This is a genomic window from Brevibacterium aurantiacum, assembly GCF_900169065.1.
In the GTDB taxonomy this organism is placed as follows: Bacteria; Actinomycetota; Actinomycetes; order Actinomycetales; family Brevibacteriaceae; genus Brevibacterium; species Brevibacterium aurantiacum.
The window spans coordinates 1-115343 of the sequence record NZ_FXZB01000009.1 but is presented as its reverse complement, the minus strand read 5'-3'; the positions used below and the strand labels follow the sequence as shown (position 1 = coordinate 115343).

The 115343-nt window shown below is 63.3% G+C and carries 101 protein-coding genes and 1 other RNA gene (1 of these 102 running past the window's edge); 47 read left to right on the top strand and 55 right to left on the bottom strand.

Annotated features, from left to right (window positions below; all coding sequences use genetic code 11):
* Window positions 1–345, bottom strand: the start of a protein-coding gene (locus BAUR9175_RS07925) for a mannose-1-phosphate guanylyltransferase (RefSeq protein ID WP_009885237.1). 771 nt of this gene lie to the left of the window's left edge; the window shows 345 of its 1116 coding nt (coding positions 1–345); the start codon lies at window positions 343–345; the stop codon falls past the left edge of the window.
* Between the two features lie 364 nt (window positions 346–709).
* On the opposite strand from BAUR9175_RS07925, the gene sdhC reads away from it, so the two are divergent.
* The 7 genes from sdhC to BAUR9175_RS07895 all read left to right on the top strand — a co-directional run bounded on the left by sdhC (window position 710) and on the right by BAUR9175_RS07895 (window position 7386).
* Entirely contained in the window at window positions 710–1087 is a 378-nt protein-coding gene (gene sdhC, locus BAUR9175_RS07920; protein ID WP_035279682.1) for a succinate dehydrogenase, cytochrome b556 subunit, read from the top strand.
* Window position 1088: 1 nt separating this feature from the next.
* Window positions 1089–1541: a succinate dehydrogenase hydrophobic membrane anchor subunit gene (locus tag BAUR9175_RS07915; protein ID WP_009885235.1), complete on the top strand. Its 453-nt coding sequence runs from the start codon at window positions 1089–1091 to the stop codon at window positions 1539–1541.
* A gap of 10 nt (window positions 1542–1551) precedes the next feature.
* Complete coding sequence (gene sdhA / locus BAUR9175_RS07910; RefSeq protein ID WP_009885234.1) at window positions 1552–3312, top strand: succinate dehydrogenase flavoprotein subunit; 1761 nt, start codon at window positions 1552–1554, stop codon at window positions 3310–3312.
* A complete protein-coding gene (locus tag BAUR9175_RS07905; protein WP_069600613.1) occupies window positions 3312–4109 on the top strand; it encodes a succinate dehydrogenase iron-sulfur subunit in 798 nt (265 codons plus the stop codon). Before sdhA ends, BAUR9175_RS07905 begins: the two co-directional genes overlap by 1 nt.
* Window positions 4110–4264: 155 nt before the next feature.
* A complete protein-coding gene (locus BAUR9175_RS07900; protein WP_101583430.1) occupies window positions 4265–5527 on the top strand; it encodes a D-alanyl-D-alanine carboxypeptidase family protein in 1263 nt (420 codons plus the stop codon).
* Between the two features lie 363 nt (window positions 5528–5890).
* The gene (locus tag BAUR9175_RS19345; protein ID WP_164513824.1) at window positions 5891–6055 is read left to right on the top strand and encodes a hypothetical protein; all 165 of its coding nucleotides are present in this window, start codon (window positions 5891–5893) and stop codon (window positions 6053–6055) included.
* 215 nt (window positions 6056–6270) lie between these two features.
* Window positions 6271–7386 (top strand): FUSC family protein, encoded by a 1116-nt coding sequence (locus BAUR9175_RS07895; protein WP_096157343.1) that lies wholly within the window; start codon window positions 6271–6273, stop codon window positions 7384–7386.
* Between the two features lie 160 nt (window positions 7387–7546).
* On the opposite strand, the gene nrdF is transcribed toward BAUR9175_RS07895, so the two are convergent.
* The 4 genes from nrdF to nrdH form a co-directional block, all read right to left on the bottom strand.
* Complete coding sequence (gene nrdF / locus BAUR9175_RS07890) at window positions 7547–8527, bottom strand: class 1b ribonucleoside-diphosphate reductase subunit beta (protein ID WP_101583428.1); 981 nt, start codon at window positions 8525–8527, stop codon at window positions 7547–7549.
* Between the two features lie 146 nt (window positions 8528–8673).
* Window positions 8674–10800, bottom strand: a complete 2127-nt coding sequence (gene nrdE, locus BAUR9175_RS07885; protein ID WP_257944294.1) for a class 1b ribonucleoside-diphosphate reductase subunit alpha — start codon at window positions 10798–10800, stop codon at window positions 8674–8676.
* A gap of 5 nt (window positions 10801–10805) precedes the next feature.
* Window positions 10806–11219 carry a class Ib ribonucleoside-diphosphate reductase assembly flavoprotein NrdI gene (gene nrdI, locus BAUR9175_RS07880; protein ID WP_009881978.1) on the bottom strand — a complete coding sequence of 138 codons (414 nt, stop codon included), beginning with the start codon at window positions 11217–11219 and terminating at the stop codon, window positions 10806–10808.
* A 1-nt stretch (window position 11220) separates the two neighbouring features.
* Entirely contained in the window at window positions 11221–11469 is a 249-nt protein-coding gene (gene nrdH / locus BAUR9175_RS07875) for a glutaredoxin-like protein NrdH (RefSeq protein ID WP_009881976.1), read from the bottom strand.
* Between the two features lie 748 nt (window positions 11470–12217).
* Between nrdH and BAUR9175_RS07870 the strand changes: the two genes are divergently transcribed.
* The 8 genes from BAUR9175_RS07870 to BAUR9175_RS07835 all read left to right on the top strand — a co-directional run bounded on the left by BAUR9175_RS07870 (window position 12218) and on the right by BAUR9175_RS07835 (window position 19806).
* Entirely contained in the window at window positions 12218–13417 is a 1200-nt protein-coding gene (locus tag BAUR9175_RS07870) for an IS110 family RNA-guided transposase (protein WP_205677022.1), read from the top strand.
* Window positions 13418–13512: 95 nt separating this feature from the next.
* Complete coding sequence (locus BAUR9175_RS07865) at window positions 13513–14508, top strand: AAA family ATPase (protein WP_009881973.1); 996 nt, start codon at window positions 13513–13515, stop codon at window positions 14506–14508.
* Between the two features lie 12 nt (window positions 14509–14520).
* The gene (locus BAUR9175_RS07860) at window positions 14521–15405 is read left to right on the top strand and encodes a DUF58 domain-containing protein (RefSeq protein WP_101583425.1); all 885 of its coding nucleotides are present in this window, start codon (window positions 14521–14523) and stop codon (window positions 15403–15405) included.
* A complete protein-coding gene (locus tag BAUR9175_RS07855; protein ID WP_069600625.1) occupies window positions 15392–15844 on the top strand; it encodes a hypothetical protein in 453 nt (150 codons plus the stop codon). Before BAUR9175_RS07860 ends, BAUR9175_RS07855 begins: the two co-directional genes overlap by 14 nt.
* Window positions 15835–16809 carry a vWA domain-containing protein gene (locus BAUR9175_RS07850; protein ID WP_101583423.1) on the top strand — a complete coding sequence of 325 codons (975 nt, stop codon included), beginning with the start codon at window positions 15835–15837 and terminating at the stop codon, window positions 16807–16809. Before BAUR9175_RS07855 ends, BAUR9175_RS07850 begins: the two co-directional genes overlap by 10 nt.
* A complete protein-coding gene (locus BAUR9175_RS07845; protein WP_101583422.1) occupies window positions 16806–17882 on the top strand; it encodes a vWA domain-containing protein in 1077 nt (358 codons plus the stop codon). The genes BAUR9175_RS07850 and BAUR9175_RS07845 overlap by 4 nt, the downstream gene beginning before the upstream one ends.
* Complete coding sequence (locus BAUR9175_RS07840) at window positions 17879–18673, top strand: tetratricopeptide repeat protein (protein WP_101583420.1); 795 nt, start codon at window positions 17879–17881, stop codon at window positions 18671–18673. Before BAUR9175_RS07845 ends, BAUR9175_RS07840 begins: the two co-directional genes overlap by 4 nt.
* A gap of 23 nt (window positions 18674–18696) precedes the next feature.
* Window positions 18697–19806: a histidinol-phosphate transaminase gene (locus BAUR9175_RS07835; RefSeq protein ID WP_009881963.1), complete on the top strand. Its 1110-nt coding sequence runs from the start codon at window positions 18697–18699 to the stop codon at window positions 19804–19806.
* A gap of 12 nt (window positions 19807–19818) precedes the next feature.
* Here BAUR9175_RS07835 and BAUR9175_RS07830 read toward each other — a convergent pair whose 3' ends face one another.
* Window positions 19819–21300 (bottom strand): PucR family transcriptional regulator, encoded by a 1482-nt coding sequence (locus BAUR9175_RS07830; RefSeq protein ID WP_101583419.1) that lies wholly within the window; start codon window positions 21298–21300, stop codon window positions 19819–19821.
* A 135-nt stretch (window positions 21301–21435) separates the two neighbouring features.
* Between BAUR9175_RS07830 and speB the strand changes: the two genes are divergently transcribed.
* From speB to BAUR9175_RS07810, 4 genes are all read left to right on the top strand, one after another.
* Window positions 21436–22446 (top strand): agmatinase, encoded by a 1011-nt coding sequence (speB, locus tag BAUR9175_RS07825; protein ID WP_009881961.1) that lies wholly within the window; start codon window positions 21436–21438, stop codon window positions 22444–22446.
* A gap of 2 nt (window positions 22447–22448) precedes the next feature.
* Window positions 22449–24137 (top strand): thiamine pyrophosphate-binding protein, encoded by a 1689-nt coding sequence (locus BAUR9175_RS07820; protein ID WP_009881960.1) that lies wholly within the window; start codon window positions 22449–22451, stop codon window positions 24135–24137.
* 49 nt (window positions 24138–24186) lie between these two features.
* Window positions 24187–25710 (top strand): sodium:solute symporter family protein, encoded by a 1524-nt coding sequence (locus BAUR9175_RS07815; RefSeq protein ID WP_101583417.1) that lies wholly within the window; start codon window positions 24187–24189, stop codon window positions 25708–25710.
* 236 nt (window positions 25711–25946) lie between these two features.
* A complete protein-coding gene (locus BAUR9175_RS07810) occupies window positions 25947–27599 on the top strand; it encodes a thiamine pyrophosphate-binding protein (protein ID WP_096157349.1) in 1653 nt (550 codons plus the stop codon).
* Between the two features lie 80 nt (window positions 27600–27679).
* On the opposite strand, the gene ssrA is transcribed toward BAUR9175_RS07810, so the two are convergent.
* From ssrA to BAUR9175_RS07775, 7 genes are all read right to left on the bottom strand, one after another.
* Window positions 27680–28056: a transfer-messenger RNA gene (ssrA, locus tag BAUR9175_RS07805) on the bottom strand.
* 153 nt (window positions 28057–28209) lie between these two features.
* Window positions 28210–28680: an SsrA-binding protein SmpB gene (gene smpB, locus BAUR9175_RS07800; protein WP_009881955.1), complete on the bottom strand. Its 471-nt coding sequence runs from the start codon at window positions 28678–28680 to the stop codon at window positions 28210–28212.
* Between the two features lie 188 nt (window positions 28681–28868).
* Complete coding sequence (locus BAUR9175_RS07795; RefSeq protein WP_009881954.1) at window positions 28869–30098, bottom strand: M23 family metallopeptidase; 1230 nt, start codon at window positions 30096–30098, stop codon at window positions 28869–28871.
* Window position 30099: 1 nt separating this feature from the next.
* A complete protein-coding gene (gene ftsX / locus BAUR9175_RS07790) occupies window positions 30100–31014 on the bottom strand; it encodes a permease-like cell division protein FtsX (RefSeq protein WP_009881953.1) in 915 nt (304 codons plus the stop codon).
* Window positions 31011–31700, bottom strand: a complete 690-nt coding sequence (gene ftsE, locus BAUR9175_RS07785; protein WP_009881952.1) for a cell division ATP-binding protein FtsE — start codon at window positions 31698–31700, stop codon at window positions 31011–31013. The genes ftsX and ftsE overlap by 4 nt, the downstream gene beginning before the upstream one ends.
* 167 nt (window positions 31701–31867) lie before the next feature.
* The gene (gene prfB / locus BAUR9175_RS07780) at window positions 31868–32986 is read right to left on the bottom strand and encodes a peptide chain release factor 2 (RefSeq protein ID WP_069600633.1); all 1119 of its coding nucleotides are present in this window, start codon (window positions 32984–32986) and stop codon (window positions 31868–31870) included.
* Between the two features lie 136 nt (window positions 32987–33122).
* Window positions 33123–34349, bottom strand: a complete 1227-nt coding sequence (locus tag BAUR9175_RS07775) for a globin domain-containing protein (protein ID WP_101583415.1) — start codon at window positions 34347–34349, stop codon at window positions 33123–33125.
* Between the two features lie 561 nt (window positions 34350–34910).
* On the opposite strand from BAUR9175_RS07775, the gene BAUR9175_RS07770 reads away from it, so the two are divergent.
* The 8 genes from BAUR9175_RS07770 to BAUR9175_RS07735 all read left to right on the top strand — a co-directional run bounded on the left by BAUR9175_RS07770 (window position 34911) and on the right by BAUR9175_RS07735 (window position 43456).
* Window positions 34911–36134 carry a TadA family conjugal transfer-associated ATPase gene (locus BAUR9175_RS07770; protein WP_096157350.1) on the top strand — a complete coding sequence of 408 codons (1224 nt, stop codon included), beginning with the start codon at window positions 34911–34913 and terminating at the stop codon, window positions 36132–36134.
* Complete coding sequence (locus BAUR9175_RS07765) at window positions 36131–37060, top strand: type II secretion system F family protein (RefSeq protein WP_069600650.1); 930 nt, start codon at window positions 36131–36133, stop codon at window positions 37058–37060. The genes BAUR9175_RS07770 and BAUR9175_RS07765 overlap by 4 nt, the downstream gene beginning before the upstream one ends.
* The gene (locus BAUR9175_RS07760) at window positions 37057–37995 is read left to right on the top strand and encodes a type II secretion system F family protein (RefSeq protein ID WP_101583413.1); all 939 of its coding nucleotides are present in this window, start codon (window positions 37057–37059) and stop codon (window positions 37993–37995) included. Before BAUR9175_RS07765 ends, BAUR9175_RS07760 begins: the two co-directional genes overlap by 4 nt.
* A gap of 53 nt (window positions 37996–38048) precedes the next feature.
* Complete coding sequence (locus BAUR9175_RS07755) at window positions 38049–38282, top strand: hypothetical protein (protein ID WP_096157352.1); 234 nt, start codon at window positions 38049–38051, stop codon at window positions 38280–38282.
* Entirely contained in the window at window positions 38279–38728 is a 450-nt protein-coding gene (locus BAUR9175_RS07750) for a TadE/TadG family type IV pilus assembly protein (RefSeq protein ID WP_101583411.1), read from the top strand. The genes BAUR9175_RS07755 and BAUR9175_RS07750 overlap by 4 nt, the downstream gene beginning before the upstream one ends.
* Window positions 38721–39215, top strand: a complete 495-nt coding sequence (locus BAUR9175_RS07745; RefSeq protein ID WP_241212335.1) for a hypothetical protein — start codon at window positions 38721–38723, stop codon at window positions 39213–39215. The genes BAUR9175_RS07750 and BAUR9175_RS07745 overlap by 8 nt, the downstream gene beginning before the upstream one ends.
* Before the next feature lies 1 nt (window position 39216).
* Complete coding sequence (locus BAUR9175_RS07740; protein WP_101583409.1) at window positions 39217–39654, top strand: pilus assembly protein TadG-related protein; 438 nt, start codon at window positions 39217–39219, stop codon at window positions 39652–39654.
* Window positions 39655–39817: 163 nt separating this feature from the next.
* A complete protein-coding gene (locus BAUR9175_RS07735) occupies window positions 39818–43456 on the top strand; it encodes an FtsK/SpoIIIE domain-containing protein (protein WP_101583408.1) in 3639 nt (1212 codons plus the stop codon).
* Between the two features lie 22 nt (window positions 43457–43478).
* Here BAUR9175_RS07735 and BAUR9175_RS07730 read toward each other — a convergent pair whose 3' ends face one another.
* Window positions 43479–44954, bottom strand: coding sequence for an amino acid permease (locus BAUR9175_RS07730; protein WP_257944292.1), 1476 nt, complete (start codon window positions 44952–44954; stop codon window positions 43479–43481).
* 74 nt (window positions 44955–45028) lie between these two features.
* Window positions 45029–46030, bottom strand: coding sequence for a GNAT family N-acetyltransferase (locus BAUR9175_RS07725; RefSeq protein WP_096160464.1), 1002 nt, complete (start codon window positions 46028–46030; stop codon window positions 45029–45031).
* A 46-nt stretch (window positions 46031–46076) separates the two neighbouring features.
* Here BAUR9175_RS07725 and BAUR9175_RS07720 point away from each other — a divergent pair, with 46 nt between their 5' ends.
* Window positions 46077–46886: a purine-nucleoside phosphorylase gene (locus tag BAUR9175_RS07720; RefSeq protein WP_096160463.1), complete on the top strand. Its 810-nt coding sequence runs from the start codon at window positions 46077–46079 to the stop codon at window positions 46884–46886.
* 145 nt (window positions 46887–47031) lie between these two features.
* Window positions 47032–48909: a phospho-sugar mutase gene (locus tag BAUR9175_RS07715; protein WP_096160462.1), complete on the top strand. Its 1878-nt coding sequence runs from the start codon at window positions 47032–47034 to the stop codon at window positions 48907–48909.
* Window positions 48910–48988: 79 nt separating this feature from the next.
* Here BAUR9175_RS07715 and bioD read toward each other — a convergent pair whose 3' ends face one another.
* Genes bioD through bioB form a run of 4 tightly spaced genes read right to left on the bottom strand, consistent with a single transcriptional unit; the run spans window position 48989 to window position 53460 of the window.
* A complete protein-coding gene (gene bioD / locus BAUR9175_RS07710) occupies window positions 48989–49756 on the bottom strand; it encodes a dethiobiotin synthase (protein WP_009885333.1) in 768 nt (255 codons plus the stop codon).
* Window positions 49753–50883 (bottom strand): 8-amino-7-oxononanoate synthase, encoded by a 1131-nt coding sequence (locus BAUR9175_RS07705; protein ID WP_096177345.1) that lies wholly within the window; start codon window positions 50881–50883, stop codon window positions 49753–49755. Before BAUR9175_RS07705 ends, bioD begins: the two co-directional genes overlap by 4 nt.
* Window positions 50880–52214, bottom strand: a complete 1335-nt coding sequence (locus BAUR9175_RS07700; RefSeq protein ID WP_009885335.1) for an adenosylmethionine--8-amino-7-oxononanoate transaminase — start codon at window positions 52212–52214, stop codon at window positions 50880–50882. The genes BAUR9175_RS07705 and BAUR9175_RS07700 overlap by 4 nt, the downstream gene beginning before the upstream one ends.
* The gene (bioB, locus tag BAUR9175_RS07695; RefSeq protein WP_205676715.1) at window positions 52207–53460 is read right to left on the bottom strand and encodes a biotin synthase BioB; all 1254 of its coding nucleotides are present in this window, start codon (window positions 53458–53460) and stop codon (window positions 52207–52209) included. Before bioB ends, BAUR9175_RS07700 begins: the two co-directional genes overlap by 8 nt.
* A 155-nt stretch (window positions 53461–53615) precedes the next feature.
* On the opposite strand from bioB, the gene BAUR9175_RS07690 reads away from it, so the two are divergent.
* Complete coding sequence (locus tag BAUR9175_RS07690; protein WP_125178267.1) at window positions 53616–53999, top strand: hypothetical protein; 384 nt, start codon at window positions 53616–53618, stop codon at window positions 53997–53999.
* A 233-nt stretch (window positions 54000–54232) separates the two neighbouring features.
* Here BAUR9175_RS07690 and deoC read toward each other — a convergent pair whose 3' ends face one another.
* From deoC to BAUR9175_RS07655, 7 genes are all read right to left on the bottom strand, one after another.
* Entirely contained in the window at window positions 54233–54883 is a 651-nt protein-coding gene (deoC, locus tag BAUR9175_RS07685) for a deoxyribose-phosphate aldolase (RefSeq protein ID WP_009885338.1), read from the bottom strand.
* A gap of 120 nt (window positions 54884–55003) precedes the next feature.
* Entirely contained in the window at window positions 55004–56293 is a 1290-nt protein-coding gene (locus BAUR9175_RS07680; protein ID WP_096146005.1) for a thymidine phosphorylase, read from the bottom strand.
* A gap of 133 nt (window positions 56294–56426) precedes the next feature.
* On the bottom strand, window positions 56427–56921 hold the full coding sequence (locus BAUR9175_RS07675) for a cytidine deaminase (protein ID WP_096146004.1): 495 nt from the start codon (window positions 56919–56921) through the stop codon (window positions 56427–56429).
* A gap of 28 nt (window positions 56922–56949) precedes the next feature.
* On the bottom strand, window positions 56950–58233 hold the full coding sequence (locus BAUR9175_RS07670) for an ABC transporter permease (RefSeq protein WP_009885341.1): 1284 nt from the start codon (window positions 58231–58233) through the stop codon (window positions 56950–56952).
* Window position 58234: 1 nt separating this feature from the next.
* On the bottom strand, window positions 58235–59467 hold the full coding sequence (locus BAUR9175_RS07665) for an ABC transporter permease (RefSeq protein ID WP_009885342.1): 1233 nt from the start codon (window positions 59465–59467) through the stop codon (window positions 58235–58237).
* Window positions 59464–61089, bottom strand: coding sequence for an ABC transporter ATP-binding protein (locus BAUR9175_RS07660; RefSeq protein WP_009885343.1), 1626 nt, complete (start codon window positions 61087–61089; stop codon window positions 59464–59466). Before BAUR9175_RS07660 ends, BAUR9175_RS07665 begins: the two co-directional genes overlap by 4 nt.
* A 74-nt stretch (window positions 61090–61163) precedes the next feature.
* Window positions 61164–62234, bottom strand: a complete 1071-nt coding sequence (locus BAUR9175_RS07655; RefSeq protein WP_180959217.1) for a BMP family lipoprotein — start codon at window positions 62232–62234, stop codon at window positions 61164–61166.
* Window positions 62235–62538: 304 nt separating this feature from the next.
* Here BAUR9175_RS07655 and BAUR9175_RS07650 point away from each other — a divergent pair, with 304 nt between their 5' ends.
* The 4 genes from BAUR9175_RS07650 (at window position 62539) to BAUR9175_RS07635 (ending at window position 67163) form a co-directional block, all read left to right on the top strand.
* Window positions 62539–64380, top strand: a complete 1842-nt coding sequence (locus tag BAUR9175_RS07650; RefSeq protein ID WP_096161666.1) for an ABC-F family ATP-binding cassette domain-containing protein — start codon at window positions 62539–62541, stop codon at window positions 64378–64380.
* Window positions 64381–64402: 22 nt separating this feature from the next.
* Window positions 64403–64747: a TraR/DksA family transcriptional regulator gene (locus BAUR9175_RS07645; RefSeq protein ID WP_096146002.1), complete on the top strand. Its 345-nt coding sequence runs from the start codon at window positions 64403–64405 to the stop codon at window positions 64745–64747.
* Between the two features lie 119 nt (window positions 64748–64866).
* A complete protein-coding gene (locus BAUR9175_RS07640) occupies window positions 64867–65898 on the top strand; it encodes an acyltransferase family protein (protein WP_096161665.1) in 1032 nt (343 codons plus the stop codon).
* Between the two features lie 218 nt (window positions 65899–66116).
* The gene (locus BAUR9175_RS07635; RefSeq protein ID WP_101583406.1) at window positions 66117–67163 is read left to right on the top strand and encodes a homocysteine S-methyltransferase family protein; all 1047 of its coding nucleotides are present in this window, start codon (window positions 66117–66119) and stop codon (window positions 67161–67163) included.
* 33 nt (window positions 67164–67196) lie between these two features.
* On the opposite strand, the gene BAUR9175_RS07630 is transcribed toward BAUR9175_RS07635, so the two are convergent.
* The 6 genes from BAUR9175_RS07630 to gnd form a co-directional block, all read right to left on the bottom strand.
* The gene (locus BAUR9175_RS07630) at window positions 67197–68039 is read right to left on the bottom strand and encodes a formate/nitrite transporter family protein (RefSeq protein ID WP_101583404.1); all 843 of its coding nucleotides are present in this window, start codon (window positions 68037–68039) and stop codon (window positions 67197–67199) included.
* 184 nt (window positions 68040–68223) lie between these two features.
* Window positions 68224–69567, bottom strand: a complete 1344-nt coding sequence (locus tag BAUR9175_RS07625; protein WP_101583403.1) for an MFS transporter — start codon at window positions 69565–69567, stop codon at window positions 68224–68226.
* Window positions 69568–69697: 130 nt separating this feature from the next.
* On the bottom strand, window positions 69698–71275 hold the full coding sequence (locus BAUR9175_RS07620; RefSeq protein ID WP_096168007.1) for a class I adenylate-forming enzyme family protein: 1578 nt from the start codon (window positions 71273–71275) through the stop codon (window positions 69698–69700).
* A 131-nt stretch (window positions 71276–71406) separates the two neighbouring features.
* The gene (locus BAUR9175_RS07615; RefSeq protein ID WP_096168003.1) at window positions 71407–72564 is read right to left on the bottom strand and encodes a PucR family transcriptional regulator; all 1158 of its coding nucleotides are present in this window, start codon (window positions 72562–72564) and stop codon (window positions 71407–71409) included.
* A 49-nt stretch (window positions 72565–72613) separates the two neighbouring features.
* Window positions 72614–73756, bottom strand: a complete 1143-nt coding sequence (locus BAUR9175_RS07610; protein WP_101583401.1) for a pyridoxal-phosphate-dependent aminotransferase family protein — start codon at window positions 73754–73756, stop codon at window positions 72614–72616.
* Window positions 73757–73821: 65 nt separating this feature from the next.
* Complete coding sequence (gene gnd / locus BAUR9175_RS07605) at window positions 73822–75357, bottom strand: NADP-dependent phosphogluconate dehydrogenase (protein WP_096145998.1); 1536 nt, start codon at window positions 75355–75357, stop codon at window positions 73822–73824.
* 215 nt (window positions 75358–75572) lie between these two features.
* Between gnd and BAUR9175_RS07600 the strand changes: the two genes are divergently transcribed.
* Complete coding sequence (locus tag BAUR9175_RS07600; protein WP_009883907.1) at window positions 75573–76070, top strand: gluconokinase; 498 nt, start codon at window positions 75573–75575, stop codon at window positions 76068–76070.
* 93 nt (window positions 76071–76163) lie between these two features.
* Window positions 76164–77567, top strand: coding sequence for a GntP family permease (locus BAUR9175_RS07595; protein ID WP_180959216.1), 1404 nt, complete (start codon window positions 76164–76166; stop codon window positions 77565–77567).
* Between the two features lie 21 nt (window positions 77568–77588).
* On the opposite strand, the gene BAUR9175_RS07590 is transcribed toward BAUR9175_RS07595, so the two are convergent.
* From BAUR9175_RS07590 to rsmA, 3 genes are read right to left on the bottom strand one after another with little or no spacing between them, the layout of a single operon-like run.
* Window positions 77589–78335, bottom strand: coding sequence for a FadR/GntR family transcriptional regulator (locus tag BAUR9175_RS07590; RefSeq protein ID WP_069600669.1), 747 nt, complete (start codon window positions 78333–78335; stop codon window positions 77589–77591).
* Window positions 78335–79285 carry a 4-(cytidine 5'-diphospho)-2-C-methyl-D-erythritol kinase gene (locus tag BAUR9175_RS07585; RefSeq protein ID WP_069600670.1) on the bottom strand — a complete coding sequence of 317 codons (951 nt, stop codon included), beginning with the start codon at window positions 79283–79285 and terminating at the stop codon, window positions 78335–78337. Before BAUR9175_RS07585 ends, BAUR9175_RS07590 begins: the two co-directional genes overlap by 1 nt.
* Window positions 79282–80190, bottom strand: a complete 909-nt coding sequence (rsmA, locus tag BAUR9175_RS07580; protein ID WP_096145996.1) for a 16S rRNA (adenine(1518)-N(6)/adenine(1519)-N(6))-dimethyltransferase RsmA — start codon at window positions 80188–80190, stop codon at window positions 79282–79284. Before rsmA ends, BAUR9175_RS07585 begins: the two co-directional genes overlap by 4 nt.
* Window positions 80191–80395: 205 nt before the next feature.
* Here rsmA and BAUR9175_RS07575 point away from each other — a divergent pair, with 205 nt between their 5' ends.
* From BAUR9175_RS07575 to BAUR9175_RS07565, 3 genes are all read left to right on the top strand, one after another.
* The gene (locus BAUR9175_RS07575; protein ID WP_096145995.1) at window positions 80396–81649 is read left to right on the top strand and encodes a class I SAM-dependent methyltransferase; all 1254 of its coding nucleotides are present in this window, start codon (window positions 80396–80398) and stop codon (window positions 81647–81649) included.
* Between the two features lie 53 nt (window positions 81650–81702).
* Window positions 81703–82539: a sulfurtransferase gene (locus tag BAUR9175_RS07570; protein WP_096157362.1), complete on the top strand. Its 837-nt coding sequence runs from the start codon at window positions 81703–81705 to the stop codon at window positions 82537–82539.
* A 553-nt stretch (window positions 82540–83092) separates the two neighbouring features.
* Entirely contained in the window at window positions 83093–83983 is an 891-nt protein-coding gene (locus BAUR9175_RS07565; protein WP_096145993.1) for a C40 family peptidase, read from the top strand.
* Window positions 83984–84064: 81 nt separating this feature from the next.
* On the opposite strand, the gene BAUR9175_RS07560 is transcribed toward BAUR9175_RS07565, so the two are convergent.
* From BAUR9175_RS07560 to BAUR9175_RS07540, 5 genes are all read right to left on the bottom strand, one after another.
* Window positions 84065–85672: a glycoside hydrolase family 3 N-terminal domain-containing protein gene (locus tag BAUR9175_RS07560; RefSeq protein ID WP_101583399.1), complete on the bottom strand. Its 1608-nt coding sequence runs from the start codon at window positions 85670–85672 to the stop codon at window positions 84065–84067.
* A 111-nt stretch (window positions 85673–85783) separates the two neighbouring features.
* Entirely contained in the window at window positions 85784–87301 is a 1518-nt protein-coding gene (locus tag BAUR9175_RS07555) for a mannitol dehydrogenase family protein (protein ID WP_101583398.1), read from the bottom strand.
* A gap of 82 nt (window positions 87302–87383) precedes the next feature.
* Window positions 87384–88322 carry a carbohydrate ABC transporter permease gene (locus BAUR9175_RS07550; protein WP_009883897.1) on the bottom strand — a complete coding sequence of 313 codons (939 nt, stop codon included), beginning with the start codon at window positions 88320–88322 and terminating at the stop codon, window positions 87384–87386.
* On the bottom strand, window positions 88319–89269 hold the full coding sequence (locus BAUR9175_RS07545; RefSeq protein ID WP_029417279.1) for a carbohydrate ABC transporter permease: 951 nt from the start codon (window positions 89267–89269) through the stop codon (window positions 88319–88321). The genes BAUR9175_RS07550 and BAUR9175_RS07545 overlap by 4 nt, the downstream gene beginning before the upstream one ends.
* A gap of 122 nt (window positions 89270–89391) precedes the next feature.
* Complete coding sequence (locus tag BAUR9175_RS07540) at window positions 89392–90750, bottom strand: ABC transporter substrate-binding protein (RefSeq protein WP_009883895.1); 1359 nt, start codon at window positions 90748–90750, stop codon at window positions 89392–89394.
* A 174-nt stretch (window positions 90751–90924) separates the two neighbouring features.
* Between BAUR9175_RS07540 and BAUR9175_RS07535 the strand changes: the two genes are divergently transcribed.
* From BAUR9175_RS07535 to BAUR9175_RS07520, 4 genes are all read left to right on the top strand, one after another.
* Window positions 90925–91914 carry a sugar-binding domain-containing protein gene (locus BAUR9175_RS07535; protein ID WP_164513982.1) on the top strand — a complete coding sequence of 330 codons (990 nt, stop codon included), beginning with the start codon at window positions 90925–90927 and terminating at the stop codon, window positions 91912–91914.
* Window positions 91911–93497, top strand: a complete 1587-nt coding sequence (locus BAUR9175_RS07530) for a xylulokinase (RefSeq protein WP_101583396.1) — start codon at window positions 91911–91913, stop codon at window positions 93495–93497. Before BAUR9175_RS07535 ends, BAUR9175_RS07530 begins: the two co-directional genes overlap by 4 nt.
* A gap of 8 nt (window positions 93498–93505) precedes the next feature.
* On the top strand, window positions 93506–94603 hold the full coding sequence (locus BAUR9175_RS07525; protein WP_101583394.1) for an ABC transporter ATP-binding protein: 1098 nt from the start codon (window positions 93506–93508) through the stop codon (window positions 94601–94603).
* Window positions 94604–94665: 62 nt separating this feature from the next.
* Window positions 94666–95793: a glutamate--cysteine ligase gene (locus BAUR9175_RS07520; protein WP_069600675.1), complete on the top strand. Its 1128-nt coding sequence runs from the start codon at window positions 94666–94668 to the stop codon at window positions 95791–95793.
* 71 nt (window positions 95794–95864) lie between these two features.
* Here BAUR9175_RS07520 and BAUR9175_RS07515 read toward each other — a convergent pair whose 3' ends face one another.
* Genes BAUR9175_RS07515 through BAUR9175_RS07500 form a run of 4 tightly spaced genes read right to left on the bottom strand, consistent with a single transcriptional unit; the run spans window position 95865 to window position 99043 of the window.
* A complete protein-coding gene (locus BAUR9175_RS07515; protein ID WP_101583393.1) occupies window positions 95865–96452 on the bottom strand; it encodes an NUDIX domain-containing protein in 588 nt (195 codons plus the stop codon).
* Entirely contained in the window at window positions 96439–97518 is a 1080-nt protein-coding gene (gene tsaD, locus BAUR9175_RS07510) for a tRNA (adenosine(37)-N6)-threonylcarbamoyltransferase complex transferase subunit TsaD (protein ID WP_101583391.1), read from the bottom strand. Before tsaD ends, BAUR9175_RS07515 begins: the two co-directional genes overlap by 14 nt.
* Entirely contained in the window at window positions 97515–98099 is a 585-nt protein-coding gene (locus BAUR9175_RS07505) for an SRPBCC family protein (protein ID WP_101557238.1), read from the bottom strand. Before BAUR9175_RS07505 ends, tsaD begins: the two co-directional genes overlap by 4 nt.
* Window positions 98096–99043, bottom strand: coding sequence for an aldo/keto reductase (locus BAUR9175_RS07500; RefSeq protein WP_257944291.1), 948 nt, complete (start codon window positions 99041–99043; stop codon window positions 98096–98098). The genes BAUR9175_RS07505 and BAUR9175_RS07500 overlap by 4 nt, the downstream gene beginning before the upstream one ends.
* Before the next feature lie 142 nt (window positions 99044–99185).
* Between BAUR9175_RS07500 and BAUR9175_RS07495 the strand changes: the two genes are divergently transcribed.
* Window positions 99186–99878 carry a biliverdin-producing heme oxygenase gene (locus tag BAUR9175_RS07495; RefSeq protein ID WP_096162348.1) on the top strand — a complete coding sequence of 231 codons (693 nt, stop codon included), beginning with the start codon at window positions 99186–99188 and terminating at the stop codon, window positions 99876–99878.
* Window positions 99879–99952: 74 nt separating this feature from the next.
* Window positions 99953–100588 (top strand): LysE family translocator, encoded by a 636-nt coding sequence (locus BAUR9175_RS07490; RefSeq protein WP_009883885.1) that lies wholly within the window; start codon window positions 99953–99955, stop codon window positions 100586–100588.
* 65 nt (window positions 100589–100653) lie between these two features.
* On the opposite strand, the gene BAUR9175_RS07485 is transcribed toward BAUR9175_RS07490, so the two are convergent.
* The 8 genes from BAUR9175_RS07485 to glmS all read right to left on the bottom strand — a co-directional run bounded on the left by BAUR9175_RS07485 (window position 100654) and on the right by glmS (window position 109022).
* Window positions 100654–101115, bottom strand: a complete 462-nt coding sequence (locus tag BAUR9175_RS07485; RefSeq protein WP_009883884.1) for a GNAT family N-acetyltransferase — start codon at window positions 101113–101115, stop codon at window positions 100654–100656.
* 24 nt (window positions 101116–101139) lie between these two features.
* Complete coding sequence (gene tsaB, locus BAUR9175_RS07480) at window positions 101140–101823, bottom strand: tRNA (adenosine(37)-N6)-threonylcarbamoyltransferase complex dimerization subunit type 1 TsaB (RefSeq protein WP_009883883.1); 684 nt, start codon at window positions 101821–101823, stop codon at window positions 101140–101142.
* A complete protein-coding gene (tsaE, locus tag BAUR9175_RS07475) occupies window positions 101820–102419 on the bottom strand; it encodes a tRNA (adenosine(37)-N6)-threonylcarbamoyltransferase complex ATPase subunit type 1 TsaE (protein ID WP_009883882.1) in 600 nt (199 codons plus the stop codon). The genes tsaB and tsaE overlap by 4 nt, the downstream gene beginning before the upstream one ends.
* A complete protein-coding gene (alr, locus tag BAUR9175_RS07470) occupies window positions 102419–103642 on the bottom strand; it encodes an alanine racemase (protein ID WP_101583390.1) in 1224 nt (407 codons plus the stop codon). The genes tsaE and alr overlap by 1 nt, the downstream gene beginning before the upstream one ends.
* A gap of 89 nt (window positions 103643–103731) precedes the next feature.
* Window positions 103732–105354, bottom strand: a complete 1623-nt coding sequence (locus tag BAUR9175_RS07465; protein ID WP_101583388.1) for an NAD(P)H-hydrate dehydratase — start codon at window positions 105352–105354, stop codon at window positions 103732–103734.
* Window positions 105355–105364: 10 nt separating this feature from the next.
* Window positions 105365–106657, bottom strand: coding sequence for a M20 metallopeptidase family protein (locus BAUR9175_RS07460; RefSeq protein ID WP_101583387.1), 1293 nt, complete (start codon window positions 106655–106657; stop codon window positions 105365–105367).
* A 57-nt stretch (window positions 106658–106714) separates the two neighbouring features.
* Window positions 106715–107137 carry a holo-ACP synthase gene (locus BAUR9175_RS07455; protein ID WP_101583385.1) on the bottom strand — a complete coding sequence of 141 codons (423 nt, stop codon included), beginning with the start codon at window positions 107135–107137 and terminating at the stop codon, window positions 106715–106717.
* Between the two features lie 10 nt (window positions 107138–107147).
* On the bottom strand, window positions 107148–109022 hold the full coding sequence (glmS, locus tag BAUR9175_RS07450; protein WP_101583384.1) for a glutamine--fructose-6-phosphate transaminase (isomerizing): 1875 nt from the start codon (window positions 109020–109022) through the stop codon (window positions 107148–107150).
* On the opposite strand from glmS, the gene coaA reads away from it, so the two are divergent.
* Both coaA and BAUR9175_RS07440 read left to right on the top strand, forming a co-directional pair.
* A complete protein-coding gene (coaA, locus tag BAUR9175_RS07445) occupies window positions 109021–110181 on the top strand; it encodes a type I pantothenate kinase (protein WP_371860656.1) in 1161 nt (386 codons plus the stop codon). The two genes, glmS and coaA, sit on opposite strands and share 2 nt — an antisense overlap.
* Before the next feature lie 240 nt (window positions 110182–110421).
* Window positions 110422–112284 (top strand): ABC transporter ATP-binding protein, encoded by a 1863-nt coding sequence (locus BAUR9175_RS07440; RefSeq protein WP_009883875.1) that lies wholly within the window; start codon window positions 110422–110424, stop codon window positions 112282–112284.
* 116 nt (window positions 112285–112400) lie between these two features.
* Here the strand turns inward: BAUR9175_RS07440 and glmM are convergent, their stop codons facing one another.
* The 3 genes from glmM to rplM all read right to left on the bottom strand — a co-directional run bounded on the left by glmM (window position 112401) and on the right by rplM (window position 114999).
* Window positions 112401–113753, bottom strand: coding sequence for a phosphoglucosamine mutase (gene glmM, locus BAUR9175_RS07435; RefSeq protein ID WP_009883874.1), 1353 nt, complete (start codon window positions 113751–113753; stop codon window positions 112401–112403).
* Between the two features lie 252 nt (window positions 113754–114005).
* Window positions 114006–114521, bottom strand: coding sequence for a 30S ribosomal protein S9 (gene rpsI, locus BAUR9175_RS07430; RefSeq protein WP_009883873.1), 516 nt, complete (start codon window positions 114519–114521; stop codon window positions 114006–114008).
* Between the two features lie 34 nt (window positions 114522–114555).
* Window positions 114556–114999, bottom strand: coding sequence for a 50S ribosomal protein L13 (gene rplM / locus BAUR9175_RS07425; RefSeq protein WP_009883872.1), 444 nt, complete (start codon window positions 114997–114999; stop codon window positions 114556–114558).
* Window positions 115000–115343: the final 344 nt, after the last annotated feature.

Here is a 115343-nt window from a genome sequence, read left to right as displayed (position 1 = left end):
GGCGGAGAATGAGCCGACGATCGCGTCCGGGTCTTCCTTCGCAATGAGCATGGTGGCCAGACCGATCGCGGCAGCGGAGTCCTTCGGGGAGGGCTCGGCGAGGATGTTGTCCACCGAGATCTCGGGAAGCTGCTCGGCCACCTGGTCGCGGTGGTTCTGCCCGGTCACGACCCAGACCTTCTCGGTGCCCACGAGCGGGGCGACTCGATCCCAGGTGGACTGGATCAGACTCCGGCCCGTACCCAGGACGTCGTGGAGGAACTTCGGCGATGCCTTGCGAGAGAGCGGCCAGAGCCTGGTTCCGGATCCGCCGGCGGGGATGATGGCGTGGAAGTGTGTGTTCACATCATCAGTGTCTCAAAGTTCGGTCACGCTCTGACCGATGTTGTCCGCCGTGTCGGGGTGAGGAGAACCGGAATTCTCGATCCTGGGTTCGACATCTGATACATCAGCTGCACTTCCACGTTCAGCCCGCACCCGCCTCGGCGTGGGAACCGACTCACCAGGTCAGCCCGGCGAAGCGATTCTTTAGGGCATATGATTGTTCTGTAATCGAAAATCGTCGTATCTGGACATCGCGACTATGAGGGAACTGCCAGGAAGTTAATGTGATCCACCACGCTCAGGCGTGGCTCAACTGGCAACCAGGCGGCGTTCGGCGTAGTTTCTTGATGTACACAGTCGATTAATCCAAGATGGAGGATGCTCCGTGGCCAAAGCGTCTACGGGCACTCTGTACCGAGGAAATGAAGGAATGTGGTCCTGGGTCGCGCATCGCGTCACAGGCGTCGGAATCTTCTTCTTCCTGCTGGTCCACGTGCTCGATACTGCACTCGTCCGCGTCTCACCCGAGGCCTACAACGCCGTGATCGGAACGTATAAGACACCGTTCATGGCCATCGGCGAGATCGCACTCGTTGCCGCAATCGCATTCCATGCGTTCAACGGTCTTCGCGTCATTCTCGTCGACTTCTCGAAGAGTGGACCGAAAAATCAGAAGAAGCTGTTCTGGGGAGTCATCGTCGTATGGCTCATCATCATGATCGCCTTCATCCCCCGCCAGCTGATGCACACGTTCGGAGGATGACATGAGCACAACATCGATCCCGGCTCCGCGCACCGGCTACTCGCGCCACAAATCAACACGGTCGAAGTTCGAAATGTTCGCATGGCTGTTCATGCGCATCTCGGGCGTCGTCCTCGTCATCCTCATCTTCGGCCACCTGTTCGTGAACCTGTGGGCCGGCGAAGGCGTCCAGGCCATCGACTTCGGGTTCGTAGCCGGCAAGTGGGCCAGCCCGTTCTGGCAGATCTGGGACCTGCTGATGCTGTGGCTGGCTATGCTGCACGGCACCAACGGTCTGCGCACCATCATCATGGACTATGCCGAGAAGCCCGGCACCAGGATGGCTCTCCAGGTGATCCTCTACATCGCCTCGATCATCGTCATCGTGCTCGGCACGCTCGTCATCTTCACATTCGATCCCTGCCCGGCCGGAGCCGACCCCGCATTGCTGGCGTCGTTCTGCTCGGCCGCATAGAAGGAGAAACATGCAGGTACATCAATACGACGTTGTCATCGTCGGTGCCGGTGGCGCCGGGATGCGCGCAGCGATCGAATCGGGCCAGCGTGCCCGGACCGCAGTCCTGACCAAGCTCTACCCGACCCGTTCGCACACAGGTGCCGCCCAGGGCGGCATGTGCGCCGCACTGGCGAACGTGGAAGAGGACAACTGGGAATGGCACACCTTCGACACCGTCAAGGGCGGTGACTACCTGGTCGACCAGGATGCCGCCGAGGTGATGGCGAAGGAAGCCATCGACGCCGTTCTCGATCTCGAGAAGATGGGCCTGCCCTTCAACAGGACCCCAGAAGGCAAGATCGACCAGCGTCGCTTCGGCGGTCACACCCGTGACCACGGCAAGTCCCCGGTCCGTCGCTCCTGCTACGCAGCCGACCGCACCGGCCACATGATCCTCCAGACTCTGTACCAGAACTGCGTCAAGCACGGCGTCGAGTTCTACAACGAGTTCTACGTCCTCGACCTGGCCATGACCGAGGTCGACGGGGTCCGCCGTCCGGCTGGCGTCGTCGCCTACGAACTGGCTACAGGCGAGATCCACCTGTTCCAGGCCAAGTCGGTCGTCTTCGCAACCGGCGGCGTGGGCAAGGTCTTCAAGACCACCTCGAACGCCCACACCCTCACCGGTGACGGCATGGCCGTGGCCTACAACCGGGGCATCCCGCTTGAGGACATGGAGTTCTTCCAGTTCCACCCGACCGGCCTGGCCGGTCTGGGCATCCTGCTCTCCGAGGCAGCCCGTGGCGAGGGCGCTATCCTGCGCAACTCCGACGGTGAGCGCTTCATGGAACGCTACGCCCCGACGATCAAGGACCTCGCTCCTCGTGACATCGTGGCCCGTTCCATGGCCAACGAGGTTCGTGAGGGCCGCGGCTGCGGTCCGAACAAGGACTACGTCCTGCTCGACCTCACCCACCTCGAGCCTGCGCACATCGATGCCAAGCTGCCCGACATCACCGAGTTCGCTCGCACCTACCTCGGTGTGGAGCCCTACACGGAGCCGGTGCCGGTCTTCCCGACCGCGCACTACGCCATGGGCGGCATTCCGACCAACATCGGTGCCGAGGTTCTCGCGGACAACGACAACGTCATCCCCGGCCTCTACGCCGCCGGTGAGGTTGCCTGCGTGTCCGTGCACGGTTCGAACCGTCTGGGCACGAACTCGCTGCTCGACATCAACGTCTTCGGCAAGCGCGCCGGCATCGCCGCCGCAGAATACTCGAAGACCGCTGACTTCGTCGAACTGCCCGAGGCTGCCGAGAACGACACCGTCGCACTGCTCGAGAAGATGCGGACCTCAGACGGCACCGAACGCATCGGCGCCATCCGCAAGGATCTGCAGGAGCTCATGGACGCCAACGTCCAGGTTTTCCGCACGGACGAGACTCTGCGTGAAGCGCTCGACGAGATCGCGAAACTGCGTGAACGTTACAACAACGTCGGCATTCAGGATCGCGGCAAGCGCTTCAACCTCGACCTCCTCGAGGCCGTCGAGCTGAACTTCCTGCTCGAACTCGCCGAGGTCATCTCCGTCGCCGCCATCCACCGCAAGGAATCACGCGGTGGGCACTTCCGAGAAGACTTCCCGGACCGTGACGACGAGGGATTCATGCACCACACGATGACCTACCTCGATCCTGATTCCGAGACCGACGGCATCAAGGGCATGCGTCTGGAGACGAAGCCCGTCATCGTCACCCGTTACCAGCCGATGGAGCGTAAGTACTGATGAGCACCGATACCTCAACCGAAACCCCGGAGCCGGCTTCGAAGATCGACCTGCCCGACCATGTGGCCGGCGACAGCGGTTCGATCCCGTCGTTCGACTGCACCTTCAAGATCGCACGCTTCGACCCCGAACAGGACGAAGAGGCGCACTGGGAGGAGTACAAGGTCACGATGTACGGCACCGACCGTGTCCTGGACGCCCTGCACAAGATCAAGTGGGAAGAGGACGGTTCGCTGTCCTTCCGTCGCTCCTGTGCCCACGGCGTCTGCGGCTCCGATGCCATGCGCATCAACGGCCGCAACCGTCTGGCCTGCAAGACCCTGCTGAAGGATCTTGACACCTCCAAGACGATCACTGTCGAAGCGATCAAGGGTCTGCCTCTGGAGAAGGACCTCATCGTCGACATGGAGCCCTTCTTCCAGTCCTACCGTGAGGTCATGCCGTTCCTCATCACCTCCGGTCACGAGCCGACGCGTGAACGTCTGCAGTCGGCCGAGCAGCGTGAGGCCTTCGACGACACCACCAAGTGCATCCTCTGCGCTGCGTGCACCTCGTCGTGCCCCGTGTTCTGGACCGATGGCCAGTACTTCGGACCGGCAGCCATCGTCAACGCGCACCGTTTCATCTTCGATTCGCGTGACGAGGGCGGAGACATGCGCCTGGAGATCCTCAACGACAAGGAAGGCGTGTGGCGCTGCCGCACCACCTTCAACTGCACCGAGGCCTGCCCTCGTGGCATCGAAATCACCAAGGCCATCGCCGAGGTGAAGCAGGCAGTCCTGCAGCGCGCATTCTGATCTGACGATCACCATCGCCGAGGCGGCCGTGCACTTTTCGTGCACGGCCGCCTTTCGCGTTCCCTGGGGTGGATGTTGGTGGGTGGCGCAAGTTGTGCCCAGTCGCACCGAGTTTCCTGAAAGCTCCCAGTTCCCCTCGGTCGTAGACTGGTGCGATGCGTTCTCACCACCCTTCTTCTCCGACGCGTACAGCGGTCCTCCCCCGTTCACCTCGGGCAGGACTTCGACTCATCGTCAGTGCCGCCATCGCTCTGCTGCTGATTGGGGCTCAGCTGGTCCTCTCCCCCGGCACCTCGCACGGTCTGAGCCAACCGGAGGAGACACAGGCGAAGGTCTACGAGTCTCCGGCCGACCTCGGCGACGGTTCGAAGCCACCGACGCCGGTGGGAACGTCATGGCTGGTGGGAGACCTCGACACTGGTGAGCTCCAGGTCGCGCATGACATCGACAAGAAGCATGCCCCCGCATCGACGATCAAACTCCTCACCGCCCTGGCGCTCGTCGAGGTCCTCGACGATCCGAAGCAGAAGGTTGAGGCAGAGTTCGAGGACATGGAGATCGACGGCACCAAGGTCGGTCTCATGCAGAAGAACGACTACACCGTGGATCTGCTCTTCCACGCAATGCTGATGTCGAGTGCCAACGATGCTGCGAATGCGCTCGGGCGAGCCGCTGGCGGTCAGGACAAGGCTGTGGCGCTGATGAACGAGAAGGCCGAAGAGCTGGGGATGACGAACACTCACGCGGCGAACACTTCGGGCCTCGACGATAAGAATCAGTACATGACTGCCGCAGACATGATGAAACTGGCGTGGGCGGTGTGTGAGAACGACTATCTGATGAGCGTCATCGACACCGAGACCTACAAGTTCCCGGGTGGCAAGAACCCGGATACCAAGGAGAAGTTCAAGGGCTACGAGATTCAGAACCATACCAAGATCGTCGGCCAGGTCGACGGTGGGCTCGGGCTGAAGAACGGGTTCACGCGTCAGGCCAAGGGCGCGTATATCGCGGTGGCAGAACGTGATGGCCGCCGTGTCGTCTCGACGATGCTCGGAATCGACAATAACTCCCGGCAGGCAGCGGTCGACCTCCTCGAATGGGACTTCGCCCAGAAGGATCCCAAATCTCTGCAGACCGTCCCGGTCGGCCAGACAGTGACGCCCAGTGGCGACCCGAGCGCTTCGGAGAGCGGCAGCGATGCCGGCGGAGCCGACGCAGATGACAATTCAGCAGTCGGCGACCAGGTGGAGTCCGGCGACGGTGCAGTGGCCTCTGATTCCACAACCTCGTCGAAGACGCTCGGCGTCTCTGATGAGACGCTGCTCCCCATCGGAATGCTGCTGGTTGCGGCAGCTCTTCTGCTCACCGCGCTCATCATCCTGGTGAGGCTGCGTCGAGGCAAGATTCCCCGCTGATCAATAGCCGTTTTGACTTCTCGTTTCCACTGCGGTTAAGCTGGTGTCTTGCGTTCGAAGTTGTCCTGCTTCATTGAACCATCTGATCCACTGAGCACGATGACACGTCGCCCACGAGTGAGAGTTCAGATCCAGGTTCGACATACCAAATGATTCGCCACGGACACTGTCTCACTTCGAATCGCAGATCCCCCACCGTGAAGGATCAACCCACACCACGGTGACATTTCAGCAGGCCAGCTTCCGATTCACGCGGTTCGCGGCCGGCACCTCGGCGACTGCCCCGTCGCCACCACGAAAACAATGAGAATGACATGCGTTGATGCATGCCCTTCGACGAAGTAGCTAAGAAAGGAGGGAACGATGACTCAGTTCCCACTGTGGGTCCAGCGTGCCATTGAGCATGCAGGACTGATTGATCCGAAGATCAGCACCCGCAACGGCACAGTCACGATCAGTGACAATACCGGCCGCGTCGTGCTTTTCACCGGCTCATCGCTGCGTGAGATCACGCCGCTGGCGGCCTGATCGCCGCCGTCTGTCAAGGTTTTCCTTCGCACTGCTGGGTTTTAAGCAGAGCGAGAACCACGACAGTCTGACCTCTGCCCGACATTTCGCAGGTTTCGCCTGCAGGAATGTCGGGCTTTCTCATTCTCCGCCGGTGCCCCTTGCCCAAGCCGATCAGATAGCATATATGCCTTGTAGGGTGATACCTCCATGCACTCTGTCCGAAAGGACGGCCTTTGCAGCAGAACTCACGACACCAGCTATCGCTTCTGGCCAGACGCCCCGACGTCGCCACCGACGTTCTCCAGATCATCAAGACGGTGATCGCAGCCACCGGCGCCTGGTGGCTGTCTGATAATGTCCTGAACTCCCAGATGCCGTTCCTAGCTCCGTGGGCGGCGCTGCTGACCGTCCATGCCACAGTCCACCGCTCGCTGTCTCGCGGAGCGCAGTCGACGATCGCCTCGACTCTCGGTGTTGCCTTGTCCTTCCTCATCGGCAACTACCTGGGGGTGAGCATCTGGACATTTGCTCTCGCGCTCCTAGTCGGTCTCGCTGCCGCGCGTCTGCCGTGGATACGTGACGAGGGCGTGGCGATCGCGACGACGGGGATATTCGTCCTCGGCAGCGGCTTCGACAGCCAACAGCCACTGCTCGGCGAACGCATTCTCGAGCTCTGCCTGGGCATTGCCGTCGGCATCGTCGTCAACCTCCTTGTGATTCCGCCGCTGCGGGATCAGCAGGCCGCACGGTACGTCGACAGCATCAACCGGCGCATGGGCAACATGCTCGTCGACATGGCAGATGAACTGGACGACGGCTGGGAAACCGCGGACGCCGATGACTGGTTCAATGAGACCGAGTCAATGAGCGAAGAGATGAACTCCGCATGGCAGTCGGTCAAGTTCGCTCGTGAGAGCCAACGAGCAAATCCGCGTCATCGTCTGCGTCGGAGGCGCACGCCATCGGGCGAGGCTCGGGACACTCAGACATCGCCGAAGGAAGCCAGCTACGAGAATATCCTGTTGCGGGTGGACGAAGGCATCTCCCATCTGCGCCATCTCACGCGAACTCTGCGCGAGGGGTCCTATGAAGACGGCGAATGGGACTCTCGCTTTCGCGAGCAGTGGACGTCGATCGTCCGCGACGCAGGGCGATCGATTGCCGACCCGGATGCGGAGGTTGAGCCGATCTTCAAACGCCTCGAAGAACTGTCGGTGACCATGGCCGCCGATGACGGCCTCCCTGAGCGCTCCTGGGCCCTGTACGGGTCGCTGATCGCGAGCATGCAGCACATCGCGGCAATCGTCGACGACGTCGCCTCCGCACGTGAGGCACGCGAATCTCGCTGACAATAGTCAGTTGAGATGAGCAGCTGAGTTGAGCAGCTGAGTTGAACCGGTTTCGCCTGCAGACTCCTCAACGCAGAAAAGCGACCCACCCAAGCAGTGTGTGCTCGGATGGGCCGCTGACGCTCGGAGGACTCGGTCCCTCAAGCGCCTGAAAGATGACTCAGAAGTCCCAATCGTCGTCTTCCGTGTTCTCGGCCTTGCCGATGACGTAGGAAGAACCTGAACCGGAGAAGAAGTCGTGGTTCTCATCGCTGTTGGGTGAGAGAGCCGCGAGGATCGCCGGGTTGACGTCCGTGACCTCCTTCGGGAACATCGCTTCGTAGCCGAGGTTCATGAGCGCCTTGTTGGCGTTGTAGTGGAGGAACTTCTTGCAGTCCTCAGCCAGCCCCACTGAGTCATAGAGCTCATGGGTGTAGGCAACCTCGTTCTCGTAGAGCTCGAACATGAGGTTCATGGTGTAGTCCTTGAGCTCCTGCTTGCGCTCTTCGGACTGCGACTCAAGGCCCTTCTGGTACTTGTAGCCGATGTAGTAGCCGTGCACAGCCTCGTCGCGGATGATCAGGCGGATGAGGTCCGCGGTGTTCGTCAGCTTCGCGTGTGCAGACCAGTACATGGGCAGGTAGAAGCCCGAGTAGAACAGGAACGATTCCAGCAGCGTGGAGGCAACCTTGCGCTTGAGCGGGTCATCGCCACGGTAGTAGCTGAGGATGATGTCGGCCTTGGACTGCAGGTAGGTGTTCTCCCGCGACCAACGGAACGCCTCGTCGATCTCCTTCGTCGAGCACAGGGTCGAGAAGATCGAGGAATAGGACTTCGCGTGCACGCTCTCCATGAACGCGATGTTCGTCATCACTGCTTCCTCGTGCGGAGTGACCGCATCCGGGATCAGAGAGATCGCACCCACGGTGCCCTGGATCGTATCGAGCAGAGTCAGACCGGTGAAGACGCGCATCGTCAGCGTCTTCTCCTCCTCGGTGAGTGTGGCCCACGAGGGAATGTCATTGCTCAGCGGCACCTTCTCAGGCAGCCAGAAGTTTCCGGTGAGGCGGTCCCAGACGTCATCGTCGACGGGATCGACGACGCGGTTCCAGTTGATGGCGTCGACGTGCGAGGCCAAAGTCAGATTCTCCAACGTTTCCATCTCTCTTCCAAGTTGCAGGTACGTCGTGCGTACGTGTCGTCTGCCCAGCAGACAAAGTATGTTGAGCACCCGGAGCCTGCGCGATGGGCAGGCCCCGGGTCAAGAGTGCTGTGGGCCGGCTTGCACCGGCCCACAGCACTCAACGGTCACAGCATGCAGGAAACGCAGCCATCGACCTCGGTGCCCTCCAGCGCAAGCTGGCGCAACCGGATGTAGTAGATGGTCTTGATGCCCTTGCGCCACGCGTAGATCTGCGCCTTGTTGATGTCACGAGTCGTAGCGGTGTCCATGAAGAACAAGGTCAGCGACAGCCCCTGGTCCACGTGCTTCGTGGCCGCGGCGTAGGTGTCGATGATCTTCTCGTAGCCGATCTCGTAGGCATCCTGGTAGTACTTGAGGTTGTCGTTGTCCATGAAGGGTGCCGGGTAGTACACGCGCCCGATCTTGCCCTCCTTGCGGATCTCGACCTTCGAGGCCACCGGGTGGATCGACGACGTCGAGTTGTTGATGTAGGAGATCGATCCTGTGGGCGGAACGGCCTGCAGGTTCTGGTTGTAGATGCCGTATTCGGCAACCGCAGCCTTGAGCTCTCGCCAATCATCCTGAGTCGGGATATGCACACCGGCTTCGGTGAACATCTCGGCCACACGCGAGGTGCGTGGTTCCCACACTTCGTCGGTGTACTTGTCGAAGTATTCGCCGCTCGCGTAGTTCGACCGCTCGAATCCTGCGAAAGCTGTCTTGCGTTCCTTCGCGATCTCCATCGACGCCCGCACACAGTGGTAGGCGACGGTGTAGAAGTACATGTTCGTGAAGTCGAGTCCCTCATCCGAGCCGTAGTAGATGTGCTCGCGGGCAAGGAAGCCGTGGAGGTTCATCTGGCCGAGTCCGATGGCGTGCGACATGTCATTGCCGCGGGCGATCGACGGGACCGACTGGATGTCAGAGGTCTCGGCGACGGCGGTCAGTCCGCGGATCGCTGTCTCGATGGTCTGCCCGAAATCGGTCGAGTCCATCGTCAGAGCGATGTTGAGGGAACCGAGGTTGCAGGAGATGTCCTTGCCGACGACGTCGTATCCGAGATCGGAGTCGTACTTGCTGGGCTCGGAGACCTGCAGGATCTCGGAGCACAGGTTCGACATGATGATCTTGCCGTCGATCGGGTTCGCCTTGTTCACTGTGTCTTCGAACATGACGTAGGGGTATCCGGACTCGAACTGGATCTCTGCCAAGGTCTGGAAGAACTCGCGTGCATTGATCTTGTTCTTCTTGATGGCCGCGTTGTCGACCATCTCCTCGTACTTCTCTGTCACGTTGACGTCGGAGAAGGGCATGCCGTAGACACGTTCGACGTCATACGGGCTGAAGAGGTACATGTCCTCATTGCGCTTGGCCAGTTCAAAGGTGATGTCCGGGATGACAACGCCCAAGGACAGCGTCTTGATCCGGATCTTCTCATCGGCGTTCTCGCGCTTGGTGTCGAGGAACTTGTAGATGTCGGGGTGGTGAGCGTGGAGGTACACGGCACCGGCACCCTGACGTGCACCCAGCTGGTTGGCGTAGGAGAAGGAGTCTTCGAGCAGCTTCATGACGGGGATGACACCCGAGGACTGGTTTTCGATCTTCTTGATCGGTGCACCGGACTCGCGGATGTTGGTCAGAGCGAAGGCCACACCGCCGCCGCGCTTGGACAGCTGCAGAGCGGAGTTGATGGAACGGCCGATGGACTCCATATTGTCTTCGATGCGCAGCAGGAAGCAGGAGACAAGCTCGCCGCGCTGCTTCTTTCCCGCATTGAGGAAGGTCGGGGTGGCCGGCTGGAACCGACCATGGATGATCTCGTCGACGAGCTGCTTAGCCAGGGTCTCGTCGCCGCGAGCCAGGAACAGTGCGACCATGACGACGCGATCTTCGAAGCGTTCGAGGTAGCGCTTTCCGTCAAAGGTCTTCAGCGTGTACGAGGTGTAGAACTTGAAAGCACCGAGGAAGGTCTGGAACCGGAACTTAGCCGAATAGGCGTGCTTCGAAAGCTCCTCGATGAAGTCGAAGGAGTACTGATCGAGAACTTCGGGCTCGTAGTATTCCTTCTCGACGAGGTAGTCCAGCTTCTCCTTGAGGTCATGGAAGAAGACTGTGTTGTTGTTGACATGCTGCAGGAAGTACTGCCTGGCAGCCTGTTTGTCACGTTCGAACTGGATGCGACCATCCTGGTCGTAGAGGTTCAGCATGGCGTTGAGCGCATGGTAGTCAAGATCCGTCTCTTCGCGGATGATGTCTTCTACATTGCGGTCTTCAGCGAGCTCGCGCACAGTTTGTCCAATCCTAAATTCACTGCTTCGACGTCCTCTGGGGTTCCGAGGAGTTCGACACGGTACAGCACGGGTACATTGCATTTCGCGGCCACTTTGTGTGCCGCGCGACAGTATTCTTCGCCGAAGTTCGTATTTCCGGCGCCGATGACGCCGACGAGGTGGCGGCGATTCGATTCGATATTGAGGAACTTGATCACTTGCTTGGGGACGGCGCCTCTGTTGGGGCCGGCTCCATAGGTGGGAGTCACAAGGACGAACGGTTCGTCGATCGCCAGCGTCTCATCTTTTGTCAGCAGGGGAAGTCGGCGTGAGGGGTGCCGCAGCTTGCTGACGAATCGGTCGGTGTACTCAGAGCTGCTCGAGTAGTAGACCAGGAGCATGTCAGGCTACAACGGAGACCGAGGTCTGCTCGCCGGCCAGAGTGGCGATCTTGTCCGGACGGAAACCTGACCAGTGGTCGTTGTCGGTGACAACGACGGGAGCCTGCATGTAGCCCATGGCCTTGACGACATCCAAGGCGTTCTCATCGACACTGAGATCGACCGACTTGTACTTCAGACCCTTGGCATCGAGCGCACGGTAGGTGGCGTTGCACTGGACGCAAGATGGCTTGGTGTACACGGTGATCATCGCGACTCCTCAATTCTGCACTTCGGCTTAGATTCCACGGTATGTCCAGCTCGGGCTATGACCTTGACAATGACGAATATCACGCAGATCAGGCCCGAGTGTGACCACTAGATGTTGTGTTCGGGGTCGACTCTACCCCTATATCCAGTGTTACACCAGTGTTGTTTCGATCATCCACACCCTGTGTTCAAATCGTCCACAGTCATCCACAAGTCACGAATGACACTGATGTAGTTCGATCACCTGCGAGGACACTGGGCAGCGGGGCCGAAAACCCATTTTCGGGCGCCTCCCCCTACTGCGTTTTCCACACTTGTCCACAGATAAAAATTTCACCTGTGGGCACTTTTTCGGCGTGTCACGCTCGACTGCGCTTGCGGTCGAATATGGTCCACTTCCACGGTCACCGCCTCCCTTCTTCATCGCGTCGATTTCGTGGCGTTGTGCGCGACTTCGCGGCGCCTTCCACGGCTGTGTGTCGTTCCTTGAAATGTATGTGTCGGTACTGACGTTGATACTAGAAGGGTCGGGATTCCCAGTGTGGCCCCGGTACTGACTGGCCCTCCCCCGTGTGGTGTCTTTCTCGAGATCTGTCCACCGGGAGCCCCGTCACCACCGAAGAGAACCAGCAGGTGGGGACATGACCTTATAGGAGCGTGAATCCGCGACCACGGAATCCCACCAACGTCCTGTCTGCCCGACCGGCTGGCCCTCACCCCACCAGAGCAACGGAAAGGGCATAACCATCATGACAGGAACACCACCGAATGTGTACGCCGGAATCGATACCCACCAAGCAACGAATCACGTCGGAATCGTCAACGAACTCGGGAAGAAACTCGGCGACAAGGAATTCCCGACCACGAGCACCGGCTACAAGGACCTGCTGAAGTTCATCGTCGCATTCGGCACTCTGCTAGCCGTCGGGATCGAGGGCACCGCTTCCTACGGGGCCGGCATCACCGCGTACCTGCGCACTCAGAAAGTCACTGTCAGGGAAGTCATCCGCCCCAACAGGCAGACCAGACGCGGCGGGAAATCCGATCCGATCGATGCCTACGCCGCAGCGAAGACTATCGCCGCCGATGCCGATGACCTCCCAATCCCGAAACTCCTCGGCGGAGCCATCGACGGCCTCCGAGTTACACAGCGGGCCCGCCGCACCGCGGTCAAAGCCCGCTCGGCGGCCATGACCCAAATCCAGAACTTCCTCACCACCGCCCCCGACACTGTTCGCCAGAAGTATGCCCCCTTCAAGGGCGATGCCCTCTACACCGCACTCGCGGCCACACGCCCAAACGACGGTGACGACCTCGGGCATGTGCTTCGCCGACTCGCTCGCCGTATTACCTACCTGAGTGAAGAGATCGACGAGGCAGAAGCCCGCCTGGCCGTCCAGGCCACCGACATCGCCCCCGCGTTGATGGCAGCCACAGGCGTCAAGGCCGTCACTGCAGCCGAACTACTCGTCACTGTCGGGGAAAACCCTGAGCGCATCACCTCCAAAGAAGCCTTTGCGGCGCTATGCGGGACCAGCCCCATACCGGCTTCGTCGGGCAAAACTCACCGGCACCGGCTTAATCGCGGTGGTGTTCGACAGGCGAACGCGGCTCTGCATCGCATCGTGATCACCCGCATGGCACACGACCAACGCACCAAGGACTACGTGGCCCGACGAACGACGAACAACACTAAAAGCAAAAAGGAAGTCATACGGTGTCTCAAACGCTACGTCGCCAACGAGGTCTACACTCGCATCGTCAACCCACCCGAAGTCCTCGCCGTCGATGATCTCCGACCGCTACGATTGTCGATGAAGATCACACTCCAGGATGTGGCAGGCCAATTCGGAGTGTGGCCTGCGAAGATCTCCCAGATCGAGCGAGCGGTGACTCGTGATGACGAGTTCGTTGTCAACTATCGGGAGTTCCTACTTCGCACCATTTGACACAACATAGGAGCATCACGAAAGTGCCCAGACGTGTGTCAGGGTCAGCCCATATGCTTGTTTTGTCAGCCAGTTGAGATTTGAGAGGCCCCACCATGACGGCAACGGCACCCGCCAACACTCAAGAGATCGCGCATGCTCAATCGATTCTCAAAGGCTTGGAGTCCTATTTGGACCATTTCGTCGTCGGGCAGCAGCGTTTGCGGGAGAGCCTGCTCATCGGTCTCCTCTCCGGTGGTCATCTGCTCCTGGAGAGTGTTCCTGGACTAGCCAAGACGACCGCGGCAGCGGCGTTGGCCAATGCGGTGGCCGGAAAGTTCTCCCGCATCCAATGCACTCCCGATCTGCTGCCAGCCGACATCATCGGCTCACAGATCTACAACGCTCAGGAGGGCTCGTTCAATACGGTCCTGGGCCCCGTGCACGCCAACATCGTCCTCCTCGATGAGATCAACCGGTCCTCGGCGAAGACGCAGAGCGCCATGCTCGAAGCGATGCAGGAGAAGCAGACCACGATCGGCGGCCAGCGGTTCGAACTTCCGCGTCCGTTCCTCGTCATGGCCACGCAGAACCCGATCGAGCAGGAGGGGACCTACCAGCTTCCCGAGGCTCAGCTCGACCGGTTCATGATCAAAGATCTCCTCACCCATCCGAGTCCCAACGAGGAGATGGAGATCCTCTCCCGTCTCGATTCGGGTGTCTTCGACCGCGACTCCGTGCCTAAGCCCTCGTGCAGCCTCGAGGACGTGGAGACGCTGCAGCAGTATGCACGCACCATCTACGTCGACCCATCGATCAGCCGGTACCTCGTCGAGCTCGTCCACGGGACCAGGAACACCACGAAGTATCTGGGTCGCCTGGCTCCCTTCATCGAATACGGCGCCAGTCCTCGTGCCTCGATCGCGTTCACCAACGCCGGACGGTCCCTGGCGATGATCCGGGGCCGCAACTACGTCATCCCCGAGGACATCAAGGACCTGGCCCACCGGATCCTCGCTCACCGCATCCAACTCAACTTCGAAGCCGCGGCCGAGAACATCACGAGCGCACAGGTCGTCGATGCCCTTCTCATGGCCGTCCCGACTCCCTGATCGGCTGCATCGATGACTGCTCTGCTCAATCGGATCAAGGCGCGGATGACCATCCACGCACACCGTCGGACCCGCCGGCTCCTCGATGGGGACTACTCCTCTGTCTTCCACGGACACAGCCTCGACTTCGATGACCTGCGTGACTACATCCCCGGCGACGAGATCCGCGACATCGACTGGAAGGCCACGGCTCGACATTCGAACCCACTGGTCAAACGCTACGTCGCCCACCGCAGGCACATTCTGGCACTGGTCGTCGACTCCTCCCGGAACTTCGACGCCGTCACCTCGGCGGGAGTCGACAAACGACAGCTGGCGATCCTCATGGCCGGAATGACCGGTTACCTTGCCGTACGCCACGGTGATGACGTGATGCTCGTCCATGGAAACTCAGCGCGGTCCACCGCATCGCCCTGCAAGGGCAGCGAAGCCCACTTGGAGAACCTGCTGCAGCAGATCCTCGCCGAAGCCGGCACCGACAGCGACGGTTCGATCAATGAGCAGCTGCAGTGGATCGCCACCCACATCAACCACCGGATGCTCGTCGTCGTCATCTCCGATCAAGCGCCCCTCGGCGCGAAGGAAGAGGCCACGATCAAACGTCTGCGCGCGCAGCACGAGATCCTGTGGATCACGATCACCGACGCAGACCTCGCCCAGCTGCCGACCGCCTCGGCGCCGTTCGACGTCTCACGACCGGGCGTCGGCCTGCCATCATCCGTGATGGCCAACCCGAGTGTGCGCGCCGAATTCCACGCCGCCGAGGCCAGCCGCCGGCAGCACCGAAGCGACCTGCTCTCGAAGCTCGGGATCTCACACACCGAACTCGCCCACCCGGACCAGGCACTGGGCAACCTCCACACTCTTCTGCTGAGGCACCGCCGTGGGCCCCGCTGAACTCGTCGCGCCGCTGCAGCTCTCGGCCTGGTGGTATGTCGCCGCCTGTGCCGTTCTGCTGGCCGCCGTCCTCAATCTGTTCGCTCCGCTGCTGCGCGCGGCTGCCGGTTCAGGTGCGAAATCCCGGCCGCGCATTCCCATTCCTGTCCGCAGCACCTACATGTCACGGATCGCCGCCGTCGAGTCGAAACTCGGTGACGGAGATGTCGGCGTCAGGGATTCCGCCCGGGACCTGGCGAAGATCGTGCGCGAGTTCGCTCGTGACGCGTGGGGCGTCAAGGCCGAGCACCTCACCTACCGAGACGCGGCTGTGGCCGGTCTCGATGACCTCGCCGAGTCCCTGTCGGGACTCTACGAGGCGGAGTTCGCTGAGGACGAAGCCCACGATCTGGGGCCCCAGATCGCCGGTGCCAGAAAGCTGGTGACGCGATGGTCCTGATGCTCTGGTGGTTGGCGATCATCCTCCTGGTGCTGGCCGCGGCCGCGGTCTTCTTCTTTCGCAGGCCCAAGGCCACCGCCTCCTCACTTGCCGTGGCACACAGCGCCCGGATGACGACCCTGCCGAGTTTCCGCAAAGCCATGCGGACTCGCCTGCTCACGACGGTCGCCTTGCTCGCGGTCATCGCCCTCACCGGACTGTCGACGCTCGCCGGGATCTCTCGGCCTGCCTGGGTCGAGACCGTCAACCCGGAGAAGAAGCTGCGTGACGTCATGCTCTGCCTCGATGTCTCCGGTTCGATGCTCGGATACGATGCCGATCTCCTCGAGGCCTATCAGGAACTCGTCGACCGGTTCGACGGCGAACGCATCGGCATGACCGTGTTCAATTCCACCTCCGTCTCCGCGTTCCCGCTCACCGATGACTACGAGATGGTCCAGAACTACCTTGAGGAAGCCGAAGAGGGATTCCGCACCTGGGGTTCGGAAGGCACCGACTACTCCTGGTCGACCTCACCGCCGAACATCGGCGGTTCCTCTCTCATCGGCGACGGTCTCGTCTCCTGCGTGGACAACTTCGACCGTCAGGATGAGGATCGTTCCCGCTCGATCGTCTTCGCCACCGACAACATGCTCGCAGGTGACCCGCTCTTCGACCTCAACGAGGCCACGGACATCGCAGTGGAGTCGGATGTCAGGGTCTACAGCCTCTCTCCCCCATCGGTGCTCACGAACCCGCAGACCAAGGAACTGAAGTCGGTCTCCGATCGCACAGGAGGAAAGCAGTTCGACATGGGTTCGGCCTCGACGATCGACCGCATCGTCTCAGAGATCCAGAGCCAGGAGGCCGAGAACACTCCCGGCCGCTCCTACACCGTCGTCCATGACATGCCCACCGTTCCTCTCGGGATCGCGGTCTTCGGCCTCGCCGTTGTCTTCGTTCTGGCATGGAGGACCAAATCATGATCTTCGATCCCGTCTTCACCTGGTTCGGATGGGGCTTCCTCGTCCTCGCTCTGCTGACCGTGTGCATCATTCCGGCTGTGCGCGGGGACGGTCCGCGTTGGAAATGGTTCGCACGCATGGGCATCGTCGCCGTGCTCGCACTCGCTTTGGCCCGCCCCGGCATTCCCATCAAATCCTCAACCGAGGAGTACGAGGCCGCAGCCGACGTCTACTTCCTCGTCGACACGACGACCTCGATGGCCGCTGAAGACTATGACGGTGACAAGACCCGCCTGGAAGGGGTGAAGAAGGACATGCTCGACCTGGCCAAGCAGCTCCCCGGCACCAGGCTGAGCATCATCTCCTTTGCCTCAACCGCTTCGACGGTCATGCCGCTGACGACCGACCATGCTGCGTTCGCCTCCGCCGTCGACGTCCTCAGCCCCGAGATGTCGTTGAACTCCAATGGCTCGTCCATCACCGAGGCGGGTGCTGAGTTGGACAAACGCATGAAGTCCAATCAGGAGGATCGTCCTGAGAACAAGAGCCTGGTCTTCTACTTCGGCGACGGTGAGCAGACGGCTGAGACCTCTGTCGACTCATGGTCATCCTTCGCCTCGCGCATCGATGATGGCGCGGTGTTCGGATACGGAACCGCGCAGGGCGGGAAGATGAAGGAACCCCAGCCCTTCGGCTACAAATCGTCTCCAGGCGATGATCCCGGCCTCGGCGACCCCCAGGACCCTGACGGTGCTGGCGGCGGGTCCGGAGGATCGGGCGAAGAGTACATTCGCGACGGTCAGGGCAATCCCGGGATCTCGATGATCGACGAGTCCAACCTCAAACAGCTGGCGAATGATCTCGGCGTGAAGTACCACCATCGTGACGGCGGAGCCTCGATGTCGAGCATCTACACAGCACCGAAGTATGACCAGACTCTGGTGAAGAAGGATGGACGGGTCACCGTCGACGAATACTTCTGGGTTCCCCTGATCCTCGTGTTCGCGTGGATCGCAGTCGAAATGGTGTTCGGGGTCCGCGAACTGATGCGCCTGCGCACCATTACACCCACACGACGAGGAGGCCGACCATGAACCGGATCACACGCACCTGGTCGACGATGCGCAGGCTGTCTCGCATCAACATCATCATCGGTTCCGTCCTGCTGCTCGTCTTCGGCTATGTGGCTGCGACCCTCTATTTCGGGGCGGCCTCACAGGTACGCTATTCGTCGAATGACTTCCCCGGAGCGAAGAAGGCATCGACCGCTTTCCTCACACTCAGTCCGGTCCAACGCCACATCGGCTACTACAATCGCGGCACCGCGGAGGCAGCAGTCGGCGATTTCGAACCAGCGCGAGACGACCTCGAGTCGGCTCTCGAGATTGCTCCCGTCCGGGACGAGTGCGCCGTGCGCATCAACCTGTCCTATGTCTACGAGAAGCTCGCCGATGAGGCTGCGGGCCAGGACCCTGAGAAGACCGATGAACTCTACGAACAGTCGCTGAAGACCTTGGAGGATGCTCCGAAGGAATGCCAGCCGAAGAAGAGCGAAGAGCAGCAGAAGAGCGACGAGGCGAAGAAACGCGTCGAGGACAAGAAGGCCGGAGAGAAGTCGAAGCAGGAGGGGTCCGAAAGCGACGACTCCGAGAGTTCTGAGGGCGATGATCAGAAGAACGGCGACTCCGGAGACGACTCGAAGAAGAAGGACGAGAAAGAAGGCTCTGACGAAGGCGAAGAGAAATCTGATGACTCCGGAGAGAAGTCCGAGGAGGAGCAGAAGCGTGAGAAGCTGCGCAAGCGCGGCGAGAACTCGGACCGTGAACAGCAACAGCAGGGACCCGGCGGTGACGGAGGTCGTTCGGCCCCGGACAAACCCTGGTGAGTCTCCTGTGCGATCATGATTCCATGAGCACTCCGGACACCTCAGCTGACAGCACCTCGACCCCGCGGCTGCGGGCCTCGCTGGAGACATTCCCACCGTACGTTCCTGGGAAGGCACCCAAGGAGATCGACGGGCTCACCCCGTTCAAACTGTCATCGAATGAGAACTACCTCGAGCCGCTGCCGGCCGTCGTCGCAGCCATGGTCGCCGATGCGAAGAATCCTGCCCTGTACCCCGATGATGCGGCACTGGCTCTGCGCACAGAACTGGCCGACCGCCTCGGCGTGAGTCTCGATGAGCTCATCGTGACCACTGGCGCCAGCGAACTGCTCGTGGCGCTGACTCAGATCACCTCGGACGCCAGCACCGAAGCGATCTACCCTTGGCCCTCGTTTGAGATGTATCCCCAAACCACGGGTCTGGCCGGATCGAAACGGGTCGAGGTTCCGGTCCGTGACGACGGTCGACACGACCTCGACGCGATGGCTGCGGCGATCACCGACAAGACCAGCCTCATCATTCTCTGCTCCCCGAACAATCCGACAGGGCCGGCGCTGCGCGATGAGGAGGTGCGCCGATTCCTCGATCACGTCCCAGCGACGGTGCTGGTCGCCCTCGACGAGGCCTATTGGGAGTTCGCCACCGCCGACGGAGTCGTCGATGGGGTCGCTCTCGTGGCCGACTACCCCAATGTCGTTCTGGTCCGGACCTTCTCGAAGGCTCACGCTCTGGCCGGCCTGCGGGTCGGATACGCGCTCGCTCACGCATCGGTCATCCAGGGACTGTTCAAGGCCGTCATCCCCTTCGGAGTCACCGATGTCAGCCAGACTGCCGCACTGGAGTCCCTGCGCCACAGTGATGAGGTCGGTATCCGGGCCAAGGAGATCGCGGCCGTCCGCGATGACTTCGCCGAGGCTCTTCGCAACCAAGGATGGGATGTGCCCGAGGCGCAGGGGAACTTCGTGTGGCTGCCGCTGGGTCCGCTGTCCTCAGCCTTCGAAGATGCCTGCGTCGAACAGGCTGTCGCGGTGCGCAACCTCGGAGATGGGGTCCGCATCAGCATCGGTGAGAAGGAAGGGCTCGACCGGGTCCTCACGGTCGCATCGGCCTTTTACGCCGAGCACTTCGGCTGAGCCGACCGACTTTCAGAGTTCGGCAAGCTCCAGGGCCAAGGCCACGGCCTGGACCGATTCGGCCCGACTGAGGTCGCGGCCCAACAATGTCTCGATCTTCGCCATACGTGCTCGCACTGTGTGGCGATGAATGCCGAGCTCGGTCGCGATCGCATCCCTGACTCCCCCGGTCGCGATGAACGACCGCAGCGTCAGCAGCAGGTCCTGTTCGTCGCGTGAAGCGAGGAGCGCGCCCAGGACTCGGTCGACGAATCTCTGCGCCGCCGCCTCATCGATCGATGACAGCAGCGCCCGAACATCCGAGCTCGCGGTTTCGTGCTGCGTTCGCCACACGGTCCAGGCGTGGTGGACCTGGGCCAGTGGGATCAACTTCGTGGACAGTTCGCTGAGACCAGTGACCTCCGCGACCCGGTCGACCATGCTCACCTGATCTGCTGCGAGATCTGAGGAACCTGCGGAGTCTGCGGCATCGCGATAGATGCGATCGGTGTCTTGCCTGCCAGCCTCGATGACGCCGAGCATCGCCCCTGCACGGACCAGGAGTGTTCCGGGTCCCAGATCCCCCATCAGCGTCTCCGGGTCCTCACCGCGCACATTGCCGAAGACCGTGAACTTCACTCGCGAGACCGGAGCCAGACCGGTCTCCTGCACCCACTCGGTCCGTGCCTGGGCTGGTGTCAAGGGAGTGGTGAAGAGCGGTGACTCCGATCGCCGATGTGGGGCCTCCGTGATGCTCAGACTCAGCAGTGCCGCTGCAGTGGAGAGAAGAAGGGCGCGAGTACGGGGATTTCCCGTCGCCTCGGCGGGGGCCAGGATCCAGGCCCGCACCTGCTCGTCTCCGACCGGTACTGCCTCGACGATGCCTGCCTCAGTGCGCAGAAGGCGCGGTGCCATGGAGGGCTTGAGGGCCTCGAGAACGAGCTCGTGGCGCACCTGGATCTTCGCATCAGCACCAGTCAGGCCCCTGCCTGTGGGTGAGACGAAGTGGACATCTGCAGCCAGGGTGCTGGCCAGATCGTCGACCAGAGCTGCGGGGCCCTGATGTGCAAGGTCGGTGGCGAAGCGGCGTCCCGCGCTGCTGGCCCTGGTCAGTTCCCGGGTCGTCTCCTCCTCTCGCATTCTGGTGAAGGCATCGACGACGGCCACAAAGGGGACCGGTTCGGGCACCCCGAACAGGGCCAACTGCTGTGCCCTCGCCTGCTCGATCAGCACCGGTGGAAGTTCCTGCCACGGCAGGGCAGAACCGAGACCGATGCCGAGCGCATGGACGCCTGCTCTCTTGAGGCGACCGACATAGTCGCCCACACCCTCGCCGCTGAGGTCTTGGCTGACACCGATCGTGAGCAGGACCTCTCCCCCGGCTAGCCATTCGTCGACGGCGGGCAGCTCCGAGGAGTGCACGATCGTGACATCTTCCAGCCTGGAGTGCGGCGAATCGACGACGACATCGAGCGCGAGTTCCTGCCGCGCCCAGAGCTGACCCAAAGTGACCATGCCCCCAATACTATCCGCACTGGATACTCAATTCTCCAGATTGTCCATTGTGGATATCGGCGTGGTGTGAGCCACGTCCTAGGCTGATGGCAATCACGCACTACCGTCAGCATTCACGATTTCGAAGGAGAGCCGATGTCGACTCAACCCCTGGGACCAGCCGATTACAGCAAGACACCACGATTCGCAGGGCCACCGACCTTCGGCCTGCTCCCGCGCATCGACGAGGTCGAAGCCCAGAGGCCTGGTGAGAAGATCGACGTCAAGATCCTCGGTGTCCCCTTCGACGCCGGAGTCAGCTACCGTCCCGGTGCCCGTTTCGGTCCCGCCCACATCCGCCAGTCCTCGAAGCTGCTGCGCCCCTACAACCAGGCCACGAACGTCCACGCATTCACCTGGCAGCAGGTCGCCGACTGCGGTGACCTGGGCGTCAACCCCTTCGACATCGAAGAAGCCATCACCGAAGTCGAACGCACCGCCGATGAGATGCGCGCCGACGGGGCGAAGCTGCTCACCCTGGGCGGTGACCACACACTGGCTCTGCCGAACCTGCGTTCCCTGCACAAGACGCACGGCAAGATCGCGGTCCTGCACTTCGACGCCCACCTCGACACCTGGGACACCTACTTCGGTGCTCCATACACGCACGGCACCCCGTTCCGCCGCGCCAGCGAAGAGGGCCTGCTCGACCTCGAATCCTGCATGCATGTCGGCATCCGCGGACCCCTCTACGGCCAGAAGGATCTCGAAGACGACGCCGTGCTCGGCTTCCAGATCATCCGCAGCGACGACTACCAGTTCACCTCCGTCCAGGAAGTCGTGGCCCGCATACGCAAACGACTCGGTGACGCACCCGTCTACCTCTCCGTCGACATCGACGTCCTCGACCCGGCCGCAGCTCCGGGCACCGGCACGCCTGAGGCCGGCGGCATGACGAGTCGCGAACTGCTCAACTCGATTCGCGGACTCCAGGGACTCAATGTCGTCGGAGCCGAGATCGTCGAAGTGGCACCGGCCTACGATCACGCCGAGATCACCGGACTCGCCGCCGCCCACGTCGGCTACGAGATGCTCTCCCTGTGGGCCGCCGAGGCCAATGGTCTCACCGGTCCCTCGGGACCCAGCGGCGAAGCGCTCGGAGTCTGACCATGGCAGATGACAAGAACAGCGCCGCACCCAGCGAAGAGTTCCGCAACGGCGGTCGGGCCGTCATCGCGACTCTGGCCGCACACGGCGTCGACACGATCTTCGGGATCCCCGGCACACACAATCTCGAGTTCTACCGCCACCTGAGCGAATTCGGCATCCGGGCCATCACTCCGCGCCACGAGCAGGGTGCCGGCTACGGTGCCGACGGGTATTTCCTCGTCTCCGGCAAACCCGGGGTCGTCATCACCACCTCAGGTCCGGGACTGACGAACGTCATCACGGCTGCGGCGACCGCGTACGCGGAGTCACGACCGATGCTCATCCTCTCCCCCGGTGTCCCCACCGGCATGGAGCGCGCCGATGTCGGAATGCTGCACGAGACGAAGGACTCCTCGGGCGCACTGAACCGCCTGCTGGTCTCCTCCCAGCGCACGCGCACCGCCGAAGGTGCTGCACAGGCCGTCGCCGAGGCGTTCGCCATGTTCTCCTCTTCGCGGCCCGGCCCCGTTCACATCGAGGTTCCCCTCGACGTGCTCGAGGGCGCCTGGAACGGCAGCGTGCCGACCCCGATTCCCGGACGCCGTCCCGGTCTTGATTCGCGTGTCGTCTCCCGTGCCGCCGAGGCGGTGGCCGGCGCCGCTCGCCCGCTCATCGTCGCCGGTGGTGGTGCCCGGCGGGCAAGTGCCGAGGTCAGGGCATTCGCCGAGCGACTTGACGCACCTGTGGCCACAACAGCCAACGGCAAGGGCATCATCTCTGAGACCCACCCGCTGTCGCTGGGCTCCAATGTCCGCTTCCCCAGTGTCCAGGCCGAGTCCGCTGCCGCCGACGTCCTCATCGTCCTCGGTTCCGAACTGGCTGACTCCGATCTGTGGGGCGGACTCATCGGCGCCCAGACCTCGGTCGGGATCCGCGATGAGAATTCCGCGCAGCTCGTCATCCGCTGCGATATCGACCCCGACCAGTTGGGCAAGAACCTCGGCGGGGACATCCTCGCCTGCGCAGACGCGGGCGAGTTCCTCACCACGCTGATGGCCGAGCTGGACCACGATGGGGCCACGACCACCTCGGCGAGAGATGCCTCGTCGACTGGAAGCGGAAGCGACCGGGTCGCGGCGATCCGAGGCTCATGGAACTCGGACTTCGATTTCGAGTCCATCGGTGCCCGCGTCACCCGCCTGGTCGAACAGGGTGCAGGACCTGCTGTCGTCGTCGCCGGGGACTCGTCCCAGGTCACCTACGACGGTTCCGTGCATGCTCTCACGGCCAGCACACCCGACCAGCTGCTCTACATGCCCGGTTTCGCGACCTTGGGCTACGGAATCCCGGCAGCCATCGGGGCGAAGCTGGCCGACAGCGCTCGACCGGTTGCCTGCATCCTCGGAGACGGGGCGGCCATGTTCTCGATCCAGGAACTGATGACGGCCAGCGAGCTGGGGTTGGGGATTCCCTTCGTCATCGTCGACAACGGCGGGTACGCCGAAATCGAGGCTCAGATGGTCGACCGGACGATCGAACCGTTCGCGGTCAAGCTCGCCCGTCCCGACTTCGCGGCCCTGGGCCATTCCATGGGTGGGGCAGGTGTCACGATCGCTGAGTCCGACATCGACGAGATGTTGCCAGCGGCCGTCGCCGAGGCGCTGGAACGGACCGTTCCCACCACCATTCACATCACCGTCGGGTGCTGAAGCACCCAATTAGCCGGCTGCTCGCGCAGCCAATCAAGAAAGGGTCGACGTGGACTCTCTAGTCGTCATCATCTACCTCGCCGCCATGGTGGGATTCGGAATCTGGGGCCGGTACAAGGCGAAGAACCAAAACGATTTCCTCGTCGCCGGTCGCCGCCTGGGCGGGTGGCTGTACACGGGCACGATATCCGCTGTCGTGCTCGGCGGAGTCTCGACGATCGGCGGCGTCGGACTCGGCTACACCTCGGGCCTGTCGGGGATGTGGCTGGTGTTCAGCATCGGCCTGGGCATCATCCTGCTCTCCCTGTTCTTCGCCCCGAAGATTCAGAAGCTGGAGATCTACACGGTCTCGCAGATGCTGGAGCTGCGCTACGGGAAGGGCTCCCGCCTGGTCTCGGGCACGATCATGACCGCCTACGGGCTGATGATCTCCACGACGTCGACGGTCGCCTATGCGACGATCTTCCATGCGCTCTTCGACCTCAATAAGTTCTGGTCGGTGCTCATCGGCGGCGGCATCGTCATCCTCTACTCGATGCTGGGCGGAATGTGGTCGATCACGCTGACCGACTTCGTGCAGTTCTTCATCCAGACCATCGGCATCTTCCTCATCATGCTCCCGGTCGTGCTGAGCAAGTCCGGCGGCATCGGAGAGCTGTTCTCCTCACTGCCGGCCGAGCAGACCAGCCCTGTGGGCATCGGCTGGCAGGCGATTCTGGGCTACATCCTCATCTACACTCTGGGGCTGCTCATCGGCCAGGACATCTGGCAGCGCGTGTTCACCGCACGCAGCCCGGGTGTGGCCAGGTGGGGCGGTCTGTCCGCTGGCGTCTACTGCCTCCTCTACGCCGTGGCCGGTGCGCTCATCGGCATGGCCGCAACGAAGATCGTTCCCGGCATCGAGGTCCAAGACGATGTGTTCGTCGCCGTCGTCGATGCTGCGATGTCACCCCTGCTGGGCGGATTCGTCCTCGCCGCGGCACTGGCAGCGATGATGTCGACGGCATCCGGCTCACTCATGGCCGCCGCGACCGTCTGCCGCCAGGACATCGTCGAACCCCTGCTGGCTCGCAAGGACATCGCTCCGGCGACGAAGGACGTGCCCGATTCGACACCAGAGGGCGCGACCCAGACCGACGGCGTACCGACCTACGGCTCGAGCAGCACGAAGTCGACGCTGGTGAAATCTTTGGTGCGTGAGACCGGCGATGAGATCCGCGATTCTCGCATCTACCTCATCGGACTCGGCGTCGTCACCCTCATCCTGGCGATGATCATGCCCAGCGTCGTCGAGGCACTGACGGTCGCCTACAACCTGCTGGTGGCCGGGCTCTTCATCCCCATCCTCGGCGGGCTGATCTTCAAGCGCGGCAACATCGTCGGCGTCATGGCGGGCATGATCCTGGGCTCGCTCACCACGATCGTCATCATGATCACGATGGGCATCTACTCCAACGAGGCCATCTACCTGGGCCTCATCGCCTCGCTGCTCGGCTACGTCATCGGTTCGCTGGTGACGAAGCCGACGCCTCCAGAGGTCATGGCCGCCTGGAAGGAACGCCTGAACCGCTAGCAGGCATCCGCACTGGCTGCCAGCGGGCCGGTCGTTCGAGTCTGCACCGAGAAGGTGCCGGCTTGGACGGCCGGCCCGCTTTCCTCTATATTCGAATGGTCAGGCCGGTGACAACGTTGATTCCGGTTGCTGCCGAACAGCCGGCGCTCGAAAAAGGAGCGCGAAGCCGCGGACAACGCGTGTGAGACATATATGGATCGTTCTCTTCCATATCTCTCATTCGCGAAAGGCCCCTTATGGCTCACACTTCTGCCCACGTCGCTCACACCCTGGCCCACCACATCGATGAGGTCTTCGGACTCATGGGCAACGGCAACGCCTACTTCCTCGATGCTCTGCTGACCTCCACCTCGGCGACCTATACTGCCGTTCGCCACGAGGCCGGCGCGGTCGTCGCCGCCGATGCGCACTTCCGCACCTCCGGGCGCATCGCTGCAGCCACCACAACCTATGGCGCCGGATTCACGAACACACTCACTGCACTGGCCGAGGCTGCGCAGGCCAAGGTGCCACTCGTCCTCGTCGTCGGTGATGAGCCCACGTCCGGACCTCGCCCGTGGGATGTCGACCAGATCGCCATGGCCTCGGCTGTGGGCGTGCGCACCTACACCGTGGGGCGCGTCGATGCTGCGGCCGCGACCGTCACGGCCATCGAGCACGCGCTGACGTACCGTGTGCCCGTCGTCCTGGCAATCCCCTACGATGTCGCGACCCTCGACATCGGCGAGATCCCCTCAGTCCCTGGACCTGGTCAGCCCACTCCCCTGGCGCCGTCGTCCGAATTCGCACAGACCTCACTCGCTCGCTTGGCCTCCACCCTCGCCGAGGCGGAGCGACCAGTTCTGCTGGCCGGGCGAGGCGCGTGGTTGGCGGGAGCGGAAGAGGAACTCGGCGCCCTGGCAGAGGCCACCGGGGCATTGACTGCCACGACTGCTCTGGGCCGAAACGTCTTCCCTGATGACGAGTTCGACCTGGGTGTGGCCGGAGGCTTCGGAGCCCCGGAGGCGATGGAACGAATCCATGAAGCCGATGTCGCCGTCGTCTTCGGGGCCTCGCTCAACCAGTTCACCATGCGCTTCGGCGAACTGTTCCACCCGTCGACGACTGTCTGGCAGATCGACACCGACGATCGGGCAACGAATGCCAGGGTCGGCGGTTTCATCCGCAGCGACGTGAAGCTTGCCGCGGGTGAGCTGGTTTCTCGCTTGGAAGCTGCCGGATCTCAGCCGAGCGGGTGGCGCGAAACCGTGGACACAGCTTCCGACCGGGCCTATGAGATGGGGACGGAGTTTGCTGAGGACGGTCGCCTGGACCCGCGTGCAGCCGCTGCGAGACTCGGAGAACTGATGCCCGAGGACCGCGTCGTTGTCTCCGACGGCGGTCACTTCATCGCGTGGGCGAACATGTTCTGGGAACCCAGCGCACCCGACCGGTTGGCGATGGTCGGCACCGCATTCCAGTCGATCGGACTCGGCTGGCACAGCGTCGCCGGGGCTGCCCGGGCCAATCAGGATTCGACGATCGTTCTCACCACCGGCGACGGGGGCGGCGCCATGGCGTTGTCCGACCTCGACACCGCCATCCGTTCAGCCGGAGGCCGCGGCATGGCCGTAGTGTTCAATGATGCCGCCTATGGCGCCGAGGTGAACCTGTACGGTCTCAAAGGGCTGGATAAGTCGCCGATGCTCATCGACGAGATCGACTTCGCAGCCCTGGGCAGCGCTGCCGGAGGACAGGGTGTCGCGGTTCGCTCGCTGGCTGATCTCGAGGTCGTCAACGAGTGGAAGGCGACTCCGGTCGACGAACGGAAGTTCCTGGTCCTCGACCTGCGGATCTCGGGTGCGGTCATCGCGCCGTACCAGGAGGAAGTCATTCGTGTGAACTCGTAGGGGCGCGGGCGGCTCAGTCGCGATTCCGGACGCGAAGAAGCCCGGTGACTCAGAACTCTGAGTCACCGGGCTTCTTCCATGGGTGGAGATGGCGGGAATCGAACCCGCGTCCGTCGGCAGATTGTCAGGACTTCTCCGGGCGCAGTTCGTGAAGTAGTTTCTTAGGTTCTGGCCCTCACACGAACATGTGGACCAACGAACGGAGTTGAGTAAAAGTCCCTCAGATACCCTCAACAAATATCTGAAGCAGTGGCTCCCTAAGCGACGCCAGGACCTAGAGTGGAAGCAACTCTAGACTGACGGATTCGCAGCTCGGCCTAATCAGGCAGCGAGGGCGAAATCGGTGCGGTTATTAGACTTAGCACCTATTGTTTTGCAGAGGACATTAACGAGATGACTCTACATTCTCGGCCCGCTTCTCCCGTCGCAGTGTCCGACGTCGAAACCGATCATCCCCATATTCTTTTACCAAACCTGCCCAGCTCATTCACCTGCATAAACAGGCTCATGCGCTGACCAGAATAACCAGCATACTCGTAGAACACCAGTCGATCCAATTGCATTCCCACGAACGGAAATCCGGTTCGCCGGCGGTGTCGACTGGGTCAGCTCAGAGGAACTGCTTGGACTTGATGGCGCGCTCAGCCTCACGCTTGTCCTGTGCCTCACGCAGCGCCTGACGCTTGTCCCATTCGCGCTTGCCCTTGGCCAGAGCGATCTCAACCTTGACGCGCGATCCGTCGAAGTACAGTTCCAGCGGAATGAGTGTGCGTCCCGATTCCTTGACCTTCTGCGACAGCCGCAGAATCTCGTCACGGTGCAGCAACAGCTTCCGCCGGCGGCGAGCGGTGTGGTTCGTCCATGTCCCCTGTGCGTATTCGGGAATGTAGACGCCTTCGAGCCACGCTTCGTTCTGGAAGATCAATGCGAAACCGTCTGTCAGCGACGCCCTGCCCTCTCGCAGCGACTTCACTTCGGTTCCGCTCAGCACGAGACCGGCCTCCCACGTATCTTCGATGAGATAGTCGTGGCGTGCCTTGCGGTTCCTCGCAATGACTTTCTTGCCAGTTTCCTTCGGCATGTCCGGCCTCCTTCCTGTGTCTCGGTTCAGTGTGTCCGACCTCGATTGTCAGCCCCCGAGGAGTGCTCAATCGCGTAGACACGCAGACCAACTACTCTAGCTCAATGATATCGCGCACGAAAGGCCAGAATCACATTCAACCGGGAGCCACCTCGGCGAGGTCAGGTTCTGAAGGACGATGACCGTCGTCAGGAGATGTAGGGCATCGGGTCGACGTAGCCGCCGTTCTTCATGATCTCGAAGTGCAGGTGGCAGCCGGTGGAGGCACCGGTCGTGCCCGAATCCGAGATGACCTGACCCTTCTTCACCTTCTGCCCGTCACGGACCTTGAGGTCCGTGTTGTGGTTGTACGTCGAGGCGATCGAGTCGCCCTTGATCTTTCCGTGGGAGATGACCACGCGGTTGCCGTAGCCGCCGGTCCAACCGGAGATCACGACGATGCCATCGCCTGCTGCACGGATCGGTGTGCCGCAGGGAACGCCGAAGTCGGTGCCCGAGTGCAGCTTCTTGGCTCCGGTGATCGGGTGGATGCGGTACCCGAATGGTGAAGTGGTGGGATAGCCCTTGGCAGGGTTGGCCAGTTCGCCGTCGCCGTAGACGAATTTGCCCTTCTTCTCCTGATCCTTCTCCCAGTCGCGGACCTTCTTCGCCAGGCGATCCTGCTCGTCCTGTTCCTTCTGCAGCTGTTCCTCGGTCTCGGCCTTGTTATCCGAGATCGTCTTCTCAGCATCGTCCTTCGTGGTGATGATGTCGTTGAGGCTGTCGGACTTCTTCTTCGCGTCGATCTGTGCGGCTTCCTTGGCCAGCACCGCCTCGGCGGCTTCGTCCTTGAGGTCCGAGATCTCATCGGTGACACCGGAGAGGCGCTCTTCGTTGTTCTTGTTCACCGCTCGCTGCTCGGAGAGGGTGTCGATCGTGCGCTGCTGCGATCGCACGGCGGAGTCCACCCGCCCGATTCCGCCGTCGGCGCTTGTGCCCTCGGCCATCTGCAGCAGCATCGCCAGGTCGGAGGTGATGCCGGAGTTCTGGTAGGCCTGTCGCCCGATGCGCGCGGCCGAGGTCTTGTGCTTGTCGATCTCCTCTGCGCCGTCCTTGATCGAGGTCTTGAGATCCTTCTGGGCATTCTGCGCCGAGGTGAGACGGGCTGCCATGGCATCATCGGTCTCGATGGCTTCGGCCAGAGCGTCATCGGCCTTCTTCGACGCGGCTTCGGCGTCGGGCAGCTTCTCCTCGGCGGCATCGCGTTCGGCGATGACTCGGGCCAGGTCCTCGTCGAGGCCCTCGAACTCCTGCTGGAGCTCCTTGACCCGCTCATCGACCTTGCTCTTGTCATCGCGAGGGTTGGCCCCCGCCGAGGTGACGGGCATGATGACGGCCAGCACTGCTGCTGTGAGAACCAAACCGAGTCTGCGCTTCATCTCAGACCTTCGTGTACTTGTTCAGGGTGATCAGGGACGATGCCCCGGCCATGATCACACCGATGGCGATGAGGATCGGTGCCACGATGAGGACGTTGACTCCCGAGATCAGGCTGAAGCCGGTCGCCTGACCCTCCAACCAGCCGCTGACGCCGAAGTGGACGAGGAGGCCCAGCGCACCGGCGGACAGGGTCGCACCGATCGCCGAGGCGATGACGCCTTCGAGCAGGAACGGGAGTTGGATGAAGGTGTTCGAGGCACCCACCAACCGCATGATTCCCGTCTCACGTCGCCTGGAGAACGCAGAGAGTCGGATGGTCGTGGCGATGAGCAGCATGGCGCACAGCAGCATGATGCCGGCGATCGCGACCGCGACGACGGTGGCGATGTTGAGCACACCGAAGAGACGGTCGAGAAGCTGGTTCTGGTCAACGACTTCTTCGACGCCCTGAGTCGAGGAGAACGATTCCTTGATGATGTCGTATTTCTCGGCGTCTTTGAGTTTGACCCTGAACGACTCGTTCATCTCGTCTTCGGGAACGGTGCCTTCGAGGCTGGTGCCCTTGAACTGGTCTTGGAAGTGCTCGAATGCCTCGCCTTTGTCCTCGAAGTAGACCTCGTCGACATAGGGGGCAAGCTCAGAGCTTTCGAGCTGGTCTTCGATGTTCTTCTTCTGCGTATCAGTGGCTTCGCCCTCGACGCAGTTGGTGGCCTCCGAATCCGGTGGGCACAGGAAGACGGAGACCTGGACACGGTCGTACCAGTAGTCCTTCATCTGCCCGACCTGCATCTGCAGCAGGATCGCGGCGCCGACGAAGAGCAGGGACACGAATGTCACGAGCACCACGGATAGGACCATGGAGACGTTCTTGCGCAGCCCCGACCAGACCTCGGAGAGGATGAATCCGGCCCTCATGAGGCGACTCCGTAGGTGCCCTCTTCGACATCGCGAACGATTGTTCCCTCGGAGAGTTCGATGACTCGCTTGCGCATCCGGTTGACGATCTCTCCGTCGTGTGTGGCCATGAGCACTGTGGTTCCGTTGCGGTTGATCTTCTCGAGCACCGACATGATGTCGGCGCTGGTGGTCGGGTCGAGGTTGCCTGTGGGCTCGTCGGCGAGCAGGATGCCTGGCTTGTTGACGACGGCGCGGGCGATGGCCACGCGCTGCTGCTCACCACCGGAGAGTTCGTTGGGGTAGCGCTTCTCCTTGCCGGCCAGCCCCACTGTCTCGAGCACATCGGGGACCAGGGTCGACATGGCGGCCCGGGACTTGCCGATGACCTGGAGGGCGAAGGCGACGTTGGCGAAGACGGTCTTGTTCGGCAGCAGGCGGAAGTCCTGGAACACGGTTCCGATCCCCCGCCGCAGGTAGGGCACCTTCCAGCTGGGCATCTTGACGACCGATTTCCCGGCGATGTGGATCCGTCCGGCACTGGGGACCTCTTCGCGCAGGATGAGGCGGATGACCGTGGATTTACCCGAGCCCGAAGCGCCGACGAGGAACACGAATTCTCCACGCTCGGCCTCGAACGAAATGTCGTCGAGTGCTCGGCGGGAGCGTGCGTCGTAGGACTTCGAAACTGAGTCGAATTTGATCAAGAGGTTCTTCAATCATGTCGCGGATGGCTCGGCCGCTTCCACTGTACGTAACAGCTCCGTGATGTTCGGGGAGGCTTAAGGGCGTGTGTTGCGCATTGGAGGAAGTTCACAGCCGCCGAGGCGGTGCGTCAACGAGGCGGTTCGTGAACTAGTCGAGCAGCCGAAGGTCACTCAGACTCTTCGGCCATCTCCTGCTCTTTGCGCCAGCGGATTCCGGCCTCGATGAGGCCGTCGAGGTCGCCGTCGAAGACGTTCGAGGGATTGTTGACCTCGTAGCCGGTGCGCAGGTCCTTGACCATCTGGTACGGGTGGGTGACGTAGGAACGCATCTGGTCACCCCAGCTGGCCTTGATGTCACCGGCCAGTTCCTTCTTCTGCGCTGCCTCTTCCTTGCGTTTGAGGTCGAGGAGGCGGGACTGGAGCACGCGCATCGCGGCTTCGCGGTTCTGGATCTGGGACTTCTCGTTCTGCATGCTCACGACGACGCCGGTGGGCTCGTGCGTGATGCGCACAGCCGAGTCGGTCGTGTTCACGGACTGACCGCCTGGGCCCGAGGACCGGTAGACGTCGATGCGCAGATCGTTCTCATCGATCTCGACATGGTCTGTGGACTCGATGAGCGGGACAACCTCGACGGCAGCGAAGGAGGTCTGACGACGCCCCTGGTTATCGAAGGGGCTGATGCGCACGAGACGGTGCGTGCCTGCCTCAACGGACAGTGTTCCGTAAGCGTAGGGGGCGTTGACCTGGATGGTTGCGGACTTGATGCCCGCACCTTCGGCGTAGGAGGTGTCAAGCTGCTGCACGTTGTATCCGCGGTTCTCGCCCCAGCGGATGTACATGCGGATGAGCATCTGCGCCCAGTCGGTGGCGTCGTCGCCGCCGGCACCGGAGCGCACGGTCACGACAGCGGAGCGCTCATCGTATTCGTGGTTGAGCAGGGTCGAGATCTCGAGCTCGGCCAGCTGGTCGTGGAGCTTCTTGAGATCGCGTTCGGCTTCGACCTTCGAGTCCTCATCGCCTTCATCCTCGGACATCTCGATGAGCAGCTCGGCATCGTCGATGCGCTCACCGAACTTCTCGAGCTTCTCCAGGGTTCCCTGCTTGTGCGAGAGGGTGGCCGAGATCTTCTGCGCGGAGTCCGGATCGTCCCAGAAGGACGGCGCCGATGCCTGCTCCGTCATTTCGGCGACCTCGGAGCGAAGGTTGTCCAGATCGGACACGTCCAGGATCGCTTTGTAGGTCTGACGGAGGTTGGCGATTTCAGCAGAATAATCAAGGGCCATAATGAGCCCAGCCTAGTACATCGCGGCCCTCAGGCTTGAATCCTCGCCCTTCAACCCCGCCGTCAACCGGCGCCGAGGTGGCACGACCGATCGTGCCACCTCGGCGTCGGAATGGGGTGTGGTCAGAACCGGAGAATCAGGCCGACACCGGCTCCGCGGCAGCACTCCAGGTATCGGGCCCGAAGACCTCGAAGTGGACGTTGCCGGCGGGGACATCGAGTTCACCGAGCCCACGTCGCACCGCGTTCATGAACGGCGGTGGACCGCACAGGTAAACCTGCGCGCGCAGGTCCACACCAACCTCGGCGAGGTTGATGAAGCCCTCGTGGACGGTGTCGGTGGCCGGGCGAGCACCGAGCTGTTCGTACCAGTAGTGCATCTGCGCGCCAGGCAGCTGGTTGACCAGTTCCGCCATCTCCTGCCTGTGCGCGTGGGAAGCCATCGACTGGTCGGCGTGGAGAACTGTGACCGGGCGGGTTGACTCGGCCTGGACCAGGTGATTGAGCGCCCCGATGATCGGCGTGCAGCCGATTCCGGCCGAAACCAAGAGCAGCGGCTCATCGGCTTCTTCGACGACGAGGTCGCCATAGGGCAGGGAGCAGCGCAGGGTGTCACCTTCGAAGACGTTGTCGTGGATGAAGTTCGAGACCTCTCCGGCAGGAACACCCGACTCGGCACGGCCTGGCTCGGCCTTGATCGTCACAGCCCACGACGTGCGGTTCGAGGTTCTGGTCAGAGAATACTGGCGAATCTGCTGTGCACCATCGGGAAGCGCCACCTGGACGGACAGGTACTGCCCCGGCTGCGCCTCGGGCAGCGCCGCTCCGTCTTCGCGGGCAAGTTCGAGACTGACGGTGGTCGGAGACTGTTGGGTCCGTGCGACCACAACCAGCTCACGCCAGACATCGCCGGGGTCGACCTGGAAGCGGGCGTAGAGCCCCTTCTCCGCTCTGATCAGCGAGTCGGCCATGTCCCAGTAGACCGCCGTCCAGGCGTCGACGACGTCGGAGGTCGCGGCGTCCCCGAGAACCTCGGCGATGGCAGCGAAGAGGTGTTCGTAGACGATGGCGTACTGATCTTCGGTGATCCCTAAGGACGCATGCTTGTTCGAGATCCGGCTCATCATGGCGTCGATGTTCGGCGCATCGTCACTGACCAGAAGCGTCGCATAGGCGGCGATCGCGCCGGCCAGCGCCTTCTGCTGCTCCCCCTGCGCCTGGTTCCCGCGATTGAAGAGGTCACGCTCCAAGTCCGGGCGGGCGGCGAACATGCGCGAATAGAAGATCGGGGTGATCTCGCCGATCGAGGCTCCTACGACCGGCAGGGTCTCGCGGATGACGGAAAGTGCGGGTTGGGAAATCACATCTGCCCCTTTCGTGATGCCAGAGCACCACGTGGCTGCAACGGCCTTTCCAGGTCGTCCGGTTGATTGGGTGCTTTCGACGTTACTACGCTCCGTAGAATATTTTCTACAAGCCGTAGAAATGAAAAATCTCAATCCAAGATGCGGACGCCAGGTGACTCTCGGCCCGGCTCCTTGACCTTGCCCTCGACTGGCCGCGGGCGCCACCCTGAGAGGAAGCGCAACTCCGCCTCAGGGTGACCCAAGCACAATTGAGCGCCACCAGCAGGAGAGCAAGTCATCCCGCCGGTGACGCGGCCCACGGTGGGCGAGGCTTGAGCAGAAAGCCACTGCAACAGTGATGAGAATCTATACCGGATCACGGGAATGTGCAATGCGGATGCAATGACGAGCCGGCGCGCAGTCCCACGCCTGAAACTACATTTATGGCATTCGGTCTTCGCACACAGAGTTATCCACAGATTCAAGAAAACGCTGGATTCTTCTTTCGACTACAGATAGGTTAAAAACAAATCCAGCTGTTAAAAATGTGATTCGTATTCTGGACGCCAGGGGTTCAACGTGGAAGCCACCGAGGTCATCAAGAGCGAAGTGCACAAGAGGATCAGAGACCTCGATGTGGACCCTCGCACCGATATGCAGCGCTCGCGAGAGGTCATTCGCACGGTCATCTCTGAGTACGACGAGCGCAGCCTGGTCGCGGATCTTCCGCCCTTGAAAGACAAAGAAGCAACGTTTCGTTCCATCGACAATCAGCTCTCGGGCTTCGGCGCACTGCAAGACTATTTCGATGATGCCCGGGTCGAAGAGATCTGGGTCAACAGCCCCAGCGAAGTCTTCATCGCCATCGACGGACTCCACCAGCTGACGACGACGAAACTCACTGCAGGTGAACTCGATGATCTCATTGAGAGAATGCTGCGCACCTCGGGCCGGCGGGTCGACTTGTCACAGCCTTTTGTCGACGCCATGCTTCCCGACGGCTCCCGGCTCCATGTCGTCCTGCCCGATATCACCCGTTCCTTCCCTGCGGTCAACATTCGAAAATTCATTCAGCGCCCACGGAACCTCGCCGGCCTTGTCGCCCAGGGGTCTCTGACCCCGGCGGCCGCCAGATTTCTTGACGCAGCAGTCGCCAGCGGTGCGAATATCTTAGTCTCCGGGGCAACTCAGGCCGGCAAGACCACCATGCTCAATGCTCTGGCCGGATCCATTCCCGCCCGTGAGCGCATCATTTCGTGCGAAGAGGTCTTCGAGCTCAACCTGCCCAGTCGCGACTGGGTTCCCATGCAGTGCCGCCAGCCGTCGCTGGAAGGCACCGGCGAGGTCACGCTGCGCTCACTGGTCAAGGAAGCTCTGCGTATGCGACCGACCCGAATGATCGTCGGGGAGGTCCGTGAGGCTGAGAGTCTCGACCTGCTGGTGGCCTTGAATTCGGGCCTGCCCGGGATGGGCACAATCCACGCGAACTCTGCCCGCGCCGCGATCACGAAGATCTGCACCCTGCCGCTTCTGGCTGGGGCGAACATCTCCTCCTCGTTCGTCGTCCCCACTGTGGCAGTGAGCATCGACGTCGTCGTCCACCTGCGCCGTGACCCGAACGGGACCCGCCTCGTCAGTGAGATCTGCGCCGTCCCTGGTGGCGTCGAAGGTGACGTCGTCGAACTCGACACGATCTTCCATTCGCCGCAGGGGCAGCTGGTGCGCGGACAGGGATTCGGCCACCTCGGCGATCGATTCGCCGCCATCGGCAAGGATCTCCATTCCATTCTGGAAGCGGCATGAGCTATTCCCAATACAGTCTTCTCATCGGTGCCTGCTTCGGCTCAGGCCTGTTCCTGCTGTGGATGTCGCTGTGGCAGAGACGATCGAGGAAACGGGTGCAGAGACGGTGGGTCCGCGAGCTCGATGACATGCTCACCGGGGCCGGGTTCCCACAGATGCACCTGAGCCACCTGATCCTCATCTCGATCACCGTCTTCATCCTCATCAGCGTCGTTGCCACCGTCCTGACCGGTTCGTGGGCGATTGCCCTGTGCTTCGGTGTCTTCGCCTCGTGGCTGCCGCACCGCCTGCTCCAACATCGGGCTCGAAGCAAACAGGTCATGCGTCGTGAACTGTGGCCAGAAACCCTCGACCACCTCAACTCCGGCGTTCGTGCCGGCCTGTCACTGCCGGAGGCTCTGAGTTCTCTGGCCCACCGCGGGCCTGAGCCGCTGCGACCGCTGTTTGAGGTCTTTGCTGAGGAATACCGGGCCAGCGGCTCATTCGCGATCGCCCTCGAACGCTTCCGCCAGGTCAGCGCTGACCCGGTGGCCGACCGGATCGTCGTCGCGCTCAGCGTGACCAGACAGGTCGGTGGAAGTGACCTCGGCACGATGCTGCGAGCCCTCGCCCAGTTCGTCCGCGACGATGCCCGCACCCGCAATGAACTCTCTGCCCGGCAGCAGTGGACCGTCAACGGTGCCCGACTGGCGGTGGCAGCTCCCTGGGTAGTGCTCGCGTTCCTGTCGACCCGGCCAGAGACAGCAGCTGCCTACAACTCCCAGACCGGGCTGCTTCTCCTGGCTTCCGGATTCGTCGTCTCGCTGTTGGCGTATCAGGCGATGAAGCGGATCGGCCGGCTCCCGCAAGAACCTCGTGTCATTGAAGGATCGTCCCTGTCCTCCTCGTCGTTCCACCGTTCGGACGAGGGCAGTGAGGTGCTGTGAGCGCGCTGACCGATCCGCTCACGATCCTTGCCCTCGGGGCGTTCAACGGGTTCGCACTCTGCGTCTTCGTTCTGTCCCTGCCACCTCTGCGCCGACCGGCACTGTCATCTCGCATCGCACCGTACCTGCGTGATCAGGAATCACTGGTCGACATCTACGCTCCGCCAACTCCTCGCACGGAGGGACTGTTGGGACTGCTCAAGTCCGCCACGTTCGGCGCCACCATGTGGGTGACATCCCGGATCACCACCGACGCCACATTGAACCTGCGGATCAACCGCCTCGGCGGCGGTGCGTCTCTGGAACGCTTCCGCATCAATCAGATTCTGAGCATTCTGGTTGGCATGATCGCCGCCGGATGTGCGGCCGGGCTCCTCTCGGCCCAACGCGGCTTCTCCCCCGTGGTCACCCTCGTCCTCATCATCAGCGGTGGCATCGCCGGACACATCGCCAATGACTGGCGCCTGAGCCAAGCCATCACCCGTCACGAGTCACGTGTCCTCGCAGAGTTCCCCACAGTTGCCGAACTCCTCGCTCTGTCCATCACCGCTGGCGAGGGAATCGTCGAAGCACTCGAACGGGTGTGTCGCACCTGCTCGGGCGACCTGATCGATGAGCTGCGCACGGCCCTGGCAACGACGAGAACCGGAACACCGCTCGTCGATGCGCTCGATTCGATGGCGACTCGGATCGCAATTCCCGAGATCGTGCAGTTCGTCGACGGTCTGGCCGTGTCGATGACCCGCGGAACCCCGCTGGCGGAGGTCCTCCGTGCCCAGGCCGCCGATGTGCGCGAACAGTCGCGCCGTCGTCTGCTCGAACTCTCGGGAAAGAAGGAGATCGGAATGCTGGTGCCGGTCGTCGTATTTGTACTCCCAGTGACCGTCATCTTTGCCGTCTTTCCCTCGCTCACGGTCCTTGATCTGAGCCCCTGACCTGCCACCCGATCATCAACCTGCCACCGATCACCCCGGAAGAAGGAGACACCATGTTCCACCACCTGATGAACCGATTCACCGTGTTCGTCATCGGCCTCTCAACCGATGCCCCGGATCGCCGAGGCGAGCGCCGAGAGGAGAGACCGGACCGCGGTGACGTTCCGGGTTGGGTCCTCATCACTTTGATGACGGCAGGGTTGGTCGTCGCGCTGTGGGCATTGGCCGGAGAGGCCTTCACCTCGATGTTCCAGGACGCGATGAACAAGGTTCGGGGCGCCGGGTGAGCCATCGGAGGTGTGGTGTCGACGCGGACGCGGAGGCCGAGGACTACGATGTTGACCGCGAAGCCGGGGCCGACTCCGGTTCTGCGATCGCCGAGTTCGCGCTCATCGGGTCACTCCTGGCCCTCGTCTTGGCCGGGACTCTGCAGATCGGTCTGGTCATCCACGTCCGCAACACTGTCATCGATTCGGCCGTCGCCGGTGCCCGCCAAGCCAGCCTCGCCGATCAGTCGAATGCTGACGGGAAACGTCTCACCTCCGAACTCATCACCGTGTCCGTGGGCGAGCGCTATGCCCAGTCGATCACCGTCACCACAGCCCGGCACGGCCAAGACGATGTCGTCGAGGTTCGTGTCCGGACTCCATTGCCTGTCCTCGGGCTGTGGGGCCCCGCCGAGGTGTGGGACCTGAGCGGACGGTCGATCGTTGAGGATGTCGATCGTGACTGACCCTGACCTTGCGGTGCCCGAGGAGCGTTCCGACTCGCTGTCGGAGGAACGCGCCGATCCAGTATCGGAGGAACGCGCCGATTCGGGCACGGCCGTCATCGAGTTCATGTTCGCGTCCATCGTTCTGCTCATCCCGGTCGTCTATCTCATGCTCGCCATCTCTCAGCTGCAGGCTGCCAGCTATGCGACCACGTCGACCGCGATCTCGGCCTCCCGGATCGCGGCCCGCGATGCCGACCCCTCCGAACGCCGAGCCCACCAGGTCGCCGACATGCATTTCACCGATTTCGGACTCACCGGGGTTCCCATCACTATTGACTACTCATGTTCCGGACCCTGTGGACAAGCAGGATCCCTCATCACCGCGCGGGTCGAGACGAAGGTGTCGCTGCCCGGGTTCCCGCTCCTCTTCGGCACCAAACATTCCCCACACATCACTCTTCGTGCTTCCCACACCGACGTCGTGGCCACAGCGGGTGGAGACTGAGATGCCGCGCAGACACCGGTCCCGCGTCGACGACGGGTCCATCACCCCATTGGCCATCGGCTTCGTCGTCATCGCCTTGCTCTTGGCCTTCCTCATCGCGGCTCTGACGGACCTGCATATGACTCGCCGCGAGCTGCAGAGTGTGGCGGACTCTGCAGCGCTGGCGGCCTCCGACTCATTCGAACCGGCTCCCGGTGGCGAACCCGGGCTCGTGTTCTCACCCTCTGCGGCGAAACGGGCCGCCAGCCGCTACATTGATGCCGTTCCCACCCCGCAGGGACTGCACAATGTGGAGCTCAGCGCCGATGCAGACGGGCAGCATTCGGTCGTCATCCGCCTGCGCGCCGACTACACACCCGCATTGCTGTCACGGTTCGTTCCCGATCTCATCGAACTCCAAGCCACCGCCTATGCTCGCGGTTCGCTGCGCATATCGTGATGGTCGCTCAACGACTCTGATGCGGACACCCCGGCGACTCTGCCGTATTCTCCTGTGGGCACATCCCCCACTTGTGAGCGAAGAACCTGTGGGCACAGAACCGCCGTCCACAGGGAGATGAGGCGCACTTGGCCCGCCCGTTGAACCACGTGATCCTGAAACCATGAACACGCTCGGTCTGATTCATCGCATCGATGCCAACGCCAACATTCGCACCGATGTGATCGAAGCAGACTCTGAGCAGCCCGTCCTCGAGGTGCTTCGCTCCGTCATCGGTCCCGTCCTGACCTTGACTGACCTGCTCGCGGGCAACCGACTGCCCGCAGAATCCGACAACCCAGATGACTTGGTGAAGACCATGGCCTGGGGGCGGTGGCAGTCGCTGAACCCGGTCACCGTCCTCGGAACCTCGTCCCTCGATCGAGGATCCGGATCTGCCCTGGTCTCGGTGCTCGCCGGACCCGATTCGGGCTTTACGATCGGAATCGATCCCCGGACTCCCCTGCTCAGCCGCATCTCCCACCCCGAGAGCCTGACCATCGTCGACCCGTGTCTGTCCCGCCAACCGGCACGACTCGAGTTGGGGCCGGCCAGGGAGCAGACGTTCTCAGCTCTGGGCACCACTATCTTCTCGCCCATCTCCCCCACTATCTCCCATTCCCGCAGACCTCCCCCGGATACTAGCCGGACCCGAATGTTCGCCGGCTCTGGGCGTGAACCCACGCATGTGGCACCTGAGTCAGTTGATGACCCACGCCCAGCGAAGCCTCCCCAGTGGTGGGCATTCCTCATTCCCATCGCCATCGGAGGTGTGCTCGCAGTCGTCACCGGAATGTGGTGGTTCCTCCTCTTCAGCGTGTCCGCACCCATCTCCGGCTATGTCGCCTATGTCATGGAGAAGCGTCGATATGCACGCGACTGCGCCCAATGCGTCCTCGACAGGCGGGCGGCGCTCGAGAAGGCTCGGCGCAGGCTGTCCACAGTGGTCGACGACCACAGGCGCCTCCTGCAGACCGGTTCGGGACTATGCCTCGGCTTCGGGGCTGCCCGCAGCCCCATCACGATCGCCGATGAACTCCGCGAGGGCACCGAACATCTCGATGGGACGGTCATCATCGACGAGGTGCCGCTTCGCATCGACCCCACCACCACCTCGGTGACGGTTACCGGCGATAGCGAACAGCTGCGTCGCATGGCTCTGTCCTGGCTGAGCGAGCCCACCTATGACTGGCTGCCGTGTCCCGATCTGCTTCGGCTGCCCGAGCTGCAGGGCAGCGGCTTCGACCACGGCGACGGCACCGAGTCGAGGATCGGCGTGGTCCTGTCCGAACAGGCCACGTCGGCGAGACTTCTGCTGCAAGCACCGTCTCCCATCGCATCGATCTCTCTGTCACTGGGCAGCCTGGCACAGGCACGCACCGACGATTCCTCGGCTGCAGATGGTCCAGCGCCGGGCAGAACCCTCGTTGCCTCCCTCATGCCACCTGGGCGGTTCCTCGCTCTCGGGCACCGGCAGGCGACGGACGGCAACGTCGAACGGCTGCCGAATCATGGCCTCGGCGATCTCTACGACGATGCACCGCAGGTCATTCGTCAGCGCTGGGCGCACACTGCACCTGGTCCCGTGCGGATTGGGCGCGGACGAGATGGGGACATCGCTCTCGACCTCTTCAACGACGGACCTCACGCGCTCGTGGCTGGAACGACAGGCAGCGGGAAGTCGATTCTGCTTCAGACCTGGCTGCTGGCAATGGCTCTGGAACACCCACCGTCGCGGCTGGTGTTCGTTCTCATCGATTTCAAGGGCGGTGCGACTTTCGCCCCGTTGGAGGAGCTGCCGCATACCGACAGCGTCCTCGACGACTTCGATTCCGCGGCTGCCTTCCGCGCATTGGTCTCCGTCCGTGCTGAGATCACCCGCCGCGAGCGGCTCCTGGCCGACCACGGGTGTTCCGATGTCCTCGAACTCGACGATCCTCCGTCGAGGTTGGTCGTCGTCATTGATGAGTTCCACGCCCTCATGGCGACCCACCCGAAGTCGGCAGATCTGCTGGAGCACCTGACAGCCCTGGGACGGTCGCTGGGAGTGCATCTCATCCTCGCGACTCAACGGCCGCTCGGCGTCGTCACCGGACAGATGAAGGCCAACATCAACATTCGGATGTGCCTGCGCGTGCGAGAGGATGCGGACTCCTTCGACGTCATCGGCGTCAACGACGCTGCCCTTCTGCCACCGGACACCCCAGGCGCAGCATGCCTCGATACGGGTTCGTCGATCGTGGAGTTTCGGGTCGCCGTTCCCACCTCCGCTTCCTCTGCTGCCGGTGTTCGTCAGCGGCCCCGACTCCGCCCGTGGGAACCCGGCCGAGGCCTTCCCACCCAGCACAGCGTCAACGGCATCCATATCGGCAACCTTGAGCAGGCATATCGTAAGTCACCTGCCGAGACACAGCCATCGCCTCAACGGCATCGTTCGGTCGTCCTGCCGCCCCTGCCCGATGCTGAGGATATCCCTGTGCTGCTCTCAGCGTGGACCGATGGGTCCGGCTCAACTGAGAGCGATCCAGAGGTGAATGGGACAGGGTCCGAGACAGTGACTGGAACGGTAACCGGGATCGTTGATATTCCCAGTCACCAGAAGCAGAGCGCCTGGTCGTATTCCCCTGCCGTTGATGGTTCGACCATCGTCGTCGGCACCGACGCGGACGTCGTCTCAACAGTGCTGAGGCGCATGGCAGCCAGTGCCGCCCTGACTCACCGGGTCGTGGCTTTGGGGCGCATCGCGAAGTCCTTGGACTGGGCCGAGATCGCCTGTGGGATGGACACCGGTTGGCGCTTTCACGCGATCCTCGACCATCTGCACCGAGGCTCTGCCGACGAACGCGTGCCGGCAACGATCGTGGTGTGCAGCAATTGGAACGAGTTCATCGACTCTCTGGACCATCAGATGGCTGCCGAGACGGAGCGACTGCTCAAGCATGGCTCCGGGTTGGGGCTGACGTTTCTGTTGGGCGGGTGCCGAACGTCGACGAACACGAGCGCCGCCTTCACCTCTCAGGTGATCTTCCCACCCAGTGCAGGAGGTGATGGGCTCAGCGTCGGACTGTCCAGACAGCGATTCGTCGGGACATGGCCGGAATACAGGGCAGTCCTCGTCGGCCCCAGCGCGCACGAAGCAGGTGGTGACGGTGCCGATGTGCAGTTGGTGCCTGACCTTGCAGCTGTAGGCGACGACAGATGTGGCAGCGTCGAACCCCGTTGGCGTGGACTCACGGCAGCACCAGAGCACGCAACTGCGCCGCTGGATCCAACGGGGACCTGGATTCCGCTCGGACTCGACCCCTTCGGGAAACTCGTCGCGTGGAAGCCAGCGCGTGACGGAGAGGTTCTCAGCGTCCGCGGATCACCGCAGAGCGGGAAGAGCGAGACCGCGGCCATGGTGCAGGAGACATGCTCAGACTCAGCAGCGGCCAACATACAGTTGCTCACGGTCCATGACGATGCGCATTTGGAAGCCAACCCGGACGCCTTCGATCTCCTTGACGGCGGACTGCATGTGGTCACGATGCCGGTGCGGTTCACCCCCGGCTACGGTTCCCCGTTGGCCAAGGCACAAGGACTGGGGCCGACGCTGATCATCGGCGTCCACAGTCGGCAGGACCTCAGCAATCTGGGCCTGCTCAGACTGCCACCACTCGACGGAGATCCCGGGACCGCGTGGTACGTCACCGAAGGCAGGGCGCAGGCCGTGAGGCTCTTCTCAGCGGAGGGATCCGCCGATGTCACGGTGAGGTCTGCCTGACCGATCGCGTTTCGAGCTGACATCAGTCAGTAATCTCGTTGTGCCTGCCCGCGGCCAGTGGCTCGGTGTGGTCGATGAGCTGGTAGGGTCGGCGCCCCTCACCCCGAACGAAGGCGAAGTAGCACAGCCACAGCGCCCCGACCCAGAGCAGACCTACCCACAGCGCCGGACGGGAATCGGGCACGATTCCGACCATGACGATGACGAAGAGGATGAATGCCACCGTCGCCCAGGACCCCACAGGCCACAGCGGCATCGGGAACTCACTGCGCAGTCGGTTCTCCTGCACCAGCACCCGCTTCATCCGAAGATGAGCTGCGAGGATGACCAGCCACACCAGCACCGTGGCGAACGTCGCCAATGCGCCGAGCAGGAACAGGGCCTGGTCGGGGTAGAGGTAGTTGAGGAGCACGCCGACCAGCAGGGCCGCAATCATCGTGATCACAGTCATCACCGGCACTCCGTTGCGGGTGGTGTGGGCAAAGGAACGCGGCGCCTGCCCCTGCTCCGCCAGACCATGGAGCATCCGACCGGCCCCGAAGATATCGGCATTGATGGCCGAGAGCGCGGCTGTGATGAGCACAACCTGGAGGATTGCAGCTGCTGCGTTGAAACCGACGGAGTCGAAGATCGCGACGAAGGGGCTGATCTCCGAGGTGATCTGGTTCCAGGGCAGGATGCACATGATCACCCCGAGGGTGAGCACGTAGAAGAGCAGGATGCGCACCGGCACCGAGTTGATGGCGGCCGGCAGCACCTTCTTCGGGTTCTGCGCCTCGCCGGCGGTGACTCCGATGATCTCGATGCCGCCGAAAGCGAACATCACGATCGTGAATGATGACAGGAACCCCCAAAGTCCGTGCGGGAACGCTCCCCCGTGGTCGAACAATGCACGCGGACCCATCTGATCGTGGTCGGCGATGCCGAAGCCGAAAATGATGATGGCCACACCAGCCGCAATGAGGGCGATGATCGCGACGATTTTGATGAGCGCGAACCAGAACTCCAGCTCACCGAAGACCTTGACGCCGATCATGTTGATTGCGGCGATGAAGAGCACGACGGCCAGCACCCAGATCCAGCGCGGTACTCCAGGGAACCAGAAGCCCATGTACACGCCGACGGCGGTGGCGTCGAAGACGGCGACAAGAATCATCTCGAAGACGAAGGTCCAGCCGACGAGGAAACCGGCGAATGGATGGAGATAGTGCGATGCGAACTGGCCGAAGGATCCCGAGACGGGATGACGGACCAGCATTTCGCCCAGCGCACGCATCACCATGAAGACGGCGGCACCGCCGATGATGTAGGCCAGCAGCACGGACGGACCTGCGGCTTGGATCGACTCCGAGGACCCCATGAACAACCCCGTGCCGATGGCCGAGCCCAAGGCCATGAAGCGGATGTGCCGAGCGGTCAGTCCCCTGCGCAGACCTGCGTTCTCTGTGTGATTGCCATGGGTGGTCGACTCTCTGCTCCCACGGTCAGCAGAAGACACAGGTGTCCTACTTTCTCTCAGATTCTCCCGCCAAGCCTGGCCCCGACATTGTGCACCCTCAGGGCAACGTCGGCTCAGCGAGCGTCCGCAGGAGGTCCCGTGAGAGTTTCGTAGCGGTAGAGTTCGGTTGCCTGTCCCAGTTCCAGGAGTCGATCGGCGAGTGCTGCGACCACCGGCATGCCGCTCGTGACCTCGAGAACGACATCGGCATCGACGGAAAGTCGGGCAAGGAGAAGCTCGGCGTCGGCGATTGCGGCCCTGAACAGGTCACTTGAGGTATCGGCGGCCTCCTCGCGGGTTTCGAACATCGACCCGATGATGAGTTCGGTTGGTGCCTCCTCATCATCACCTGGGGCCGGCATTGCATCGGTGATCTCGACGCCTGACTGATCTGCTTCCCGTGCGTAGGAGACGGCGAAGGCGCTGAGTCCTGCGTCTTCGGCAGCACCGGCGTCACCGTTGAGCAGAGCGGCACCATGGGCACCTGCTGCTTCGGAGAGGAACGCATTGTTGACCTGACCGATCGTCAGTGGACCGACGGCGTCGTCCTTATTCACGGCCGTGTACCAGGCGAGGAAGGCCTTCGTGAGCTTGACCGATCCGGTGGCCACGATCTCGAGGTCCTCGGCGCGTCCACCACCGCTGGGCGGCAGTGCACCGGCGGCGACCTTGATCACTCGTGTCGTTGTCAGTGGTGTGAAGCCCAAGGCCTTGGCGAAGCCTTCTCCCGGGCTGCCGGCTTGCACTCGTGCACGCAGGTCAAGGCCTTCCAGAGCAGTGCCGACGGTTTCAGCGCAGGCTGCTTCGAAGAGTTCTCGACCCTGACCGTGGCCCTGTTCCTCGCTCGCGACCTCGACATTGACCCACGCCCGGTAGGGGTGAAGGGGGGACTCGGCGATCGCTGCGGCCCCGACGGGAACCTCAGGGACCACCTCGGCGATGACAGATCGCAGCAAGGGAGAATCCGAGGAGGGACGGAACAGGGACCTGGCCATATGAGCGGCCGGCGTATCGGCGTCGGCGAACACCTCGTTCAACCGCAGGTCGTCACCATCGGTCAGGTCTCTGATCGGCATTGTGTGCGCTCCTTGAACGGGTCGATAACTTGATAATCTTGGCGTCATGACTGACTTAAGCGATCCTACCGCCGCCGCCCGCGCCGCGGCCACGACCATCAACTCCAAAGCCGGCATCGAGGCCCATGACATTGCTCTCGTTCTCGGCTCGGGTTGGGGCGGAGCAGCGGAGCTCCTCGGCGAGACGATCAGCGAAATCTCGGCCGCAGAAGTCCCCGGCTTCCACGCACCCGCTGTCGAAGGCCACGGCGCCACCCTGCGCACGATTCGGATCGAAGCCAGCGGCAAGCACGCACTCGTCCTCGGTTCCCGCACCCACTACTACGAAGGCAAGGGCGTGCGCGCCGTCGCCCACGGAGTCCGCACCGCCGCTGCCGCCGGGTGCGAGAGCCTCGTCCTCACCAACGGCTGCGGAGGCCTCAACCGCAATTGGGCTGCCGGCACCCCGGTCCTCATCTCCGACCACCTCAACCTCACCGGCACCTCACCCATCGAAGGTGCGAACTTCGTCGACCTCACCGACCTGTACTCCCCGCGCATGCGCGCCATCGCCAAGGAGATCGACCCCAGCCTCGACGAAGGCGTCTACGCCCAGTTCCGCGGACCTCACTACGAAACTCCCGCCGAGGTGCGCATGGCCGGAGTCCTCGGCGCCGACCTCGTCGGAATGTCCACCTCGTTGGAGGCAATCGCCGCACGTCAGGCAGGTCTGGAACTCATGGGCATCTCCCTGGTGACGAACCTGGCCGCCGGCATCCAGGAGACTCCGCTCTCCCACGCCGAGGTCATCGAGGCCGGGGTCGCCGCCGCCCCGCGCATCTCGCAGCTGCTCGCCGATATCGTCGCAAAGCTCTGAACGACTCGATGAGCCGTGGGCGACTAGTCGGTGCCAAGCACTCGAACCGACCGGTCACCATGTCTCACGGAGGCGGTGCCCCCTTCCACCGGCATTCCGCTTCCTCCGGCCTTCCCCACTTCGACAACATTGAACAAGGACAGATATGACTCGCGTAGCCGATCGCTTCACCTCCGGATTCGACGCCGATATCGTCGAGGCGTGGATCGCCGATGACCCCGACACTCAGACGGCCACGGCCCTCAGCACCATCCTCGCCGCCGCGAGGGAGGGCGATGAGGCCGCGCTGGCCGACCTCGAGGATCGTTTCGCAGGTCCCCTGGCATTCGGCACTGCCGGGCTGCGCGGAGAGATCGCCGCCGGACCCAACCGGATGAACCGCGCCGTCGTCATCCGTGCCGCTGCAGGGCTCTCCCGTTTCCTCCTGAACACTGTCGGTGAGGGCTTCACCGTCGTCATCGGCTGCGACGCCCGCTACAAGTCCGCGGACTTTGCGACCGATACCGCAGCAGTCATCACTGCGGCCGGCGGTACTGCCATCCAGCTGCCCGATCAGCTCCCGACTCCGCTTCTCGCCTTCGCCCTGTCTCACCTGCAGGCCGATGCCGGCGTCATGGTCACCGCGTCCCACAATCCGCCCGACGACAACGGCTACAAGGTCTACCTCGGCAAGCGTCCGCTGCAGGCGATCGAGTCCGACCCTGCTGCCGCTGAGTCGGGTGCCGGTGCGCAGATCGTCAGCCCTGCCGATGCGCTCATCGCCGCACAGATCTCCGCGATCGAGTCCGTGGCGTCCGTACCGCGTGCCGAATCCGGGTGGGAACGCCTCGATGAGTCGATCGTCGAGTCCTATCTGGAACGCATCGATGCGCTCAACGTGTCCTCGGGCACCGACCTGAACATTGTCCTCACCTCCCTGCACGGGGTCGGGGCCTCCGTCGCCGAGGCGGCTCTGGCCCGCACCGGGTTCGGCAATGTCCACCCGGTCGCCTCTCAACAGGCTCCCGATCCGGACTTCCCGACCGTGGCGTTCCCGAACCCGGAGGAGGCCGGTGCCCTCGACGAGTCCTATGCGCTGGCCCGTGAAGTCGGTGCCGAACTCATCATCGCCAATGACCCCGATGCCGACCGCTTCTCTGCCGCCATCCCGGACACCTCGACAGCGGCCGGGTACCGACAGCTGTCCGGCGACGAGGTGGGACTTGTCCTCGGTGAGGACATCGCGGCTCGTTTGGCTCAGGGCACACATCATTCGGTTGAGACGATCGAAGCGCACCTGTCCGACGACCAGAGTGCCGTACCCGCAGAAGCGGCGGCAGCACCGGTATTCGCGAACTCGATCGTCTCCTCCCGCGGTTTGGCCGCCGCAGCGTGCAGCCATGGGTTCGCCGCGATAAGCACCCTCACCGGGTTCAAGTGGATCTCGCGTGTCCCCGGGCTGGTCTTCGGCTACGAGGAGGCCCTGGGCTACTGCGTCGACCCCACAGCAGTCAGAGACAAAGACGGCATCTCCACGGCCGTGACCTTCGCGGCCCTGGCCTCGCGTCTCAAGGAATCGGGCTCAGACATCGAGACCGAGCTCGACCGGATCCGCAACCGCGACGGGTACTTTGCCACCGCGCCGCTGAGCTTCCGCTTCGACGATGTCTCCCTCATCGCCACTGCCATGGCGAAGCTGCGGGAGAACCCGCCGACGTCCCTGGCCGGGTCTCGTGTCGTCGAGGTCCACGACCTCTCTGCCGGCTACGAAGCGCTTCCTCCCACCGATGGGATTCTGCTCCTCTCGGAATCGAACTCCCGCGTCATCGTCCGGCCTTCGGGCACGGAGCCGAAGCTCAAGTGCTACCTCGAGGTCGTCGCCGAACCCTCCGAGTTGGAGGCCGCGACCGAGGCCGACACCCGAGCCGCGGCCAGGGCAGGATTACGGCTGCCGGCCACCTCGGCGAGCGCCTCCCTCAGACCGGCCCTGACTCAGCGTCTGACCTCCATCAGCACCGAGCTCAAGGCCTTCTTCGGTCTCTGATCCAAGAGTCGGCGCAGAGGACACCTCACGCCGGCACGACGCTGCCTCACCTACGAGGAGCAGCACAGCCAGTTCTGGGTCACCACGGCAGATAGAGCCAACCAGGGGCTTGCGCCGTGAACTCGCCGGGCCCGAGGCGGTGACCGGCTCCAGCCGGAACCGCACCGAGGATGGGGGCGATAGCCGATAGAGCGCAGCGATTGTCACGGTCGACCGGCGGCGCAGGCTCAGGCCACGAGCCCATGATGATGCCGGTGACCGATATGTGCCGATTCCCCAGTGCCTCGGCCGTCAGAGCGGCGTGGTTCAGTGTGCCCAGGCGCGAGCGGGAGACGATGACGGCACCGACGGAGTCTGGGTCGGGCGAAAGGCAGGCGAGGATGTCGGCAGCGGTGTGGCCTCCGAAGTCGACGAGCACTCCCCCGGAGCCTTCGATGAGGACGTGGTCAGCACGGGTGCGTTCGGCAACTGTGGCGATGAGCTGCGCATGCTCGGCCGCGCTGGGCAGGATCGAGGCTGCTCCGGCAGTCGCAGACACGGACCCTGTCGCCTCTAGGCGCGCCGCTGGAAGCGGAGCCATCGGCAGACGCAGCGTGATATTCGTGAACGTATGGATTCCGGTCAGCCGAGCGACGATCTGGGCGTCGGATTCGGTGACGACATCGCTGTAATCGGCTTCAAGATGCTCGCGCTGTGGATCGTCAGGACTGATGTGCCCCGTCTGGATCGGCTTGCACATGATGACCCGCCTCCCGGCCGCCCTCAGCGTCGCGGCCAGCGCCGCCGTCGCAATCGTCTTGCCGACGCCGGTGTCCGTTCCCGTGACGAGCAGGAAGCGCGGAATCACCCCGCCTCCGCGACGCAGGCCTCGGTGATCGCCCGGATCCGCTCACAGGCATGGGCCAGCTCATCGGTGCTCAGACCAGCACGCGCGGTCGGCCGCACCCGCGTAATGCCATCAGGAACCGAGGGCGGGCGGAAGCAGCCGACAAGGATCCCCTCCTGACGCAGCAGAGCGCGGGCTCGCACCCCGGATTCGGGCGTCGGCATCGGCACCGAGAGCACAGCGCCGGCAGGAACCGGCACCTCAAGTGCAGTTGCGAGTGCATTCCGCGCGCCCGCCATGGATGCCACCCTGTCGGAAGTGATGAGGCCAAGCGCCGCATGGGCGGCTGCCGCGTTGGCCGGGGCGAGACCGGTGTCGAAGATGAAGGAGCGGGCAGTGTTCACGGCGGCATCGCGGATGAGCTCGGAGCCCAGCAGCGCTCCTCCTTGGGAGCCGAGCGCCTTCGATAGGGTCGCGGTGACGACGAGCCGCTCGCGGAGTTCACTCAGGCCCGCGGCTGCGCCCATTCCGCAGTGTTCGTCGATACCGGCCACACCGATCCCGTGAGCCTCGTCGACAAGGAGGAGAGCATCGTAGCGCTCACAGAGTTGAAGCAGTCGCGGCAGATCGGCTGCGTCGCCGAGGACGGAGTAGACCGATTCGACGATCACGAGCGCCTCGGTCTGCGCCCGGTCGGCCAAGGCCGTTTCGACGGCGCTCGGATCATTGTGGGCAACGACGGTGATCGAGGCCTTCGTCAGACGACAGGCGTCGATGAGTGAGGCGTGATTGTGGGCGTCCGAGACGATGAGGGTATCTGGCCCAGCCAAGGTCGTGACGGCGGCGATATTGGCCAGATAACCGCTTGAGAACGTCACACACGCCGGGTGACTCAGCCGTTCGGTGAGCGCGGATTCGAGCAGGTGATGGGCGCGTGTGGTCCCGGTGACGAGGCGCGAGGCCCTAGCTGAGGTGCCATAGTCATCGATCGCCTCGATCGCCGCCGTACGCACAACCGGATGCTGAGAGAGACCGAGGTAGTCGTTGGAGGCGAGGTCGAGTCCGTTGAGCACCGGATCATTGCGGTCCATATCGGCGGCCCTGCGGCGTTCGGCTGCCATGGTCAGGCGGGAGGCGATGGCGTTCATCGCAGATCTCCTTCGGAGTGCGCCGCGGCGGCAGCGACCATTGCCGCAGTGATCGTCGCCATCGTCTCCGGTGTCGAAATGTAGGGCGGCATGGTGTAGATGTGTCGCCGGAACGGCCGCAGCCACACGCCGTGCTCGGCGGCGATGCGTGTGGTGAGTCCGACATCGACCGGACGGTCGAGTTCGATGACGCCGATGCCACCGGTGACACGCACTTCGGCGACGTGCGCCAGCTCTCGAGCCGGCGCGAGACCGGTTTCGAGTGCGGGAGAGATGCGGGCGATGGCCGGCTTCCAGCCGCTCGTGTCATCGGCGAAGAGCAACCCGACCGAGGCTGTGGCTGCCGCACAGGCCAGCGGGTTGGCCATGAAGGTCGGTCCGTGCATGAGCGCCCGGTGGGAGGAAGCGGTGATGACCTCGGCAACCGGCCCGCTGCACATGAGGGCCGCCAAGGTCAGATACCCCCCGGTCAGCGCCTTGCCCAGGCACATGACATCCGGGGTGATGCCGGCCGAACGGCAGGCGAAATCAGTACCGGTGCGGCCGAAGCCGGTGGCGATCTCATCGGCGATGAACACGGCGTCGATCTCGGTGGCCAGCCGCCGCAGCGTCCTCAAGGCAGCCGGGTGATAGGGACGCATACCGCCAGCGCCCTGGAAGAGAGGCTCGACGATGATGCCGGCAAGTTCTGACCCATGCGCGTCGACGAGGTTCTCCGCCCGGACCACCCAGGCATCGACCTCGGAGGTGGAAGCCTCCGGCAGCGGAGGACGCGGCAGAAACAACTGTGGGGACAGCAGTCCCGCGAAGTCGGCGTGCATTCCCCCGACCGGGTCGCACACGCTCATCGCACCGGTCGTGTCACCGTGATAGGCGCCTTCGAGGGCGAGGAAGCGACTGCGGTCGCGTCCGCGAGCCTGTTGGTACTGGATGGCGAGCTTGAGCGCGACCTCGACCGAGACCGAGCCCGAGTCGGCCAGATAGACATGGTCGAGTCCGGCCGGGGTGACCGCGACGAGGTGCTCGGCCAGGTCGACGGCCGGGCCGTGGGTCAGACCGCCGAACATGACATGCGAGAACGAGCGGATCTGGTGCGTCAGCGCCGCGTCCATGACCGGGTGTCGGTAGCCGTGGACAACCGCCCACCACGAGCTCATCCCGTCCAGGAGCCGATGTGGCGAGCCGGAAGCGTCACACAGTTCCACATAGGCACCGGCTGCACCGGTGACCGAAAAGTGCGCCCCAGCATCGAGGGGACCATAGGGGTGCCAGAGAAGACCGGCATCCCTGTCCAGCGTGCTCTGGGGACCTGACCGTGCCGGCTCAGGCATTGGGAGAGATCTCTGTGCCAGCACCGCGGCGGCGGATCGTCGGAATCGTCACGCCCGAGTTGCCTGCCTCGTGACCGACAGGCGGCAGCGGTTTGCCACACGGCAGTGCGCCACCTGCGACTGGTGCTGGTGCAGTCTCGCTCGATGCGCCAGTGCCGGCAGCGGACGCACCGTCGCCGCTCGCGGGGCCGGTTGCTTCGCCGTCGAAGGCAGCCTGATGGGCTGCCCTGTGGGCCTTGAGCTCGTCGCGCAGCTGCTGGGCGCTCTCCGCGCCGACGATCTCGAACCCGCCATCGACGATCATGTCGAGATCCTCTTCGGCTGCCTGACCCTCCGAAGTGAGGTAGTCGCCGAGGAACAGCGAATTGGCCACATTCAGCGACAGCGACTGCAGCGAACGCAGGTGCATTTCACGGCCGCCGGCAATGCGCAGTTCGCGATCCGGGCACAGGAAGCGCACAGCGCACAGAATCCTCACGCAGTGCTGCGGGGTCAGCGTGTTGGTGCCCTCCAACGGGGTGCCGTCGAAGGGGATGAGGAAGTTGACCGGGATCGAGTCGGAGTCGACGGCCTTGAGCGATTCGATCGCCTCGATGATCTGGTCGTTCGTCTCGCCCACGCCGACGAGGAGTCCCGAGCACGGGGAGAGTCCGGCGCCGCGAGCCTTGTCGACGGTGTCGACCCGGTCGGCAAAGGTGTGTGTCGAGCAGATGTCGGCGTAGAGGGACTCAGAGGTGTTGAGGTTGTGGTTATAAGCATCGACCCCGGCCTCCTTGAGGCGATGCGCCTGGCCATCCTTGAGGAATCCGAGACAAGCGCAGACCTCGACGCCGGGAGTGGCAGACTTGATCTCCTCGACCATTCCCGAGACACGCTCGACATCCCGGTTCGACGGACCGCGACCGGAGGCGACGAGACAGACGCGCGAGGCACCTCCGGCCAGACCGAACTCCGCCTGGCGCTTGGCCTCCTCCTTGGGCAGCCAGGAATACTTGAGGATCTCCGCTTCGGAGCCTAGGCGCTGTGAGCAGTAGCTGCAGTCCTCCGGGCACAGACCGGACTTGAGATTGACGAGGTAGTTGATCTTGATGCGCTTGCCGAAGTGCTCGCGTCGCAGCCGGGCTGCGGCTGCGACGAGGTCGAGCAGATCCTCATTCGGGGACGACAGAATCGCGCGGGCATCGGAGGCGGTGGCCGGGGTACCGGAGAGCACACGCTCGGCGAGTGACAAATAGTTAACCATCATCCAATTATTGAACACTGTTCAGGAGAGAGCAAAATCGCCCTCCGCAGACGCAACGTCGGCTCACCTCCTGTGGGGATAGTCTCCATCCGTCTGATGACGTGGCAGCTCGCCACGAGGGCATATCGATCGGGAACACTTGTGATTCACACTTCGTCGTGAGCGAAAACGGGTTGATTCATCGAGTCCCAGACCGTCCAGACCACATGTATCGATGGGCGGACATCGAGGCGCTGGAACTCTATCTGCCTATCGGCCGTTGGTTACGACCGGCGCTCGCCGATATTCTCGTCGGTGCGCTTCGCATGGCCCTGACGCTCGGCTCGTGGACAGACGATGCACCGATCGGTTCACTGGCTGTAGATGCCATCGGCGAAACCCCGGCGCAACTCGATGTCACTCGCCATTGCATCGTTGGATATGACTCCGGGTCTGCCAGGACGGCGACGAATCTTCTTCGCGAAATTCATTGCGGTCCCAAGTTGAGAGGGATCTTGCGCGACCCCGAAGCTGTGTCGGCCACGCTCAGGCGGCTCTTCTAGCCAGCAGGGCCCAAAAGGCCTTACGGCAGGAAACCACCTCCGTTCTCCGCTGAGCCCTTGTGTCACATCTGCGAGGGGCGTGTTGTTCGTTCCACGAACAGTTGCCTTCTGCAGGGTTCACCACGACCGTTGCTGACGCACTCGCACGGTGGTGTACGTGGCCTCATGCAGTCGAAGTCAGGCTGAGCTGGTTGTACACAGCTCAGCCTGACTTCGACTGTAGGCAACTTCGGTTAGGAGAGCTCGGCGAGGATCCCGGCGGACCCGGAGAGCCCGAGGCGTGAGGCTCCCGCAGCAATCATCTCTTCCGCGGCATCGACGGTGCGGATGCCGCCGGAGGCCTTGACGCCGAGGCGATCGCCCACAGTTTCGCGCATGAGTGCCACCGCGTGTGCACTGGCTCCACCTGCAGGGTGGAACCCGGTGGAGGTCTTGACGAAGCCTGCCCCAGCAGTCTCGGCGCGAGCGCAGGCGTCGACGATCTGCTCGTCGCTCAGCGCCGCAGATTCGATGATGACCTTGACCAGTGCGCTGCCGCTGGCGTCGACGACACCACGGATGTCGGCCTCGACAGCGTCGAAGTCACCGGCGATGGCCTGGCCGATGTTGATGACCATGTCGACCTCGGCGGCACCGTCGGATACCGCACGGGCAGCCTCGGCGGCCTTGATCTCTGGCTTGACCTGACCGCTGGGGAAGCCGACGACGGTTGCGACGACCAGTTCGCCGGGCTCGGTGACGGGAAGCATCGACGGGGAGACGCAGATCGCGAGAACGCCGAGCTCCTTCGCCTCTGACACGAGGGCTTCGACGTCGGCAGGGGTGGCCTCGGGTTTGAGCAGGGTGTGGTCGATGATGGCTGCGACATCTGAGCGGCTGGTCATGGTGATCCTCCAAGGTGGTGCGGGTTCGGCTTCGTCGGTGGCGAAGCTGTCTGGGCGGTGAAGTTGTGTGGTGTGAGGGTGGCCTGGTTCAGGCTGTCGAGACCGGTCGGCGCGACCCCCTCAGGTGATCTTCTCGAGCACGATCGAGTCGGAGACCTGACTGAGGTCGCCGCCGATCTCGACGGCATTCTCCAACGATTCCATGGCCCGGGAGAAGCGTTCCGGTGTGGCCGTGTGCAGGGTCATCAGCGGCTGACCGGCGGTGACGGTATCGCCCGGTTTGGCGTGGAGTTCGATACCGGCCACGTCCTGGACCGGATCTTCCTTGCGCGCCCGTCCGGCGCCCAAGCGCCAGGAGGAGACTCCGACCGACAGGGCATCAAGTTTGCTCAGGACGCCTGACTGCGGGGCTGTGACAACCTCGGTGTGTTCGGCGACAGGCAGCGCGGCCTCGGGGTCACCGTTCTGCGCCCGGATCATCTTCTTCCACACGTCCATGGCCCGACCGTCACCCAGGGCCGCACGCACATCGATGTCGGTCTTGCCTGCCAGACGCAGCATCTCCTCGGCCAGCGCCACGGTCAGGTCAACGACGTCGGAGGGGCCGCCGCCGGCGAGGACCTCGACGGACTCACGGACCTCGAGTGCGTTGCCGACTGTGAGCCCCAGCGGGGTGGACATGTCGGTCAGCAGCGCCGAGGTCTTGACCCCGGCCGACTGGCCCAGGTCGACCATGGTCCGCGCCAGCTTCTGCGCCTTGGGCAGGTCCTTCATGAAGGCACCCGATCCGACCTTGACGTCGAGGACGAGTCCTTCGGTGCCTTCGGCGATCTTCTTCGACATGATCGAGGAGGCGATGAGCGGAATGCAGTCGACCGTCGAGGTGGTGTCGCGCAGTGCGTAGAGCTTCTTGTCCGCCGGTGCCAAGCCGGAGCCCGCGGCGCAGATGACAGCGCCCAGGTCCTCGAGCTGGTCGAGGATGGCCTCATTGCTCAGGCCCGCCTGCCAGCCGGGAATGGACTCAAGCTTGTCCAGGGTTCCGCCGGTGTGGCCGAGGCCGCGGCCGGAGAGCTGCGGGACGGCGACATCGAAGACCGCGACGAGTGGGGCCAGCGGCAGGGTGATCTTGTCCCCGACTCCCCCGGTCGAATGCTTGTCCGAGGTGGGACGGGTCAGGGAGGAGAAGTCCATCCGCTCGCCCGAGGCGATCATCGCCTGAGTCCAGTCCGCGATCTCGCGCGGTTCCATGTCGTTGATGAAGATCGCCATGGCCAGGGCGGCCATCTGCTCATCGGCGACGACACCTCGAGTGTAGGCATCGATCACCCAGTCGATCTGCTCTCTGCTCAGGGTGCGGCCATCGCGTTTGGCGGCGATGACGTCGACGGCATCGAATGCCTCTACGCTCACAGTGTCAGTCCTTCATTCTCGGGGTGTTGCCGTTCTCAGGATTCGGCCATCGTCGGGAAGTGACCGTTCTGATGGTCACAACTGATCGCCGAGGTGGCGCTGGGCCGGCGGGGCCACCTCGGCGATATCGGGGTCAGTGCTTGGCGGAGCCGGTGCCCTGCGCATCGGGATTCAGATGGTCTGGGCCGAATGCTTCGGGCAGCACCGCCGACATGGGTGCTCTGCCGCTGGGCATGTTGAGCACCATCTCGGTGCCGCCGTGTTCGAACAGGAGTTGGCGGCAGCGTCCGCATGGGGCCAGGGTCGCCCCCGCTCCGTCGACGCAGTCGAATGCCACGATTCGGCCGCCGCCGGACATGAACAGGTCGGAGACGAGTGAGCATTCGGCGCACAGCGTCACCCCGAACGAGGCATTCTCGATATTCGCGCCGCTGACGATGCGGCCGTCATCGACGAGGGCGGCCGCACCCACGGGGTAGGACGAATACGGGACGTAGGCGAAACGCATCGCCCGCATCGCCTCATCGCGCAGCAGCGACCAGGTGTCCTCGCTCAGGTCGGCGACCGAGGCGGGTGTGGGTTCCACGCTCCACACGTGTTCAGAGGCTTCGACATCTGCAGAAGTCATAGGGGGATACCTCTCTCTTGGGGTTGGATTATTTCACGTACGGCACGCCTTCGGCCGCCGGTGGGCGGACCCGGCCGACGAAACCGGCGACGGCGAGAACCGTGACGATATAGGGAAGCATGAGCAGCAGCTCGTTGGCTACCGGTGTTCCGATGGACTGCAGGGTGTTGCCCAGGCTCTTGGAGAAACCGAACAGCAGGGCGGCCAGCAGAGCGCCCTTCGGGTTCCATTTGCCCAGGATCATCGCGGCCAGCGCAATGTATCCCTGGCCGGCCGACATCTCCTTACCGAAGGCCAGGCCCGATCCGACGGTGAAGAAGGCACCGCCGAGTCCTGCGATGGCACCGGCCATGAGGGTGTTGCGTACGCGGGTGAAGTTGACCTTGATGCCCACGGTGTCGGCTGCCTTCGGGTGCTCACCCACGGCCCGCATCCGCAGGCCCCACTTCGAGCGGAACACGAAGATCTGGAGGGCGATGACGACGACGTACATGATGTAGACGAGGATGTTCTGGTCAAAGAGCACCCGCCCCAGGACGGGGATGTCTGAGAGCAGCGGGACCGGCAGGTTGGGCAGCTGCTGCCGCGCGTTCCACAGACCGGGGTTCTCCGACAGCACCGTCGAGTAGAGGAAGCTGGTCACACCGACGACGAGCACGTTGAGGACGACGCCGATGATGATCTGGTTGACCCAGTACTTCACTGCGAAGAATGTCAGGACAACGGCCACGAGAGCACCGGCGATCGGTGCCGCCAGGAGTCCCGCGTAGGGGTTCTTGGCCACTGATGCGACGACCGCGGCGAGGAAGGCACCCGCCAGGAGCTGACCTTCGATGGCGATGTTGATGATGCCGGAGCGTTCACCGACGAGACCGCACATGGCGCCGAAGATCAGCGGCACCGACAGTGCCAGGGCACCGGCCAGCAGCGTCGTCAGCGGGATCACTCCGCCGCTGCCGCCACCGGCCCACGCGAGGAAGGACACGACGAAGAGGATGCCGAAGACCATCGGGAACCACGAGTCGAGGGCGACTCGCTTCGTCGCGAAGTAGATCGAGGCTGCGGCCATCACGACGAGGATCAGTGACAGCACGAGTCCGGCGACGGTTGAGGAGACGACCACATCGGGGATCGCGAACAGGTCTCCGCTCGTAGCGATTCTGAACGTCGTCTCTCCGTCTCGGCCGATGATGCCGAAGAAGACGAGGGACACGACGGCCAGGATCGTATAGACGATCGGGAACTTCCACGAGATCGGGGTCAGTGACTTGGACTGGGACGCGGGCTGTGCCGCAACGGTCTGAGCAGTCATGTCAGGCCTCCTTCCGCTTGAGCACCGGTGTGGGCAACCGGAAGATCGACCTCACCAGCGGTGGGGCCGCAATGAGCAGAACAATGACGGACTGGACGACCAGAACGATGTCGATGGGCGTACCGGTCTGTGACTGCATGAGATAGCCGCCGGCCTTGAATGCGCCGAAGAGCAGTCCGGCCATGAAGGTGCCCCAGGGTTTCGATCGGCCCAGCAGAGCCACCGTGATGGCGTCGAAGCCGATGGATCCGCTGATGCCGCCGGTCAGTTTGCCCTCTGTGCCAAGCACTTGGGCGGCTCCGCCGAGACCGGCCAGAGCACCGGCGACGACCATGACGAGGATCGTCACCTTCGACACGGAGATGCCGGCGGTGCGGGCCGCGTGCGGGTTGGCGCCGACGGCCTTGAATTCGAACCCGATCGTCGACCGTTCGAGCAGCCACCATACGAAGATCGTCGCCAGGATGGCCAGAATGAACCCGAAGTGCAGCCGGAACGGCGGCGGCAACATGAGGAACATCTCCGAGGTGTCGTCGATCGCTCGGGACTGCGGGTTCGCCGAGGTGGTGTGCGTGAACCAGCTCTGCTTGAGCAGGTAGCCCAGCAGATAGCCCGCGATGGAGTTGAGCATGATCGTCACGATCACCTCGTTGGCTCCGGTACGTGCCTTGAGCACACCGGCGATGCCTGCCCAAATTGCTCCGCCGATGATGCCGCCGATGGCTGCGATGAGCATGTGCACGATGGGCGGGAGGTGGAGGGCGTAGCCGAGGAATCCGGCGATGGTGGCGCCGAGGATGACCTGGCCCTGACCGCCGATGTTGAATAGACCGCAGCGGAAGGCCATGGCGATGCCGAGTCCGGTGAGGATGAGCGGGGTTCCGCTGACCAGGGATTCGGTCAGGGGGCGAATAGCGCGTTCGGGAGTGCGGGCGTTCCAGTCGAAGATCGATCCGCGAAACAGCGCCGAATAGGCTTCGCCGACGGTGGAGAACAGGGTGGAGAAGAAGGCTCCTGGCGCGCCGAGGAAGTTCTGTGCCGCTGCGACGACTTCGGCGTTGGACACGGCGATGAGCACACCGCCGAGGAGGAGGGCGACCACGATGGACAGCACCGAGACCAGCCATGACCCGGACAGGATCTCCTGCAGCAGGTTCTGTTCCTTGCCCGGCTCTGCCTCGGCGGTCGGTGGTGGTGCCGGCGATGGCGCTGCCGGTGATATGTCAGTCGTCATTTGTTCTCCTCCGCCGAGGTGGTGGCCGAGTTCTCGTCAGTTGCCGCGGTGGCGGCAGGGTCGTCAGCCGCCGAGGTGGTGGCCGAATCGTTCTCTGGTGTCGCGGTGGCGGCAAATGCTTCGTCGGCCGGGACTCCGGCCATCATCAGGCCCAGGGCCTCGCGGGAGGTGTTCGCGCCGACGATTCCGACGATGCGACCCGAATACATGACGGCGATCCGATCGGCGAGACCATAGACCTCGTCGAGTTCGGTCGAGACGATGAGGCACGGGGTGCCGGCATCGCGTTCTGCGATGACACGTTTGTGGACGAACTCGATCGAACCGACGTCGAGGCCGCGGGTGGGTTGGCTGGCGATGAACAGGCGCAGCTCGCGGCCGAGTTCGCGGGAGAGCACGACCTTCTGCTGGTTGCCTCCGGAGAGCGTGGCGATCGGGTCGACGACGCTGCCGAGACGGATGTCGAATTCCTCGACCTTCTGCTTCGCGGCTTCCGTGATGACCGAGGTTTTGAGGTTGAGCCCCTTCGCGTACGGCGGACGGTCGTAGACGTCGAGGATCATGTTCTCGCGGATCGCGAACTCGGCGATGATTCCATCGGTCGAACGATCCTCGGGAACGAAGCCGATACCCGCGCCGAGGCGGTCCTTCACCGATTGCCCGACCAGGTTCTTCCCGTCGAGAGTCACCGTGCCCAGACGCGGCTCGCTCAGGCCGATGATGGTTTCGGCCAGCTCTGTCTGTCCGTTGCCCTGGACACCGGCGACTGCGAGGATCTCGCCGCGGCGGACGTCGAAGCTGACGTCGTCGACGACGACATTGTCTGCCTTGTCGACGACGGTGAGGTTGCGGACCTGGAAGGTCGCGTCACCGGGATCGGCTGCGTCCTTCTCTGTCGTCAGCGACACGGCACGGCCGACCATCTGGCTGGCCAGCTCCGCCTCGGTGGATTCTGGGGAGGCAACGCCTGTGATCTTGCCGCGGCGGATGACCGTAATGGAGTCGGCGATCGCGCGGACCTCACGGAGTTTGTGGGTGATGAAGACGATCGAGGTGCCCTGCTCCTTGAGCTGGCGCATGATCGAGATCAGCTCGTCGGTCTCCTGCGGGGTGAGCACCGCAGTGGGCTCGTCGAGGATGAGGATCTTCGCGTCCCGAGACAGAGCCTTGATGATCTCGACTCGCTGCTGGGCACCGACGGGGAGATCTTCGATGAGAGCATCAGGGTCGATGTTGAAGTTGAAGCGAGAGGAGATCTCGGTGACCTTCTTGCGCGCTTCGGCGAGGTCGATGAGTCCCAGGGACTTCGTCGGCTCATAGCCCAACGCCACGGATTCGGCGACGGTGAACACGGGAACGAGCATGAAATGCTGGTGGACCATGCCGATACCGGCGGCCACTGCGTCCCCCGGCCCGGCGAAGGTCACAGGCTTGTCGTCGAGGAGGATCTCTCCCCCGTCGGCGTCGTAGAGTCCGTAGAGGACGTTCATCATGGTGGATTTTCCAGCGCCGTTCTCACCCAACAGAGCATGGATCTCGCCCGGTTCGATGGTGAGATCGATGTGGTCGTTGGCCACGAACGATCCGAACACCTTGGTCATCCCGCGAAGCTCGAGTTTCACTGCTTCCGGTACTCCTCACAAATTCGAAAACTGCAGGGCCGAGAATTCTCGACCCTGCAGTTTAACCTGTTCGCTTATTTCGGCGAGTTCTCGGAATCCACGGTCAGAGAACCGTCGATGATCTGCTTCTTGAGCGTCTCGACGTCCTTCTTCACGTCTTCGGGGACCTTGTCGTCGAAGTCGTGGTAAGGAGCAAGTCCGACGCCTTCATTTTCGAGAGTGCCGACGTAGGGCTCAGAGCTGAAGTTGTCCTTCTGTGCCTCAGACACGGTGTCCTCGACAGCGTTCGCGATCTGCTTGACCACCGAGGTGAGGATGATGTCACCGTATTCGGTGGACTCGTAGCCGTCGGAGTCGACCCAGACCAGTTTGACGTCCTTGGCTTCCTTCGCAGCCGCTGCGGCGCCGAGGCCCACAGGTCCGGCGACGGGCATGATGACGTCGGCGCCCTGGGAGATCAGCTGCTTAGTCAGAGCCTGACCCTGTCCCTGGTTCTCGAAGTCACCGGAGAAGGAGCCGTCCTGCTTCTTCTTGTTCCAGCCGAGGAGTTTGACGTCCTTCTTGTTGTCTTCGTTGAACTTCTCCACACCGTCGGCGAAACCGTCCATGAACACGGTCACGGAAGGAATCTGGATTCCTCCGAAGGTGCCGACCTTTCCGGACTCGGAGGATGCGGCGGCAACATAACCAGCGAGGTAGGCGGCCTCTGCGGTGTTGAAGACGAGTGGCTTCGCGTTGTCAACGGTGACTGGCTTGCCGTCAGCATCGGAGAACGTCGAGTCGATGAGGGCGAAGTTGCGGTCGGGGTTGGCCTCGGCGGCTTCCTGGATCGAGTCTTCGAGGAGGAACCCGACGCCGAAGGTCAGATTGCAGCCCTGCTGGACCATGTTGTCGACGTTGGGTCCGAAGTCGGCGTCGCCCTGCGACTCGGCCAGCTTCTCCTGTATGCCGAGGTTGTCCACCGCTGCCTGCAGGCCCTCACGTCCGGACTGGTTGAATGACTGGTCATCCCAGCCGCCGGAGTCCGAGACCATGCAGCCGAGGAAGTCCTCGGCATTGGTCTCGCCGCCGCTTCCTGATCCACAGGCGGAGAGCACGAGGGCAGATGCGGCGGCAATCGACACCGCAGATACGAGCTTCTTCACGTTTACTCTTTTCTCAAGTTACTCAGGACCAGCCCTGGCGTCGATCGAGGCACAGAGTCCTCCACCGAATTTGTGAAACCACTGGATGATCACTCATATTTCAATGAATTTTCCGTCAGTCTAATGCAACTGGGGCCCATGTCAGTGGCCTCTAGCATCTGAATCCTCGACACCGATATGAAAACGCAACATAACTTCATGTTGGCGTCTCCCCCACCTGCCCGCGGAGACTGTTCGTCACCAGCCCGGAGACTACGTGCACATGCTGGTCCCAGGCCGCTCGTGCCCTAAGCTAGAGGGCGATATGGCACATCTTCTTGGGGCTGAAGCCCTGCACCTCGAATACCCCACCCGCATCGTCTTCGACTCCGTCACGCTCGGCGTCGACGCCGGAGACATGATCGGCATCGTCGGCCGCAACGGCGACGGCAAGTCCAGCCTGCTGGGCATGCTCGCCGGCACCATCGAACCCGATTCCGGCCGCGTGACCTACCGCGGCGGAATGCGCCTGGGGATGCTCAGCCAGCGCGACACCATGGACTCCGAGGCGACCGTCGGCTATTCCGTCGTCGGCGACATGGACGACCACGAATGGGCTCGCGACGCGAAGGCCCGCGACATCATCGCCGGTCTCATCGCCGACCTCGATTGGCATGCCACCATCGGCAGCCTCTCCGGAGGTCAGCGCCGCCGTGTGGCTCTGGCCGCGCTGCTCATCGGGGACTGGGATCTGCTCATCCTCGATGAGCCCACCAACCACCTCGACGTCGACGGCATCTCGTGGTTGGCCAAGCACATCAAGAACCGGTGGTCGAAGAACTCCGGGGCTCTGCTGCTCGTGACTCACGACCGGTGGTTCCTCGACGAGGTCTGCACGAAGACCTGGGAAGTCCACGACCAGATCGTCGAACCCTTCGAAGGCGGATACGCCGCCTACATTCTCCAACGCGTCGAACGCGACCGCATCAACGCCGCCACAGAACAGAAGCGCCAGAACCTCATGCGCAAGGAACTGGCATGGCTGCGCCGAGGTGCTCCTGCCCGAACCTCGAAACCGAAGTTCCGGATCGAAGCGGCAAACCAGCTCATCGCCGATGTTCCTGAGGTCCGCAATCCGATCGAGCTGAAGAAGATGGCGACCGCCCGCTTGGGCAAGGACGTCGTCGACCTTCTCGATGTGTCTCTGAGTTTCGGTGACCAGCAGATCCTCGACAATGTCACCTGGCGCATCGGCCCCGGCGAGCGCACCGGAATCCTCGGGCCCAATGGTGCCGGCAAGTCGACCCTGCTCAGTCTCATCTCCGGGGAGCTCGAACCGGACGAGGGCAGAGTCAAGCGCGGAAAGACCGTGAAGGTCGGCGTCCTCGATCAGCAGTTCAAGGAACTCGACGCCATCGGTGGGCAGAAGGTGCGCGAAGTCCTCTCAGAGTCGAAGACGAGCTTCAACATCGAAGGCAAGGACTTCACTCCGGCACAGCTGTTGGAGCGCCTCGGCTTCGCCAAGGAACACCTCTCGGCCCGGGTCAAGGAACTCTCCGGCGGACAGAAGCGCCGCCTGCAGCTCTTGCTCCTCCTCATGTCCGAGCCCAATGTCATCATCCTCGATGAGCCGACCAACGACGTCGACTCCGATATGTTGGCCGCAATGGAGGATCTCCTCGACTCCTGGCCGGCCACCCTGATCGTGGTCTCCCACGATAGGTACCTGCTCGAGCGCGTCACCGATCAGCAGTACGCGATCCTCGATCACGGCTTGCGGCACGTGCCCGGTGGTGTCGACGAGTATCTGAAGCTGCGTGCCGAGGGCGCCAAGTCCGGTGGGTCCGGGAAGTCGGGCGGAGCCAGCAAATCGGGTGGGAGTTCGTCGAACTCCGGCTCGGCCGGCGCGAACTCCCCCGCTGATTCGGGCGCCGACGCGCTTTCTGGGGCCGAGGCCCGAGCGGCGAAGAAGGAAGTCTCCTCGATCGAGCGTCGCATGGACAAGCTCAGCAAGCGCATCGCCCGTGCCCACGATGAGATGGCCGACCACGACCAGACCGACTTCGAAGGGCTGCAGAAGCTCACCTCTTCCCTGCAGGAGCTCAAGGACGAAATGACCGAGCTGGAAGAGCGCTGGCTCGAAGCCAGCGAGGCTCTGGACGTCTGATCATGATCGGCGAGGAGGGCTGATGGTCGACTCGGATCGGGTGCGGGAGCTCCTGCGCAGCGAAGAATCTGAGACCCGGAGGCTCATCGCGTCTCTGTCATCGGACATCAAGGATCTCGCGGCGGCACGCGAGGGCGACAACAGCGACGACGAACATGACCCTGAGGGGTCGACGCTGGCCTTCGAACGCTCGCAGGCAGAAACTCTGCTGCGTCAGTCTCAGGAACGTCTGACCTCCATCGCCGAGGCGGAGCAGAGACTCGATGACGGCACCTTCGGAATCTGTACCAACTGCGGAAATCCCATCCCCGAGGTCCGGCTCGAGATCCGTCCCTACGCACCGACCTGCGTGGCGTGCGCGAGCTGAACGAACGGCTGCTTCCACACCGCACAAAGGACTCAGTCCGGGCCGAACACACCCTCCATTCCGCCTGACTCCGGCGCGTGACCTTTATGCTTCGGGCTCCAGCGAGCTATCGTGGCTGGGTGCCCACACGAGATCACAGACTGGACCGCGCCAAAGGCATCCTCATCTTCACCGTCGTCCTCGGCCACCTGCTGGCCCGGACTTCACCATGGGATGACGATGTCCTCCGTGCGCCGATGTACCTCATCTATTCGTTCCACATGCCGGCCTTCGTCTTCCTGGCCGGCATCACAGCGAAGTCGACGAGGCTGCCCGAACGCGTCCTGACATTCCTGGTCCTGCTGTTCACCGTTCTGCCTCTGCTGTGGGGCTGGATGTGGGTCTTCGACCTCAATCCCGACTACGATCTCCTGACCCCGTTCTGGTACACGTGGTTCCTGCTCTCGATGGCCTGCTGGATCATCACTGTGCCCTTCATCGAACGATTCCCACGCACACTCCTCGTCACCTCGGTGGTGGTGGGGCTCTTCGGCGGCATTCTGCCGGTACTCGATATGGAGCTCTCGGCCTCACGATCGATGATCTTCTGGCCCTTCTTCGTCATCGGCAAGCTCTACGGCAAGCAGATTCTCGACTGGGCCGGGAGCCTGCACATCTGGCAGAAGCTGTTCTTCACGGCGGCCGCCTTCGGCTCGGTCGGCTACTTCTACCTCGATGAGGTCTACTACAAGTGGTTCTACGGCAGCCTCAACTTCGCCCACTTCGACGTCAGCATTCCCGAGGGCATCGGCATCCGCCTCATCGTCGACATCGGGGCCCTGCTCATGACGTTGATGCTTCTCATGTGGGTCGGTGACAAGGACACGATCATTGCCAAGATCGGTCGAAACAGCCTCGCGGTCTACGTCCTCCACGGATTCGTCGTCCGCGGTCTCCAGCCCTGGCTCAGGGACATCGAGGACGTGCTCAACGCTCCGATGATCTTCCTCCTGTGTCTCGTCCTGGCGCTGCTCGCCACCTACCTGCTGTCCTGGGGCCCGTTCGAGAGAGGCCTGCGCTGGTACTCCTCGACCGTGACCCGCCTGCTGCTCAAACCGTTTGCGTCGCTGCGCGCGAAGCCGGGAAAGCACTCGGACAAGGCCTCCTCGTAACCCGTTGCCTCGGTGGCTGGTGTCGGCTGCAGACATCGGTGGCAGACCTCGGCAGCGAGCCTTGGAGTCGCTGACGGTGACTCCGATCGTCATATGACTTCTTTATGTCATTGTGACGTCGACCACATCGACGCGAGTGACTATTATGCGGGGAGCTTGGGTGCTCAACCTGAGCGCGTTCAATCGCCTGTCCTCTATCTTCATTACGGAGAGCGCCCATGACTACCAATGCTCTGACCCAACGCCTCGACGCCGGTCCTGTGATCTGCGCCGAAGGATTCCTGTTCGAACTCGAAAAACGCGGCTACCTGTCTGCTGGGGAGTTCGTGCCCGAGGTCGCGCTCGAATTCCCCGACGCCCTTCGTTCTCTGCACGTGGACTTCCAGCGTGCCGGCTCGGATATCGTCGAGGCCTTCACCTACAACGGACACCGCGAGAAGATGCGGGTCATCGGCAAAGAGGATCTGCTCGAACCGCTCAACCGCTCCGCACTACAGATCGCCCGCGGCGTCGCCGACGCCAAGCCCGGAAACTTCATGGCCGGAAACATCTCGAACTCAAACATCTGGGATCCCGAGAATCCGGACCGTCAGGCCGAGGTGCGGTCGATGTTCACCGAGATGGTGGGCTGGGCCGTCGACGAGGGTGCTGATCTCATCATCGGTGAGACCTTCTACTTCGCCGGCGAGGCCATCGCCGCGGCCGAGATCGCCAAGGCCAGCGGGCTGCCCGTCGTCCTCACCCTCGCCCCCATGGCCTTCCAGGAGATGGCCGATGGCGTCGGCATCGTGGAGACAGCGCAGAGACTTGAACAGCTGGGCGTCGACGTCGTCGGCCTCAACTGCTTCCGCGGGCCCGCCACGATGCTGCCGTGGCTGAAGGAGATCCGCTCGGCCGTGTCCTGCCACGTCGGTGCCCTGCCCATCCCCTACCGCACGACCCAGGATGAGCCCACGTTCTTCAATCTCTCAGATCCCCGCGCCGAGGTGGCCTCCCCGCACGGTCGCACCTTCCCCACGGCTCTCGATCCGCTGCAGACGAATCGCTACGAGATCGGTGCCTTCGCGAAGGAAGTCCACGACCTGGGCGTCAACTACATCGGCGTGTGCTGTGGTGCGACTCCGATGCACATCCGCGAGGTCGCCGAGGCGGTCGGACTGACCACCGACGCCAGCCGATTCTCGGAGAACATGAAGAACCACTTCATGTACGGCGACAATGAACGCCTCGCCGACAACGTCGTCGCGCTCGGCTCCACCGCCTGAGGTAGGCAATCAGCGGCGGTCGCCGGCCATCGCCTAGCTGGGCTGCGTCTCGAGATCTTCGAGGGAAACCGTGCCCTTGCGCAATGCTCGAAGCACACGATAGGTCCGAACCACCCGGGGCAGAGTGATGAGCAGCAGCCCGCCGAGCATGTTGAACGGGATGACGATTCCAAACCATTTCAGCAGATCCAGCATCGAGATATCCGCCCCGGCCAACATGGCCGCGAAGATGACGATCGCGTTGAGGGCACCGTGGAGCATGCCGAGGCCGATGAGCAGCAGACCCGATGCCATGCTGACGATGGCGAGGACGACGTCGTTCGAGGTGCCCTGTGACATCCGGGTGGACAAGGTGACGGTGGCACCGGCCAAGAGCGACAGCGCGATCATCACCACCAAGGATGGTTGGTCGATGTACTTCATGGCCGTGTCGATCATCGTCGAGTGGTAGTCAGGAAGCGCCAGAACCATCAGCCCGGCAAAGGCGAGACCCCCGACGAGGTTGGTCACCAGGGTCACCGCCCACAGGCGGACTACCTGAAGAACATTGGCCTGACCCGCGATCACGGCATTGATGGGCAGCAGAAACTCTTCGGTGAACAGCTCTGAGTGGGCAAGCCTCAGCGCCAGCAGACCAATGCCGAAGGCAAGACCGGCCAGCACGTCTGACCCCGTCGCCTGCTTGACCAGAATCATCGCCAGGATACCCAGGCCCACGTCGACACCGCCGAAGAACCCGGTCACAACGAGCTCCGGCCACTTCCGGTTCAGGCGCTTTGCCCCTGTGACCACGGTCGCTGTTGCCTCATCGACCAATTCGTCTTCGAGGTCGAAGTCATTCGTCCCTAGTCGCTGACGCTGCTCTCTCTGAGTCATTGCCACAGTCTATTTGTGAGACCTGTGCGTTTGTGGGCCCGCTGCGCACTGGGAACGATTCGCCCCCTCATTGCACACCAGGAGCGCTGAAACACCCCGTTGCAACGAGATGTTTCAGCGCTCCTGGTGCGTGGTGCAGCCAAGTGGCTACCTCAGAAGGACCGCCAACGCGGCGATACGCTGTTCAGGTGTCTGCCTTGTGCAGCAGACTGTCCTCGTCCGCAGGGACTGTCTGAACTTGCTCAGCCTTTTCGAAGTCTTCCTGCCGCAGGACCAAAAGCGCGATCAGCGAAATTAGGCCGGTCGCAACAAAGAAGTACCAAGGTGCTGTGATATCTCCAGTTGTGGAGATGAACCATGCAGCAATCAGGGGAGCACTTCCGCCGAAGAGAGCTACCGGCAAATTGTACGCAACAGCAATCCCTGTCGACCGGATCCTCGTTGGCAGCAACTCCGTCATCGTTGCATAGGTGGACGACGCATAGAATCCGAATGAAAGAGCGCAGGCCATGAGCGGGAAGAAGAAGCTCACTGGCGTGGCTCCAGGAGCCGCCAGGAAGAACCACAGCATCGACCCAGTAGCGGCGACTCCCGAAGTCAGCAGTATCGGCTTCCGTCCCCACCGATCTGACATCACTCCGCCGATCGGCATGACGGCTGCTGACAGCAGACATGCAACGATGACGAACCAGAAGCGCACGGACCCCGAGAACTGCAGAATCTCGCTGATGAAGGTCGATGCATATGTGAGCACGAGGTAGAAAATCGACGCATGGACTGTAATGATGCAGAACACCAGCATGATTGCGCGCATCCAGGACAGTGTTTCGCGCAAAGGCGCCTTTGAGCTCTCCCCTGCGGCTACTATCGCTTGGAACTCAGGGCTGTCTTCGAGCTTCAGCCGAATGTAGATCGCGACCAGCCCCAGCACACCTGCAAACAGGAACGGAAGCCTCCACGCCCATGCGAGCATCGACTCCGTACCGATGATGGCTGATAGCCCGTTCGCAACGAGGCTCCCCAGAAGGAGCCCCAGGACGGCTGTTGTCATGAGCCAACTTGTCGAATGACCTCGCTTGCCCGACCCGGCGTATTCGGCGATAAAGCTGGTCACAGTCCCGATCTCCCCTCCTGCCGAAAAGCCTTGGATGCAACGGAGGAGAATCAGAAGGATCGGTGCTGCGACACCGATAGTGCTATAAGTCGGCAGGAGCCCGATACAACAGGTGGATCCGGCCATGAGTATCAGGACGATCAGCAGAGTCTGCTTCCGGCCAATCTTGTCCGCCATGGGCCCGAAGAACAACCCGCCGAGGGGTCGGATGAAGAAACTCAGGGCAAATACGGCAAAGCTGCTCAGCAGGGACACCGTCGGGTTCTCGGAGGCAAAGAATAACTGCCCCATGTACACGGCCAAGAACCCGTATATTCCATAGTCGTACCACTCGATGACGTGCCCGGTCACGGCACCGGCGAACGCTCTCTTTCGGCGTTGGCCGCTGACTTCCTGTATCTCGATTTCGCGCATGGTTCTACCTTTCTCAGACGCGTCGCTGCGTCAACGAGGAACGTCATGACATTGGGCCATAACGCGGAATTGCTGCAATCATCTGCTGGGACGAGTCGGAGCCGAGCTCGGCTCGACAAGCCCGTGACTCTCAGGACTCGGAGGCGCCGATCTTGAACCGGCGGATCTTGCCCACGCTTGTGCGTGGGAGTTCATCAATAATGTGCCATTCCCGAGGACGAGCCGAGGGCGCTAGATTCTGCTCAGCCCAGGTCGACAAACTGTCGATGTCGAGTTCTTTCGCACCACTCCGCGCGACAACATAAGCGTGCGGAACGAAATCTCGTATCGGATCCGGAGCGGCGATGACAGCGGCTTCCAAGACACCTGGCGCCTGAGCAATCACGGCTTCCACTTCGGTCAGGCTCACGTTCTCCCCCGAAACCTTGACTACGTCGTCGACCCTGCCGACGAATGACAGATCCCCGATCTCGTCCGATTTCGCCAGATCACCGGTCAACAGCCATTCGATGCCTGAGTCGTCAGTCAGAAAACTCCGAGACGTCGTGACCGTATCGTCAAGGTATTCGAGAAACAGGTCCTTGCCGCGGGTACCTGCCACAGCAATCATTCCGGGCGCTTCCCCTGTGACCTCGTCCCGAGTCACAGGGTCAAGCAACTTCACATCTCGACCTGGCAGAGGACGACCGATCCGGTCTGGCCGGGGAGGCTGCGAACGATCGTATGAGACTATCGCGATCGTCTCTGTCATGCCATATAGCTGTCTGGGCAGCACCCCTGTCAGTTGACCGAATTCCTGATGATGAGCAGGTGCAAGATTCTGCGCGTACCAGACATGTTCGAGTTTGAGAGGCTCCATGGCACCTGGCGTGCGCGCCAGAATCATCCGAATCGGAGCAGCAAACAGACTGGCGTGAGTGACCTCAAGTTCTCTGGCCTGCTCAACCCAACGACTGGCAGAAAAGCTCGCCGTCATGGCGACCGATGCCCCCACCCTGATCGCCGAGGCGAAACAATAGTACTGCGCATTCGCATGGAAGAGCGGCAGGGTCACGAACCACCGATGATGTGGCTCCAGCGCAGCAGCCTCGGCCATCACCGTCGCGACATTGAGATAGTTTCCCTGAGTCAGCACCACACCTTTAGGCTGTGAAGTCGTGCCTGAGGTGAACATGACTGCCAAGCGATCTATGGGATCATGCGTCAGTTCAAGCGCCGAGGCCGAAGTGTTGCCTATCAGTGCACCTCCTGCGGAAAAGTCTGCCGAGGACTCGCCAAGTTCGATGATTGGCATCGTGACCTGCGATTGCGCGCCGGCTCGATAGTCGGCGGCTCTTTCACTGCTGCAGATGCCGAGGGCTGGCGTGACGCGACCGACCTGCGAGGCGATGTCTCGTGACGATGCGGCGGGGTCGGATGGAACCATCCACGCACCGATCTTCGCGATGGCCAACCAGAGTGCGACGAATGCTGGACAATTCTTCAGACACAGATGCACCGAATCTCCAGCATCAACGCCGTATTCATCGAGTGTGCCTGTGACCCTGTCGACGATGCTGGAGAATTCGCCATAAGTCCATTCGGAGATAGCTCCGTCGTCGTCACGAAACCTGAGGAACAGCCGTGCACTGTGCTGCGCCACGGTGTTGTCCCAGAGCAGTGAGAAGGTGTCTGCGGATAGGTACGGACTCTGCGAAATCGCGGTCATTCTGTGGCTCCACTGTCATCGTTGACGTCTTGTGAACTTGTTGATGGTCACAATCATTGCAGGTACCCCATTGAGCTGATACGTCGAAGTCTCCGAAGTTTCACGGTCAGAGTTAGAGAAAACTCTATAAATCAATCAGTGGGGTCCGTGTTTGCAGCGAATCCGCTGTCGTATGCCTCCAACGCCCACCGCAATCCGAATAGCTCATCGATTCCGTGCTCGAAGCCTCCAGTCAGATCGCTGAACTTCTGCAGACGGTATCTGACAGTGTTCTCATGCACGTTCAGTTCTTTCGAAGTCTGCCTCACAGACGACGATGCTCTCAGCCATGTACGAAGTGTTTCCAGCATGTCTCGGCCAGCGGCTGTGGCCGGACGGAGAGGACTTATGTACCGGTGGATCAGATATTCATTGATATCCGTGGAGTCCGGTACGGCCAGCTTCCAGGCATACGATTCCATACTGTGAATCCCTGACGGCTCTTTGCGTGCCAGCTTCCAGACCTGCTCACAGATTCGCGCCGACCTGACAAGGTGCACCAGTGGTCCGAACGGGCCGATCGCTAAGGGCACGTCCGAAACTGTCACGGTCGGGGTTCGAGCAACGATGGCGACAACTCGAAGGTCGATCTGCGCAACCAGAGCCTGGGCTCGAGCTGTCGAACCCGACGACTTCACATCACGGATGATCTTCTCTACGTCATGGCCAGCGGCCGGGATGGCCGCAACAGCATAGACTCCATCGATGTCCACATCGTATTTCTTCGCCCGCTGCCTGGTGTCGTCGTCAATGACGGAATCTGTCGTCAACTTACGCACCAATGAACCGATTTCAAATGACTGCTTCATCGCTTCAGTGCCCGCTCGGTAGCGGTACTCTGCCGCGGCGCCGGCGGTGAACCAATCACCGAGACGCCACAGCAGTGTGGCCCCATCCAGCGTGTTCTGGGGATCAAGACCGGCAGCTGTGGCCTTTGAGATAAACGACTCGTGCGTGGCGCTCAAGCTGATTCGGTAAGCCCGTATTATGTCCTCAATGGGCACGTTCTCGTCAATCCGCGCACGTGTAGTCGCCCTGTGCTCGGCATTCTCTGAGACTGCGGGAATCTGCCGAGAGATCAAGACGTCTACGGCGCGGCGGGCATTTGTCCTCACCGAGGCAAGCAGTTCATCTCGTGGTACCCCCACGTAGGTTGCCAGCTCGCCGTAGATCCGAGAGGCTGCAAGATCAGCAATGCTGTCTTCATCCTCTCGGATTCTGAGGGCGACTTCCGGCAGCGCCGAGCTCACGCCAGCTCTTTAGAATTCACCACGACAGTCCTGCGCGGTCGGTGTTCGATCACGACTGCGGCGTCACGCCGATCGAATCGAGCGCGGTTTCGAGACGGGTGATCGTGCCGTCGATGTCGCCGAGCTTGTCGAGACCGAAGAGACCGATGCGGAAGGTCGAGAAGTCCTCGGGCTCGTCGCACTGCAGGGGAACACCGGCAGCGATCTGCACGCCGGCTTCCTTGAACTGTGCGCCGGTGGCCAGCTTCGGGTTGTCCGTGTGGACGACGACCACGCTGGGCGAGGCGAACTCCGGTGTCGCGACAGAGGGCAGCCCGCGCTCGGCGAAGACCTTGCGGACCCGGTCGCCGAGTTCGAACTGTGCCGCCGAGAGCTTATCGAAGCCGAGCTGCTCGGTCTCCAGCATGATGGCGGCATTGTGTGCCAGCGAATCGGTGGGCATCGTCGCGTGGTACGGCGCCCGACCCTCTTCGTACTCGTCGGCGATGAACAGCCACTTCTTGAGGTCCATCGCGAAGCTCGTCGACGTGGAATCCTGAACGGCGGCGCGGCCTGCTTCGCTGAGCATGACGTATCCTGCGCAGGGTGAACCGCTCCACCCCTTCTGCGGAGCGCTGATGAGGACGTCGACACCCAGATCCGTCTGCGAGGCCCACACTGCACCGGAGGCGATGCAGTCGAGGACGAAGACACCGCCCACGCTGTGGACCGCGTCGCTGATCTGGCGCACGTAGTCGTCGGGCAGCAGCATTCCGGAGGCGGTTTCGACGTGGGGTGCGAACACGACTACTGGGCGTTCGGACTCGATGGCGGAGGCCACCTCGGCGATGGGTGCCGGCGACCAGGCCGACTGGTGCTCGTCGCTGCTCGGGGACGCCTTGAGCACCGTCGTCTCGCTGGCAATGGATCCGGCGTCGAGGATCTGTGACCAGCGGAAGGAGAAGAGCCCGTTGCGGACCACGAGGCATTTCTTGCCGGTCGCGAGCTGCCTGGCCACGGATTCCATGGCGTAGCTGCCACCACCGGGTACGATGGCCACGCTGTGCGCGTCATAGGCTTCGCGCAGGACGCGGTTGATGTCCTGCATGACGGATACGAATCGACCCGACATGTGGTTCAGTGATCGGTCGGTGAAGACCACCGAGTATTCGAGCAGGCCGTCTGGGTCAACATCTTCGTGTGGCAAAGTCATGCCTCCCACATTGCCATGTTCACGTGGTTTGGGCCACTACCGCCCAATTGCAGAGACGTCGCCCTTCACAGCTGCACTTCGCTGCGGTCACCCGACCACAGGGTGTGGAAGGTTCCCGCTCGATCTGCGCGCCCGTAGGTGTGGGACCCGAAGAAGTCTCGCTGCCCCTGCACCAGCGCTGCCGAGGACCGGGAGGTGCGGATGCCGTCGAAGTACGACAGCGCCGAGGCCAGGGCCGGAATCGGCACGCCGGCCGAGGCCGCGTCGGCGACCGTATCCCGCAGAGCCTGCTGCCCGGCATTGAGGGAATCCTGGAAATACGGATCGGCCAGCAGAGAGCTCAGGTTCGGATCGGCGTCGAAGGCCTCCGTGATCCGGTCGAGGAATCTGGCGCGGATGATGCAGCCCGCCCTCCAGATTCTGGCGACTTCTCCGAGTTCAGTCTTCCAGCCGTATTCCTGTGCTCCGGCGGCGATCTCGTGGAAGCCCTGCACATAGGCGAGGATCTTTCCCGTGAACAGCGCTTGTCGCACGGTTTCGATGACCGTGTCACGGTCGACCGGCGCCGAGGTGGCGGCAGCGTCGTCATCCGCCGAGGTGGTGCTCGATGGACCGTCCAACGCCGTCCCGGAGGAACGCAGTACGGATACCGAGGACAGGGACCTGGCCGAGACCGCCTCGGCGATGGTGGCCACAGGCACACCCAGATCGAGGCCGGTCTTCACGGTCCACCCGCCGGTCCCCTTCGCCCCGGCAGAGTCGGCGATGACGTCGACGAACGGCTTTCCTGTGGCCGCATCGGTGTGATCGAGGACCTCGGCGGTGATTTCGATGAGGTAGGACTCGAGTTCTCCGCGGTTCCATTCCCTGAAGACCTCGGCGATCTCGGACGGAGTAAGGCCGAGCCTGCTTCTCAGCAGCGCGAAGGCCTCGGCGATGAGCTGCATGTCGGCGTATTCGATCCCGTTGTGGATCATCTTGACGAAGTGACCGGCCCCATCGGTGCCCACATGGGCGATGCACGATTCCTGGTCAATTTGTGCGCGATCCGCCGGTGCGCCGTTTCCGTCGCTGGACTCGGCACGTGCGTCACCGGTTGCGGCGCGTGCGGCGATGGGTTCGAGGATCGGTCGCAGCCTCGACCACGCGGATTCGGTGCCGCCGACCATCATCGACGGCCCTTCGAGGGCACCGACCTCTCCCCCGGAGATGCCGACCCCGACGAACTCGATTCCGGCCTGCCTCACGGCCTCACCACGAGCAATCGTGTCGGTGAACAGCGAGTTTCCGCCGTCGACGATGACGTCGCCAGGCTCGAAGACCTCGACCAGATCGCTGATCGCCGAGTCCGTTGCCGCGCCCGCATTGACCATGAGGATCGCCACGCGTGGGCCTGAGAGCTTGCTGGCCAGATCCGCCGGCGAGGAGGCGACGAGGAATTCCGCGTCGGGATGTTCGACTGCCAGTGCCTGAGCGCGGTCGACATCGCGGTCGTAGACAGCGACTCGTGCGCCGGACCGAGCGGCCAGGTTTCGTGCGAGGTTTCGTGCGAGGTTCGAGCCCATCACTCCGGTGCCGATCACGCCCACTTCTGCGGTCATACCCAATCCTCTTCCTCGTGGCTGCTGGTCATGGCTGCCAGCGTCGGTTGCCAGCAATAGCCGCCAGCAGTGGCTGCCAGTGACGGTGAAATGTCGCAGCTGCCAAGTTCTCGCAGCAGTTGACAGTTCCACATGTCTCATTTAGATTTCTATAAATCTGATTTAATGAGTGCAGTTTAGCAATGTCATCATATTTTTACGAGAGGCCGGTTGATATGGACCTTCCCCCGCTTGTCATCATGGGGGTGTCCGGCACGGGAAAGACCCTGATCGGCCGTCGCTTGGCTGCAGAGCTCGGAGCCGTCTTCGTCGACGCCGATGATCTCCACAGCCAGGACAACAAAGACAAGATGCGTTCCGGAGTCCCCCTCGACGATGAGGATCGTTGGCCGTGGCTGAAGTCGGTGGCGAGCGAGCTGATCGCGACTCCGCCGCCTGTCGTCGCCTGTTCCGCGCTGCGGCGCAGCTATCGGGACTATCTGCGAGCGCAGGCACCTGCCACCTTCTTCGTCCATCTCACCGGGGACCGCGAGATCATCGTCGAACATCTCGCGCGGCGTTCACACGAGTTCATGTCGCCGACGCTCGTCGACTCGCAGCTGGAGACTCTGGAACCACTCGCCGTCGAGGAAGCACATTTCCTCGCGCCCATCGACCTGTCCCCCGACGAGGTGAGTCGATACATCATCGAACGCCTCCCCCAGGGCAGCTGACCCGAGCCTCATGCCACCCGACCACCGCCCACTCCAATCTGACCGCCATCGGCTGCCACCTGAGCGCTGTCGAACCTCAAGGAAGAGGAAATTGTGACCGAGATCGAACTCAACTGGACGCTGTCAGCCCCGGCGCTGCTCGGCATCGCCGCAGCAGCCATCGCGGTGCTGCTCATCCTCATCATCCGTTTCAGACTTCACGCCTTCATCGCGCTTGTCGTGGTCAGCGTGCTCACCGCCCTGGCCGCAGGGATCAGCCCCGGCGATCTGGTGCCGGTCATGTACGACGGATTCGGATCCACATTGGCCAGCGTCGCACTCCTCGTGGGGCTCGGCGCCATGCTCGGCAGGATGCTTGAACTCTCCGGTGGGGCGCAGGTGCTCACGGACGCACTCATCAGAGCCTTCGGAGAGAAGCGTGCGCCATTGGCCTTGGGGCTGACCTCGCTGCTGTTCGGGTTCCCGATCTTCTTCGATGCCGGCCTGGTCGTCATGCTGCCGATCATCTTCACCGTGGCCAAGCGCCTCGGCGGCTCTCTGCTTCTCTACGCCATGCCCTCGGCAATCGCTTTCTCGGCCATGCACATCTTCGTCCCGCCGCACCCTGGTCCCGTGGCCGCATCCGGACTTCTGGGCGCGAATGTCGGACTCGTCCTCATCTGCGGTCTCATCATCGCCGTGCCGACCTGGTACCTGTGTGGGTATCTGTTCGGGCTCTTCATCGGCAAACGCGTCAATGTCCCCGTCCCGTCGCTCCTGGCCCATGACCCGGCCGAGGAGTTCGCCGACTTCAGGTCCTCACCCAAGCTCTCAACGGTCCTCGTCCTGCTTGCCCTGCCGCTCGTGCTCATCTTCCTCAACACCGGCCTGAACTTCGCCGGTGAGGCCGGCTGGGTCGACGCCGAATCCACTCTCATCACCTCGCTGCGGATGCTCGGGGAAACTCCGATCGCCCTGCTCATCACCGTGCTGGCGGCCATGTGGCTGCTGGGATGGCGCAAGAAGAAGGGCAGCAGCATGGTCGAGAACATCGTCGACTCGGCACTGGGCCCTGTCTGCTCGATCATCCTCATCACCGGAGCCGGCGGCATGTTCGGCGGTGTGCTGCGAGCCAGCGGGATCGGTGATTCCATCGCCGACTCCCTGGCGACTCTGGGACTACCAGTCATCGTGGCCGGATTCGTCATCGCAGCGATCGTGCGCATCGTCCAAGGCTCGGCCACGGTCGCGCTCACAACTGCTGCGGCTCTCATGCAGCCGGTCGTCGTCGGCAACCCGGACTTCTCGAGCCTGCAGGTCGTCGCCATCGTCCTGTCCCTGGCCGCAGGCTCCGTGGTGGCCAGCCATGTCAACGATTCAGGCTTCTGGCTGGTCTCCAGGTTCTTCGGCATGGACACGAAGACCACGCTGAAGACCTGGACCGTGGCTCAGACCATTCAGGGCCTCGTCGGCTTCGCCCTCAGCCTCGCCCTCTACGGAGTTGTCAGCGCGTTCTGATCAGTGCGTCTCACGTTCTGATCAGTACGTCTTCAGGCGGGGTTGGCCCTCCCAGGCGTCTTCCATCTCGGTGAATGCTCGATCCATCATTTTCGTCATCGCAGCATGAGCGCGCTCGGGGTCGCCGTTGCCGATGGCGTCGGCAACATCGAAGTGCCATTGCAGCGCATCCGGATGAGGGAATTTCGGCATCAGTCCGGCGTGCGTGCGACCTCGCAGGATCTCGGCGACGACTGTGTCGAAAGAGGCGAAGAGCTCATTGCCGCCGGCTCTCAGGACTGCACGGTGGTAGGCGATGTCGACCTCCAGCACCGCTTCGACATCGCCTTTGCTTCCGCTGGCGCGCATTCTGGCGGCCAACCGCATGATCTCCTCGGCCACATCGGCTGAGGCATGGATGGCCGCGAGGTATGCTGCCTGCGGTTCGATGGCGACTCGCAGCTCCGTCAGCGAGCGCAGCTGCAGTGCCGGGGTTGCCGCCATTCGCCACCGCACGATCAGTGGGTCGAGGATGGTCCATTCCTCCATGGACAGAATCACCAGACCCAGGCGACGAATCGGCTTGACCATCCCCAGGGATTCCAGGACCCGCACGACTTCGCGCACCACCGACAGTGAGACCTCGTAGCGCACGCGCAGCTCTTCGGCCCTGATGACCGTTCCCGGTGCCAGGTCACCGGTGACGATGTCCGTGCCCACCGAGTTGAGCAGGCTCTCGTGGAGGTTGCCGCCGGCAGCTCCCGTGCTCGGACCCTTCGCTCCAGCCATCAGTGCGATTCGATGACGTGGGCGCCGGGGGCGGGTCCCGTGGTTCGCAGCGCTTCCTTGACTCCTCGCGTGGCTTGGAGCAGGACGGCGAGGTCGAGGGCGTGGTGGGCGTCGCGGGCGAGGAAGCCGATCGTCGGACCGGAACCGCTGAGCAGGGGCAGGAGTGCACCGGCGTCGCGGCCGGCTTCCATCACCTCGGCGAGTTCGGGCATGGCCGATATTGCGGCATCGGTGAGGTCGTTCGCGGCGGCCGTGGCCAGGGTGTCCGGGTCACCGGCGGCGAGCGCCGTGAGCACCTCGGCGGGCACGACGGCAGGCTCGGGGTCGGGCGTGAGTTCGTCGAACCGTGCGTACATCGCCGGGGTCGACAGCTGCCCCGCCGAGGTGGCCATGACCCAGTGGAATGATCCGCGGGTGAGGACGGGGCTGAGCTTCTCCCCGCGTCCGTGACCGATCGCAGTTCCGCCGTGGAGGAGGAACGCGACATCGGCGCCGACGGCGACCGCGCACTCCTGAAGGATCGACTCTTCCACTCCCCCGATGAGGTGGGCCGCTCCGACCAGTGCCGCGGCTGCGTCGGCCGATCCGCCTCCCATGCCGCCGGCGACGGGCACCTGTTTGTCGATGACGATGTCGAGGTCGCGCAGCACGTCGACGTCACGGTCATCTTCGAGGGCTGCGATGAGCAGGTTGATGGCTTTGCGAGCGAAGTTCGACTCGTCCTGAGGAACCTCGGCGTCTCCGTACCGGCCGCCGACGACGATCGAGGAGCTGCCCCCGGGAATGAGGGTCAGGGTCTCGTTGAGGTTGAGTGCCTGGAAGACCGTCGCGAGTTCGTGATATCCGTCCGCGCCTGCTCCACCGACACCGAGGTGAACGTTGATCTTCCCCGGTGCCTGCACCTTCACCGGTGTCTGGGTTCTCGGGCACGAGTGCAGCTGTGCGCTCATGGCTGTGGACTTTCGTGTGTGTCCGGGCTTTCGTGAGCGTCCGGGCTGCCTGGTGCGGCCCCGGCTGCGGCGAGGCGCTCGAAATCGGCGACGCCGAGGGCCTCACCTCGTGTTTTGGGATCGATTCCGGCGGCGCGCAGGTACTCTTCAGCCTGCTGGGGGCTGCCGGCCCAAGTGGCCAGTGCCGCACGGAGAGTCTTGCGACGTTGGGCGAAGGCCGCGTCGACGACGCTGAATAGGCGACGGCGCTGCTGCAGGTCCCGCTGAGTGCGGGTCACGTCGATGTGGACGAGTCCGGAGTCGATGTTCGGGGCCGGCCAGAACACGTTCTTGCCGATGCGTCCGGCCAGAGTGACGTCGCCGTACCACTGGGCCTTGACGCTGGGCACACCGTAGGTGCGGGAGCCGGGGCCGGCGGCGAGTCGTTCGGCGACCTCGAGCTGGACCATGACGAGCACTGACTTCAGGCTCGGGAAGATCTCGAGGAAATGCAGCAGCACCGGGACCGCAACGTTGTAGGGCAGGTTCGCGACCAGTGCCTCGGGGGCGGTCGGCAGTTCGGTGACTCTGAGGGCATCGGCATTGACGAGCTCGAAGTTCGCGGCTCCCTCGGCAGCGTCGTCCGTGTGTCCGTACTTCTTCACCGTTGCGGGCAGTCGCTGCGCCAGGACCTCGTCGATTTCGACGGCGGTGACATCGTGCCCGGCCTCCAGCAGACCCAGGGTCAGCGACCCCAGACCGGGTCCGATCTCGACGACACTGCTGTGTCCCTGCAGCTTCGCGGACGCGACGATCGAGCGCACGGTATTGGGGTCGATGACGAAGTTCTGCCCCTTCTGCTTAGTCGGGCGCAGACCGATGTCGGCGGCGATTTCGCGAATGTCGCGTGCGGTCAATAACGTCACAGCCAACAACTTACCGCACTCATTCGCAGGCACAATCACCGAACACTCCTGTCGCCTATTCCTTATAGTCCTGCAACATCGCACGGCAGCTGCCTGAGCATGACAGGCACTCGACGAGGCAACACAGACACTCGACGTGCCATTGCAGTCACCCGACGAACCAGCGCAGTCAGAGCACCGACGCCAGGACGATAGGGTGAACGGTATGGATCCGCAGACTCTCACCGAACTCCTCGACGTCTCCGTCCTCGACCGGCTCGACCGGATCGAGGACCTGCCTGCGGATGAGCTTGCCCGCTCCTCGGCACTGCGCAAGGAAGGCTACTCCGCCGAGGTTACGGCCGGCCTGCTCACCCAGGCACAGCTGCGTAAGGACGCCGTGAAGAAACTCGGCCCATTCGCCGAGGACATGCTGTTCACCCGCGATGGGCTCGCCCAAGCCACACGACTGCCCGTCGCCGCTCACCATGCCCGCCGCCTCCTCGGCGAGGGCAAGGACACCGGCGGCGACGCCGACGACACCGGCGAATCGGCAGATTCAGCGCCCACGATCGCGGATCTGGGTTGTGGGATCGGCGCCGATTCCTTCGCCTTCGCTGGAATGGGCGCCCAGGTCACGGCCGTCGACGCGGACGAGGTTACGGCCGCCATCGCCAGCTTCAACCTCCGCCACCTGGCCAATGCCAGCGTCGAGCATGCCCGGGCCGAAGACATCGACACCACCGATTTCGACGCCCTGTGGTTCGACCCGGCCCGCCGCACGGTCGGGAAGGGATCCAAGAGCGGGTCCACCGCACGCATCTTCGACCCCGAGGACTTCTCCCCTTCTCTGTCCTGGGTCATCGACAAGGCGATCGCGGCGAAGGCTGCAGGGGTCAAACTCGGACCCGCACTCGACCACTCCCTCATCCCCGACGAAGCAGAGGCGCAGTGGGTCTCCCACGCAGGCGAGGTCGTCGAGGTCTGCCTCTATTTCGGAACCGCCCGGCAGCGCCCCGGCCGCAGCGCCCTCGTGATGGGTGACCGCACCCTTCTCGTCCACGAAGATGATCTGCCTGCCGAGGATGAGGAGGGTGTCGGCGAACTCGGCCAGTACCTCCTCGAACCCGACGGGGCGATCGTGCGCGCCGGACTCGTCACTGCACTGTGCGGACCGCTGCAGGCTCGCCGAGTCCACCCGAAGATCGCCTACCTGACCACCGATGTCGAACCCACAGGCCCTGCTTCGGCCGGGGTCACATCCTATGAGGTCACCGATGTGCTGCCGGCGAAGATTCCCAGCCTGCGCAAGGCCCTCATCAGCCGCGGCATCGGCAAGGTCGTGATCAAGAAGCGTGGAGCTGATATTGTTCCTGACCAGGTCAGGCGTCAGCTCAAGCTGCCGGCAGGAGACAAGGCGACACTGGTCTTCACCCGCCTCGGCGACCGCCATGTCGTCCTCCTGACTCAGCCCTGCTGAACCGTCCCAACCCTGCTGAATTCCCTTCACCCGACCCCACTAGGAGAATCCCCATGAACCGCTCCGACGTTCTCATCACCGCCGACGAACTTCTCGCTCGCCTCGCCGATGACGGATCCACACCCAGGCTGCTCGACGTGCGCTGGAGGCTGCAGAAGCCCGATGGTCGCGATGACTTCGCCGCCGGTCACATTCCCGGAGCCGTCTACGTCGACCTCGACACGGAACTCGCCGCACACTCCGAGACTGGCCCCACCGCAGGCCGGCACCCGCTGCCGTCTGCCGAGGCATTCCAGGAGCAGGTGCGGGCGTGGGGCATCGACCAGCTCACCGAGGTCGTCGTCTATGACGACAACTCCGGTCAGGGAGCCGCCCGTGCCTGGTGGCTGCTGCAATGGGCGGGGATGACGGCACGCGTCCTCGACGGAGGACTGAACGCCTTCGTCGCTGCCGGCGGCGAGCTGGCAACTGGTCCCAGCGAGCCCGTGCAGCCGAGCACTGTGACGATCACTCCAGACTCGATGCCCGTCATCGACGCCGACGCCGCGTCCGCGTGGACAGGTGTTCTGCTTGACGCTCGGGCCGGCGAACGCTTCCGCGGAGAGACCGAACCGCTCGACGCCAAGGCCGGCCACATTCCCGGGGCCAAGAGCGCGCCTGCCAGCGAGAACACTGCAGATGGCAAGTTCCTCGATGAGGAAGCCCTGCGCTCGCGCTTCTCATCCCTCGGCGCACTCGACCAGCCTGTGGGCGTCTACTGCGGCTCGGGCGTCAGCGCCTGCCACAATGCTCTGGTGCTGGCGAGCCTCGGCGTCGAGTCGAGCCTCTACCCGGCCAGCTGGTCCGGCTGGTCCTCCGACCCCGCCCGCCCGGTCGCAACCGGAGCCTGACAACCGCAGCAGCTGCAAGCAGCGTTCGCGATTAGCAGCTCGTCACCAACGGTCGGCAAGTACACCTCGATCTCAGCAGAAATTTCGAGGCGAACTTGCCGACCGTTCGTCGTTCGCAGTTCCTCCCGGGTACGTGCGAGATCCCTGGTCACGAAGCTGCTGACATGATCCGCAGGGCTAGCCGAAGACGCCGCGAATCACGTAGCAAAACTGTCATTTTTGACCTGCCTTTCATCTCGATTCGTTATATAAGCCCGTCGAGCATGACGAGAGATGAGTCATAGTACTGCGGGAAATCGACCCGAAAGAGCGCAACTGTTACAAAAACTTTGACCTTGAACAGGCTTCTGACCTGCACGTTTATAAACTGTCACAACAAATTCTCCACAAATGTAACGAAAACGTGACATTAGATCACTGATTGGTTACAGTTGTGAAGGTCGGTCACGAGAGTGCCGACTTCACACCGAGAACCGCACGCCACACTCGATGTGAAATCACTACGGACCACAGTGGCGGTTGGGATCCTTCCAATAGGTGACGAGAGGAAAACGTGGCAACTAAGAAGCATGGCCGCCGCGCCGCAGAAGCCAAGGTCAAGACACCACTGACCGAACTGACCGACATCCTGAACGCCAACTCCGCCGTCTTCGGACGCCGTGCAGCCGTTGTCGCTGCCAGCGGTGGACTGCTGACAGCAGCCGTTCTTCCGGCAGCAGGACAGGAAGCCGACGACAAGGCCTCAGTCTCTGCCGAAGCCGAGAACCACAAGCAGGTTGAGTTCAAGAACCAGACTGCGACAGTCGATGCCGGCGCAGAATCGTCATCCAAGGACGGAAAGAAGGGCGCATCATTCGGCGCCGATGTCGAGACCGTCACCGCTGAGGCCGCTCCCAAACCGAAGCCGAAGCCAGAGCCCAAGCCTGTTGAGACCGTCGAAGAAGAGGCTCCGGCCCCTGAACCGGACACAGAGCCGGTTGCCGACGACTCCGACGATGATGCGAACACCGGCTCCTCGGATTCCGGTGACAAGGACAAGAGCGAGGGCGGCGACAAGGGCGAGAGCAAGGACTCCGGGTCCGGCGATGCCGGTTCGATCGACGGCTCGAAGGCCGAGCAGGTCATCGGCTGGGCAGAGAAGGGCGTCGGCACTCCCTATGTCTACGGTGGAACGTCGCAGAGCGGCTGGGACTGCTCCGGTTACACCTCGTGGGTCTACAGCAAGGTCGGCGTGAACCTGCCTCGCAGCTCGGGCGCTCAGAAGGCCGCTGGCAAGGTCGTCTCCCAGTCGGAGGCCAAGCCCGGTGACCTCATCTGGCACCCAGGCCACGTCGGCATCTACGCCGGTGACGGACAGATGTACGATGCCGGTTCACCAGGTTCAGGCACCTCGAAGCGCAGCTACAGCTGGATGGGCAACGTCACCTTCATCCGCGTTCTCTGATCTAGTTCACACAGAAACTCCCCGCCCGGCTCGACGGTCCTCGAGCCAGACGGGGAGTTTTTGCATGCCCTCTGCTACCTGTCAGCTGCAGTCCGGCGCCGCGTCGCTGCCCTCGTATTCGACGGGCAGTGAGCCCGAGGCGCTGAGATCGCCCTTCAGCCATTTCGCCACGGTCTGCAGAGCATTGGGGTTGCTGTCATAGGCGGTGACCGCAGATTTTGCCGAGGTATTGCGCATCGTCCACGGAGCAGCGGTGCCCACCGCCACCTCGGCGGAGGTGCTCGGGCTCAGACTCACGCTCGTACCACCTGAGCCGACCTTGAGTCCCGCATCCTTCGCCGCCTTCGTCAGCGCGGTCTTCTCCTTCTCGCCACCGCCGACGATCGAGATCGAGTCGGTGCCTTCGAACGAGCATTCGCCCTTCAGCACCGTCAGCGATTTCTCGGCTACCTCGGTGAGCACCTTCTGCGGGTCCTCGGAGTCGTCGCCGTCGATCGCCTTCTGCGTCTCGGCCGTGGCCAGCTGCATCGCGACCACGCGTTCGGCCTTCTCCTTCAGCTCATCCTTCTTCAGCTCACCGTCGCCCAAAGCTGTGACCACGGCCTGCTGGGCGGCGGCGGAATCGGGCGGCATCAGTGCCAAGTCGGCACCGGCGGACAGTGCCTTGACGGTCTCTTTGCCGCTCTGGTTCTGGTCGACGGCCTTCATGTTGAGGGCGTCGGTGATGATGACTCCGTCGAAGTCGAGCGTGTCACGCAGTGCCTGGTAGGCCTTCTTGTTCAGTGTCGCAGGAGTCGTCTTCGCGTCCGGCAGGCCGATGTGTCCCATCATCACCATCGGGATGCCGGCTTCGACGGCTGATTTGAACGGCAGCAGATCCGTGTCCTCGAGTTCCTTGATGCTCTTCTTCGACACCGGAAGGCTCTCGTGCGAATCGACGTGCAGACGACCGTGTCCGGGGAAGTGCTTCGCTGAACTGGCAACACCGCCGAGGTGGTACCCGGTCGCGGCGTCAGCGACGACCTCGGCGACCTCCTTGTGATCATCACCGGCCGAGCGCACGTTGATGGCCACGTCCTTGGCTCCGGTGGTGACATCGGCATCGGGGGCGAAATCGATCGTGAAGCCCAGGTCGGTGAGATTCTGGCCCTGCACCTTCGTCGCGGTCTGTGTCAGCTCCGGATCTTCGGTGGCCGAGAGTGCCATGAGCGGAGGGAACGGCAGTGCCCCGGTGCTCAGCCGCGAGACCGGGCCGCCCTCCTGATCGACGCCGATCGACACGGGGTGCCCCTTTGAGCGGGCCCCGTTGATCGCCTCGGTGACGCCCTTGACCTGGTCAGGCGTCGGATTCTCGGGCAGATTGTCGGCCATGACGATGACCCCGCCGAGGTTGTTGTTCTCAAGCAGATTGACACCGGTCTGCGTGTCGGTGCCCGACCAGGTGCCGATGATGAGGGACCCAGCGAGTTCATCGTCGGAGAACGAGTCAACGATCTTCTTGGCCTCGTCCGCGAAGTCCTCGGGGCTGATATCGGCTGGATCGGCGGCCTGGGCAGATTCAGCCTTCTGCGCCGATTGCGGCGCACCTGCTCCCCCGGTCTTCTCCGATTGAGGGTCTGACGTTCCGCCGGAGCAGCCGGTCAGAACGAGCACAGCGGTGGCAGCGATGATGGAAAGTCTGGGTCGCATAGCCCCATGCTAATCGCCGAAGCTGAACCAGCGGACGAGAACGCGGCATCTCAGCCGCAGGTGCAGCTCCCGGTCACAGTGCAGCCATCGGTTCAGAGAGCAGTCATCGGTTCACAGTGCCTCGTGGGCTGCGAGTCGTCGCACGGTCTCTCTTGCGCCGCGTTCGTGCAGGGACTTCAGCGCTGCGAGGTAGTGCCTCGTGAAGCGGGAGTCCGTGGCCACAGTTCCGAAGAACTGCTCCTGCCTCACGAAGGCCAAGGGATCGGCCGCCTGTGAGCTCGCGACCTGCTGCAGCTCCGTGGCATAACGGTCGACGATGGTGAAAGGAGCCCCCTGCTCATCGCTGCCTTCGGCATACCTGGCCCAGGATGCGCAGATTGCGGCCGAGACCTCCACCGGTGCACCCGAGACAAGGTTGTCACCGATGACGGGAACGAGCCATTTGGGGATCCGGTCAGAAGATTCGGCGCCGAGGCGGGCCAGTGTGTCGCGAATCTCAGGATTGCTGAATCGCTCGATGAGTGAGTCCTTGTAGGCGTCGAGATCGATTCCGGGCAGCGGCTCAAGGCTGGGTGTGCCCTCCTCATCCATGTACCTGCGCAGGTAGACGGCGATATCGGGGTTCTCCATCGCTTCGTGGGCGTAGGTGTAGCCGGCCAGGAGTCCGAAGTAGGCCAGCCCCTGATGCCCGGAGTTGAGCAGGCGCAGCTTCATATGTTCGTAGGGTCGGACATCGTCAACAACCTGGACACCTGCCAGTTCGTATGGAGGTCTGCCCGAGGTGAAGCTGTCCTCGAGCACCCATTGGAAGAAAGGTTCAGCGACCACGGGCCAGGCGTCGAGCAGCCCGACAGATTCTCTCACCTCGGCCCGGTCCTCGTCGGTGGTGGCAGGGGTGATCCGGTCGACCATCGCGTTCGGAAACGCCACGTGGGTGTCGATCCAGTCAGCGAGCTCGGGGTCGACGAGGCGGGCGAAGGCACCGAACATCTTCTTCGCCACGTGACCGTTCTCCGAGATGTTGTCACATGACTGCACTGTGAAGGGGTCCACGCCGTCGTCTCGGCGGCGGCGCAGGGCCTCGATCACGTACCCGAAGACCGTGCTCGGCAGTCTCCCCGCTTTCAGTGCTGCCACGTCTGCGACGATCATCGCGTCCTCGGAGACGAACTCCCCGGTCACCGGGTTGACGTTGTACCCGCCCTCGGTGACGGTGAGTGAGACGATGCGGATCGTCTCCTCGCCGAGGAGGTCGATGAGTCCCTGCGGATCATCGGGTCCGTAGCGGTAGTCGATGATGGATCCGATGACACGTCGTTCGCGGGTTCCGTCGGGATGTTTCAGCGTCAGTGAGTAGAGGTGGTCCTGCCCGGCCAGCGCGTCACGCATGTGCACATCGTGGGGCAGGACGCCGGCGCCCACGATTCCCCAGTCTGCGGCTCTGCCCGCGTTCATGAGGTCATCGACGACCATGGCCATGTGCGCCCGGTGGAAGCCACCGACGCCGAAGTGCACGATGCCGGGAGTCACTGCGTTCCGGTCGTAGTCGGGGACGGTGACTCCGCGTGCCGCAATCCGGTCAAGGTTCGATCCGAGCAGAGGCAGAGTCTGCGCGTCCGTGGAATTCATCATCGTCTTTCCCCTGCTGGTCGGTGAGGTCGGGTGAGCCGGCCCAGAGCTCGGTCAATCTGATTGGGCATTCGGTTGAGCCTCATTTCACCGCACCCATCGACAGGCCCTGGACGAGTTTGTCCTGGGCTGCGATGCCGGCGACAAGCACCGGCACTGAGATGATCAGCGAAGCAGCGCACACCTGGGACAGGAACAGACCCTGGGAGGTGACGAAGCTGGTGAGGAATACAGGTGCCGTCGAGGCTGCGGTCGAGGTCAGGACGTTGGCGAAGAGCAATTCGTTCCACGAGAAGATGAAGCAGATCAGAGCCGTGGCCGCCAGGCCGGGTGCGGTCAGGGGCAGCAGAATCTGCATGAAGACACGGGGAAGCCGGGCACCGTCGAGCTCAGCGGCCTCGAGCACCTCAACGGGCACCTCGGCGAGGAATGATCGCATCATCCACACGGCGATGGGCATGTTCATCGCCGTGTAGATGATGATGAGCAGCAGCCAGGTGTCGAGGATCCCGAACGCCTGTGCGACCAGATAGATGGGCAGCAGCCCCGCAACCATCGGCAGCATCTTGGTCGAGAGCAGGAAGAACAGCACGTCTGACCAGCGTTGGATCCGACGGATGGCCAGGGAGTACGCGGCCATGGTCGACAGAACCAGGACGATGAGGGTCGAGACGATTGCGGCGACCGCCGAGTTGATGAGGGCAGGCCAGGGACTGACACCGCTGCCTCCGCCGAAGAAGTTGGAATAGGACTCCAAGGTCAGCGAGGCGAAGAAGCTGGGCGGATTCGTCGACGCATCGGTTTCGGCGTGCAGACTCGTCAGCAGCATCCACAGCAGCGGGGACACGAAGAGGAGCCCGACGAGCCAGGCCAGGAGACCCAGGAGGATCTTCCCGATCCTGCGCTGCCCCGGACGTCGCGGTGCACTCGCCTTCTGCCGGGACGGCTCGGCCCCTGGCTTACCGGCAGTTCCTACAGGGCCGGTGGTGCCTGATGGGCCCGTGGTGTCTGGGGTGCTCATGAGTTCTCCTCCTTGAGCAGGGTGGACGCGGTTCGCAGTGCGAAGGTCGCGATGACGAGCGAGGCGATGACGACGATGACGCCGACTGCGGAGGCGACTCCGTAGTCCTGGGCCACGAAGAACTCCTGGTAGATGACATACGGCAGGTTCGCGGTTCCGAGTCCGCCGGAGGTCATCGTGAAGACGGTGTCGAAGTTCTGGACGATGTAGATCGTGCCGAGCAGGGCCGCGAGTTCGATGTAGCGGCGCAGGTGCGGCAGCGTGATGAACCGGAACGTCTGCCCAGGTCCTGCTCCGTCGACCAGTGCCGCCTCGTAGACGTCCATTGGCCGTGACTGCAGACCCGCCAGCATGATGAGCATCATGAACGGGGTCCACTGCCAGACGAGCACAATGCCGATGCCCAGCAGCGGAGAAGTGCTCATCAGGTCCGGTTGGGGCGCGTTCTCACCGAAGACGGTGGTCAGCAGACCGTTGACCAGCCCGTAGGACGGGTTGAAGATCGCATGCTTGAACAGCAGCGCCGCGGCCACGGGCACGATCAGGAACGGGGTGATCATCAGCGTGCGCACGAATCCGCGCCCGATGAATTTGCGATCGAGGAGGAGCGCGATGGCCAGCCCCAGCACGGCCGAGACCAGCACCACCGAGACCGTGAGCCCGACGGTGACGAACACTGCACGCAGCAGGTCCGCATTCGTGAAGACCGTGATGTAGTTGCGCAGGGTCCCGAAGCTGATGTCATCGGGATAGGCCGCGTTCCACTTCATGAACGAGATGACGATGGTGATCGCGAACGGAATCTGCGTGACGAGGATGACGAAGATCAGTGCCGGCAGCATCGGGGCTCGCCGCGACCACCGCTCACGAGCACTCGAGGATGCAGGTCTGGGCGATGTGGGCGCGGGTGCCGCCTGGGTTCGGCGATCTTGCGCAGGAGCTGACATGGACAACCTCCGGTGATGGACGCAGCGTGCGGCAGTGGGGCAGCAGTGGGTAGCAGTGGACTGCGGTGGGAGTGCGGGTGCTGGGGCGCCGACGCGAAAGCCTGCGCCCCAGCCCGCCTAGATCACTTCTTGTACTTGTCTCCGACCTTCTCTGCTTCCTTCTGTCCCTTCTGCAGAGCCTTGTCGACTGTGGTGCGTCCGGCGATCGCAGAGCTGATGTCTTCAGAGATGCCCGTCGCCAAGTCGGCGAACTCGGGAATCGTCACGAACTGCACTCCCAGCGTCGGGCGCGGCTGCACACCGGGATTCTTCGGATCGGCGGAGTTGATGGCCTCCTCGGTCTGCTTGTAGAACGGCGCGGCGGCCTTCTGGTAGTCGGCGTTCTCGTAGGTCGAGGTGCGCTTGCCGGCTGGCACGTGCTGCCAGCCCAGTTCCTCGGCAACGGTCTCCTCGTAGTCCTGTGAGGAGGCCCAGGCCACGAACTGCTTGGCCGCATCCTGGTTCTTCCCTGCCTTCTGGATGCCCCAGGCCCAGGTGTAGAGCCAGGAACTCGACTCGGTGTCCTTCACCGGGGCTGCGACATAGCCGATCTTGTCCTTGACCGGTGAGTCATCGGCTTCGAGCGTGCCCGTCGCCGCCGTCGAGTCGTACCACATCGCCACATTGCCCTGCTGCAGGTTGGTCAGGCATTCGGTGTATCCGGCCTGCGGTGCTCCCGATTCACCGTGGTCCTTGATGAGGTCGACGTAGAAGTTCGCTGCTTCCTTGAACTCCTTGGAGTCGACCTGGGCCTCCCAGTTCTCATCGAACCAGGTTCCGCCGAAGGTGTTGACCACGGTCGTCAGCGGAGCGAACATCTCTCCCCAGCCGGGCAGGCCGCGCAGGCAGATGCCCTTGGTTCCCTTCTCGGCACCGTCGACCTTCTTCGCCAGATCGGCCACTTCATCCCAGGTGGGATCGTCCGGCATCGTCGCATCGGCCTTTTCGAAGATGTCCTTCCGGTACATCAGGAAGGAGCCCTCGCCGTAGAACGGCTCTCCGTAGATCTGGTCCTCAAAGGTCATCGATTCGGCCATCGGGGCGAGGATGTCGCCCTGGTTGAACCCCTCGGCGTCGACGACGCCCTCGTCCATCGAGGTCAGCCACCCGTTCTTTGCGTAGGTCGGCACTTCGTAGTTCGACATCGAGGCCACATCGTAGTTGCCTGCCTGTGCGGAGAACTCCTGACCGATCTTGGCGCGCACCTCATTCTCCGGCAGCACCGTGTAGTTGACCTTGATGCCGGTGTCCTTGGTGAAATGCTCCGCGGTGAGCTTCTGCAGGTCCTGCATCTGCGGGTTGTTGACCATGAGAACGTTGACTTCTTCATTGCCTCCGCCGCTCGAACTGCCCCCGGCGCCACCACACCCTGCGAGTGTGAGTGCTCCGACCACTCCGATGGCCGCCGCTGTGACAGCCCGGCTCGTGATCTTCTGCTTCATCGTAATTGCCTTCCCTCGTCATTGCGGGATCGCTGCCCGCCGTCGGGTGTGCTTGACGAAAAACATATGAGCATCGGTGCTCATATGTGCAATACTGTGTCATGATTTAATCAGATGTGCAATAGATCACAGATGAGCAGCGGCGTGATCGCTGTCGATCCTGAAGGGAGAGCCATGAGCGCAGCACCCACCGCCAGACACCGCCGGTTCCTGGCTCAGCTGGCCAGAGAGCACTATGTCCAGGGCAGTTCGAAGGTCGAGCTCGGCAAGGCCCACGGGCTCAGCCGCTTCCAGATCGCCCGTCTGCTCCAGGAAGCGGTCGACAGCGGGGTCGTCACGATCTCCATCGAAGCCGATGCCACCGACGAAGATGGGATGGCCGAGCAGCTCGCGGCGGCGCTCGGGTTGAGCTCGGCGATCGTCGTCGAAGACGACAACGAGTCAGATGCCGCTCAGCGAATGGGTCGGGCCGCACTCTCCTACGTCGATCGTCGTGCCCGACCGGGAATGCGCATCGGGCTGGCCTGGTCACGCACACTCGACGCGGCCGCAGAATTCGCTCCCGCACTCCCCCGCTGCACGGTCGTCCAACTCGCCGGTGCGCTCCAGCTCGGTTCGCATCGACCCAGTTCCGGGATCTTTGCCCGACTGGGCCAGGACGCCGCCGTGACCATGGTCCGACTTCCGGCTCCGCTGCTGGTCACCGAGGCCGAAACCGCCGCAGATCTCAGTGCCCTGCCGGAGATCTCCGGCGCCCTGGCGGCAGCCGACGATCTCGACCTCGCGGTCATCTCCGTGGCTGCTTGGGCGGAGGAACAGTCCTCGGTGTGGGAGAAGTGCAGCCCTGAGCAGCGAGCGGCAGGCGTGGCCGACGGTGCCGTCGCCGAGGCGTCCGGACGTCTCTTCAACGCTGCCGGAGCCGATGTCGACACCATCGACGATCGCGTCATCGCCGTCACCCTCGACCAGCTGAGAAACGCGGCGACCACTGTCGGAGTGGCTCGCGGGGCTCAGCGCGCCGAGGCGGTTCGAGCGGCGTGCGCCGCCGGAATCCTCGATGTCGCCATCGTCGATGAAGCGCTGGCCCGAGAGATCCTCGACCCTGCTGGATCACAGTCGCAGACCGCCGCGCAGATCACCGCGCAGACCGAGGAGTCCCCATGAGCGTCGATCGCAGATTGGTTGCCGGCGTCGACTCCTCGACGCAGAGCTGCAAGGTCGTCATCGTCGACCCTTCCACAGGCGGGATCCTGCGCAGCGGCTCGGCCCCGCACCCGGCCGGAACCGAAGTCGACCCCGAAGCCTGGTGGTCGGCACTGCAGCAGGCGGTCTCCGAGGCAGGAGGATTCGCCGACGTCGCAGCTGTGAGCATCAGCGGACAGCAGCACGGCCTCATCGCTCTCGATCGACACGGACAGGTCATCCGCGATGCTCTGCTCTGGAACGATCTGCGCAGCGACGGGGCAGCACGAGCACTCATCGCTGAGATCGGTGCCGATGAGTTCGTCGACCGGGCCGGAGTGGTTCCTGTCGCGTCCTTCACCGGAGCCAAGCTGCGGTGGCTGCGCGATCATGAACCCGACAATGCCTCCCGGGTGGCGGCCGTGGCTCTGCCCCATGATTGGCTGACCTGGCGGCTCCTGGGCCACGGGCCAAGCAGCTCGTCTGCACTGCGCGGACCTGACCTTGAAGCACTCGTCACCGATGCCTCCGACGCCAGCGGCACCGCGTACTTCTCGGCCGTGACCGGACGCTACGACCTCGACCTCTTCCGCGCGGCCTTCGGTGCCCCGGCGCGGGAGGCGACCGGTTCCACCACTACCGGTTCCACCACGGACGGCTCGCCAGCGACCGATGAGCTCGGCCCCACCACCGCCCCCATCGTTCTCCCCCGCGTCCTGGCTCCCCATGAGAGCGCCGGTCACACACCCGAGGGCATCCTCGTGGGTCCCGGGGCCGGCGACAATGCGGCCGCGGCGCTCGGGCTCGGAGCCGCCCCCGGTGATGTCATCATCTCGATCGGCACCTCGGGGACAGTCTTCAGCCCGACCCGACTGGAGATCAACGATTCCTCGGGAATGGTCGCGGGATTCGCCTCGGCCGACGGCGGGCGACTCCCCCTCGTCGCCACCCTCAACGCCGCCCGAGTCCTCGATTCCGCGGCCGCGCTGCTGCGCGCCAGCCACACCGACGTGGCCGCCCTGGCACTTGCCTCGAGTCCGGGGGCCAACGGCCTCACTCTCGTCCCCTATTTCGAAGGCGAGCGCACCCCCAATCTTCCGAGCGCGACGGCTCGTTTGGAGGGCATGACCTTGGCGAATTCGACCCCGGAGAACGTGGCCCGAGCCTTCGTCGAAGGCATGCTGTGCGGGTTGGCGGACGGACTCGACGCGGTGCTGCGTCAGGGCGTCAAAGTCCAACGCCTCTTCCTCATCGGCGGAGCCGCCCGCAACCCAGCAGTGCGAGAGGTCGCCAGAGACATCTTCACCGTCCCCATCGACGTGCCCGAACAGGCCGAATATGTGGCCATCGGAGCCGCCCGGCAGGCGGCCTGGACACTGACCGGAACCTCGCCGAGGTGGCAGGTCGAGCTCGTCGCGACGCTCCACCCGCGACCGTCGCAGGTGCGACAGCAGTACCACTCGTACACGAACACAAACGTCATTGACGCAACACGTCCCGCCCACGAGAACTCAGACAATGATCACCGCAGATCGTCGGGTGCCCAGGCACCCGTGGAAGGTTGAGATTCACCATGGCAACAGTCACTTTCGATAAGGCAATGCGTCAATACCCAGAGGCCCTGACGCCCTCGGTCAACGAGATCAGCCTCGACATCGCCGATGGCGAGTTCCTCGTCCTAGTCGGCCCATCCGGTTGTGGGAAGTCCACGACGCTGCGCATGCTCGCGGGCCTCGAGCCCGTCGACGGCGGACACATCAGAATCGGTGATGATGACGTCACCGGAGTCTCTCCGCGCGAACGGGACATCGCCATGGTGTTTCAGAACTATGCGCTCTACCCGCATATGAGCGTCGGCGAGAACATGGCCTTCGCACTCAAGATCGCCGGAGTCTCCAAAGCAGAGCGCAATGAACGCGTTCGTGAGGCCGCCCAACTGCTCGATCTGGAACCCTACCTCGATCGCAAGCCCAAGGCTCTCTCCGGCGGGCAGCGACAGCGTGTGGCCATGGGGCGGGCCATCGTGCGCTCTCCCCAGGTGTTCCTCATGGACGAACCGCTGTCCAACCTCGATGCCAAGCTGCGGGTCCAGACCCGTGCACAGATCGCCTCACTCACGCGCCGCCTCGGCGTCACCACGGTCTATGTCACTCACGATCAGGTCGAGGCGATGACGATGGGCGATCGCGTCGCAGTCCTCGCCGAGGGACGACTGCAGCAGGTCGACACCCCGCGGGCGCTCTACGACCGTCCCGCCAACCTCTTCGTCGCCGGCTTCATGGGCTCACCCGCGATGAACCTCATCGACCTGCCGCTGCAAGAGGGAGTGCTGCGCATCGGTGAGTCCGAGGTCCGGCTCTCTGAGGCTCAGCGCTCAGAGCTCACGGATTCTCGTGTCACGGCCGGAATCCGCCCGGAGGACTTCCGAGTCGAATCTCACGGCGGTCTGGAAGTCAGCGTGGAGCTGGTTGAGGAGCTCGGCGCCGACGCCTATGTGCACGGTCGGGCGACGTCGGCCACCGGCGACATCCCGATCGTGGCAAGGGTCAGCGGCAGGACCCGTGTGGCCAGAGGTGACACGATCCGGGTTGTCCCCGAGCTCTCACGCCTGCATCTCTTCGACTCACAGTCCGGTGCTCGACTGCCCGATGAGACCGCACGCGCGGCCTGAATGTGACGTCCGATAAACAGGCGGAGACCAGAAAAACGGGCGCGGAATACTATGATCGATCCATGGTCGATTTCGCACGCTCACCCCGCTCCACCCTTGGAGTCGAATGGGAACTGGCTCTGTTGGACGGAGACAGCCTTGATCTGACATCCGCCGCCGAGGTTCTCCTCGCCGATGTCGCTCAGCGTGCGCCCGAATTCGAGAAGCGGATCGTGGGCGAGATGCTCACGAACACGATCGAACTCGTCACCGGCGTCCACAAGCAGGTATCGGGAATCGCCGAGGACCTCGCCGCGTCCATGGGCGCCCTGCGTGCGCTGACCGAAGACCGTGGGATCGAGCTCATGTCCGCAGGCACGCACCCGTTCGCTCAGTGGCAGTCTCAGGAGGTTCGCGCCAAGGACCGCTACCTCGAGCTCGTCGACCGCACCCAGTGGTGGGGTCGGAACATGCTCATCTTCGGCGTGCACGTCCACGTAGGCATCGACTCCCGCGACAAGGTGCTGCCGATCGTCAACGCCCTCCTCGCCTACGTCCCCCACCTGCAGGCACTGAGCGCATCATCACCCTTCTGGGGCGGGACCGACACCGGCTACGCTTCGAACCGGGCGATGATGTTCCAGCAGCTGCCGACCGCAGGCCTGCCGTTCCAGTTCGATGCTTGGTCAGACTACGAGAAGTACGTGGCCGATATGCTCACCACCGGCATCATCGACAACATCAATGAGATCCGTTGGGACATTCGTCCCGCCCCGAATTGGGGAACCGTCGAGGTCAGGGTCTGCGACGGGCTGCCCACTCTCGAGGAGATCACTGCGATCACGGCCCTCATCCAATGCCTCGTCGACGACTTCTCTGCCCGCCTTGATGCCGGTGAGACATTGCCGACCATGCCGGACTGGTTCCACGACGAGAACAAGTGGCGTGCCGCCCGCTACGGCGTGGACGCCATCATCATCGAGAACGCCGAGGCTGATGAACGTCTGGTCACCGAGTGCCTGGCCGATGAGGTGGCACGTCTGGCCCCTGTGGCCGAACGTCTGGGCTGCGTCGATGAGCTGAACTCCATCACCTCGATCATCGACCGCGGTGTGCCCTACCAGCGCCTGCAGAACGTGTTCAAGGACAGCGAATCGCTGACCGAGGTGACCCGGTCGCTGATCAACGACCTGCGCACCTCATACACCTGAGGGTTCACGCCAGTCTCCGCTCCGCACGGGGCTGGACTACCGGCTGCACTGCTCGCAGCCAGCCTCACTGCTCACAGGTGTGGTCGGAGCATCTCCAACAGTTCCGGAAGTGCTGCTGCGACTCCGGAGTGCAGGTTGTAGTCGGTGAGTTCCTCGATGGGCACCCATGCGAGTTCGATGCTCTCCGGGTCACTGATGACCGGTTCGAAGTGACGTCTCACCCGAGCGATGACCGTCGTGTACGACCAGTCGCCGAGGTCGAGGACATGAGTGTCGAGCACGTCGATGTCCTCGCCCGCGAGGTCGGGCACTCCTGCCTCTTCCCATGATTCGCGCACGGCCGCTTCGATCGCGGATTCGCCCAGGTCACGGGCTCCACCGGGGAAGCCCCAGGTTCCGCCTTCGACCGACCACAGGGCACGGTGCTGCATGAGGATTCCCTGCTCGGGATCAAGCAGCATCAGTCCCGCTGCCCCGTTGAGGCCCCAGTGCTTCTGCCCGTCCGAACCGACAGTCCAGCCGTCACCTGATCGCCGAGGCGGCAGGTAGTCGGGCAGGTCCTTCGAGTTCGGGCCGTAGGCGGTCTCATCGCGTGAGGCGCCGCTTCTGTCGTGGGTGTAGGCGTTCTGGTCGCCGGCGTTCGGGTCAGACGAGGACATGATCGACATCCAATGAAGAGACTGCAGCAAATGACAGGTCGCTGGGTCCGATGCCGCGACGGACGAGTTCGGCTCCGAGGGCTGCGACCATGGCCCCGTTGTCCGTGCACAGGTTCAGCGGCGGCACCCGCAGCCTCACCCCCGCCTCGGCGCATCTGGCTCCGAGGACTTCGCGCAGGTGGGAGTTCGCGGCGACTCCCCCACCGAGGACAACATGATCGATTCCGGTGTCGGCGGCGGCCAGCAGCGTCTTGGTCACGAGCACGTCGACGACGGCGTCCTCGAATCCCGCAGCGATGTCGGCCACCCGCAGGTCCGTTCCCAGTGTCTCGGCCTTCGTGACCTCCCGCAGCGCGGCGGTCTTGAGTCCGGAGAAGGAGAAGTTGAAGCGACGTTCTGGATCCCGCAGGTCCTGCTTCTTCGCCAGCCCGCGAGGGAACTTCACGGCCTTGCGATCCCCCGGGATGCCGGTGCCGTCGAGCTGCCCGAGGGCGGCCTTGGAGATGTTCGGCCCGCCGGGGTAGTTCAGTCCCAGCAGCCGCGCGGTCTTGTCGAAGGCCTCGCCGGCGGCATCGTCGATGGTGGCACCGATGAGTTCGATGTCGTCGAGGACATCGCCGATGCGCAGAATTTCCGTGTGTCCGCCGGAGACCAACAGCGCGATGGTCGGTGTGGTGAGACCGTCGATGTCCTCGGCGATGAGGTCCACTGCCACGTGCGCGGCCAGGTGGTTGACCCCGTAGAGAGGCAGGTTGAGAGCTGCGGCCAGGCCCTTGGCGGCGCCGACTCCGACCATGAGCGCGCCGCTGAGGCCCGGGCCTGCGGTCACGGAGATCGCGTCGAGGTCACTGAGCTCAATACCTGCCTGATCGCAGGCCGATGCGATGGCCGGTCCGATGGCCTGAACGTGTGCGCGGGAGGCGACCTCGGGGACCACGCCGCCGAAGCGAACGTGTTCATCCATCGACGAAGAGACCGTGTTGGTCAGCAGCGTCCGCCCCCGCACGATCCCGACTCCGGTTTCGTCACACGAGGATTCGATGCCCAGCACCAGCGGTTCGCTCATTCTTCGTTCGCCCCGCCGTCCTCGGATGCGCTGGCGTCTGATGCGCCGTTCTCAGCCTCACTGTCCTCGAGCTCGAGATCAGCGTAGAGGGCGAGCAGCTCCTCCTCACCAGCCTCGACGACATCGAGCCCCAGGGTCCGAGCGAACAGCCGCAGGTGAGTGTCCCACATCGGTCCGAAGTCAGCGGCCTTGAGCCGGGCACTTTCAACGTCGGGAGCTGATTGCGTGAAGATCAGCAGGGTCGCGTCCCCATCCGTGAGTTCAAGGGCGAGCAGCTGAATCCCCAGCACGCCGAAGTCTTCGAGCTCGACGAGAACGTGGTCCTCGACCTCGCAGCTGAGGATCTCCCCATGCAGCTGGGTCTCACCGAGATCGAAGGTGATCGCGGGATTGGTCTCCTCACTCGCACCGTCCGCGTCGATGCCGTCGTCATCGACGGTGAAGGACGCGAACCACGTCCGGGCGGTCTCTGCGTCGACGAGCTTGGACCAGACGGTCGAGACATCGAGAGCCAGCGGCAGCTCGATGACCAGATCCGTGCCGTTCTCCCAATTCACAAGGCGTGGGCTGGTAGTCGTCATGCTTCCACCCACGCATCATTGAGGGCCGTGATCTCATCATCGGCCAGCTGCAGTTCGGTTCCCGCAAGCAGTTCCGTCAACTGCTCCGGCACCCGCGCCGAGGCGATGGTGGAAGGAATGAAATCGTGCGTCAGCTGCCAGGCGAGGGTCGTGGCGGTCATGCTGGCGTTGTGTGCCGAGGCCACGTCGTGGAGGACCTCGAGAGCGCGAAGCGCCTCTTGGTTCTCCAGGAAATCCGCGACGCGTTCACCGCGCACGCTCCCAGTGGCGTCTCCCCCGGTGTGCTTACCGGTGAGGAATCCCGAGGCCAGGGAGTGGAAGGGAAGTTCGGCGATGCCGTTTGCCCGCAGATACGCCTGCTTCTGAGGGTCCACCGCGGCGCGGGACACGAGGTTGTACCGGTCCTGGACGACGCGGTAGCACGCCAGAGAATACTTCGCGCTGATCTTCATGGCCGACTGCAGCCGGTCCAGGGTGAAATTCGAGGCGCCGAGGTAGCTGACCTTGCCGGTGCGCACCAAGGCATCGAAGGTCTCCGCGACTGCCACCTGATCGACATTCTCATCGTCTGTGTGGGCGTAGTAGACGTCGACATGGTCCGTGCCGAGACGACGCAGAGACGCGTCGATGCACTTGCGGATATTGGCAGGGTCGAGGCCCTTGTGCTTCGGGTGCATGCCGACCTTGGTGGCGATGACCATGTCGTCGCGGTTGCCGCGCGATGCCATCCATTCACCGATGATGGTCTCCGATTCGCCACCGGAGTTGCCGTCGACCCACACGGAATAGGCATCCGCGGTGTCGATGAAATTTCCGCCCGCCTCGGCGTAGGCGTCGAGGACTGCGAAGCTCTGATCACGGTCGGCGCCCCAGCCGAAGGGATTGCCTCCCAGGTGCAGGGGGTGGACCATCAGATTCGTGTCAGCCAGTTGCACTCTTTCCATGGCTCCAGCCTACCCTTTGGCCGTCGGTACACAGGCTCAGGCTTCAGGTAAGGGCAGGCTCGGCTAAGATGAAAACAAGCACTGTAGTTGCACCGGCCATCGAGACACCTGCGGATCATCGATCTCTCAATGAGGAAACATCATGACTGAACCATTCTCAGCTCGGCTCAAGGCCAGCACAGCCACAATCCACGACGAGGTCGAGCACACCAGTTTCATGGTCGACCTCATGGAGGGCCGCCTCGATGTGCGCGCCTATTCGCTCCTGCTGCGGCAGTACGCGCTCATCTATGCGGCGCTGGAGACGAAGACTCAGGAGTTCGCCGACGATCCGATCGTCGCTCCGTTCTACGATTCGGCGCTCTTCCGAACCCAGCGTATCCACTCCGACCTGGAGAAATTGGGATCCACCATTGCAGGCCAGCGCCCCGATGCCACTTCGCCCAACCTCGGCGAATCCGGTTCCATGGTGATGGCCAGTGCCGAGGACTATGCCGACCACCTCAACCGGCTCACACGACCCGAGCAGCTCATCGCTCATCACTACACGCGCTACCTCGGCGACCTGTCCGGCGGTCAGGCCATCGGTGCCCTCATGGGACGCCACTATTCGGTGCCGGCAGAGGCGCTGACCATGTGGGACTTCGCCGAGGTGGGCAAGACGAAGCCGTACAAGGATGCCTACCGCGGTCGCCTCGATGAGATCGCGGCCACCGGTGGTGACGAACAGCTCGTCATCGATGAGACGATGACCGCGTTCGTCCTCAACGGCAGGCTTCTGGCCGAGCTCAGCTCCGCAGTCGAGGCTCCCGCGGTCACGACCGTGAACAGCTAACGGGGCGAGGCCGGCTGAGGGAGTACGCTGTTGCGATCACCCTCATTCGATGACGAACAGCTCGAGAGACAGACATGGATTCGCACCAGCTATTGGCATGGGCCCTCGTGGCAGTGATCGGGGCAGCCACGCCCGGCATTGATCTGATGATCGTGCTCCGATCGACTATCCTGCAGGGACGACGCGCGGGCTTCGCCGCGGTCATCGGCGTCGAACTGGGTCATGCGGTCTGGGCCGTTGCCAGTCTGCTCGGCCTCACAGCCCTGCTTGCCGCCTCCACCCTCGCCTACGACGTGGTCCGGATTGCGGGAGCCTGCTATCTGGTCTGGCTCGGCTGCACCGCGATCTGGAAGTCACTGCCTCGCAACCGCTCGACGGCGGCCGAACCTGAGGCACTTCCTGCGCAGAGCGCCGGCAGTGCGGTCCGCAATGGGATGACCAGCAACCTCCTCAACCCGAAGGTCGGGGTCTTCTACATCAGCATCTTGCCCCAGTTCCTGCCGACGGTGCCGTCGGCCGCTGGGTGGGGCGTGCTGCTCGTGGCCATTGCGCTGACCATCGGCACCGTGTGGCATGCCGCAGTCGTTCTCCTTGCCACCCGAGCCCGTGGCATCCTCACCCGCGAACGGGTCAAGATCTGGCTTGATCGCACGAGCGCTGCGGTGATGATCGCCCTCGGCGTGCGACTGGCAACCGAAGCCCGAGCCTAGACCTCTCGAGCGGAGACCGCACGGGCGCAGACCGATCGCTCCGGTGCCTCTGTGCATCCCAGCTCTCAGGGGCGAAAGCGCATGAGGATCGCGTCGGCACCCGGGTAGTAGTCGGGGCGTCTGCCCCATTCTGAGAACCCGAACGAGCGGTAGAGACCCAGTGCGGGTTCGTTGTGCTCATCGACCTCGAGGTGCACAGCCTCGGCGCCTGTCTTCGCTGCCCAGTCGACCCCGGCTTGGAGCAGCCGGCGGGCGATGCCCTGGCCTCGTCCCTCCTCGGTGGTGGCGATGGTCATCACGTCGGCTTCACCGCCGGCGGCGGACATGACGATCCACCCGGCCAGCGCCGAGGTGGGGGTTCGGGCCGCGAACATCACCGTTCCAGCCTGGGCCCTGACAGCCCAGTAATAGCTCAGAGTCCAGGCGGTGGGGCCGAAGATTGCGGAGTCGTTGTCCGCGACCTCCGCGAGGTCCCACCAGTGCAGTTCGTCGATGTCTGCCTGTTCGTCCACCGCGTTCGTGCTCATGTCACTGCGGCCATTTCAGTGCACTCATTTCAGTGTGCTCTCGCGCACCGATGTTGCTTTGGCGTCGGGTTCGCGCAGGTATTCGGGAACCGGTTCGACCAGCTCACGACCGGCCGCGATCTCTCTGGCTGCGGCGAAGGCAAGGTATTCGGCGCGCGGGTCGACGATGCTGGGGACGCTGGAATCCCCCAGGACCTCGGGATAGAGGAGGAACCCGCGACCGAGACGAGCATTGATCGTCGTTTGGCCGGCTGCGCCCAGGACATCGTCGACCTCGGCGGGCTTGGCAACGAAGGGTCCGGCCTGCAGCGAAGCATCCGAGCTGTCGTAGACGCTGAAATAGACTTCCTTGCGTCGGGCGTCCGCGGCGATGAGCACCGGTCCACTGGGGCGGGCGTCACTTTGCCGCAGCTCCTCGGCGAGCGCGGCCTGCGACAGGAGTCCCTTGACCGGGATGCCCCGGGCCTGACCGACGGCGATTCCCGCGGCGATGCCCACCCGTAGTCCGGTGAATGGGCCGGGGCCGATTCCGGTGACGACGAGTTCAGGCTGCACCGAATGTGCGAGCACGCTGGCCAGTGCCGGGCCGATGAACTCGACGTGTCTGCGCTGGTCATCGGCTTGTTCTGCCGCCAGAACGGTTCCCGAGTCGGTGTCGACCAGGGCCACCGATGCGGCCTGGGAGGTATCGATGCTGAGTATGATCACTGGTTGTCCTCCTGATCGAGGGATCCGTCTGACCCGTCGAATTCGCTGATCTCAACCGCACCGCCCAGGGCACGAAGCGAGTCACCCACCTGCTGCAGCCGAGCATCCCACGTGCTGCCGTGGCCGTGAAGTTCAACGAGGCGTCGTTCGTCCTCATCGTCTTCGTCGGCGTCTGCCGCGTCCGCTTCGTCTGCCACGTCAGCTGCGAGGTCGAACATCGGGGTGATCGTCACACCGAGGTAGTCGGAGCTCAGCTGTTCGGCGAGACCGGCGCCCCATTCGACGACGGTGATCGATTCCTCGAGCTCCGAGTCCAGATCAAGGTCTCCCAGCTCCTCGGCGTCGGAGAGCCGGTAGGCATCGACGTGGACGAGGGCGGGGCCGTCCCCGCTCGAGGGATGCTCACGGGCGATGACGAAGGTGGGCGAGGTGATACGCCCGGTGACCCCCAGGGCCCGCCCCAGCGACTGAGTGAACGTCGTCTTCCCCGCGCCGAGGTTGCCGCTGAGGATGAGGAGATCACCTGCCCGCAGGTGCCCGGCGAGCGCCTCGGCGAAGGTCCTCATCTGGTCAAGTGACGTCACCTGAAGCTTCATCACAGGCCTGCACCGTCAGCGGGCCGCGGTTCGATTTCCACGCGGTCGACGCGTTCGCTGATGCGGGTGACGATCTCGTAGTTGATCGTCTCGGCCCACTCGCCCCATTCGGCTGCGCTGGGACCATCGGGGCCGAAGATGACGACCTCATCGCCGATGGCGACGTCACCGGCACCGACCTCGACGATCATCTGATCCATCGCGATGCGCCCGACGACGGGATACCGAGTGCCGCGGATGGAGACCTCGGCCTTGTTCGATGCCGACCGCGCGATCCCATCGCCGTAGCCGCCGGGCACGAGGGCGAAGCGGGTGTCGGCCGCGGCCGTGAACGTGAGCCCATACGATGCGCCGTGACCGGTGGGGATGTCCTTGAGGTTGATGACCTGAGAGACCAGCCGCATCGCGGGCACCAGGCCCAGATCCTGCGAGGTCTGATCGCCCAGCGGAGAGAGCCCGTAGAGGGACAGACCCACCCGCGCCGAGGTGCCCGGGAACGGTGAGAGCGTCAGCGCAGCGGGCGAGTTCGCAATGTGGACCTCGAGCCGCTCCGGTTCGCCGAGGCGGCCCTGGGCGCCGTCGAGTACCGCCGAGAGTTCCCGGTGGGCTGAGTCGAAGACCTGCGTCTGCTGAGCGGTCTCGACGCGTTCGGGTTCGTCGGCGACGGCGTAGTGGCTCATGATGCCCACTATTTCAAGCTCCGGGGTGGTCGCACTCGCGTCGGCGCCGTCCGATTCGGTCCGGGCATCCAGCGTCTTCAGCTTCACCAGTGCACGCTTCCAGTCCGCGGGAGCCAGGCCGTTGCGGCCGAGGCCCGTGTCGACCTTGAGGTGGAGGCGGGCCGTGGTGTTTGTGCGACGAGCGGCATCTCGCAGTCGCTCGAGGCTGTCAACGGTTGACACGCCCAGTTCGATTCCGGCGGCGACGGCCGCGTCGAGGTCGGTGGTGGGTCCGTACAGCCAGGCCGTGATGGTGACGTCATCGCCGAGCAGTTCGCGCAGGTGCAGCGCCTCATTGATGGTTGCCACGCAGAAGTCGCGCCACCCTGCAGCGAAGAGCGCCGGGGCGACGATGTCGATGCCGTGCCCGTAGGCGTTGGCCTTGACGACGCATTTGAGGCGGGCAGGCGCGAGCCGCTTCGCGAGGACCGCGGCGTTGGCCTGCAGTGCGGCCACATCGATCTCGGCCCTGACCAGTACCCCTGAGGAATCGGTTGATGTCACTGGATAAGAATACCGTGGACCGTCATCGTTCATTCCGACTGGGACCCGCTGACTCGATCAGGGACCCACTCATTCCGATTGGGACCCATTCACTCGATCAGGGATCCGGCGAGGATAAGCTCTCCTGCCACCTCGGCGACGGCATCGACCAGAGCTCCGGCGTTGACGGCCCGTCGGCCCGCAGCATTGTGCACCAGAACGCCGAGTCCGACGACGTGGGTCAGTTCGCGTTCCGGCAGCGGTGACTCATGCTGGCTCTTGGCGTGGAAGGTCGCGACCAGGGCGCCGATGATCCCGGCCAGCACGTCCCCGGACCCGGCGGTGGCCAGGCTGGCCGGACCGGTCTCCGGGAGCACGAAGAACCCGTCTGGGGCGGCGATGACGGTCTGGTGGCCCTTGAGTAAGACGATGCAGCCGCTGGACTGCGCGGCGCGCTGCGCCCAGCCGATGGGGTCGGCGGTGATCCGGCTCGAGGTGATGATCTCGCCGAGGAGGCGGCTGAGCAGTCGTGCCAGTTCACCCGCGTGCGGGGTGAGGACGACAGGCCGTTCGGCCAGCCATGTGCCCTTGACCGACTCTGCGCGGCCGACCATGTCCAGTGCCCCGGCGTCGAGGACAACGGGAACGCTGGTGTTCGCCAACTCGTCGACGCAGTCGTGGATGTATTCGTCTTCCGGGTCGCCTGGGCCCATGACCACGGCGTTCATCCTGCCTGAGGCGGTGACGACCTCGGCGTGGAGACCGATGACGTATTCGGCGACCATCTGAGATCCCAGGGACCGAACCATTCCGACGCCGCAGTTGACCGCCGAGGTGGTCGTCAGCACTCCCGCCCCCGGGTACTCCTCGGAGCCGGCGAGGATGCCGACGACTCCGCGGGAGTATTTGTGGCCCTCGGGCTGTGGGCGGGGGAAGTCCGCGTTGAGGTCATCGATGTCGACGACTGCGGCGGTGGCCTGGTTCTCATCGAGGTCGAGTCCGATGTCGACGAGGTGGACTGTGCCGGTGAATGCGGCGACGCGGGGGTCGATCAGATCGGTTTTGAGGCCGCCGAAGGTCACGGTGTGATCGGCGTGGATCCTGTCCGGGGCACCGGATTCGACCGGTGACAGGTCGGAGGGAACGTCGACGGCGATGACCGTCTGCGTGGATCGCGTGCCGGCGCTTGCGGCCTGGCGCGTGCCGGCGGAGTGCCGCCAGTCGCGAACGAGGGAAGCGATGTGCTCGGGCAGTCCGGGACGGCCCCCGATGCCGAGGATGCCGTCGAGAACGAGATCGGACCGATTCAGCTCCCGCAGCGCATCGGCACGGAGTTCATCGACGCGAAGTTCGCTGTCGCGCACTCCCTCGGCCACCTCGGCGTGCGGGTCTGTGGTCTCGTCCGGTTTCGGGAAGTCGATGACTCCGGCGCCGGCGCGCCGGGCCGCGGCCAGCCCCACATCATGGGTGCGGTCGAAGAGTGTGACCACGGTGATGTGAGCCCCGCGCCTGGCCAGTGCTGCGGCGGCGAAAAGTGCGTCGCCGGCGTTGTTGCCCGGGCCGACGAGCACGCACACTCGGGAGCCGAAGAGCTGGCCCCGCGACTCTCGCAACACATCGGCCAAGAAGTGGGCCAGAGCTCGAGATGCGCGGGCCATGAGGTCGACGCCTGCATCGAGAAGAGGTCGTTCGGCCTCACGGATGACAGTGCTGGGGTAGGCGAAGACTGACATCAGCGCTTCCTCATTCCTGGGCCAGGCGGGCGAGTTTCCGGCCTGCCAGGTGAGCCAGGAACAATGCCTGATCAGCCAGGCCCTCGTCGCTGTGACGGGCCCGGGGCGAATGGTTGGCTTCGCGCTCCTCGACGGGCAGGTTCGGCAGTGCCACACCGAAGTGACCATATGCGCCGGGGACCTGTTCGAGCACGCGGGAGAAGTCCTCGGACCCGGGGATCGGGTTCGGACGGACCACGGCGCGGTCGGCACCGAAGAGATCGGCGAAGGTCTCGAGGAAGAAGTCGGCCTCGTCGTCATTGTTGATCGTCGGCGGCAGCACTCGCTCGTAGTCGACCTCGGCCTCGAGCCCGTGGGCGGCGACCATTTCGGTGACCAGCTGTGGGAGCTCCGCCTCGGCGCGGGTGGTGACCTCGTCGGAGAAGGTGCGGACGCTGACTACGAGATGCGCGAAGTCGGGGATGACGTTTGGGGCGGTGCCGCCGTTGAACTGGCCGACGGTGATGACCAGGGGGTCGAAGATGTCGAAGCGGCGCGTCACGTATTCCTGCAGCTGGCCCACCAGCATCGCGCCGACCTGGATCGGATCGCGGCCGGTCGCCGGGCGGGAGGCGTGGGTGCCTTTGCCACGGACGGTGATGGACATCTTCGAAAACGCGGCCATGTAGGATCCGCGGCGGCAGTAGGCGACGCCGAGGTCCTGGTCTGCGGAGACGTGGATGCCGAATGCGGCCTTCACCCTGGGTCCAGCGGCGTCGAGGACGCCCTCGTCGATCATCTTCCCGGCCCCGTCGTAGCCTTCTTCGCCGGGCTGGAACATGAAGACGACGTCACCGGGCAGGGAGTCCCGGTCACGGTGGAGAAGTTTGAGGGCACCGACCAGGCCGGTCGTGTGCAGGTCGTGTCCGCAGGCGTGCATCCGCCCGGTCGTGGCTGCGAAGTCGAAGCCTGTCGCCTCGGGCACGGGCAGTCCGTCCATGTCTCCGCGCAGCAGTACAGCGGGGACGACGCCGGTCGAATCCTCAGTGCGCTGTCCACCGCGGAGGACGACGACGAGGGAGGAGAGTCCATTGCCCTTCGTCACCTCGATGTCGAGGCCTTCGATGGCGTCGAGGACGAGTTTCTGGGTGATGGGCAGATCAAGCCCCACCTCGGCGTTCTCATGCAGTGCCCGACGCAGAGTCACAAGTCCGTCTGCGATGTCTGCGGCATCCTCGGTGGTGGGGAGGTGGATGTCGAGGGCGGTCGACTCAACTGAGGAGGCGTCGGTGTGGGAAGTGTCGGTGTCGGAAGGAGAGCTCATGGTCTGAGTCTATTGCCGACCGCGCCGAGGTGGTGCCCACGTCCGGAAGCCATCGACTTACCCGAAGTGCTCCGCATCCCATTCCACGCCGGGGCTCAGCGATGGACCTTCGCCTTCGACGATGACGAAGGTCATGGTGAGGTTCGCGTCATGGGTGATGGAGAGGTGGATGTTCGTGGCGCCGATGCGGTGGAAGTGTTCGAGCACGAGACCCCGCAGGCGGAATGAGGGGGCACCGGATCTGGCGGGGACCACCTCGGCGGACTGCCAGGGCAGCCATCCGGGGAAGCCGATGGCCTTCTTCAGGGCCTCCTTGGCGGAGAATCTCGCCGCCAAGGAGGCATCCGTCCGACGTTTGCCGTTGCGTTTGAGCTGTTCGGCAGGGGTGAGCAGACGGTCGAGGAGTTCGGGGACCCGCTCGATGTGCTCGGCGAAGCGCGGCACATCGGCGATGTCGGTTCCGATTCCCAGAATCGCCATATCTCTCCCCTTACTCCACGGTCACAGACTTGGCGAGGTTACGCGGCTGATCCACGTCGAGGCCCTTGGCCGTGGCCAGTTCCATCGCGAAGATCTGCAGCGGAACCGTCGTCAGCAGCGGCGCCATGAGCGTCGTCGTCTGGGGAACGTAGATGACCTCTGAGGCGAACTCGCGGACCTCTTCATCCCCTTCCTCGGCGATGACTACGGTGTTCGCACCGCGGGCCCGGACTTCCTGGATGTTCGAGATGACCTTGGCATGCAGCGAATCGCGGCCGCGCTTGGAGGGCACGACGATGATGACGAGCTGACCGTCGTCGATGAGCGCGATCGGACCGTGCTTGAGCTCGCCAGCGGCGAAGCCCTCGGCGTGGATGTAGGCGAGCTCCTTGAGTTTGAGCGCACCCTCCATGGCCACGGGGAAGCCCACGTGGCGGCCCAGGAACAGCACCGAGCCGACGTCCTGGTTGCGCTGTGCCAGTGCCTGCACCTGCTGCTTGCCGTTGTCGAGGATGCTCTGGACCTTCTCCGGGATGGTCTGCAGCTCTTCGAGGATGGTGGTGATCTCGTCGCGGAACTTGTTGCCGCGCAGCTGTGCCAGGTAGAGGCCCAGCAGGTAGCAGGCCACGACCTGCGAGAGGAAGGCCTTCGTCGAGGCGACCGCGATCTCCGGGCCGGCGTGCGTGTACAGGGCGGCGTCGGATTCGCGGGGAATGGTCGAGCCGAAGGTGTTGCAGATGGCGATGACCTTCGCACCCTGCTGACGTGCGTGGCGCACGGCCATGGTCGTGTCCATAGTCTCTCCCGACTGGGAGATCGCCACGACCAGTGTCTTTTCGTTGACCACGGGATCGCGGTAGCGGAACTCGTGGGCGAGTTCGACCTCGACGGGCACGCGGCACCAGTGCTCGATCGCGTACTTGGCGACCTGGCCGGCGTAGGCGGCGGTGCCGCAGGCGATGACGATGATCTTGTCGATGGTCTTGAGCACGGTCTCGTCGATGTGCATCTCATCGAGGGTGAGCTTGCCGTCGATGTCGAGGCGGCCCAGCAGGGTATCCGCGACGGCCTGTGGCTGGTCGTGGATCTCCTTGTCCATAAAGGAGGGGAATCCGCCCTTTTCCGCAGCGGCGGCGTCCCAGTCGACCTGGTACTCAACACCGTCGACCTCGTTGCCGTCGTTGTCTGTGATGACTACGGAATCCGGGGTGATGGTCACGACCTGGTCCTGGCCGATCTCGACGGCGGTGCGGGTGTAGTCGATGAAGGCGGCGACGTCGGAGCCGAGGAAGTTCTCTCCCTCACCCAGGCCGATGACCAGGGGCGAGTTGCGGCGGGCGGCGACGACCTGTCCGGGAGCGTCGGCGTGGACGGCGAGGAGGGTGAAGGCACCTTCGAGCTGGGTGGCGGTCACACGCATGGCCTGTGTCAGGTCACCGGTGGACTGGAAGTTCTTGGCCAGCTGAGCCGCAGCCACCTCGGTGTCGGTCTCGGACTGGAACTCGACACCATCGGCGGTGAGGTCGCGCTTGAGCTGAGCGAAGTTCTCGATGATGCCGTTGTGGATCAGAGCGAGCTTTCCGCCGTCGGCCAGGTGCGGGTGGGCGTTGAGGTCCGTCGGTCCACCGTGGGTGGCCCACCGGGTGTGGCCGATCCCGGTCTGGGCATTCGGCAGCGGGTTGGCCGCGAGCTCATCGGTCAGCGCCGAGAGCTTGCCTGCCTTCTTCGCGGTCTCCAGATCACCGGCAGGAGTGACAAGGGCGACTCCGGCAGAGTCATAGCCCCGATATTCGAGCCGCTTCAGGCCGCTGAGCACAACATCGAGCGCCGAGTGATCAGCATTGTCAACGTCTGCTTTGGATACATAACCAACGATTCCACACATGAGTGGAATTTTACGCAGTCGAGTCAAGAAACGTGGAATCGACCCACTCGAAGGCCACCTCGGCGAGCCCAATGTCACCTCGACGTTCGGCAGGGACATGACGCATGACACAATTGTGCCCATGTCTCATGTCGACCCACTTCTTGACCGCGCGCGACGCCTGGCCGGCCTCAAACCAGGACGCAAGCCCGAGGTCGAACCGACTTCCCCGTTCTGGGAGTTCGATCGGGACGTCTGGGGCACCCTGGCCCAAGCCACTCCCCTGCCGCTGAAGCAGCGCGACATCGAACGTCTGCGCGGGCTGGGCGATCGGATCAACCTCGACGAGGTGGCTCAGGTCTACCTGCCCCTGTCGCGCCTGCTCAACCTCTACGTCTCCGCTCGCCGCGCCAAACACGACATGACGCGGGAGTTCTTCTCCCCGCTGCACGAAATCGGCCTCGAGCCGCAGGAGGCCAAGCGGACCCCCTTCGTCATCGGTGTGGCCGGGTCCGTCGCCGTCGGCAAGTCGACGACTGCTCGCGTTCTGCGCGAACTGCTGGCCAGATGGCCCGACACCCCTCGCGTCGAGCTCATCACCACCGACGGCTTCCTCTACCCCAATGCCGAGCTCGAGCGCAGGCGACTGGGTGGACGCAAGGGCTTCCCGGAATCCTATGACCGGCGCAAACTGCTGCGGTTCATCTCCGCCGTGAAGTCCGGCTCCCCCGAGGTCCGTGCCCCCGTTTACTCGCACCACACCTACGACATCGTCCCCGGCGCCGAGGTGGTTGTCCGCTCCCCCGATGTCCTCATCGTCGAAGGCCTCAACGTCCTCCAGCCCGCCCGGCCCCGCAGCGACGGCACCTTGGGCCTGTCGATCAGCGACTACTTCGACTTCTCCGTCTACGTCGACGCCCGCTCACGCGACATCCGCCAGTGGTACATCTCCCGCTTCCTCAAGCTCAAGCATGGCGCCTTCCAGGACACGGACTCCTACTTCCACCGCTATTCGAAGCTCGATGACGAAGAAGCGGTCACCTTGGCCACGGAGATCTGGGATTCGATCAACTTCCCCAATCTGCGTGAGAACGTTCAGCCCAGCCGCGGTCGCGCGGACCTCGTGCTGCACAAGTCAGATGACCACACGATCCGCAAGGTCCAGCTGCGCAAGCTGTGAGTACTGAGCTCTGAGATCAGAGCGTGCGTGGTTCAGTGGCCAGGCGTGCGTGAGGTCTCTCACTTGCTGCGTGCATCTGTGTCGCTGAGGAAATAGATTCCGTCTCGCGATAGTTGCACTCAGTGCATGGTTTGACGGCTGCGCAGATTCTGCACTCTGATTTCAAACCGAAGGAGTACTGTGTCCACGTGCGTCTCCTCGACCCAGACGCGCGGGACGCCATAAGGAAATGAGGCCGAGATGAGTCTGCAGTCAGCACACAGGGTGATGTGGAGCTCCGTGTCGAGCAAGAAGACCCCGAAGACCTCGATCAAGCCGGGCACCTACCGCCGCATCGGGTCGTTTGCGACCCGGCACAAGGCGAAGCTCATCGTCTTCCTCACCCTCTCCGTCGGCACTGCCGTCATCGGCGTGCTCAACCCGGTGTTGGCCGGTGACGTCGTCAACGCGATCACCGGCGGCGGCCCAGTCGCGACCGTCGTCTGGTTGGCCGTGGCGATCGGCGGCCTGGCGATCGCGGACGCTGCGATCTCGATCTTCAATCGGTACCTGTCCTCACAGATCGGTGAGGGTCTCATCTTCGATCTGCGCACCGCGGTCTATGACCATGTGCAGAGAATGCCCATCGCCTTCTTCAATCGCACCCGCACGGGCGCTCTGGTCTCGCGCCTGAACACCGACGTCATCGGCGCCCAGCGCGCGTTCTCCAACACCCTGTCGGGCATCGTGTCGAACTTCGTCTCTCTGGTCCTGACCGTAGGCGTGATGGTCACGATCTCCTGGCAGGTCACACTGCTCTCCATCCTGCTCCTGCCCCTCTTCATCATCCCCACCCGACTGCTCAGCGGGAAGCTGGCCTCTCTGCAGTTCCAGGCGGCGGAGAACAGTGCTGATATGTCGACGCGGATGACGGAGCGGTTCTCCGCCGGTGGCGCGACGCTGGTCAAGCTCTTCGGCAATCCGAAGACCGAGTCCGAGGAGTTCTCCGACCGTGCCGGTCAGGTCAGGGACATCGGCATCAAGGTCGCCATGCTGCAGTCGACGTTCGTGTCCTCGCTGACACTGGTCTCGGCCCTGGCGCTGGCTCTTGTCTACGGCATCGGCGGTGCTCAAGCCGTCCTCGGTCACCTCAACGCCGGCCAGGTCGTCACCCTCGCGCTGCTGCTGACCAGGCTCTACACACCCCTGACCATGCTCGCGAACGCACGTCTGGACATCATGAGCGCCGTCGTCAGCTTCCAGCGTGTCTTCGAGATCCTCGACCTCGTGCCTCTGATCAAGGAACCCGAATCCCCGAAGGCACTGCCGAAGGGGGGCCTTGACGTGACGTTCTCCGATGTCGACTTCGCCTACCCCAGTGCGGACCAGGTCAGCCTCGCCAGCCTCGAAGACGTCTCCGTGCTCGATGCCCGAGGCGGGGACGAGGTACTGCACTCACTCGACTTCACGATCCCGGCCGGTCACACCGTCGCCCTGGTCGGTTCTTCGGGTGCCGGAAAATCCACGATCGCCTCACTCCTGCCCCGCCTCTACGACGTGACCTCCGGGTCGATCACCATCGGCGGTGTTGATGTGCGCGAGCTGTCCTACGAATCGCTGCGCAAGTCCGTTGGGGTGGTGACTCAGGACGGTCACGTCTTCCACGAATCGATCCGTTCGAACCTGGCCCTGGTCAAACCAGAGGCCACCGAGGCTGAACTGCATCAGGCCATCGACAGGGCTCAGCTGCACAATGTCATCGCGACCCTGCCCGATGGTTTGGACACGGTCATCGGTGAACGCGGCTACCGGCTCTCCGGTGGAGAGCGTCAGCGGCTGACGATCGCGCGCATGCTCCTCGCGGCCCCAGAGGTCGTCGTCCTCGATGAGGCGACCTCGGCCCTGGACTCGACGAACGAGGCAGCCGTGCAGCAGGCGCTGGCGCAGGCCATGCACGGTCGCACCGCGCTGGTCATCGCCCACAGGCTGTCCACGATCCGCCAGGCCGATACGATCCTCGTCGTCGAAGCCGGTCGCATCGTCGAATCCGGTTCTCACGAGGAGCTGCTGGCCCGCAGCGGCCGCTATGCCCAGCTCTACGAAACGCAGTTCGCCACGAACTGAGGCATGACAGAGGCCGCAGCGCTGAATGCGTCTGCGGCCTCTGGTGTGTCTGACGAGTTGTCTCCCCCGCGAAGAGTGGTGCTCACCCTGGAGTGGCGCTCACCGGACAGGAGAACTTACAGGCCCAGGTGTTCCTTCACGTTGGCGGCCAAGCGCTCGGCCTGAGCCTGGGCGATGTCCTCGGTTTCAGCTTCGACCATGACGCGGATCAGCGGCTCGGTGCCCGAGGCCCGCAGCAGCACGCGGCCTGAACCTTCGAGTTCGGCTTCGACGGCGTCGACTTCGGCGGCGACCTGCGGGTGATCGACTCCGTGCTTGTCGACGCCCTTGACGTTGACGAGCGCCTGCGGCAGCTGCGGGATCTCTGCGGCGAGGTCGGCCAGGGTGCGCTTCGAATCGGCCATGCGCTTCATCAGGTGCAGGGCCGTCTGCACACCGTCACCGGTCGTGCCGTGGTCGAGCATGAGCACGTGCCCGGACTGCTCGCCGCCGAGGACGTAGCCGTCGGCCAGCATGCGTTCGAGGACGTAGCGGTCACCGACTGCGGTCTGGACCGTCTCAATGGAGTACTTGTCCATCGCGTGCTTGAGGCCGATGTTCGACATCACGGTGGTGACGAGGGTGTTGCCCTTCAGCTCGCCGAGTTCCTTGAGCCCGATCGCGAGGATGCCCATGAGCTGGTCACCGTTGATGACACGACCCAGGGAGTCCACGGCCAGGCAGCGGTCGGCGTCACCGTCGAAGGCCACACCCAGATCGGACTGGGTTTCCACGACGAGGCGCTGGAGCGGTTCGAGGTGCGTGGAACCGACACCGTCGTTGATGTTGAAGCCATCGGGTTCGGCAGCGGAGACGATGACCTCGGCACCGGCCTGACGCAGGGCGGCGGGTCCGACGATGGACGCGGCACCGTGGGCGCAGTCGACGACGACCTTGAGGCCGGACAGGGGACGTGTGCCCTCAGCATCGAGGGAGCGCACGAGCTTCTCCGTGTACTCGTCGGCCGCGGCGGGATAACGGGAGATCCGACCCACCTCGGCGCCGGTGGGACGAACCCAGTCCTCATCGAGGATTGCGAGGATCTCGTCCTCAACGGAATCGTCGAGCTTCGTTCCGCCCGCGGCGAAGAACTTGATGCCGTTGTCGGGCATGGGATTGTGCGAGGCGGAGATGACGACGCCGAAGGCTGCACCCGTGTCAGCGACGACGCTGGCGATGCCGGGGGTGGGCAGCATTCCCGCGTCGAGGACGTCCACGCCGGCGGAGGCGATGCCCGCGGAGATCGCAGCGGAGAGGAACTCACCGGAGACACGCGTGTCACGCCCGACGACGGCGAAGGGACGCTTGCCTTCTGGCCAACCGCGGGTGAGAACCCGCGAGCCTGCTACGGAGAGCTGGAGCGCCAGTCGGGCGGAGATGTCGCGATTGGCGAGGCCTCGTACGCCGTCTGTGCCGAAGAGTCGTGTCATGGAAAGTCCTTTCCTCAATTTCCCGTCGATATTAGTCCATTGCATCGCCGAGGCGGTGGTGCCGGACCGTTCGACGGTCGAAATCGGTGAGAGATGATGCTGCCTGGGTCAAGGCGAGGGGTGTCTGAAAGTTAAGTGAATGCACGAAATGCGGCCCCGAATCCGGTTCGGGGCCGCATTGCGGTGTTCATCGAGCTGAACTGTTGAGGACTGCGCTTCAGCGGCAGACCAGGCGCAGTCCTGACAGCAGAATCAGCGCTTCGAGAACTGAGGTGCCTTACGGGCCTTCTTGAGACCGGCCTTCTTGCGCTCGGGGACGCGTGCGTCGCGGCGCAGGTAGCCTGCCTTCTTCAGCTCAGCACGGTTCGACTCTTCGTCGATCTGGTTGAGCGAACGGGCGATTCCCAGACGAACGGCTCCGGCCTGACCGGAAGGTCCGCCACCGGAGATGCGCACGACGACGTCGAAACGTCCTTCGAGGTCCAGGAGACGGAAGGGCTCGTTGACGAGCTGCTGGTGCAGCTTGTTCGGGAAGTACTCTTCGAGAGTGCGACCGTTGATGGTCCATTCACCGGATCCGGGGATCAGGCGGACGCGAGCAATTGCCTGCTTGCGACGGCCGACTCCGTTGCCGGGAGCGGTCAGGGACTGTCCGCGTCCGCCGGCGGTCTGTTCGCCCAGGCCTGCGGATTCGGGGGTCTCCGACGTGTATTCGGTTGCGGTTGGTTCTTCGACAGATTCTGTCGCAGTGGTGGTTTCTTCAGCCACGGTTCTCCTCGGTATGTCTAGAGCTCAAGCGCGCTTACTGCGCGACCTGGCTGAGTTCGTACGGCTGCGGATTCTGAGCGGCGTGTGGGTGCTCTCCACCCTGGTACACCTTCAGCTTCTGCATCTGGGCACGTCCGAGACGAGTCTTCGGAACCATACCGCCGACAGCCTTTTCGACTGCGCGCTCGGGATTGGTGGCGAGAAGCTCGGCGTAGTTGACGCTCTTCAGACCGCCCGGGTAACCCGAGTGGTGGTAAGCGCGCTTCTGATCGAGCTTCGCACCGGTCAATGCGACCTTGTCTGCATTAATGATGATGACGAAGTCACCGGTATCGATATGAGGAGCAAAGGTGGTCTTGTGCTTGCCGCGCAACAGGCGTGCAACCTGGGCAGCAAGACGACCGAGCACCTGGTCAGTGGCGTCAATGACGTGCCACTGGCGCTCAATATCGCCGGGCTTGGGTGTGAACGTACGCAAAAGTAGCCTTCTTTTCGTATCTCTTGGTGTAGTGCTGATGACTCATCGGGTCGTGAGTCTGATGAGTCAAGGCACTCGTTGTCTTGAATCGGGTCTGCCCATCGAAATCGTCCCCTCACCTACGGGCCTGCAACGCATGAGGCTATGTAAGGGAGCACGACGGACACACACAACGACAATCAAATATACATGCATTCTCACCCGCGGAGCAAACGCTCGACGTGCCTCAGCTATTTTGAGCGCGTAGAACCAGGCGGTGCCTCAAAGACTTTGAGCGCGAACTCCCAACAAACGGGAGCAGGCTTGCCCTATGGAAGGCAAGATCCCGATGACCGCCAGACGCC

Coding starts and splice junctions, on each gene's coding strand:
- speB (WP_009881961.1), top strand. CDS start 21,436: ATGTCGACTCAACCCCTGGGACCAGCCGATTACAGCAAGACACCACGA.
- BAUR9175_RS07840 (WP_101583420.1), top strand. CDS start 17,879: ATGAACCGGATCACACGCACCTGGTCGACGATGCGCAGGCTGTCTCGC.
- BAUR9175_RS07490 (WP_009883885.1), top strand. CDS start 99,953: ATGGATTCGCACCAGCTATTGGCATGGGCCCTCGTGGCAGTGATCGGG.
- BAUR9175_RS07530 (WP_101583396.1), top strand. CDS start 91,911: ATGAGCGTCGATCGCAGATTGGTTGCCGGCGTCGACTCCTCGACGCAG.
- BAUR9175_RS07645 (WP_096146002.1), top strand. CDS start 64,403: ATGGTCGACTCGGATCGGGTGCGGGAGCTCCTGCGCAGCGAAGAATCT.
- BAUR9175_RS07700 (WP_009885335.1), bottom strand. CDS start 52,214: ATGCCTGAGCCGGCACGGTCAGGTCCCCAGAGCACGCTGGACAGGGAT.
- BAUR9175_RS07535 (WP_164513982.1), top strand. CDS start 90,925: ATGAGCGCAGCACCCACCGCCAGACACCGCCGGTTCCTGGCTCAGCTG.
- coaA (WP_371860656.1), top strand. CDS start 109,021: ATGAGTGGAATTTTACGCAGTCGAGTCAAGAAACGTGGAATCGACCCA.
- BAUR9175_RS07515 (WP_101583393.1), bottom strand. CDS start 96,452: ATGTCCTCGTCTGACCCGAACGCCGGCGACCAGAACGCCTACACCCAC.
- BAUR9175_RS07590 (WP_069600669.1), bottom strand. CDS start 78,335: ATGGCTGGAGCGAAGGGTCCGAGCACGGGAGCTGCCGGCGGCAACCTC.
- BAUR9175_RS07455 (WP_101583385.1), bottom strand. CDS start 107,137: ATGGCGATTCTGGGAATCGGAACCGACATCGCCGATGTGCCGCGCTTC.
- BAUR9175_RS07465 (WP_101583388.1), bottom strand. CDS start 105,354: ATGTCAGTCTTCGCCTACCCCAGCACTGTCATCCGTGAGGCCGAACGA.
- tsaE (WP_009883882.1), bottom strand. CDS start 102,419: ATGAAGCTTCAGGTGACGTCACTTGACCAGATGAGGACCTTCGCCGAG.
- BAUR9175_RS07575 (WP_096145995.1), top strand. CDS start 80,396: ATGGATCCGCAGACTCTCACCGAACTCCTCGACGTCTCCGTCCTCGAC.
- BAUR9175_RS07625 (WP_101583403.1), bottom strand. CDS start 69,567: ATGCGCGAAATCGAGATACAGGAAGTCAGCGGCCAACGCCGAAAGAGA.
- BAUR9175_RS07850 (WP_101583423.1), top strand. CDS start 15,835: ATGGTCCTGATGCTCTGGTGGTTGGCGATCATCCTCCTGGTGCTGGCC.
- BAUR9175_RS07540 (WP_009883895.1), bottom strand. CDS start 90,750: ATGAAGCAGAAGATCACGAGCCGGGCTGTCACAGCGGCGGCCATCGGA.
- BAUR9175_RS07705 (WP_096177345.1), bottom strand. CDS start 50,883: ATGAACGCCATCGCCTCCCGCCTGACCATGGCAGCCGAACGCCGCAGG.
- BAUR9175_RS07765 (WP_069600650.1), top strand. CDS start 36,131: ATGAGCTATTCCCAATACAGTCTTCTCATCGGTGCCTGCTTCGGCTCA.
- BAUR9175_RS07440 (WP_009883875.1), top strand. CDS start 110,422: ATGAGTCTGCAGTCAGCACACAGGGTGATGTGGAGCTCCGTGTCGAGC.
- BAUR9175_RS07460 (WP_101583387.1), bottom strand. CDS start 106,657: ATGAGCTCTCCTTCCGACACCGACACTTCCCACACCGACGCCTCCTCA.
- BAUR9175_RS07630 (WP_101583404.1), bottom strand. CDS start 68,039: ATGACTCAGAGAGAGCAGCGTCAGCGACTAGGGACGAATGACTTCGAC.
- BAUR9175_RS07755 (WP_096157352.1), top strand. CDS start 38,049: ATGTTCCACCACCTGATGAACCGATTCACCGTGTTCGTCATCGGCCTC.
- BAUR9175_RS07735 (WP_101583408.1), top strand. CDS start 39,818: ATGAACACGCTCGGTCTGATTCATCGCATCGATGCCAACGCCAACATT.
- BAUR9175_RS07715 (WP_096160462.1), top strand. CDS start 47,032: ATGACTCGCGTAGCCGATCGCTTCACCTCCGGATTCGACGCCGATATC.
- BAUR9175_RS07505 (WP_101557238.1), bottom strand. CDS start 98,099: ATGACGACTACCAGCCCACGCCTTGTGAATTGGGAGAACGGCACGGAT.
- BAUR9175_RS07635 (WP_101583406.1), top strand. CDS start 66,117: ATGACTACCAATGCTCTGACCCAACGCCTCGACGCCGGTCCTGTGATC.
- BAUR9175_RS07495 (WP_096162348.1), top strand. CDS start 99,186: ATGACTGAACCATTCTCAGCTCGGCTCAAGGCCAGCACAGCCACAATC.
- ftsX (WP_009881953.1), bottom strand. CDS start 31,014: ATGAGGGCCGGATTCATCCTCTCCGAGGTCTGGTCGGGGCTGCGCAAG.
- BAUR9175_RS07650 (WP_096161666.1), top strand. CDS start 62,539: ATGGCACATCTTCTTGGGGCTGAAGCCCTGCACCTCGAATACCCCACC.
- BAUR9175_RS07545 (WP_029417279.1), bottom strand. CDS start 89,269: ATGTCAGCTCCTGCGCAAGATCGCCGAACCCAGGCGGCACCCGCGCCC.
- BAUR9175_RS07610 (WP_101583401.1), bottom strand. CDS start 73,756: ATGACTTTGCCACACGAAGATGTTGACCCAGACGGCCTGCTCGAATAC.
- nrdH (WP_009881976.1), bottom strand. CDS start 11,469: ATGATCACCGTGTACACCAAGCCATCTTGCGTCCAGTGCAACGCCACC.
- BAUR9175_RS07720 (WP_096160463.1), top strand. CDS start 46,077: ATGACTGACTTAAGCGATCCTACCGCCGCCGCCCGCGCCGCGGCCACG.
- bioB (WP_205676715.1), bottom strand. CDS start 53,460: ATGATGGTTAACTATTTGTCACTCGCCGAGCGTGTGCTCTCCGGTACC.
- BAUR9175_RS07725 (WP_096160464.1), bottom strand. CDS start 46,030: ATGCCGATCAGAGACCTGACCGATGGTGACGACCTGCGGTTGAACGAG.
- BAUR9175_RS07900 (WP_101583430.1), top strand. CDS start 4,265: ATGCGTTCTCACCACCCTTCTTCTCCGACGCGTACAGCGGTCCTCCCC.
- BAUR9175_RS07860 (WP_101583425.1), top strand. CDS start 14,521: ATGACTGCTCTGCTCAATCGGATCAAGGCGCGGATGACCATCCACGCA.
- BAUR9175_RS07500 (WP_257944291.1), bottom strand. CDS start 99,043: ATGGAAAGAGTGCAACTGGCTGACACGAATCTGATGGTCCACCCCCTG.
- nrdF (WP_101583428.1), bottom strand. CDS start 8,527: ATGGAAACGTTGGAGAATCTGACTTTGGCCTCGCACGTCGACGCCATC.
- BAUR9175_RS07795 (WP_009881954.1), bottom strand. CDS start 30,098: ATGAAGCGCAGACTCGGTTTGGTTCTCACAGCAGCAGTGCTGGCCGTC.
- gnd (WP_096145998.1), bottom strand. CDS start 75,357: ATGACCGCAGAAGTGGGCGTGATCGGCACCGGAGTGATGGGCTCGAAC.
- BAUR9175_RS07870 (WP_205677022.1), top strand. CDS start 12,218: ATGACAGGAACACCACCGAATGTGTACGCCGGAATCGATACCCACCAA.
- BAUR9175_RS07520 (WP_069600675.1), top strand. CDS start 94,666: ATGGTCGATTTCGCACGCTCACCCCGCTCCACCCTTGGAGTCGAATGG.
- BAUR9175_RS07865 (WP_009881973.1), top strand. CDS start 13,513: ATGACGGCAACGGCACCCGCCAACACTCAAGAGATCGCGCATGCTCAA.
- BAUR9175_RS07830 (WP_101583419.1), bottom strand. CDS start 21,300: ATGGTCACTTTGGGTCAGCTCTGGGCGCGGCAGGAACTCGCGCTCGAT.
- smpB (WP_009881955.1), bottom strand. CDS start 28,680: ATGCCGAAGGAAACTGGCAAGAAAGTCATTGCGAGGAACCGCAAGGCA.
- BAUR9175_RS07560 (WP_101583399.1), bottom strand. CDS start 85,672: ATGCGACCCAGACTTTCCATCATCGCTGCCACCGCTGTGCTCGTTCTG.
- BAUR9175_RS07915 (WP_009885235.1), top strand. CDS start 1,089: ATGAGCACAACATCGATCCCGGCTCCGCGCACCGGCTACTCGCGCCAC.
- BAUR9175_RS07555 (WP_101583398.1), bottom strand. CDS start 87,301: ATGAATTCCACGGACGCGCAGACTCTGCCTCTGCTCGGATCGAACCTT.
- deoC (WP_009885338.1), bottom strand. CDS start 54,883: ATGACCAGCCGCTCAGATGTCGCAGCCATCATCGACCACACCCTGCTC.
- BAUR9175_RS07905 (WP_069600613.1), top strand. CDS start 3,312: ATGAGCACCGATACCTCAACCGAAACCCCGGAGCCGGCTTCGAAGATC.
- BAUR9175_RS07835 (WP_009881963.1), top strand. CDS start 18,697: ATGAGCACTCCGGACACCTCAGCTGACAGCACCTCGACCCCGCGGCTG.
- BAUR9175_RS07665 (WP_009885342.1), bottom strand. CDS start 59,467: ATGACGACTGACATATCACCGGCAGCGCCATCGCCGGCACCACCACCG.
- BAUR9175_RS07570 (WP_096157362.1), top strand. CDS start 81,703: ATGAACCGCTCCGACGTTCTCATCACCGCCGACGAACTTCTCGCTCGC.
- BAUR9175_RS07620 (WP_096168007.1), bottom strand. CDS start 71,275: ATGACCGCGATTTCGCAGAGTCCGTACCTATCCGCAGACACCTTCTCA.
- BAUR9175_RS07670 (WP_009885341.1), bottom strand. CDS start 58,233: ATGACTGCTCAGACCGTTGCGGCACAGCCCGCGTCCCAGTCCAAGTCA.
- glmS (WP_101583384.1), bottom strand. CDS start 109,022: ATGTGTGGAATCGTTGGTTATGTATCCAAAGCAGACGTTGACAATGCT.
- glmM (WP_009883874.1), bottom strand. CDS start 113,753: ATGACACGACTCTTCGGCACAGACGGCGTACGAGGCCTCGCCAATCGC.
- BAUR9175_RS07675 (WP_096146004.1), bottom strand. CDS start 56,921: ATGACTTCTGCAGATGTCGAAGCCTCTGAACACGTGTGGAGCGTGGAA.
- tsaD (WP_101583391.1), bottom strand. CDS start 97,518: ATGAGCGAACCGCTGGTGCTGGGCATCGAATCCTCGTGTGACGAAACC.
- BAUR9175_RS07820 (WP_009881960.1), top strand. CDS start 22,449: ATGGCAGATGACAAGAACAGCGCCGCACCCAGCGAAGAGTTCCGCAAC.
- BAUR9175_RS19345 (WP_164513824.1), top strand. CDS start 5,891: ATGACTCAGTTCCCACTGTGGGTCCAGCGTGCCATTGAGCATGCAGGA.
- sdhA (WP_009885234.1), top strand. CDS start 1,552: ATGCAGGTACATCAATACGACGTTGTCATCGTCGGTGCCGGTGGCGCC.
- BAUR9175_RS07485 (WP_009883884.1), bottom strand. CDS start 101,115: ATGAGCACGAACGCGGTGGACGAACAGGCAGACATCGACGAACTGCAC.
- BAUR9175_RS07525 (WP_101583394.1), top strand. CDS start 93,506: ATGGCAACAGTCACTTTCGATAAGGCAATGCGTCAATACCCAGAGGCC.
- BAUR9175_RS07810 (WP_096157349.1), top strand. CDS start 25,947: ATGGCTCACACTTCTGCCCACGTCGCTCACACCCTGGCCCACCACATC.
- BAUR9175_RS07845 (WP_101583422.1), top strand. CDS start 16,806: ATGATCTTCGATCCCGTCTTCACCTGGTTCGGATGGGGCTTCCTCGTC.
- BAUR9175_RS07550 (WP_009883897.1), bottom strand. CDS start 88,322: ATGAGCACCCCAGACACCACGGGCCCATCAGGCACCACCGGCCCTGTA.
- nrdI (WP_009881978.1), bottom strand. CDS start 11,219: ATGCTCCTGGTCTACTACTCGAGCAGCTCTGAGTACACCGACCGATTC.
- BAUR9175_RS07600 (WP_009883907.1), top strand. CDS start 75,573: ATGGACCTTCCCCCGCTTGTCATCATGGGGGTGTCCGGCACGGGAAAG.
- BAUR9175_RS07585 (WP_069600670.1), bottom strand. CDS start 79,285: ATGAGCGCACAGCTGCACTCGTGCCCGAGAACCCAGACACCGGTGAAG.
- prfB (WP_069600633.1), bottom strand. CDS start 32,986: ATGGCCCTTGATTATTCTGCTGAAATCGCCAACCTCCGTCAGACCTAC.
- BAUR9175_RS07740 (WP_101583409.1), top strand. CDS start 39,217: ATGCCGCGCAGACACCGGTCCCGCGTCGACGACGGGTCCATCACCCCA.